This is a genomic window from Nocardia sp. NPDC041819 (genome assembly GCF_055590505.1).
Window position 1 is genome coordinate 298,622 of sequence record NZ_JBVJAP010000003.1, and the last position, 97,081, is coordinate 395,702.

The following is a 97,081-nucleotide window of genomic DNA, read 5'->3' on the forward strand; positions in this document are numbered from 1 at the left end:
CGAGCCCGCCGCGGTCAATCTGCGCTGCAACTCGCGAGCGAACATCAGGTTGGCGAGCTTGGCCTGCCCGTAGGCGGCCCACCGCTGATACTTGCGCCGCTCCCAGTTGAGATCGTCCAGGTCGATCTTGCCGACCTGATGCGCACCGCTCGAGACGGTGACGATCCGGTCCGAGATCTTGCCCAGCAGTAGCCCGGTGAGCGCGAAGTGACCGAGATGATTTGTGCCGACCTGCTTTTCGAATCCGTCGGCGGTGCGACCTTCGGGCACGGCCATCACGCCCGCGTTGTTGATCAGGACATCGGCCCCGTCGACGCCCTCGGCGAACGCTCGGACCGACGCGAGATCGGCCAGATCCAGCTCGCGTACCTGCGCCCGGTCACCCAGCTCGGCGGCCACGCGCTCCCCTTTGGTCACATTCCGGCAGGCGAGCACCACCTCGCCGCCCGCAGCGGCCAGCGCGCGCACCGTCTCGGCTCCCAGGCCACTGTTGGCCCCTGTCACGATGAACTTCCGACCGCTCTGGTCGGGGATGTTCGAGGTGTCCCACCTGGTCATGCCGGAAAGTCTAGTGCGCGGCGGCACCGGGCGGCAGAGTCGAACACGCCCGGGCCGGTCGGAGCGTCGCCATTTCAAGTAGGGTTGCCTAACCTACATCAGGGAACCCTGGCTTGATTCTTGTGAGGCACACCGTGACTTCCATACCGACCGAGTCCGCGCATCGCGACGGCTACGTACCTTTCCCGGCGGACAAGGCCGAGGAGTACCGGGCCGCGGGCTACTGGGCCGGACGCCCGCTCGGGGACCTCTTGCGGGCGACCGCGCACCGGCATCCACGGCGTCCCGCGCTGCTCGACGCGCAGGGCTCCCGCAGCTACGCCGACATCGACGCCGCCGCGGACCGGATGGCCCACGGACTGCTCGCGCTCGGCATCGCCCCCGGCGACCGCGTGGTGGTCCAACTGCCGAACGTGCCCGAGTTCCTGACCGTGCTGTTCGGCCTGCTGCGCGCTGGGATCATTCCCGTGTTGAGCCTGCCCGCGCATCGACGGGCCGAAATCGAGCACCTGGCGCGAATTTCCGACGCGGTCGGCTACATCGTCGCCGACCGGGCGGGCGAGTTCGACTACCGCGAGCTGGCGTCGACCGTGCGGGATGCGGTGCCGTCGCTGCGCCACGTCCTGGTACTCGGCGATCCCGGCCCGTTCACCGACCTCGCCTCGGTACCGCGTGACGGCGGCGAACTGCCCGAGATCGATCCGGGGGACATCGCCTTGATGCTGGTCTCCGGCGGCACCACCGGCCTGCCGAAGTTGATCGCGCGCACGCACGACGACTACCTCTACAACGCCACCGCCAGCGCCGAACTGTGCGAACTCAGCGAGCGGGACGTGTACCTCGCGACGCTGCCCGCCGCACACAACTTCCCCCTGGCCTGCCCCGGGATCCTGGGCACGGTCGGGGTCGGTGGCGCGGTCGCCTTCGTCAGCGACCCGAGCCCGGAGAACGCGTTCGCCGCGATCGAGCGGCATCGGGTCACGATCACCGCCGTCGTGCCGCCGCTGGCCCAGCTCTGGTGCGCGGCCACCGAATGGGAAGAGGCCGCCCTGACTTCGCTGCGGCTGCTCCAAGTGGGCGGCGCGCGACTGGCCGAGGTCAACGCCAAGGAAGTGACCCCGGCGCTGGGCGCGACCTTGCAGCAAGTGTTCGGCATGGCCGAGGGCCTGCTCAATTACACCCGGCTCGACGATCCCGCCGAACTGCTGCACACCAGCCAGGGCCGTCCGCTCTCCCCCGCCGACGAGATCCGCGTGGTGGACGGCGACGGCAACGACGTGGCACCCGGCGCCGAGGGCGAACTGCTGACCAGGGGTCCGTACACGATCCGCGGCTACTACCGCGCGCCCGAGCACAACGCGCGCGCGTTCACCCCGGACGGTTTCTATCGCAGCGGGGACCTGGTCCGTCGCCTGCCCAGCGGGCATCTCGTGGTGTCCGGCCGGATCAAGGACGTGATCAACCGCGGCGGCGAGAACGTCTCCTGCGACGAACTCGAGGAGCACCTGCTCGCCCATCCCGGCGTCCGGCACGCCGCCGCCGTCGGGCTGCCGGACGCGGCGCTGGGCGAAAAAGTCTGCGCCGTCCTGGTCGTCGACGGCGAGATGCCCACGCTGGCCGAGATCAAGACCTTCCTGACCGCGCGCGGGCTGGCCACCTACAAGCTGCCGGACGTGCTGCGCCGCAGCGACGAATTGCCGATCACCGCGGTGGGCAAGATCGACAAGAAGGCCTTGCGCGCCGAGCTGTAGCACCGCCGGAAGACCGACGGGCAGCGCATCATCGGTGCGCTGCCCGTGCGGCTTCCCTATGCCTTGACGACGTAGGGCGCGATGCTGCCCAGCTTCTCGCAGGTCTCCTCGAATTCGCGCTCCGGCCGCGACTGGCCGACGATGCCCGCGCCCGCGCGCAGCCAAGCTCCCTCGGCGTTCTGGTAGACCGCGCGCAACACGAGGGTCGCCTCCATCGCGCCGGTCGGCGAAACGGTCACCACCGCACCGGAATACAGCCCGCGCGGGTCGTGATCGAGCCGGAATACCGAGTCGACGCCCGCACGCTTGGGAATCCCCGAGGCGGTCACCGACGGGAACAGCACCTCCAGCGCGTCCCAGCTGGACCGGTCGGCGGCCAGCCGTCCACGCACCGTGGACGCCAGATGCTGCACACTGCCCCGCTCGCGCACGGCCATGAAATCCGATACCGCGGGTGTGCCGGGGTCCGCGACGGCCGCGATCTCCGCGAACGAGGTCTGCACCGAGATCGCGTGCTCGACGATCTCTTTCGGGTCGGTCACCAGGTCGGCCCTGGCGGCGAGATCGGCCGCGGAACCACGCCCGAAGGCCCGGGTACCCGCCAGCGGTTCGGTGGTCACCACCCGGTCGTCGTCCACCGACGCGACCAGTTCGGGGCTGAAGCCCGCCGCCTCCAAACCGCCGAGCCGCAGCAGGAACGAGCGCGCGGGCGTGTTGTGCGCGCGCCCGAGGCGATAGGTGGCCGGAACGTCCACGGTGAACGGCAGATCGACCTTCCTGGACAGGATGACCTTCTGATACCGCCCGGCCTGGATCTCGCCGACCGCCTCGGCCACCCGGTCCCGGTAGCCGGTCGGATCGAGGCGGATGTCGGCCGGCTGCGCCTGCGGCAGTTCGGTGTTCTGCGACTGCGCGATCAGGTCGTGGATGTCGCCGGTCTCCGTCGGCGTCGCACCCGATATCCGCACGCCGGATTCGCCCACCCGCACCTCGATTCGGGGAACCATCAGGTGCGCGATCGCGGTGCGCGGGTCCAAGTGCTCGGTGGCGTCGAGCGCCCACGCGCAGAACTCGAATCCGATCCAGCCGTAGGCGTGGCGCCCGTCGAGGGGAAGCGCGCCGAGCGCGCGATCGATCACGCCCGCCGGATTGCCTTCCCACCGGCTGGCCGTGGTCAGCCCCTCCCAGGTGACGCGCAGCTCCCGCACGTCCAGTTCGACACTGCCGATCGGATCGGCGGCGAACACCCACTCCCCCGGACGCTCGTACATCACGTACTCGCCGAACCGATCCGCCCCCGCCAGCCGGGACATCGCTGCCGCCGGATCGGTCACATACTCAACCCGCAGGCGTTCCGTGGTCGACAACGATCCTCCAAAGGTAACCCTGGCCTAACTTGTGCAGGTAAGGTTAGCATTACCTCCTTCACTGTGCGGGTGTGCTCGCGGCCACAGCCGGGCCCAGAGCGATCACCGCGGGACGGAGGTGCCCGTACGGCAAGTACTTTCGCCGCACGCGTCCCGCGTCCCGTGCGACGATCACGCCGTACCGTGCCCGCCGAACCGAACTCGACGCGCCGACTGCCTGCGGGGAATACATCCGCCGGGATTGAATAGTGGAGAGCGTCACCTGCGGAGGGAAGAACATCGATGATCGATCACCGCGGCGATTCACCCGCGACAACCCGGCCCGAGACCGCACCGCGATCGGTGGTGGCCCTGATCGACGCCGCCTCGGGGGTGGAACGCGAACTCGTCGGCAAGTGGCTCGCCGACGGCGGGATCAGCGCGGAGTTGGGCACCGACGCACCGGTCACGCAGCTGGACCTGGACGCGGCCGCCATCGCCGCCCGGCTGGTCGGCAGGCGCGACGATCCGCTGGTGGTGCCGATACGCGTGCTGTGGCTGCCCCCGGAACGCGACGGCGTACGCCGCGTCACCTTCGCCGATCTCGCCCTGCTGACCAACCCGCGCAAACCCAATCGGCTGGCGCAGCGCAGGCTGCTGGCCAAGTCGCCGGACCGGCACGTCGTCCTGACCGGCGCGCCCGCCCGGCTCAGCGAGCTGCGCGCGAACAACCCGGAGGCTTCGACGCTGTTCGACAAGGGCACCGCCGAGCCGTTCGCCCGCGCCGTCGTGCGCGCGGCGGTGGTGGCGCTCGAACGCGCCGAACGAACCATCATCGGCGACAGGTACAAGGTGCCCAAGCTGGTCGCGGAGGAGATTCTCGACTCCCCCGATTTCCTGCGCAGGCTGGAGCTGATCGCCGACCAGATCGGGGCGAGCCCGCACGAGGTGTACCGCCGCGCGGAGAAGGGGCTCAACGAACTGGTCGCCGCCCAGAGCAGGCTGGTCTCCGACCTGTTCACCCAGGCCATGCGGCCGGTGCACGCCTCGACCTGGAAGGTGGACCCCGACGAGTCCGGCCTGACCGGGTTGCGCGATCTCAACCGCCGCTATCCGCTGGTGTTCCTGCCCTCGCACCGCTCGTACGTCGACGCGTTCGTGCTGGGAGACGTACTGGCCCGCAACGACTTCCCGCCGAACCACGTGATCGGCGGTGCGAATCTGGGCTTCTGGCCGATGGGCCCGATCGCCCGGCGCACCGGGACGGTGTTCATCCGGCGCAGTTTCGGCGACGACGAGGTCTACAAGGCCGTCGTAGAGGAGTACTTCGCCTACCTGCTGGCCAAGCGCTTCAACCTGGAATGGTACTTCGAAGGCGGCCGCACCCGCACCGGCAAGCTGCGGCCACCGCGCTACGGCCTGCTGAACTACCTTGCCGCGGCGGTGCGTTCGAACCGCATCGACGACGTCATGCTGGTGCCCGTCTCGATCACCTACGAGCGGCTCAACGAACTCGGCGCCATCGCCACCGAGCAGGAAGGCGGCAAGAAGAAACCCGAGGGGCTGACCTGGCTGGCGCGCTACATCCGCAGTCAACAACACTCCGCCGGGCACGTCTACGTCCGCTTCGGCGAGCCGCTGTCGGCTCGCGATCGGCTTTCCGCGTACGGCGATCCGCTCACGACCCCGCCGCTGACCATCCCGCTGCACCACACCGAGCCGATTCCGCCGCCACGCCCCGAAGCGGGCGTCGTCGACAGCGATCCGCCGGAAGTCGCCGAGCTGGAACGGAAGGCCGTGCAACGGCTGGCTTTCGAAGTCGCGGTCGGCATCAACGCGGTCACGCCGATCACGGTCAACGCGCTGGTCACCCTGGCGCTGCTGGGAGTGGACGGGCGCGCCCTCACCCTCGGCGAGGTGCGCACGGTGCTCAACCCGGTGCTCGGCTACATCGACAAGCGCGAACTGCCGCGCGGCGAACTCGACGCGCTGCGCGACGAACAGGGCCTGGCCGTGGTGCTGGAACAGCTTTCGATGGCCAAGGTGGTGACGGTGTATCGCGGCGGGATCGAGCCGGTGTACTCGATCGAGCCGGGTGCGCATCTCGAAGCCGCCTTCTACCGCAACAGCGCCGTGCACTGGTTCGTCAACCGCGCCATCCTCGAGCTGTCCATCCTGACCGCGGTCGACAACGACGAGGCCGACGCCCTCGACACCGGCTGGGACGAGGCGTTCCGCCTGCGCGATCTGCTGAAATTCGAGTTCTTCTTCCCCGACCGCGGCGAGTTCGCCGATCAAATGGTCGCGGAGATGCTCCTGGTGGATCCGGACTGGTTCAGCCACACCCGGCGCGACACCTTCGGCTCGGACATCCTGGCGAAGCTCACCGCATCCGGCTTCACCATGGCCCACCGCGTGCTGCGCTCCTTCGTCGACGCGCAGCTGGTGGTGGCCGAACGGCTCGCCGCCCGGGACGCGTGCGACGAGATCGACCGCAAGGAGTTCATCACCGAATGCGTGGCGGTCGGCAAGCAGATGAAGCTGCAGCAACGACTGCACAGCCCGGAGTCGGTCTCCACCGAATTGTTCACCAGCGCCCTGAAGCTCGCCGACAACTACGGCCTGCTGGAGGCGGCGGCCCACGACGACCCGGAACAGAGCCGCGCGGAATTGCTTCGGCGCAGAAACGAATTCGCCGAACGTCTGCGCGATATCGGGATCCGCATCGCGCAGGCCGCCGCGCTCGACCCGTCCAACCGGGAGGCGCGGTGAGCGATCGACGCCAAAGTACGGTGGTATCCGGGAGGTTCGATGACCGACGCGCGCGCTGATCTCGACACCGCGCTCGCCGCCATACGTTCCGGACCGCAGGGCCGCGCGATCGCCGCGGTCTTCGATTTCGGTGGCACTGTCATCGACGGTCCCGGACCGCGGCACCGGCTGCGCCGCAAGCCCGCCGACGTGCTGCTCGGCGGCATCCGCAAGCACATGACCGACGGCGAACACAGCCGGTTCCTCCGGGAGCTGTCCGAGGCGCTGGCCGGGCGTTCCGAAGAGGAACTCGACGAACTGGGCAGGCGTCTGTTCCAGCACACCGTCTACGAGTACCTCTACCCCGAGGCATGGCAGCTGATCCGGACGCACCGAGCGGCCGGGCACACCATCGTCCTGGTCAGCTCGCTGACCCGGTTCCAAGTCGCCCCCGCCGCAGCGCAACTGGGCATCGAGCACGTGCTCTACACGCCCATGGCCACCGATGACGGCGTGCTCACCGGGCATCCCGATGGAAAGGCGCTGTGGGGCAACCGCAAGGCCGAGGCGGTCGCCGAGTTCGCCGCCACGCACGAGGTGGATCTGAGCCGCAGCTACGCCTATGCCGGCGCGATCGCCGACCTGCCCATGCTGTCGCTGGTGGGGCGTCCCGTGGCGGTGAACCCCGACGACGCCCTGAACGCCGTCGCCGACCGGCAGCGCTGGAGCGGGCTGGTCTTCCGGCCGCGTCCCAGGCCGCGTGCGAGCGACTACGCGCGTACCGCCGCGGGGTTCGCCGGGCTGCTCGGCGGCGCGCTGTTCGGCGTCGCGGCGAAAGCGCCCACAAAGGACCGGCAGCAGATGGCCGACGCGTTGATGGCGCACGCGGCGCGCAACACGCTGCGCATCGCGGGAGTGCGGGTGCGGGTCACCGGCGCCGAGAACGCGAAATCGCCGCGGCCCGCGGTCTTCCTGTTCAACCATCAGAGTCAGTTCGACATCATCATCGTCCCCGAAGTGCTCGGCGGCGGCGTGACGGCGATCGGCAAGAAGGAGCTCACCAAGAATCCGGTCTTCGGACCGCTCATGCGCTTCGTCGGCGTGACGTTCATCGATCGCACGAACAGCGCGCAGGCCAGGGCCGCGTTGCGACCGGTGGTGGAGACTCTGCGCGGCGGCTTGTCGGTCGCGGTGGCTCCGGAAGGAACTCGTTCCTACACCCCAGAGGTCGGGCCGTTCAAGAAAGGCGCGTTCCACATCGCGATGCAGGCGGGGGTGCCGGTGATCCCGGTCGTCATCCGGAACGCGGGTGAGATCTGCCGACGCAACGCGATGGTCGCCCGCCCCGGAACGGTAGACGTGGCGATTCTCGATCCGATCGACGTCAGCGCGTGGGATCCGGGCGATCTGGACGACAAAGTGGCAGAGGTACGCCGATTGTTCGTCGACACGCTCCTGAATTGGCCCCGCTGATCAGCTGAGAGCACGCCGCGCGGCTTTTCCTGTTCGGCCGCTGTACGCCGTGGGTGGTCGGCGGCGCGACCGTGCGCCGCGCACTCGGACGTCGTCGGTACCGATCGCCCTGTCGGCGATTCACCTGGTGCTGATGACGAGTCGGAGGCGATGGGCGACCGGCTCGTCGGACGCTGACCGCAACCACGCCGGGCCCGCTCCCTCGGAAGCGGGGCCCGTCGGCATGTGCTCAGACCGCGCGGCCGAACAGCAGCTTCCACGGCATGAGCGCCGACTCGAGCTGCACTTTGAGGCTCATCTTGGACGCGCCGAGTGTCCGTTCCTCGAACCGGATCGGCACCTCGGCGATCGCGACACCCTTCTTGATGGTGCGGTAGTTCATCTCGACCTGGAAGGAGTATCCGTTGCTGCGGATCGAGCCCACGTCGATGGCGCGCAGGGTGTCGGCTTTCCACGCCTTGAAGCCCGCGGTGGCGTCCTTGACGCCCAGCCGCAGGATCAGGTTCACGTAGAAGTTGGCCCAGGCCGACAGCGCCTTGCGGTACCACTTCCATTCCGAGGCGGTCGAGCCGCCCGGGACGTAGCGGGAACCGAGCACCACGCCCGCGTCGGTGGTGGTCAGCTTCTCCAGCATGGCCGGGATCACCTCGGCGGGATGCGACAGGTCGGCGTCCATCTGGATCACCACGTCCGCGCCTTCGTCCAGCGCGCGCGTGATGCCCGCCACGTACGCACGCCCCAGCCCGTCCTTCTCGGTCCGGTGCAGCACACCCACCACGTTCGGCAGTTCGGCGGCCAGCTTGTCGGCCACCTCACCGGTGCCGTCCGGCGAGCTGTCGTCCACCACGAGTACGTGCAGGTCGGGCACCGGCAGCGCGGTCAGCCGCTCCACCGCAACCGGCAAATTCTCCCGCTCGTTGTAGGTCGGCACAACAACGGTAACCCTCAAGGGTCGCCCTCCCTGCTGATCCTGGTTTCCGCTCGCAGCCCACGCCAGGACCTCCGAGCATTCGTCGAGTTCTGGAGAACCGTACTCGATACACCTGATCGCGAACTGAGCGGCCGCACCCGGTGCCACACCGCCCGAGCCTCCGACCTGCGGCTCAAGATCAACTTCACCGTGCGGGGGAAGTCTTTCCGCGAGCCATTCCCCCGCGCCGCCTCAGTCGCCGTCCCGCCAGGCCCGGTCCCGGGCGTCTTCCCGCGTGTTGCGCGCCTGCGCGATCTCGAGCGCACGTTCCGCCGTCGCCTGGTCCGGGTACGGCCCCATCCGATCGCGGAACCAGCACTGCCGACCTTGCTCGGCTCGTTTGTGCTTCAAGCAGTAATACCAGCGCTCAGCCATACCTCCAGCATCCCACCGAACACCACGCCTCAACCGCATTTACGCCATCCGTTGCCGGACTCGGCGACCGCAATTCACCACCAGAGGCTTCGGTAATGGACGAGCGCGTCGCACAGGAGGACCGCACCGAAGATCGCGAACAGTATGCGCACCGAAATCGGGCCGTATGCGGTGATAATGCGAACAACTTTTCGATACATCCGCCGCGCTCCGGTCGTCCGCCGCAACGCGAGGCCGAGGATCACCAGCGGCGGCAGCAATGCGAGCGCGCAATACGCGACGACGATCAGTGGCCACAACGTGGGCAGCGGATGCCGCGCCGAGATCATCGCGAGTCCGGCGAGATAAGGCACCGCTGTCGGGGCCTGCGCGATACCGATCGCCACACCGAGGCCGGCGAGTATCCACGGTCGGCGGCGCAATGCCGGCGCCCGCCGCGGGGCGGCCGTTCCCGTCATTCGAATGCTCGCGAGAACGATCAACAACACCCCGGCGGCGAGTTCACCCCAGTACCGAATTGCCGGCGTGATCTCGAAGTCGATCAGATCGGTCAGAAAGCCGATCCCCAGGATGGTGCAGATCCCGAAAGCGGTGGTGACGGCGAAGACGCCCGCCAGCAAGCTCAGACCGCCCACCAGCGGCGAGCGACGGCTCAACCTGCTGTCGTAGACCACAGCCGTGGTGACGCCGATCAGCAACAGGTCGAGCGAGTCGAGGAAGGCGAACCCCGCGAGGGCGAGGAGAAGGGTCGACATGGCCGCGCCAGCCTACCCGCGGCGGCCGGGTAACCACCCGATCCCGAACCCGGATGCGGCACCGTGTGATTCACCACACCCCGCGTCCCGATCGCATACTCGGAGCCGCGCCAACCCGATGATCGAGGCCCGCCCCACCATGTCGACGGACGGATGCCGTCGAGCGAAATCAAGTCAGCGTCTCCCTCACCGAGCGGGCATCAACGCGCCCCACTGCCGACGACCGGAGACCCACCAGAACGACCCCACCGATAAGCGGGGATTCGAATCCGAACGAAATCGCCCACCTGCGGCCCACCTCGACCGCACCTATGGCCGATCGGTGGCCTGCGGCACCTACCTGAACCACATCCTCCTCCCACCGTGGACGACCAACCAGAACGAGCCGGACCGAAAGGCGGGCCCGATCGGGACGCAACTGCCCTGCTCGAACCGGTTGACGGGCGTGGACGCCTCGGCTGCCATCCGGATGGTGTCCATCAGCGGGCGTTGCCGATGCGGGCGTACTTGGTCGGGCAGGGCTCCGCTGCCATCCGGATGACGTCCATCAGCCCCAGGGGAAAGCCGAATACACAGGCGTCCTAAGCGATGAAAACCAAACCGAACGACAACCGCCGAACGCAACCACAACGAATGGGGGGCCGGGGGCGAAGCCCGCCGGGCGGGGCGTGGGGGTCGCACCCCCATAAGAAATGACGAAACGAGCCCCGTTCACGCATTCCGTGAACAGGGCTCGTCTACGAGTGGAGTGGCCAGGGCCGGGATCGAACCGGCGACCTTCCGCTTTTCAGTCAGGTGCAAAATAGCAGGTCAGAAGGGTGAAATTCTGCACCGTGCGTTCCGCGTGCGCTTCGTTGGTCAGTGCTTCACGATGATGGACCGAGGCAGCTCGACCGCGTTCCCTCGTGCAGCGAGCTTGCTCAGTTCCGCGGCGACCTCCTTGTCACGTCCGTCGATGGCATGCAGGTACCGGCTGGCGGCAGCGTTGGACGAGTGCCCGAGACGCTTTTTCAGGTCCGCCAGGTTGGCACCAGTCAGCGCGGCGAGGCTCTGCCCGGTGTGCCTCAGGTCATGGAACGTCACGGTGACGCCAACTCGGTTCCGGGCGCGGACGAACGCCTGGTAGATCGCGTTACCGCGCATCCGCTCACCGTCCCGGCCGACGAACATCCAGGTTTTGCCTGCCCACTTGTCCAGGTGCTCACGGATGTAGGGACGCAGGTGCGGAGGGATCGATACCGGCCGCTTACCGGCGTCGGTCTTCGGGTCCTTATCGAACGCTTCGGCCGACTCCAGCAGCTCTACCCGGTTGCGCCGGACCCAGACCTCATTCGCCTCCAGGTCTACGTCCTCCACCGCCAGGCCGATGATCTCGCCGCGGCGCAGACCACACCATGCCGCCAACAGCACCGCAGCCCGGTAGCGCGGAGTGATGCTCTCCACCAGCGCAGCGACCTCCACGACAGTTGCCACGCTGCGTTCCTTCGCCCGGTCCGAGCCAGCGCCCTTGATCGTGCACGGATTGACCGTGATCGCGCCGTCCCGCTTTGCCTGATTCATCACCGCCCGCAGGAATCGGTACGACTGCTGAATAGAGGTCTTGCCGCCCGGACCTGCGGCGGCTTTCGCGTGCCAACTACGCACAACCGGACCGGTAATTGCGATCAATGGCTTGTCGAGCAGTTCCACCATGTGCAGACGCATATTGCGCAGGCAGGTTTCTTCCCACCGCCGACCAACATCCGGATTCTCACGTAAATACGCCTTGGCGTACTCCCCGAACGGTTGCCGACCCAGCTTTTCGTCCAACCAGGCGCCACGGCTGATGTCCGCTTCAACGTTGACCAGCCAGCGGTCTGCATCAGTCTTCGTCCGGAAGGTATTCGGCGCCGTCTGCCGCCTGCCGTTCGGTCCGATGAACGAGGCTTGGAACCGGCCCGAGGGCAGCTTGCGCACAGTGCCGAAGCGTCTCCGTCCCATCAGGCAACCACCCTGCCGCCACTCCAGCGAACCTCGATCGGCTCGACCTTGCCCGCTTCGGCGTAAGCGTCCAGATCAGCGAGCTTGAACCGCACATGCGCGCCCACCTTGTAGAACACCACCCGCCGTTCGGCGACCAGCCGACGAATGAACCGCTCCCCTGTGCCCAGGTACTCAGCCGCACCCTGCACATCCACGTAGCCGGGTCTGATATCCACCCCACCCCTCCTATGCTGCTTGCGTGATTGCCGAACTTTGTTGTGTTCCTGGCGGACTGGCGGCGAGTAGCGCTCTGGTGTACTCGGCGCGCCAGGTGATGCGCTGGGAGACCGCCGCCATGATCAGGTGATCGCGCGGCGGGACGTTCTTGTCGCCCGGTTCCACGGGCGTGATGTTCAGATGCGAGCGATCGGGTTTGACGATCCCGACCGCGGCGAGGGTTTGCCGAACGAACTCCGCGCGGTCGTGCTTGTGATCCGGGAGGGTCTTGTTGGACCAGCGACGCGACACCAGCACCCGCCGACCCGGCAGCCCCAACGTGTCGCGGCGATGCGCTTTGCCCTTGCAGCGGCCCGGCTGGGTCTTGGCGGTGGCGCCCTTGGGGACGATGCCGTAGCGCAGCCACACCGCGCACCGCGGCGAGCACGGGGTGTGGGTGAGTTCGGCGTGGAGCCGGTCGTAGTGCTCGGCCGCACGCCGGGACTGGGGTTCGAGGATTTCCGCGACCGACTTGGTGAGGTACTTCGTCAGGTAGCGGACCTTCTCGTCGGCCTGCGGTGTGCCGCCGAGGATGCCCTTGGAATCGACCTGCACCCCGAAGCGGATCACATGCGCCGGTTGCAGATCATCGGTGGAATCGATGATGTCCAGCGCGTCGTCCCAGCCGGTCAACGGCCGCCCGGTGGCGGGGTCGGTGAAAGTGCCGGCCGCGTGATCCCACAACGGCATGGTGTCCCCGGAGTACACCTCGTTCTCAGCGTCGAACCGAGGCCACCACACCTGGTGATAGGTCGCCGCGGTCACCGCCCGGAACACCGCGTGCGGGATCGAACCCCGAATCGCCAGATGCAGGTGCGGGGCGCCCCGACGCTGAGGCTCCACCGTCGCGAAGTACTGCACATCCCAGCCGACCGCGCGACGCAGGTTCTGAATCCACCGATCCACCAGCGCCGCGAAATGCACGATGTCCCGCGCCGCGCGGGTGTAGTCGTAGGAATCCGGGTCACGCGGGGAACCGTCCCCGCAGACCTCGCCCTTGGAGTTGACCGCGCCGTCTTTGTGCACCAACCCGTAGGACGGCAGGGTCAGCGTCACGAACGTCGAGGGCCGGTATTTGCCCGCGTACTCGCGCCCGATGGTGGTCTTGGCGACCTTGTTGCGGGGCAGGTCCGGTACGTCTTGGCGTCGCCGGGTGGAACGCTGGCGGCGATCCTTGCGAGTGGCGTCCAGGTCCGGCAACCGGCCGCGGAAACCTGATTCGCGGAGTTGTTTGTCGATACCGGCCACGTCTTCGGCGGCGTCGTCCATCCGCTGCCGGTCGTCTTCTTCCTTCGCGGCCTGGTAGGCGGCGAACAGATCCGAACGTGTAGCGATCAGGTCTTTCTGCTGCTGGGTGGGTGCGCGCTTGTCGATCTCGGGTTCGGCGGTCATGTGCCAGCCCTCATGGCATTGCGTCATCCGCAGATACCGGGCCTTGGCCGCACACGCCGGGCAGACGGATTCGATGGTGGACTTGCACGGGGCGCCGACGTAATCCACCCGCAGCGTTCTCGGGTCTTCAGCGCGCATCGGCACCGGGCGACGGCAGACGTGCTGCTCATCAGCCAGAGCGTGGGCGACATCCCGGAAATCCGGCAGGCTACGACGCTCGGCCGCGGTCTGCCGGATCGGGACCACCGAGTTAGTGTCAGTGGTGTCAGGTTCCATCTATGCCGCCTTCGGCCTGATCCAGTGATCCACCCGCGGCAGGATCACCGTTTCCGCGAGCGCATCCGAGCGCCGGAACGCCAACTCGACGGTGCCGGGACCAGTGATGGTGGCCCGGCAGTCCAAGGCGCCGAAGGCGTGCGCCAACTGCAAGACTCGGTTTTCGAAGTCCGCCGGGCAGTGGCCATCGAGCATCCGCACCCGCACCCGGTCCGTCGCCGGGCCGATCTGGACCCCGAGCAGGCGCGGGATGAACGTGCGGTCACCGCGGTCGATGCTCAAGTGACAGGCCCGCATCAGCTTGGCCCACCGGCGCCGGTAGCGGTGCCACGTCAAGAACCGGGCACGTGCCCGTGCGGTGACCCAGCGGTCGAACATCTCCGGCCGGGCACGCTGCCACAGCACGAGTCCGGCGACGGACACCCCAGCAGCCGCCAGACCCACCGGCCACTCCAACCACACCCACGCCGCGACAACGAGGGCGAGGGGAATGGAGATCACCGGGAACAGCACCAGCCACCACAGGCCGACCAGCGCTGCCCACAGCAGGTTCAGCAGCGCCAGCGCGAACCGGTCGGACGCGTCCAGGCAGGTGTCCTTGCGGATGTGCACGGTTTTGGTGGTCATCTGTCGGACTCCGAGGTAGTAGAGGGATCGAACAGGGTCAGTTGGTCGCGGCACTCCCACTGCGGCAGCTCCCGGGCCTTGCTAGTGGTGCGGCGCCGCTTGGACTTCGCCACCTGTTCGGCCGCGGCCGTGATGATCGGGTTCGGCACCCGTCCAACAGTGGTGGGCTCGGTGCCGGTCATGCCGCCCACCCGCCGTCATCGTCGGAGTCCGGCCCCCACGACTCCCACGAGGGCATCTCGCCCGTCGTGGCGCACAGGTGAACGGCGACCTCGACCGGGTCCGCGCCGCGCCGTTCCAGCAGTCCACGACGACGAGCCGCCAGGTCGATCACGTTGTCCCGGTACGGGGCATCAGCGGCAACGGTCATGCGGGTGTTGTTGGTGCGCTTCATGATTCAGTCCTTCGAGTAGAGGTCGTCGATCTCGACGTCAGCGCGTTCGATGGCGCGGCAGGCGTCGCACAGGACGCGGTCGCCGTCGTAGAACCAGCCCCACGGCCCGGAGCGGGCGTTGATGTGGTCCACAGCTCGGGCGATGGAGTCGAAGACAACGCAGATGCCGTCGGCGTCGATGTAGAGCTTCGCGACGGGAGAGTTCTCGGCGTAGCACTCGCCGCAGACATCGCAGTAGACGGCCACATGGGTTTCGGTCACGAATCCTCTTTTCATGCCGCCACCGGCCCGTTCTCCCCGTCACCGAGGTCATCGGGATCGAAGCCGGAGTAGTCCTCAACAGGAGCGTCGAGTTCGGGAGCCGGGGAGTAGGCGTCCACGATGGCGTCGATGTCGTCATCGGAGACGAAGTACGCCCGCACCCGCACGAACTCGCTGCTGCCGTCCTCACCGACGTAGCCGACACCCGGCGTCTGATCGGAGATCTCGTCGCAGCGTGCGCCACGATCCCGCGCACCCTGCCCGTGCACCATCGCGTTTTGAGTCGGTTCGTCCAGCCGCAGGCCGATGCGGACGGGGAACAGTTGCCGGTTGGGCATCGTTTCCTTGGAGGGGTCCTGCAACGCCGCGATCACCGACACCGCCGCCGCACGACCTTGCGAGAGCAGCAGGCCGGTCAGGCGCCGAAACTCTTGCTGTTCCTCCCGAGTGGCGTACGACGACAGGGAGGCGGCTTCGTCGATGATGATCAGGATCAGCGGCTCATCGGTGCTGGGGACGATCTTGCGCAGACCGGCCACCCGCATCCTGGCGAGGCGTTCGCGCATCAGCTCGACGGCTTCGTTGAGCATGGCGAGGATGGTGGTGTTGTCGGTGGCGAACCGGACGAACAATCGGTTCTCGCCCTTGCCGAACTCCGCGCCGCCCTTCGGATCAGCCAGATACAGGTCGACCAATCCGGCTTTGATCGCGGGGCCGAGTGCGGCGATGATCGACCACAGCACCGAGCCCTTACCCGACCCGGTCGCCCCGGCCAGCAGAATGTGGCCGTAGAGCACCCGCACCCGCCAGGTGTCGAAGTCCTCGGTCACGCCGACCGGGACCGCTTCCAGGTCCACCCCCGCCGCGGTGACCGAGCCCGGCAGGGTGGCTGTGTCGGCGAGGGTGTCGAACACTCGCAGTTCGAGACGGACCACACCCGGATGGGGGAACACCGCCCGCACCTCCGGCACACCGAGGACCTGGCACAGCGCGTCGCGGGTTTCGTCCTTGGACCAGTCGTGGCGGGTCTGCCCCGACAACATCAACAGGTCCACTTGAAGCCCGTAGTCGGTGTACACCCAGTCCTCCAGCACCGGGAAACCGGTCTCGACCGACCCCAGTTTCAGCGCCAGGAACATGCGCGGACGCTGCTCGGGATCAGCGATCACCAACACCGCCGTCCGCAGCTGGACCGGAGCCGCCGCGACAATCTCACGGACAGCACCGGTGGGTTGCGTCTCCGAGCCGCGTGCCGCGATCGACCGCAGCCACCACCACGCAGACGCGCCGGTGCACATACCGCCCGCGAGCATCACCGTTCCCGCGATACTCATCGGAACCCCCCGCCTTCCCGGCCGCGCTCCAACTCGCAGAACAACCGGCACCCCTCCGGCACCGGAGACGCCGGAACCATCTCGAACTCAGACCGACCCGGCCCAGAGTCCTCGCAGAACATCACGCACCCCCGCGGAGCCGCAGCCGTGCTCGCGGGCGTGGTCGCCACCACCGAGGAAGACGCAGCCGCCGGGACAACCGAGGCCGGAGCATCCAAAGGCCGGTCCACCAGCACCCCGACCCCGGCCAACACGGTGACCAGCGCCGAAACACCCGTCGCCACAGCAGGAACAAAAGCAGTCATCTCAACCCCCAACAGGGACAGCGATCGGCAGCATGGTTTGCTGCGGTCGCGAAGAACGAACAGGAATGTGGACCGGCGCGTCAGGCACCGGGCGAAGCTCAGCCACCCGCACCGGCTCAGGCACCGGCTCAGGCTTGGGCTCAGGGACGGACACCGGTTGCGGCTCAGGCTCAGCTGTCGCCCGCTCTGCGGCAGGCTCGACCACCGGCACCGGCTCGGAAGCCGAGACGCGTTGCACCCTGCGGAACAACAGAGCCAGCCCGTGAGTGTCGGCCAGCAGGGAAATCGGTGCTACCGCCGCGACGAGGGCCGCAGCCCACCCCGGTAGCGGGTGACCGGAGGCGACCGCGTGAATGCTGTTGCCCGCCACTGATACCGCCGCACCGACACCGAGCACCCAGGCGAAGAACCGGCGGTCGGATTTCTCGTCCGAGGCCAGTACGCCAGCGGTGGCCAGCAGGATCGTGCCGTCCACGATCAACGGGAACAACCAAGCATCATCAGCCGGAATCCGTGCCAGCACCCCCAGGTCGCGAAGCGTGGTAAACGACAGCCGGAACGCCGCCGCCGCCACCGCGATGCTGATGACCGCGGCGGACCAGCGAGCCCAGCGCTTCCACCCCGACTGCTGCTGATCCGCCGCACTCATCACGCCGCCTTATCCGCCGACGCGGACACCACGGCATCATGCTCGGCCAGAACACCCGGCAGGGCTTCGGCCAGCGTGCGCGCGTCCTCGATGCTCAGGCTCAAATACGCATGCGCATCGACCAATTCGATGAACACCGTCGCCGGGATCACACCGCCGCCGTATGTCGATTCGCGCTCGGGGCGGTACTCGGCGGTGATCCCGTCATAACCGGAAACGCTCGTGTGGAAGAACGACATGATCACGCCGCCTTACCGGTCGGACGAGCCGCACCCGGATCGGCCGGAGCCTGCTTCGCACCCGAGGTATCGCCCTTGATCCCCGTCGCACGGATCATGAAGCCGATCGACTTGAACTGGCCGTTACCGACCACGCGAGGCTTGAGCAGCAGCCCCTCCAGCTCGATCGGACGCAGGCCCTCCATAACCTCCGGCTCCGAAGGAACCGGCATCTGATCAGCAACAAACGTGATGTCGAAACCGGCCTGGTTCGCCTTGCCGCCCGCCCGGTCCATGATCGTCGCCTTCCACAGCCGCTTACCCGAGCCATTGCCCTCCCGGTCGTAGTCGACCGCCTGACGCTTCGGCGCGTTGCGGTCCTCGCTGAACTCGGTCTGCGCCTCGATGTCGCCGAGCAGCAGCACGCCCTTCGGGAACACGGAACGGAAGTCGGTCGGGATCCACATGTCCTTCAATGCCATCTCTGAATCTCCTTGCTTATGACATCTGACCAGCACACTTACTGTGCATACACAACAGCGTATACGCAACTGCGTATGCGCACAAGACCGGTGCGTATACGCAGTTGCAAGAGGGGTTAACGCACAAGGCTGCAAAGGCGCGTAACCTGGCCAGTTGTGTATACGCAGTTGCGTATGGACAGAACCGCCCGATGCGAGCGAAGGGGTAATCCATGACCGAGCCTGCGTACGTCCGGATAGCAGGAGAGATCGCGCGCGATATCCGTAGCGGCGCTCTACCGGCTCGGACGCAGTTGCCGAGCTACGCGGAGCTGGCGAAACAGCACAACGTCTCGGAGATCGTTATCCGCAGGGTCCGGGACCTACTGCTGAGCCAGGGTCTGGTCTACGCGATCGAACGCCGAGGCTTGTTTGTCGCTGCACGGCCGACGCTGGTTCGGATCTCACCCGAACGACAAATGGAGGACCCCGAAGTGACCTTCGGGAACGAAGCGGCCAGTGGAGACGACGAAGTCCGGATCGAGCGCGAGTCGACGATCGTGCAGGCTGACGCCGAACTGGCGGATATCTTCGGCATCAGCCCCGGTGACGACATCGAGCACATCACCGTAGCTGCCTCCGAGTACGGAAAACCGATCTCGATCTCCGACAGCTATCAGCTGCCCGGCACGGACGTTGCCGAAGCGGAGCAGCTCGAAGAGACATTGGCGGATCGGCCGCCGTCACCGGCCCATGCCGTCTGGCTCGAAGTCCCATCCGGCGAGCTGGTGAAGACCATACGTCAGCGGTTTCTCAAGAATGACGGTCGAGTACTGATGGTCTCCGATGTGTCCTACCCGAAGGACCGCTACGACTCGTTCGTGTTCCGCATGAACCTTGAGCCACAGCCCTGACCCACCGCCGACAAAAATGGCCCGATCCCATCGCGGACCGGGCCATTTTTGTATGAAGCTACGGCTGCCGAACCCAGCCTTGCGCTACATCAGCGAGGTTCCACCAAGACACGAACTGTTCGTCCGCGCTCTCCAACGACCAGGCCGACGACAACCGCTCGAAGAACGCGTCATCACCCGTCTTCCCGCCCTTGGGCTCGCCCATGAACACCAGATATCGGCCACCGCGCGATTCGAACAGCTCCAGAGCCTCGGACGCCATCGTGTTGCCCCAGCCCGGCGGCCAGCACAGGAACAACACCGAGTCCGCATCCAGTTCGGCGGAGAACTCGTCCAGACCACCGACCGGGAACCAAACAGCAGGCTGGCCAGGAGTATTCGGAAAGGACAGATTCGCGGAAATGTTCGGCGGCTCGGAGTCGAACGCCTTCACCGTCACACCCCGGTCCGCCAACAGTCGCGCCCAGTACCCACGACCGGCACCCAGCTCGACCACGGTGCGCCCCGCGCTGAACGTCTTCACCCAGTCCAACGTCTCAGGCGAGGGAATCGCGTAAGCGTAAGCGGCCTGGAGGATTGTCTGCACGAACCCCAGCCGCACGCTGCCGTTGGGGCTCCCGCCGTTGACCACCCTGCGCTCGCCATCGGTCCCAACGGCCGGGCCGACGATCTCCCAGTACGGATTGCCGGACCCTGTGGCACCACCGGTCATGAAGTGTACGAACCGCAGATCGAACGCCGCATCACCCTCTGGATTCCCGGTGCCCGACAGCATCGGCGCGGTATCGAGATACTCGGCGACCTTCGGATACTCCCCCGCCAACCGTGGACCATCGTCGAGCAACGCGGCCAGTTCGGTTCGACGTTCAGGCGTCAGCACGAGACCAGTCATGCCTTCGATTCTCCGGGCTCACATCACGTTTCGCGAGTGGTTGCCGAATTTCGCCATACAGGATCAAGAGCGCCCCGGCGGCGCTTCGCGCCGCCGCCGCGCTGCGACGCGCAGCGCGTACTGATGAGGCGTCGTCCGCGGCGCGTCGAGCGCGTCGGCGCCACTCGGCCGCCGGGGCGCATGGAGTTCCTGTCTGGTCACATTCTGCCTCAACCGAAGCAGTGCTGGGCACGACGAGAGCCGTACCCGACTTACCTCCCGCAGCCGAGCACGAATCGGCCGGCACTCTGCCCGGTCCACCGGCTGTGGTCCCGCCGAAGTCCCCGAATCCACGAACGCGATCACCGTATCCAGCCGCCGGTCACCAGTTCCTCACCGGCCGTGGCGGCCTGACTGATCCGAGGGCTATCACGCCACCAGCGGGCATCAAGAGCGCCTACGGCGTCACTACGTGATGGCTACCGCCACTCTTGACACCCGCCGGAGCCGTGATCGAGACGCCCTCAGCCAGACCACCCCAACCGGAGAGGAACCCGCAAGATGACCACCAAGCCCGCAACCTGCCAGCTCCGCGGATGCGACAACCCCGCCGCCGTCCCATTCACCTCCAAGTACGGCCCGCAGAATCAGGTCATCTGGCACTGCACCCCGTGCAACACCCAGTACCGCCGCAACCTCGAGATGCTCGACCGCTACCCGTACTGACCCGGAGGGGGCTTCGGCCCCCTCCTTCTCGTGTCAGACGTCAAGCAAACGTGAGCCGAAACGCCTTCTCCGCAGCACGGTGATCCACCTCACGACGCTCTTCAGCTTTCTCACCGAGAGCTTCGGACTCCTGGCGTCGCCGCTTGACAATCTCAGCGGTCACACCAGCAACAACGATGTCTGTGTACTGCGGAATTGCTCGCGCAGCAACCATCAAGCCCGCTACGAACTCGAACTCTGACCCGTGTGGAGGGATCTGGTACCGCCGCGAAACCAGAGTGCCCTGGTTGGTGGTAGCAACCAGGAGGGCACCTGGGTCGTCCATCGTCGCCCGGACAGGCTCAAGCATTCCTTGATCAACAGCCGCGTCGTACACCTTCTGCGACTCGTCGTCCGTCAGATAGACAAAGAGTCGGTACTCTGTGTCGGCATCCCGATCAAAGACCCAGTTCAGCAACGCTCCCTCGGGAAGCTTCGCCATGGTCGACTCCCCGTCGAGCAGGATGATACGGCTCGGCCTCGAGAGATCCAGTCCTTCTAGCCATGCGAAGGGTGCATGCCGCTTTCGCCAGCTAAACATGCTTCACCGCCTCACTTGATGCTATCGCTTCCAGTGTTACACGTTCTGGTCTAGCCCACCAGGATTCGTGTTCGTCAACACTGTCCCCCCGGATGGGGGCCGAGATTCTGCCATGAGCTGGGTTGCGCTTGGTTGGATGGCTGTACACCAAGTACTCATGTGACTGCAACGCGCCAACGTAGAAGCAACGAGCCGTGTCGTCACCATCGACCGGCCTTCGGAAAGCTGCTCGAACAGCCGCCTCCACCGTCGGCATCCGACCCTCGATGATGGATAGAGCAAACTCACGAGGAAACCGCGGCTGAGATGGAAACCCGCTGGAGGTCTTGCCGCACTGGGTCACGATAGTGTCCGGTGCAAACTCCTCTGCCTCCACATCTTCGGTCTCCCACCACGATTTACCCCGTTTTGCCACATGGCAAGGGTAGCGGTGCTCCAACAGTTTTCGAAGCAAATAGAGACAGCTACCTCTCGGTATGTTATTGAGCTGTCCGATCAATTGCGCGACCTTCGGCCGCGTGTCCCTGCTGTGTAGTGGCCTGCATTGTGCTCGCGCGCCCCTCCAGCGTCAAGAGCGCCTACGGCGTCACTACGTGATGGCTATCGCCACTCTTGACCCCGGAGCCTCTACGCGCGAAAGGCAGGCCGATAAGGGGCAGGCGCAGCCAGCCCGCCTCTGGGTGCAACCCACCACACATCAGGGCCATCCTCGTGCGCTCTGCGTGCATCACGGCCCGGTTGTCGGCGGTCAACGACGGTCAACGCAGACCAGCGGCACCGGAGGGGTATGTACACGAAAAATCCCCCCGACCAGGTGATATGTCGGAGGGATTTGGTGGCCAGGGCCGGGATCGAACCGGCGACCTTCCGCTTTTCAGGCGGACGCTCGTACCAACTGAGCTACCTGGCCGCAGGCACCCGAAGTGAATGCCATACGCGAAACGCCGGATATCTCCGGCGCTTACTTGCGACCCTGACGGGACTCGAACCCGCGACCTCCGCCGTGACAGGGCGGCGCGCTAACCAACTGCGCCACAGGGCCATGCTCTGCTACCAACGATCCGAAGATCGTACCCCCTACGGGATTCGAACCCGCGCTACCGCCTTGAAAGGGCGGCGTCCTAGGCCGCTAGACGAAGGGGGCTCGCCCCGGATTTCTCCGGACCGGCTTCAACGGCTGTCCGTTGGGAGCTGGGATAGCTTATGACAGACCGGACTCGATTCCCAAACCGGCTGGTCAGAGGCTCAAACCGAGCTCCTCCAAGCGGGCCTGGGTGCGCCAGCCGTCGCTGCGGAACTTCTCCAGCCATTCCGGGGTGGCCATCGCCTCCATCACGACCTCGAGCGCCTCCTCGAACCGTGCCCGCAGATCGACCTGCCCCCCGAGCAGGTCCACCATGTACCGCTGGCCGGCCAGCGCGGCGGCGAGGGTGCGGGTGAACCGGTCGGGGTCGGCGTCGGCGCGCAGCTGCCCGTGGTCGATGGCACGGACGGTGAGCACCCTGGTGGTGCGGCCCAGGATGCGGCCGCCACCGGCCTGCACGTCACGGTAGAAGTCCGGCTCGATGATCAGCCGGTACTCGGCCTGCACGATGATGTCGTGCTCGAGCCGCAGCGCGATCTCGTCGACCACCCCGTGCAGGATGTCCAGCGGGCTGAGATCCGTTCGGGCCAGCCAGCGCTCGGCGGAGGCGCGGTAGCGTTCCACCGCGGTCTCCAGCACCGCGCGTGCCAGATCTTCCTTCGAATCGAAATGGAAGTACATGGCGCCCTTGGTGGCACGCGACCCTTCCAATATGCGGTTGAGCGATGCAGCGGCATAGCCGCTCTTCCCGAACTCAACGGCGGCGGACCTGATAATCGCCGCCCGTGTCCGGCGCGCCCGCTCTTGCTGCCGTGCCATGCTCGAAACGCCTCCGAAGCCTACTCGCCGCCAATCAGCCATTCCCGAAGGAACGGACCCTCGGCGCGAATTCATGAGTTTATCAATACGTCGAACCCGGTTTTCGACCGATTTCAAACCTTCGGTACGAAAACTCGCGGAAAACCTGTAACACACCAGCTGGTATAGTTTGCCTGCCCGGGTGCGCCGCAGGGGGTGCGCATCCGGGCATTTCTTCGTCCTGAACGTGCCTCCTCCTGCGGCATCGAGTTCCGTCGAGCCGTGGCCGGCCGGACCGGCCGCGGCACCTTCGGACACGGAAACGACAATCCGAATTCCGCGGCGCCGATCGAGTCGACGATTCTTTCGGAATTCACCAAGGCGTCACCGTACCCGGAATCCCGATCCGACACGCGGCAAACCGAGGAGTCAGGTGGCCATCCGATTCCGCTTTCTGTTACGGCAAATATTCGGCAACCCAACCGCCCCCTCCGAAGGGTGCGCGAATTCGCCAGCGGCCCAGGATTGTTCACGCGAGCCGACCGACAAGCCGGACAACCGGCCGCCGCCCACGTTTCGCCCGCCAACCCGCCCCACGAGCCTCGCCCGGCCAGAGCCGTTCACCCCCTGCAAATCCAAAGACATTGCCAGCCAACACGATTGAATGATATCCAGATCCGGCTAAGATGAACAAAGCTGGGTGCCAAGTGTTTACCGCCCGCATCGCCCTGCGCGCACGCCGTGTTACCCACCGCCACGCCGCCCCGCGACACACCCGCCCCGCCACACCGACCCCACCCATCCATCCCGCCCGCCGACACGAACTCCCCCGATTGGGGCATCCGCCCCCGATCCCACTACACTGTTCCTCCGCGCCCCTATAGCTCAGTTGGTAGAGCTACGGACTTTTAATCCGCAGGTCGTAGGTTCGAGCCCTACTGGGGGCACAACGGTCGGGCGCCCGGGCACTCCGGGCGCCCGACCTGTTTCACGGGGTTCTATGCGCTGAAGCACCGGTTATACCGGCCAGGACACGCCGCGTCGAGGCTCCGCCCTCCGATGTCGCGCACAATGCTTCACGATCATCGGAGCGAACGCGGCGCCTCGGCCGACAAGCTGTTCGACGGCTCCTTTCCTTACCGTCCTTATGCGGCGGAGAAGGTGGACCGCCATGCAAGGGATTGCGGACGCCTCGGCCGGAGAGCGGATACGACGAGACAGAGTCGTAGGCCTGCCCCACGACCTGGACCACGAGGCGCCCAGTGCGACCGGTCGGATTGTGACAAAGGACATAGTTGATCGGGGGGCCGGTGCCGATCGCGCAGATCGCGACTCGCATCTCGGCGAGCATGCCGCCCTGTGCGGCCACGTGGTCGATCGCGATGGATGACCCAGCGACTCTGGGAAGCCGGTCTGTGCGGCGGAGTTCTGATGTCCATAGCGCCGCCCGAGTTACAGAGGCGCTGCGCCTACAGACGTAGGGGCCATCCGAGAACGCGCTTTCCACCACAGACCGTGCCCGGAAGTACGCCGACCTGATTGTGCGGGGCGGAGCGGGAGAGGCGTCCACACCCATGAGACGGGGATGGGTGGCGATGGGGCGACGCCCGCCGGTTTCGGCCACCGCGACTTGCTCGCCGCCCGGCCGAGGCGGTCGCCGGACCATGCGACGCGAACTCCTGACCGTGGCCTTCCACGAGACCGGCTCACCCGGGCGCAGGCAGGTGAATTCGGCGCGCCATGTTCGACACGCGCGAGCGCTGGGTACTCGATTCATTGTCGGCGCAGGGGCGGATTGTGCGATTCCCCACCTCCCGCTAACGGCGCGAACCCCGCGTCGATAGTCCTCTCGTTCACAGGAAGAACCCATACACTCGTGTGGATCACTGAACGGCAAGACGTCGTATGTGGTGGATCACCAGGGCATCGATCGTCTAACGGATGCGTTTCGCATCACACCTACGGTGCCGTAAGGTATGGCCGCAACGGTATCGGTCTACCTTGGGATGACCTGCACGACCGGAAGCACACACTGAAGGGTTCATACATGGCAAGGGATCTGACTCAACTCGAGCTTCTGACGGAGTTGGAGCCGGTTGCCGAAGAAAACGTCAACCGGCACCTCTCCATGGCAAAGGAATGGCATCCGCACGACTACGTCCCGTGGGACGACGGCCGCAATTTCGCGGCACTCGGTGGGGTGGACTGGGATCCGGAACAGTCCCGGCTCAACGAGGTCGCGAAGGCTGCCATGGTCACCAACCTGCTCACCGAGGACAACCTGCCCTCCTATCACCGCGAGATCGCCGAGAATTTCTCTCAGGATGGCGCGTGGGGCACCTGGGTGGGCCGCTGGACCGCCGAGGAGAACCGCCACGGCATCGTGATGCGGGACTACCTGGTAGTGACCCGCGGCGTCGATCCGGTCGCCCTCGAGGAGGCCAGGATGGTCCATATGACCAACGGCTTCGCCTCCCCTGCCGAAGCCGACGCGGGCTTCCTGCATTCCGTCGCGTACGTCACCTTCCAGGAACTCGCCACCCGGGTCAGCCACCGCAACACCGGCAAGGTCTGTGACGACCCGATCGCCGACCGCATGCTGCAGCGCGTCGCCGCCGACGAGAACTTGCACATGATCTTCTACCGCAACATGTGCGGCGCCGCCCTCGACCTGGCCCCTGACCAGGCCATCGAGGCGATCACCCTGATCCTGGAGAACTTCCAGATGCCGGGCGCCGGCATGCCCAACTTCCGCCGCAACGGCGTGCTGATGGCCAAGCACGGCATCTACGATCTGCGCCAGCACCTGGAAGAGGTCGTCCAGCCGGTGCTGAAGAAGTGGAACATCTTCGAGCGCAGCGACTTCACCGCCCGCGGCGAGGCGGTCCGTGAGCGCCTCGGCCTTTTCCTGGACAAGCTGAGCAAGGACGTCATCAAGTTCGAGGAACAGCGGGACCGGATGCTGGCCCGCGAGGCCGCCAAGCGCGACCGTCAGATGGCGGGCAGCTCCGTAGGCTGAGCGCCCGGTTACAGCACGCCGCCGCCCCGTAGTCCGGGGCGGCGGCGGTTGTATGAACGGCACGGTGCCGCGCCGCGCTGCGACCCGCTCCGGCCGACTTACGTGCGGAAATGAGACACTGGTCGGCGTGACGATGACTACCGAGGCGATGGCGAAGCTTCGGATCGGGCCGTATCCGGTCGATCCGCCGGTCGTGCTCGCGCCGATGGCGGGCATCACGAATCTGGCGTTCCGCAAGTTGTGCCGGGAATTCGGCAGCCCTACCTCGATCTACGTGTGCGAGATGATCACCGCGCGAGCGGTGGTCGAGCGCAACGAGAAGACGCTGCACATGATGTCCTTCGATGCCGACGAGCATCCCCGTTCGATGCAGCTCTACGGTGTGGACCCGGACACGCTCGGCGAAGCGGTGCGCATCATCGTCGGCGAGGGCTGGGCCGACCACGTCGACCTCAACCTCGGCTGCCCCGTGCCCAAGGTCACCCGGCTCGGCGGTGGCGCCGCCCTGCCGTACAAGCGGACGCTGTTCCGGCACATCGTGCGCGCCATGGTGAGGGCGGCGGAACCGGCGGGGGTCCCGATCACCCTGAAGTTTCGCATCGGCATCGATGACGACCACCGCACCTATCTGGACGCGGGACGCATCGCGGAAGCCGAAGGCGCGCGTGCGGTCGCGTTGCACGCCCGCACGGCTGCGCAGCGCTACTCCGGCGAGGCCGACTGGACCGCGATCGCCCGGCTGAAAGAGGCCGTCACCTCGATCCCGGTCCTCGGCAACGGCGACATCTTCTCGGCGGACGACGCGGTCCGGATGATGGACGAGACCGGGTGCGACGGCGTGGTCGTCGGCCGCGGCTGCCTGGGCAGGCCGTGGCTGTTCGCCGAACTGCAGGCGGCGCTGCGCGGGGAGCCGCTGCCCGCCGCGCCCGATCTGGGCCGGGTCGGCGCCGTGCTGTACCGGCACGGGGCGCTCCTGTCCGAGCACCTCGGAGAGGACAAGGCCATGCGTGACCTGCGCAAGCACATGGCCTGGTATTTGATGGGCTTCCCGGTCGGCGCCGACCTGCGTCGCGCGTTCGCCACCGTGGACAGCCTCGCTCGGCTGGAAGATCTTGTCGGGCAGCTCGATCCGACCGCGCCCTTCCCCAAGGACGCGGAGGGCCCGCGCGGGCGTCAGGGCTCGCCGGGCAAGGTCGCGCTGCCGCACGGCTGGCTCGACAACCCGGACGATCCCGCGGTGCCACGCGCGGCCGATGTGATGCACAGTGGCGGCTGATCGGGCAACCGCTCAGCGAACGACGTCGCCGAAACAGCTGTGACCTGTTCGATTTCTCGGTGGGGTGGCCCCCCGTGGCGGAATCGTTATCATTGCGGAATCGGTGCCGCCGGTCGAGTGTGACCTGAGCGGAAAAGCAGGACGAAAAGCGAGGTTCGTTGGTGGGTGACGATCGGCACGGGCGTTCGCCACGGCCCGGAGGTCGCGCCCCGTGGGAGCGGTATCCCGCGGACGACAACTCCGACGGGGACGCCGCACGCACGTCTCGTCGTTCGCGCCATACCGACGCCACTCCGGACCAGAGTTCCGCGCCCCTGACGGTCCAGGATCTCGTCCAGCGGGTCGACAACGAACGCAGCGGCCGCCGAGGCCGTCGCGCCGAGCCCGCACCGCCGGACCCAGGCGCCGCACCCAGCCGAGGACGCCGCGCGGAACCTACCCCGGCTCCCGGGCCCGGCCGAGGACGCCGCGCCGAGCCCATTCCGCCGGACCCGACTGCCGCACCCGGCCGAGGACGCCGCGCCGAGTCCGCACCGCCGGGTGCTGGCACTCCGCCGAGCCAGACGCGCCGCCCCGAGCAGGTACCGCCGCAGGCAGGGCCCCCATCACAACGGGGCAACCGCGCGGAGCCGCCGCAGGAAGCTCCCCGGCCACCGGCCGGCCCGCCCGCGAACCGTCCCCCCACTCCCGCCAACGGCCGCGGCGCCGCAGCCGGTCCCCGGCGTGCACCGGACTCGCCACCACTACGCCAGACGGGTAGCTCGCCGGTGGTCCAGGACATCACGGGCGCCACTCCGGCCGCCCGCGCCACGACCCGCCGCCCGGCCGAGCGCTCGGCGTCCGCCGCACCCGTCGCTCCTCCGGAACCGGAGCTGGCCGAAGAGGTCACCGACGTCCTTCCTCCGCTCGAAGAGCCCACGCGAGCCAAGCGTAAGGGCGTGGGCTGGCCGACCAAGGAGGGCAAGGACGCCAAACCGAAGCCCGTCGGCACCGCCCAGACCCGTCTGCAGGCCTCCCGGCAGCGCCGCAACAAGCGGCTGCGGACCGCGGGAAGAGCGGGGGGAGCAGTGTGCGCCGTCCTCGCATTGCTGGTCACCGGCGGCGGCTGGAGCTACCTGCGGTCGACGACGGACAGCTTCACCCAGGTCAACGCCCTCGACGAGAACTCAGAGGACATCGTCGATTCCAATGCGCAGCTCGGCGACGAGAACTACCTGCTCGTCGGCACCGACACCCGCGCAGGGGCCAACGGTCAGCTCGGCGCGGGCACTTTGGACGACGCCGAAGGCGCCCGCGCGGACACCACCATGCTGGTCCACATCCCGAAGAACCGGAATCGGGTCGTCGTAGTCTCCTTCCCGCGCGACCTGGACGTGACCAGACCCCAGTGCAACGGGTGGGACAACGAGAAAAACAAATACACCGACGAGAAGTTCCCGTCTGCCATGGGCGGCAAGCTCAACGCCGTCTACGCTGTCGGCGGCCCGATGTGCCTCGTCTCAACGATCCAGCGTCTCACCGGCGCGTCGATCAATCACTTCATGGGCATCGACTTCGCCGGTTTCGAGTCGATGGTCAACCAGATCGATGGCGTCGAGGTCTGCGCGTCCAAGCCGCTCGTCGACGAGGTGCTCGGCACCATCCTGGAGCACCCGGGCAAGCAGCGCATCGACGGCCAAACCGCGCTGAACTACGTGCGCGCCAGGCATGTCTACGGTGAGGAGCGCAGTGATTATGACCGCATCAACCGACAGCAACGCTTCCTCGCTTCACTGCTGCGCGGCACGCTGTCCAGCAGGGTGCTGTTCAATCCGAGCAAACTGAACGGCTTCATCAGTGCGCTTCGTGAGCACACCTGGGTCAACAAGGTCGAAACAACCGACCTACTGATGCTGGGACGGTCACTGCAGAAGATCGATGCCGGTGCGGTCACCTTCATCACCGTTCCGACCGCGGGAACTGACTCTTACGGCAACGAGATTCCTCGCGAATCCGACATCAAGGCGATCTTCAAGGCGATCCGCGACGATCAGCCACTGCCGGGCGAGAAGCCGACCGTCCAGGCGAACGCGCCCGTCCCCACCCAGGCCGCCGCGACACCGACCAAGCACCGGGCGGTGGATCCCTCCACCGTCTCGCTGCTGGTGTCCAACGGCTCCGGCGTCGAAGGCCTGGCGCGCACGGCCGCCACCAAACTCGGCAACCAGGGCTTCACGATCTACAACACCGGAAATTACGCCAACGGCACTTCGGCGACGACGAAGGTCCGCTACGCCGCAGGCCTGGAAGCCGAGGCAGCCACCGTGGCCAGCTCGATTCCCGGCGCGACCATCGAGGCCGCCGACGATCTCGGCGGCATCGTCGAGGTCGTCATCGGAGGCGACTCGGCGAACGGTGTCATCGTGAAGGCGCCGACGCCGGTCGGTGACGAGATCAGCAACGTGGTGACGAGCACTCCGAAGGATTCGACGCCGACCGTACTGCCCTCGGACCTGGAACACGTCAACGCGGCCGAGGACATCTGCAAGTAGGACCGGATACACCGCGGCGAGTGTGCGATGCAGGTCACAAATTGCCGCGATGTCGCCGTCTCGGATCCGGCGAATTCCGGTTGTTGACCCGTCAAGGGCAACCGGCGCGCTAATGATGCACACCGGTCATTCACTCGGCGTTCGTGACTTGGTCAGCGTGGCGAACTAGGGTCAGGTTCCATGCGTGTCATCTACAACGAGCAAATGGCCGAGCTCGCCCACCTGCTGGGTGAAATGGCCGGCGTCGCCGGCTCGGCCATGGAGCGGGCGACCCAGGCCCTGCTCCAGGCGGACCTCGCCCTGGCGGAGCAGGTGATCGGTGAATCCGACCGGATCGCGGAGCTGATCCAGGACGCCGAGGAGAAGGCCTTCGCCCTGCTCGCGTTGCAGGCGCCGGTGGCAGGCGACCTGCGGCAAGTGGTGAGCACGATCCAGATCGTCGCCGACGTGAATCGGATGGGCGCGCTCGCGCTGCACGTAGCCAAGGTCGCGCGCAGGCGTCATCCGAACCACGCGCTACCGGAAGCCGTCAACGGCTACTTCGCCGAGATGGGCCGCATCGCGGTGAACATGGGCGCCGGTGCGCGAGAGGTGCTGGAGACCCGCGACCCCGAGCGCGCGGCGCAGCTGAACGAGGACGACGAGGCGATGGACGATCTGCATCGCCACCTCTTCACGCTGCTCATGGACCGGGAGTGGAAGTACGGCGTAGCCGCCGCCGTCGACGTCACACTGCTCGGCCGCTACTACGAGCGCTTCGCCGACCACGCCGTCGAAATCGGCAGGCGGGTGATCTTCCTGGTGACCGGCGTCCTCCCCCCTGACCCGGATTCCGAGGGGTAACCGAAAGGTTTGCCGGGCTTGACGTTTCGCGGGCGGTGAATGATAGATTTGGCCGCGCGGGGCGGGATTGCTCCGGTATAGCGTTACGCCGGAGGGGATCCGGTATGAAGGGGGGCGTCATGAACGTCGATCCAGCAGAGCTGCGCGCGTTGGCCGCGTCGATGGATCAAATCGGCGGCAATATCGGCGGCTTGACGGTGCGTACCACCACGGACGCGCTCGGTAATGTGCTGCCCGGTTCGGCATTGAGCGAGGTGTGCTCGGCGGCGGGTGCGAATGTCGAAGACGCGTGGCGGCGAATGGCCATGCGGTGTAAACGGATTTCCAACATCGCCAAAGGCGGCGCCGCGAACTACGAGGTATCCGACCAGCAGTTTCGCGATGGCCTCGAGGCGATGGGCGCGCAGCTGTGAGGACGACGAACTCGACGCCCACGCTGAGTCAGGTGCGGTCGGAATGGCAACCGTGGAAACTGGGCGAAGCCGGAACGGAAATACGGACTCGCAATGGCGAATTCGTATCGCTGATCGATGAAACGGTGACGCAGATTCGTGCGGCAGGCGCGCATTGGAGTGGCGATGCCTATTACGCGGCCTACGACCGGATAGCCGGCGATCGCGACGCGGCGAACAAAGTGGCGCTGGATACCGAGGAACTCGCGCAGACGTTGATCGATAGCGGAACCAGTCTGGCCGGGTTCCGCCAAGCTTTGCTGGACAAGGTCGACCAGGCCGTCGCGGCCGGATTCACCGTCTCCGAGGACTGGCAGGTCACTCCCGGGCCGGACGTCGCGGACGACGACGGCGACTCGCAGTACACCCACCAGACCGCCGTCACCACGGCGCTGAACGAGCTGCTCGGCACCCAATCGGACGTCGCCACCAAGATCGAGCAGGCAAGCGGGAATGTGCGTGCCCGCAGTGACCAGCTCGGCGACGGCGACCCGCTCGACAGCGGCGAGCAGACGGATCCGACGCTCGCGGTCTACAGCCGGCAGTCCGATAGCGCGAACACCGACGAGGACCCGACCGACCCTTCCACCGCTCCCGCGGGCACGCCGCAGGCCAATCCGATCGCCGAGGAGCAGTCCACCGGCGAAGACGAGACCGATAAGTCGAAGTCGGGCGAGGACAAGAGCGACGACGGCGACAAGAGCACCGGCGAGGACAAGAGCACCGGTGGAGACAAGAGCACCGGCGAAGACAAGAGCACCGGCGAGGACAAGGGCGAGAAGAGTGACGACTCCAAGTCATCCGGCTCCACCGGTCCCGCCAGCGACCCGAATTCCTGGACACCCTCGGATGTGACGAGTCTTATCAGCACGGTGGGCGGGATCACCGGAGATGTGCCGACGTTGATCGAGTCCGTCGGCAAGCTCGACGACGATCTCGACGACATCATCAAAGCGGGCGGAGAGGCGGGAAAGGGCCTGATCGACTCCGCAGGCTCGGCCGCGGAGAACTTCGCGAAGGCCGCCGATACGGTGATCACCAGCGTCGACCAGGCGGCCGACGGCACGCCCGCGGATTCACCGTCCACGGGTGAGCCCGCCAAAGACGGCACACCGGCAGCGGACAAGGCCTCCGACGATTCCACGACCGACCAGCCCTCGAAAGCCGATCCGAACGCGAAAGCCACCGATCCGAAGGCGGATGACCCGACTTCGAAGGCCGACGACAGCAAGGCCGGAAATCCGAATCCGGCGCAGGGCACGGAAACGAAGCCGGAACAACAGCCCGCGTCCGTCCGGCAGGCGAGCTACACCGGTACCGAACCCACTGCGCCCAGCAGCACTTCCGCGCCCAGCTCACCGTCGACCGCACCTGCGAGTACCGGTTTGCTCGGAGGACACATCGCGAATCGGCAATCGGATTCGGAACACACCCGTCGAGTAGAAGCGGCGCAGACGCCGCTGTTCGAGACACCCCCGGACCAGTAGATCAGCATTTCCTGTTCCGAATGGAGAGAGGCCCTGGGTAGCCGACTCGCCAACCAGGGCCTTTCCTCTGCCCGTGCCGATCGAAGCCGCCTGACCAGCGGCAACGACGCTTCTCACCGGTTCCATCAGCAACCCGGCTCAGCATCGGTATGCGCCGACCGAGATGCTCGAGGCCCCCGGTCCGGCCGCGAACCTTCTCCACGACCCGCACCGCCGCCGGACCGTAGCCGGCGACAATGACGAAATCGGCCCCGACCGCTGGTAGCGGGCGGGGCCGATCGTTCGACTGCTGGGTTATGCGCCGACGGCGTGCCAGTTGTCGACGGAGTGGATTACAACAGGAGCCGGTATCACTATCCGGCCACGATCCATCCGTACGAGCCTCCGCCGTATGAGTAACATATCCACTTCGTCGTGCCCTCATACCGAGTGTTGCCAACGGTATACGCATTGCAAGGCGCTGTCGGCGTAGCCTCAGCTTGCGGGGCAAGCATCGCCGCGGCCAAGATCGTGGCCACACCGACCAAAGCACCAGAGAACAATCGTACTGCCATCATGAAACCTCTTTCGCATCAACGGATTACCCAGAGGTCGCGTCATTCGACCCCCCCTTATTTCACACAGCCTACCGAACCATGTTGGAAGAGACAATGACTCGAGCTCACCTTCCGCACCCGTTCGAAAGGGATCCTCTACCGGGATAGGTGCGACGCCGCGCAGCCGCGCGATTGCCGCTTCGGAGATCAGCCGATCGGGGTTGTCACCGATCGAAATAACTAGGGCGGCAGCGGTATCCGGCACAGCGGCGAATACCTGCATCGTTTCTGGCGCGACGCGTTCGAGGAGTTCGCCGACGTGCTTCTCCAGGTGGTCGGCGTGGGTCTGGCAATCGAGGACGAGCTGGGCGAGTGACCGCAGCGCGAGTTGGGTCGCGCGGCAATCGGGTCGGCAAGTCCCGGGCCTGATGCGGCACTAGTTCCGGGCCGGAACGCAGAAAGGCCCCAGGCATACCCAGGGCCTTTCACTTCGCCTGTAGCAGCCTCGGTGCGCAGCCGCTCGGCAACCGGAATCAGCCGAAACGGCCGGAGATGTAGTCTTCCGTGGCCTTCTGCGACGGGTTGGAGAAGATCTTCTCGGTGTCGTCGATCTCGATCAGCTTGCCCGGCTTGCCCTGGGCCTCCAGGTTGAAGAAGCCGGTCTGGTCACTCACGCGCGCGGCCTGCTGCATGTTGTGGGTGACGATGACGATGGTGAATTCCTTCTTCAGCTCGGTGATCAGGTCCTCGATCGCGAGGGTGGAGATCGGGTCGAGCGCCGAGCAGGGCTCGTCCATGAGCAGCACATCGGGCGACACGGCGATGGCGCGCGCGATGCACAGACGCTGCTGCTGACCGCCGGAGAGGCCGCCGCCCGGCTTGTCCAAGCGGTCCTTCACCTCGTTCCACAGGTTGGCGCCGCGCAGCGAGCGCTCGGCCACCTCGTCGAGTTCCTTCTTGTTGCGCACTCCTTGCAGCTTCAGGCCCGCGACCACGTTGTCCTTGATGGACATGGTGGGGAACGGGTTGGGCCGCTGGAAGACCATGCCGATCGTGCGGCGCACGCCCACCGGGTCGACCTGGGTGCCGTAGATGTCCTCACCGTCGAGCAGCACCGCGCCCTCGACCCTGGCGTTCGGGGTTACCTCGTGCATGCGGTTGAGCGAACGCAGCACGGTGGACTTGCCACAACCCGAGGGACCGATGAAGGCGGTCACGCTGCGCGGCAGCACGGTCAGCGAGACATCGGACACGGCATGGAACTTGCCGTAGTAGATGTTCAGATCTTTGACGTCGATCCGCTTGGCCATTGTCGGTAATCCGTTCCGCTTCTATCGGTTCCGGGTGAGCAGGCGGTTGAGGACCGCAGCCGCGAGGTACAGGAAGGCGATGATGATGATGAGGGTCAAAGCCGCGCCCCAGACTCGCTCGCGTCCGGCGGCTTCGGGGTTGGCCAGCTCCTGGTAGATCAACAGCGGCAGCGACGCCATATTGCCGTCGAAGATGTTCGTGTTGATCGACTTGCTGTAGCCGACCAGCACCAGCACGGGAGCGGTCTCGCCCATCACCCTGGCGATGGCGAGCAGGATGCCGCTGATCATGCCGGGCAGGGCGGTCGGCACCACGATCCGCACGATGGTCTTCCACTTCGGGATACCCAGCGCGTAGGACGCTTCGCGTAATTCGTCGGGCACCAGTTTGAGCATTTCCTCGGTGCTGCGGACGACCACCGGCAGCATCAGCAGCACCAATGCCAGCGACACCGCGAGCGAGCTCTGCGGGAACCCGAGCGTCGCGATCCACAGCGCGAAGATGAACAGCGCCGCGACGATCGACGGCACGCCGGCCAGGATGTCGACCATGAAGGTCGTGGTCTTGGCCAGCACGCCACGGCCGTATTCGACCAGGTACACCGCGGCCATGATGCCGAGCGGCACCGCGATGACCGTCGCGACCAGCGACTGGGCGATGGTGCCGTAGATGGCGTGGTACACGCCGCCCGCGACCTGGTTGGGCAGCACGCCCTTCAGCGAGTTCTGCCACCAGTTGGCCCGGACCACGGCGCTGAAGCCCTTGGTGATCACCATGATCAGGACCCACGCCAGTGGCACGAGCGCGATGCCGAACGCCAGCCAGACCAACCCGGTCGCGAGGTTGTTTCGTATCCGGCGCGACAGGCTCACGTCCCGGAAGGTGGGCGGCTTGATCGGCCGGTCCAGAGTCGAGGTGGTCATCACCCGTTCACCCTTCCGCCCGCGGCGAGTCGAGCCAGCGCATTCACGACGAAGGTCAGCGCGAACAGGACGAAGCCTGCCGCGATATACGCGCCGGTCGGCAGCGGAGCGCTGAACTCCGCCGCGGCCGAGGCGATTTTGGAGGCGAAGGTGTAGCCGCCGTCGAACACCGACCACTGTCCCGGCTGCGCGGCCGTCTTCAGCACGATCAGCACGGCGATCGTCTCGCCGAGCGCACGGCCGAGGCCGAGCATGGCGCCCGCGATCATGCCGCTGCGGCCGTACGGCAGCACCGTCATCCGCACGACTTCCCATTTCGTCGCGCCGAGCGCCTGCGCCGCCTCGATGTGGGCGCGCGGGGTGAGGTTGAACACCTCACGGCTGACCGACGTGATGATCGGCAGGATCATCACCGCGAGCACGACGCCCGCGGTGAAGATCGTGCCGCCGCTGGCCAGCGGAATATTGCCGTCCGAGAACAGGAACAGCCATCCCAGGTTGTCGTTCAGGAAGGTCTGGATCGGCTCCAGTTGCGGAGCGAGCACCAGGATTCCCCAGAGACCGAACACGATCGAGGGCACCGCCGCGAGCAGATCGACGACCACCGAGAACGGCCGCGCCAGCGTCTTCGGCGCGTAGTGCGTCAGAAACAGCGCGATGCCGATGCCGATCGGAACAGCGAGCACCAGTGCGAAGATCGAACTCAGCACCGTGACCATGAACAGGTCCCGGATGCCGAACCGCAGGTGGTTGGCGTCCGAGGTGTTGAAGTCGGTGCTGGTGAAGAAGTTCGCCTCGTTCGCCAGCACCGACGGCACCGCTCGGATGAGCAGGAACAGTGCGATCAGCGCGATGGCGGCGACGATGATCGCACCGGCCGCCGTCGCCAGAGAGCGGAAGATGATCTCCGCTCGCTGGCTGTGCTGCGGACGGGCCCTCTTCGCGGCCGGATCGTTGCTCGGCTTGCTCGGCATGAGCGCAGTATCTCCGCCTGCTCGCTGGTCGGTCGAATTCGACGGACCAGCGGCGGCAACCTCGTCGTGCACGGTCATGTTGGGACTGCTATCAGGAGATGGCGTTGATGGCGGTGGTCAGCTTGGTCTTGAACTGCTCCGGGATCGGGATGTACCCGGCCTCGTCCAAGCCCTGCTGGCCGTTGGTGACCGCCGAGGTGAGGAAGGCCTTGACCGCCTTCGACGTGGCGGCGTCGGAGTACTTCGAGCACACGATCTCGTAGGTCGGCATGACGATCGGGTACGCGCCCGCCACCGACGGCTTGTAGAACGAGGAGGTGTCGATGACCAGGTCGTTACCCTGGCCGGAGATCTTCGCAGACTCGATCGCCTTGCCCGCCGACGCGACGCTCAGCGTCACCGGGTCCTTGCTCGCCGAGGTGATGATGCGCGCGATCGACAGGTTCTGCGCCTTCGCGAAGGACCACTCGTTGTAGGTGATCGAGTTCTTGGTGCTCTTCACCGCGCCCGAGGTGCCCTCGTTGCCCTTCGAGCCCGCGCCGACGCCACCGTTGAAGGCCTTGCCCGCGCCCTTGCCCCAGGCACCGTCGGAGGCGGAGTCCAGGTAGAGCTGGAAGTTGTCGGTGGTGCCCGACTCGTCGCTGCGGAAGATCACGGCGATCGGCTCGGACGGCAGCTTGGCGTTCGGGTTCAGCGCCTTGATCTCCGGGGCATCCCAGGTGGTCACGGAGCCGTTGAAGATCTTGGCGGCGGTCGGGCCGTCCAGCGTGAGATCGGCGACGCCGTCGATGTTGTAGGTGATCGCGACCGGGCCGAACACGGTCGGCAGGTTCCACGCGGGCGATGCGCAGCGGTCGGCGGCCTTCTTCGGCTCGTCCTTCTTCGCGCTCAGCGGCGAGTCGGAGCCACCGAAATCGGTCTGGCCACCGAGGAATTCGCTCACACCGGCACCGGAACCGCTGGAGGTGTAGTTGAGCGTGGAACCGTCGCAGTTCTTCTCGTACGCGGCGATGAAGCGCTCCATCGCGTTCTTCTGCGCCGAGGAACCGCTGGCCTTGAGGGCCTCCTTGCCGCCGCAGGCGACGTCGACCTTCGCCACGTTGCTCGTGTCGGTCGCGGTGTTGTCGTCGCTGCCACAGGCGGCCAACGTCATGGCGCCGACGGCCAGCACACCGACGAGGGCGCTGCTGCGCTTGAGATTCACTATTCCTCCGGAATGGCGTCCAACTCGTCCGGTCCCTCACCGGCCCGGACGGGTGCTGTGGTGCTGTTCGCGGGGAACTTGCGCACCAGGCAGCAGTGTGCTGCCCTCACTCAACCTAAAGTCACGTGGTTGACAGTTGGACCGACCTGAGTGAACGGAGAGTGAACAGCCCGGCGCGATTGCACCTGGTAGATGTGACGTTTGCCCCAGTTTTACTCGCGGACACCCGTTCTGCCGCCTGCTATTCAGCATCCGCCGCGGCGTAGGCGACGTCGACATGCGCGGGGGCGAATCCGAGCCGGGTATAAGTGCGCACCGCGGCGGCATTGTCGGCCTCGGTATAGAGCAACACCTCGGCCAACCCGCGGTCCCGCAGGTGACGCAAACCGGCGAGAGTGAGCAGACGACCGAGCCCACGCCCCTGCGCCGCCGGATCGATACCGACCACGTAGACCTCACCGAGCGGCGGATTCTCCGCGTGATGCACCTTGGTCCAGTGGAATCCGAGCAAACGGCCGGGCGCGGCCGGGTCGAATGCCAGGAACAGGCCCGCCGGATCGAACCACGCCTCGGCGCGGCGGAGTTCGATGTCACGCCGGGTCCACCCGCCCTGTTCGGGATGCCAGGCGAAGGCCGCGCTGTTCACCCGCAGCAATTCCGCGTCGTCGGCGGGGCCCGCGTAGGTGCGCAACACGATGTCGTCCGGCACGCTCAATTCCGGTAGCTCAGGACTTGCCAGTGACCGTCGCATCTGCCAGAGCTCACGCGCGGTCCGCAACCCGAGCCGCGCAGCGACGGCTTTGGCCGCCGGCCGGTCACCGTGCGCCCAGACCCGCGCGCCCGGACCACCCTCGGCCAGAGCGTCCTGGACCAGAGCGGCGCCGACCCCGTGGCCGCGCTGGGACGGATCGACCGCGACCTCGGCCATCGCGGGATGGTCGCCGTGCGCGGGAACGAGATTCGCGTAGCCCGCGATCGCGCCGTCGCGCCGAGCGAGCAGATGGCGTGCTCCGGTGTGCTCGCCCGAGGTGAGCGACAGCACGGCCTGCTCCGAGACCGGGGCGACCCCGTCGGCCGCGGTCGCACGCGCCAGCAGATCGGTGATCGACTGCGCGGTGTCCGCGTCGAGACGATCGGTCCACCGTGTTGTCACGCCGCTCATCGGCCTCCGTTCATCGAGCCCAGCGGACTCCGCTCGGAGTCCGCCCTTGGCAACGTCGTAGGGGCGGGCGGCATTTCGGAGTCCGATGCGCGAGCCGCCGGGAACTACTGCGCGGAGCCGTTGACCGGCGTGAGCGGGGAGTCGTCGGTGCCCTCGTTGTCCTCGTCCGGGAAGCTCACCTGCTCGCCCTTGGCCGCCGCGCGCGACGGGCGCACGGCCTTGTAACCGACATTGCGCACCGTGCCGATCAGCGATTCGTATTCGGTGCCCAGTTTGGCGCGCAAGCGCCGCACGTGCACGTCCACGGTGCGGGTGCCGCCGAAGAAGTCGTAACCCCACACCTCCTGCAACAGCTGCGCGCGGGTGAACACCCGGCCTGCGTGCTGCGCGAGATATTTCAGCAGCTCGAACTCCTTGTAGGTGAGGTCGAGCGGGCGGCCGCGCAACCGCGCGGTGTAGGTGCCCTCATCGATCACCAGCTCGCCGAGCGTGATCTTGCCGGTGTTCTCCGGGCTTGCGACGCCGCCGTTGCGCCCGACCAGCAGCCGCAATCTGGCGTCGAGTTCGGCGGGGCCGGTACCGGGCAGCAGGATGTCGTCGAGCCCCCAGTCCGCGTTCACCGCGACCAGGCCACCCTCGGTGAGCACCGCGACGACCGGCACCGAGGACCCGGTGCTGCCGAGCAAGCGGCACAGGCCACGGGCCGCGGCCAAGTCGGTTCTCGCGTCCACCAACGCGACGTCCGCGGTGCCTGCCTCGAGCAGTGACGCCACTTCCGTCGGCGCGGGGCGCACGTTGTGCGCGAGCAACGCAAGCGAGGGCAACACCGACTCGGGGTTGGGGTCGGAGGTAAGCAGGAGCAGCTCCACAGGCCCTCCTCCCATCTCGTAGCCACGCGGATGCGGCAGCACCGCCGCGGCCGCGTCGCTAATCACAGGTAATCGGATGCAAGATTAGCGCGTAACAAGGCATGACCACGCATTCCGGGGTCCACGACCGCAGCGGAGGACACCCGCGAGCCCGGCTCGGGCCAACCGATATGGTGCGTACATGGGTTACGTACCGGGCAGGCCCGCCACCGGCGGGGCGCCCGGTACGGCAGCCGAACGCGCGCCGCGCGGCTACCGGCCGCAGCGGCCCGAGACCCGGAGAGACGGGGGAGCATGCGCAAGCTGATCATCGGCCTGCTGTGTCTGGCGGGTTTCGCCGTCGTCGTCGACTTCAGCACCGCGGCCTATTCGGAATATCGCGTGTCCCGCGCGCTGCGCGACGGCGCCGATCTCACCGCCGATCCCGAGGTGACGATTCACGGTTTCCCCTTCCTCGGCCAGGCCTGGGACAGCCGCTACGACCACGTGGAGATCCGGGCGCGCGCGAAGCGTGCGGACATCCCCGGCGAAACCGCCCTGGAGGCGACGCTGACGGGAGTGCGGCTCCCGGTCGGCGAACTCGTCGACGGCAGCCTGCGCGGCGTCCCCGTGGAGCGAGTGGACAGCAGGTTGCGGGTGGAGCCGACCGAACTCGGCAGGCTGTTCACCATCCCCGATCTGCAGGTGCATTCGCGGCCCGCGGACAAGTCCGACGGGACCGGAGGATCGGGTGGTTCCGGCATGACCACCACGGGCGCGCTGGTGCTCACCGGCACCCTGCCCGAGACGCCCGGCGCGCAGTACAGCGGCGAGAAAGTGAGCGTGCAGGCCGATCTGTCGCTCGACGGCGATCAGGTGAAGATCGTGGCGACGGGTTTCTATCGCGGCCCGCCCGGCACCGAGACCATGCCTGTGGCGGTGATCACCGAGGCCGATCGTCCCGCGGTGCTCGCCCGGTTCACCCGTACCATCGATACCAAGGAGTTGCCGTTCGGCGTCCGGCCCACCAAGGTCTCCGCCCAGGGCGGTCAGATCGTCGTGGAGGGCAAGGGCGTGAACGTCACGATCGACCTCGACCGATTGCAGCGACCATGATCCAAGTCACCATCCTGGCAGTCGTACTGCTCGCCGCGCTGGCGGTGGGCATCCTGCTGCGCCGCCGTGAAGGCAAGGTACGCGCGGCCGACGGCATCGACCTGTCCGACCGCGCGGATCTGCTGGCGGCCGTCGGGGTGACCGGCGACGGTCCCGCGGTCCTGCATTTCTCCGCCGAATGGTGCGGGCCGTGCGACGCGGTTCGCCGGGTGGTTGCCAATGTCACCGACCAGCTCGCGGGATCGCCGCAGCCGCCTCAGGACATCGAGGTGGACATCGACGCCGAGCCCGCTCTCGCGCGGGAGTTGAACGTGCTGTCGCTGCCCACCACGTTCGTCTTCGACACCGCGGGCAGGGAACGGTTCCGCATTTCCGGCGTGCCCAAGGCCACCGATCTGCAGTCCGCGCTGGAGCCGCTGACCGCAGCGGCCTGAGCTGCGACGACAAGTCCCCTCGACGGATGTGATCCACCCCGGGTCCAATTCCCCCGCCGAATTGGGTAAACTGCTGACGTGCTTTCCAACCACGAGCTGATGCTCACCCGACGCCGCACAGTGGATCTGTGTCGGCTCGGTGGTTGTTGCTGCCTGTGCCGCTGATCGGTCGGCTTCCCCGGATTTCCTGACGCCGACCCCTGTCCGCCGCGCGAGTGATCTCACGATCCCCCGGCGAATTGGCAAATCTTCAGTCATCGGACTTTCCCAGCGCAGGAGTACGCACAATGTCCACCCAGATCCGTAACAGTTCCGGAACGCAACCCACTACCGCAGACCAGGTCGATGTTCGCGGCCCGCGCTTCGCCGCATGGGTGACCACCGGCGTCCTCGTGGTCATCCTGCTCGCCGCCGCGTTCTCGCCCGGCGCGGCCGCGGTCCTGATCGCCCTGCAGGCGGTCGTCTTCGCGATCGGCGCGGCCCTCGGTCCGCGCCGCCATCCGTATGGCCGGATCTACGCGGCATTCGTCGCGCCGCGCCTGGCGCCGACCAGCGCGACCGAGCCGACGGCGCCGCTGCGGTTCGCGCAGCTGCTCGGTTTCGTCTTCGCGGCCGTCAGCCTGCTGGGCTTCGCGCTCGGCTCCACAGTCGTCGGCGCGGTGTTCGCCGGCTTTGCCCTGTTCGCGGCGTTCCTGAACGCGGCGTTCGGGATCTGCCTGGGTTGCCAGATCTACCCGCTGGTCGCCCGTCTCCGCCGGAGCCCGTCACCGGCATCGAACTGACCCTGCTCGTCATCTCTGAAAGGAAAACAATGGCTCGCTCCGATGTCCTGGTCTCCGTTGACTGGGCCGAAGAGAACCTCAACGCCCCCGGCGTCGTCTTCGTCGAGGTCGACGAGGACACCTCCGCCTACGACGGTGGGCACATCGAGGGTGCCGTCCGGCTCGACTGGAAGAAGGACCTGCAGGATCAGGTTCGTCGCGACTTCGTGAACCAGGAGCAGTTCTCCGATCTGCTCTCGGCCCGCGGCATCTCGAACGACGACGAGGTCATCCTGTACGGCGGCAACAACAACTGGTTCGCCGCGTACGCCTACTGGTACTTCAAGCTGTACGGCCACAACAACGTCAAGCTGCTCGACGGTGGCCGTAAGAAGTGGGAGCTCGACGGCCGTCCGCTGTCCACCGAGGCGGTGAACCGGCCCGCCACCCAGTACAAGGCGTCGGCGCCCGACCTGTCCATCCGCGCCTTCCGCGACGAGGTCATCGCGGCCATCGGCACCAAGAACCTGGTCGACGTGCGTTCGCCCGACGAGTTCACCGGCAAGATTCTGGCGCCCGCCCACCTCCCGCAGGAGCAGAGCCAGCGTCCTGGCCACATCCCCGGCGCCATCAACGTGCCGTGGAGCAAGGCCGCGAACGAGGACGGCACCTTCAAGTCCGATGCCGAGCTGACCGAGATCTACAAGGAAGCCGGCCTGGACGGCGAGAAGGAGACCATCGCCTACTGCCGGATCGGCGAGCGCTCCTCGCACACCTGGTTCGTGCTGCAGGAACTGCTCGGCCACCAGAACGTCAAGAACTACGACGGGAGCTGGACCGAGTACGGCTCGCTCGTCGGCGCTCCGATCGAGTTGGGAGAGTAAGAGATATGTGTGCAGCACCTACCCAGGGTCAGGCCATCCCGGCCGGTGTCGACGTGGAGAAGGAAACGGTCATCACCGGCCGTGTCCTGAGCGCCGACGGCCAGCCGGTGGGCGGGGCGTTCGTGCGCCTGCTCGACGGCAACGGTGATTTCACCGCCGAGGTCGTCGCCTCGGGCACCGGTGACTTCCGGTTCTTCGCGGCTCCCGGCTCGTGGACCGTCCGTGCGCTCTCCTCGGCGGGCAACGGCTCGGCCGAGGTGCGCCCCGAGGGCGCGGGCATCCACTCGGTCGACGTCACGGTCGCCAAGTAAGACGCCGCACCGGTCGAACGGCCCCGGTCGCTTTCCGCTCCGCGGAAGCACCGGGGCCGTTTGCGTGCCGCGACGAGGGGGTCGTTAGACTCGGATCGTGGTCCTCTTCTTCGAGATTCTGCTGGTGGCCGTGGCCGTTCTGATCGGCTGGTTCGGCCTCTACGTCTTCTACCGGCTGTTCACCGAATCATGAGCGAACTCGCGAGCGAAGGTTCCAACCCGGCCGAGCGAGCGAGTGAACAACTGAACGGAACCGCTCCGGCCGATTCCGCCGGTCGCCGCAGCGGTGACCAGGCCGTGGCCGACGCGGCCGAACGGGCGAGATCGACCGGCGCGCGAAATATCCCGGTCCTACCGGATCTTCCGCTGCCCGAGGACACCGCCAATCTGCGCCTCGGCCCGGATCTGAGCGCCTCGATGCTCGCGCTGCTGCCGCTGGTGGGCGTGTGGCGCGGCGAGGGCGAGGGCAACGACCCCGAGCGCGGGGACTACCGGTTCGGCCAGCAGATCGTCGTCTCGCACGACGGTGGCGACTACCTGGCCTGGGAATCCCGGTCCTGGGTGATCGAGGCCGACGGCGACTACGGCGGCCCCGACCTGCGGGAGAGCGGCTTCTGGCGGGTCGGCATCGACGGCAACGACGAGGTCATCGAATTGCTGCTGTCGCACAGCAGCGGCATCGTCGAGCTGTTCTACGGCCAGGCGTTGACCCAGTCGTCCTGGGAACTGGCCACCGACGTGGTGATCCGCAGCCAGTCCGGCATCGTCGTGGGCGGCGCCAAGCGCCTCTACGGCATCGTCGAAGGCGGCGATCTGGCCTACGTCGAGGAACGCGTCGTAGCCGACGGCCCCCTCGAACCACGCCTCTCGGCCCGCCTCCAGCGCTACATCGGCTGAGCCGGGCCCGTCAACCGCCTGACCCGGCAACTGATATCACTGCCAACGCGACAGCTGATCTCGAAAGAACATGGGTAACTCACCGGGTACGCCCAAGACCCCGGCACACCCTGACGCAGGACCTGTGACCAACCCGAGCGGCCCCCGACTTGTATGGCCTGAAGACCCGGAGAGGCGGAACAGCCCCCGAGCCATACCGGTACGACTCTCATCGCACGGGTCCGGTCGGACAGACCGGGGCTCGGGGGCCGGGTGACTGCCTGGAATTCGCTCAGCGCTCGCGCGGGCGAAATCCACCTGCAGCGGTGGCGCTAGCGGACAGCCACCTCACGTGTCCTATGAATATCCATTCGTCGAACCACCTCCTTCCTCGTGTACGAACGAATCTAGCGGCGTGTCAGCGGCTCGGCAACGGAATTTCTCGGTGGGCGGAATCGGGGGCGTCACACGCTGTCGCTCGCGCCGCGAATTCCGTTGCGACCAGGCCCGATGCGGTGATCCGGAGCACCGTGTCGGCCTGATGGTCCTCCGGCAGTTGATGTGTGACAACGACCACGACGCGATCGGGTTCCACGATGCCGCTGTCGACGTCCAACAGGTCGCGCAGCAGCTGCGCCCCGGGCTCGGCCTCCAGGTGCTCCGTCGGTTCATCGAGCAGCAACACCCGAGCCGGTGACACGAGCGCCCGCGCGAGCAGTATCCGGCGACGCTGGCCGCCCGACACAGCGGCCGCTCCCCCGGCCAGGCCGGTGTGCACCCCCTCCGCTAGCCCGTCCAGCCAGTCACCGAGACCGACTGTCCGCAACGCCTTCTCGGCGTCTTCGGCGGTCAGATCGCCACGCGCTACCCGCAGATTCTCCAGCACCGAGGTGCCGAACAGGTGCGCGTCCTCGGCGAAGAAGGTGATGCCGGGGCGCGGTGTGCCGAACAACCCCGCCCACTTCATCAGCAGGGTCGTCTTGCCCGCGCCGCTGGGGCCGACCACCGCGATCCGCCTGCCCCGAGGCAGTTCCGGCACGCGCGCGTCCTGTAACCGGGCCGAGGGCGCGAGGCTCGTCCGCCGTCCTTCCGGCTCCGAGTCGTAGCCGGGCCGGGAGTCACAGGGGTCTGTCGCCGTGCCGGTGGGCGAACCGGATTCGAATCCGTCCAGGCGATGCAGCGCGGCACGGGCGGTCGTCAGGGCCTGCGCCGCTGCGGGCAGCGGGCCGACCGCTTCGAAGGCCGAGAGGGGCAAGAGAACCAGGACGACCAGCGCCATCGGTGTCATCGCGCCCGCGGCACCGCCATCGGGGCCGTAGATGGTGATGCCGATCAGCAGGGCGCCCAGCACGGCGGCGCCGATCGAGAGCGGCGTGGCGGCGGCGGCCCAGGCGCTGCGCCGGGCGGCCCGGTCCTCCGCGGCGACGGCTCGGCGTGACGCCGCTGCGGCCGCGTCGAGAGCGGCGTCGAGACGACCGGCGACGCGCAATTCCGCCGCGTGGTCGAGGACTGTCAAAGCCTGCGCGGTGAACTCCGCCCGGTCGGCGAGGACGGCGCGTTCCGCCTCCGACGCCGCCGCGGCCGACAACCACGGCGCGACGATGCCGGACAGGGCCAGCGCACCCGCCAGGATGCCTGCGGCGGCCGGGGAGATCGTGGCCAGGAGCCCGACGGCCGCGACCGAGAGGACGAGGGCGACCGCGACCGGCACGAACACGCGGACCACCACGGCGCCCAGGTCGTCGATGTCACGGCCGACGCGGACCAGGAGATCACCGCGGCGCGGCGGCTTCGTCTCCCCGGCGGGCGCATCCGATCGGTCGTGCCCGGTCCGCGGGACCTCGGGCCTGCGCAGCCAGAAATCCGAGCGAGCCAGCGTACGGTAGACCGTGGTGCGCGCGGTCGTCATGGCGCGCAGGGCCACGTCGTGCGTGGCGAGACGTTCCAGGTACCGGCACAGGCCGCGCGAGATGCCCAGCGCGCGCACCGCGACCACGGCGATGCTCAGGTCGAGCACCGGCGGCATCTGCCAGGCTCGCGCGATCAGCCAGGCCGCCAGCGCCGCGAGACCGAGCCCGCTGCCCAGCGCCAGCACACCCCACCCGATCGCCACCGCGACCCGCCCGCGGGACAATTCGAGCAGCGTCCACATCCGGCGCAGATCACCGAACGTCGTCGTGTCGCGTGAAACGGCCCGCGTCATCGCGATCGCCCCTCTCGCCCGTCCCTCGCGTCGGCTCGCGAACCGCGGCCGACCATCAGCGGGTCTTCCACACAGGTCGCGCCGCTCACTGAGCGAGCTTTCTCGCCTACGCCGGCCCTATGACGTGACCGGGGGCGATCGGCATCGGCCCGACCGTCACGCCGAACCACGCCTGGAAAGGTGACCGGCGGACGACTTCCATGCGAGTCGACGATGCTTCGCGCGTTCACCGCAGGACCTCCGCTCGGTCGGCGCGTACCTCGACGACGTGATCGGCGGCGGCCAGCACGGTCGGGCGGTGGCCGATGACGACGACCGTCGCGCCCGCGCGGGCCCGGACCTGGAGGGCGGCCAGCACGGTGGCTTCGGCGGCGGCGTCGAGGTGCGCGGTCGGCTCGTCCAGCAGCAGGATCGGGCGATCGGTGGCCAGCACCCTGGTCAGCGCGAGGCGTTGGCGCTGGCCGAGTGACAGGCCGATGCCGCCGGGGCCTACCACGGTGTTCCAGCCGTCCGGCAGATCCGCCAGCACGGCGTCGAAGCCGGTGGCCAGGCAGGCGGCTTCGAGATCGTCGATGACGCGCGCCGGGCCGCGGGCGGCGCGGTCCGCAGTTCGCGCGCCGAGCAGTTCGAGGTTGTCCCGCAGCGTGCCGGGTACCAGCACCGGCCGCTGCGGCAGCCACGCCACACGCGCCCACCATCCGTCCGGGTCCAGTTCACGGATGTCGGCACCGTCGACGGTCACGACGCCTCGGTCAGGCGCGATCAAGCCCAGGATCGCCTGCACCGCGGTCGATTTGCCGCTGCCGTTGGGACCGGCGAGCACAGTGAGGGAGCCGGGCCGCAAGACCGCCGACAGACCCGCGGGGGCGTACCCGTCCCGCGCCCGCACCGAGAGGTCACGGAGTTCGACCGCGCCTGGGCCCGCGGAGCTGTCGCGACGAACCGTCGCCATGGCCGGCTTCCGCATGGTGCGGCGGTCGTCGCTCGCATCACCGCCCGCCGGTTCTGCCACCGCGCCCACTCCACCACGGCGGGGCCCCCATGCGGTCGGCTCGTCGCCGGAGTCGGTCGCCGACGCACCCTCCACACCATGACCGGGCGCCGACGCGATCGGCTCGCCGTCACGGTCCTGGGCTGCCGCACCCACCACACCGTGGCCAGGCAGCCACCCGGTCGGCGCGTCGCCTGGATCGGTCGCCGAAAGCCTCCGCACGCCATGGCGGGGCGCCGACGCGATCGGCTCGTCGCCAGGGTCCAGTGCCGCCGCACCCACCACACCATGACCAGGCAGCGACGCGAGCGGATTATCGTCGAGGGCCGTGACGCGCCCGCCGCCGACGTCCGCGGCAGGCGTGGACTCGAGAATCTCGAACGCTTTGTCCGCGGCCGCCATGCCGTCCTGGGCGGCGTGGAAACGTTCGCCCACCATGCGCAGCGGCAGGTACACCTCGGGGGCGAGCACCAGCACCACCAAGCCCGCGTAGAGACTCATCTCGCCGAATACCAGCCGCAGCCCGATGGAGACCGCGATCAGGGCCACGCTGAGGGTCGCGAGCATCTCCAGCACCATCGAGGACAGGAAAGCCATGCGCAGCGCCCGCATGGTGCGTTGCCGCAGCGCGTCACCGAGATCGCGGACGCGGTGCCGCATGGTGTGTGCGGCGGCGTCTGGTTCGGATTCCGCGTGGCCCGTCTCGCGGCCGAGCGCGCGCAACGTCGGCATGCCCGCGAACAGGTCGAGCAATTGGTCCGACAACCGGGTGGTGGCCGCGAGGGTGGCTTCGGCTCTCCCCTGGGTCAGCAGCCCGATGAGGATCATGAAGATCGGGATGAGCGGCAAGGTGATCACCGCGATCACCCCGGAGGTCGGATCGTGGGCCGCGATGACCGCGAGCACGATCGGCGGCACCAGCACCGCCAGCAGCAGAGCGGGTACGTAGCCGACGAGATAGCCGCGCAGCCCGGACAGGCCCGTGCCGACGACCACGGCCAACTCGGTTCGGCGCGTGTCGAGTTCGCGAGGCGACAGCCGTGCGCCCGCCGCGAGCACCGCGCCCTCCAGCTCCGCCACCACGCTCGCGCCCGCTCGATGCGCCAGCCGGGACTGCGACCACGTGGCGAGCACCCGGCCCGCGATCACGAGCGCGAGCACGACCAGTTCGACCGTCCACGCGCCGAGCGTGCGCGAACCCGGGTCGGTGACCACCCCGGCCAGCACCCGCCCGATCAGCAGCGCCGCCACCACGATCGCCGCGGTGACGACCAGTGACAGCGCGACGCTCAGCGCCAGGTAGCCGCGCGCCGAGCGGGCGTACCGCCACAGGCGCGGGTCGATCGGCGGGCGGGCCATGGCGTCAGTCCCGCACGCGCCGCATGGGCAGGCCGACCGGGGGCGGAATCTGCTCGACGGTGATCCGCTTGCGAAAGACCCAGTAGGTCCAGCCCTGGTACACCAGCACGACGGGGGTGGCCAGCGCCGCCGCCCAGCTCATCACCTTCAGCGTGTACGGCGTCGAGGACGCGTTGTGGATCGTCAGGTCGAATGCCGCGTCGAGCGTCGACGGAAGCACGTTCGGGAACAGTGAACCGAACAGCAGCGCGGTCGCCGCCGCGACGGTCACCGTGGTGCCGGTGAACGCCCACCCGTCACGCTGGGCGAAGTCGGCGGCCGCCGCGACGACCAGGCCGAGTATCGCCAGCGCCAGCGGGATCCAGGTCCAGCCGGTCCCGTAGGACAGCTGGGTCCACAATCCGAATCCGCCGACCACGACCACCGTCGGAGCCAGCAGCAGCCGGGCGGTGCGCCGGGCGTCGTCGCGTACCTCGCCGGCCGTCTTGAGCACCAGGAACATCGCTCCGTGCAGCGCGAACAGCAGCCCGGTCGCCAATCCGCCGAGCAGGGCGTAGGGCCCGAACAAGTCGGCCACCGAGCCCGCGAACTGCTTCTTCTCGTTCAGCGGAACACCGTGCACGACATTGGCGAACACCCAGCCCCAGGCCAGCGCCGGAACCCAGGAACCGATGCCGACGCCGATGTCGCAGCGGGCCCGCCAGCGCGGGTCGTCGATCTTGCCGCGGTACTCGATCGCGCAGATCCGCAGGATCAGCGCGACGAGCACCAGCAGCAAGGCCAGGTAGAAGCCGGAGAACAGGCTGGCGTACCACTCGGGGAACGCGGCGAACATCGCGGCGCCCGCGGTGATCAGCCAGACCTCGTTGGCGTCCCACACCGGCCCGATGGTGTTGAGCACCGCGCGCCTGCGCCGGTCGGACCCCTTGCCGAGGATCGGCATGAGCATGCCGACGCCGAAGTCGAAGCCCTCCAGCACGAAGTAGCCGGTGAACAGCGCGCCGATCAGGACGAACCAGAACTCTTGCAGACTCATCGCCGGCTCCTAGTAGGCGAACGAAAGGTGTTCGACGGCGGGTTCTTCGGCCGTGCGGCCGCCCGAGGTCGGGTCCGTGCCGTGCGGCTCGGACGCGGCGGGTGCGGCTGGATCGGGTCCGTGGATCACGTACCGGCGCATCAGGTAGAACCACACGATCGCGAGCGCGCCGTACAGCAGCGTGAAGGTGATCAGGGAGAACAGGACGACGCCGGGCGAGTGGTCCGAGACGCCCTGCTGCACGGTGAGGCGCAGGTTCGGGTCACCGGTGGGGTTGGGCACGACCACCCAGGGCTGGCGCCCCATCTCGGTGAACACCCATCCGGCGCTGTTGGCCAGGAACGGCGTCGGGATGACCAGCAGGCTCAGCCAGGAGAACCAGCGCTGGTCGGGCACCCGGCCGCGGCGAGTGAGCCACAGCCCGGCCAGCGCGAGCAGCGCCGAACCCGCTGACAGCCCGATCATGGCGCGGAACGCCCAGTAGGTGACGAACAGGTTGGGGCGGTAGTCACCGACGCCGAATTTCTCGTTGTAGGCCTTCTGCAGGTCGACGACGCCGTCCAAGGTCACGCCGGTGAACTCGCCCTCCGCCAGCCAGGGCAGCACATACGGCACTTCGAGTACGTGCGTGACGCTGTCGCAGTTGTTGTGCGTGCCGACGGTGAGCACGGAGAAGTCGGGGTCGAGCGCGGTGTGGCACAGCGATTCCGCCGAGGCCATCTTCATCGGCTGCTGCTCGAACATCAGCTTGCCCTGCACGTCACCGGTGTAGAACAACCCGGCCAGCGACACGATCGTCACGACGATGCCCACCCGCGCCGCAGGCCGCCACATCGCCCGCGCCTCGGCGAGTTTCGCCTCGTCGCCGCTGCGGGCGTTGCGCACCATCCACCATCCCGCGATGCCCGCGACGAAAGTGCCCGCCGTCAAGAAGGATCCGGCGACCACATGCGGGAAAGCGGCCAGCAAGGTGTTGTTGGTGAGCACCTCCACGATGCTCTGTAGCTCCGCGCGGCCGGTTTCCGGGTTGTAGCGGGCACCGACCGGATGCTGCATGAACGAGTTGGCCGCGACGATGAAGTACGCCGAGGCGTTCACGCCGATCGCGACCATCCAGATCGCGCCCAGGTGCAGCAGTTTGGGCAACCGGCTCCAGCCGAAGATCCACAGCCCGAGGAAGGTCGACTCCATGAAGAAGGCGATCAGGCCTTCCAGCGCGAGCGGGGCGCCGAACACGTCACCGACGAACCGGGAGTACTCGCTCCAGTTCATGCCGAACTGGAACTCCTGCACGATGCCGGTCGCGACGCCGAGCGCGAAGTTGATCAGGAACAGCTTGCCGAAGAACTTGGTCAGTCGCAGCCAGTGCTGCTTGCCGGTGACGACCCAGGCGGTCTGCATGGCTGCCACCAGCGGCGCTAGACCGATGGTCAACGGCACCAGAAGGAAGTGATAGACCGTGGTGATGCCGAACTGCCATCGGGAGATGTCCAAGGCGTTCAAGCCGGCCTCCTGCATATCTACGACGTGTCGTAGTAAGACTACGTCGGAGACAACGGGGAACAATGAGTCCTAGGCCACGCCACCAGCGCGATTGCCGCCCATTTCGCCTGTTTTCCGTGCTCATCGCCACCCCGTGCCCGCCCGAGTAGGACGGAGATCACGGAGCGGCGCCTCGCCACGACAGCGCCGCCCTGCGTGCCCGGCCGACGCGGCAACCGATTTCGCGGGCGGAACACCCCGTCACCAGTCGCCGATGGCTCCCGCGCGCTCGATGCCGCGATCGACCAGATCGATGATCTCCTGGGCGTTGTCCGGCGCGGACATCCGCAGCCCGTCCAGCGAATTGACCCGCGCCGCAAGCGAGATGCTCGACAGCATCCAGACGCTGTCGCAGGTGAGCAGATCGGCGGTGAACAGCGAGTCGTAGCGGCAGCGCCAGCCGGCCTTCTCGGCTTCGGCGAACAGCGCGCGCTGGGTGACGCCGGGCAGCACGCCGTTCTTCGCGGGCGGGGTGATCAACTGCTTGTCGCGGGCGATCACCACAGTGGACCGTGGCCCCTCCAGCACCCGATTCTCCGTGCTGGTGAAGATCACGTCGTCCGCGCCCATCCGCGCGGCGAACCGCAGGGCGGCCATGTTGGTGGCGTAGGACAGCGTCTTGGCCCCGAGCAACTGCCAGGGCGCCGCCTGCGCGAGGTCGACCGAGATACCGCGCGAGAGGCTCACCACGGCGACGCCTTCGGTGCGGGCCTTCGCCACGCGCTCTGGCACCGGCACGACGAGCACGAAAGCCGTCGGCACCGGCACCGCGGCGGCGAGATCGCCGGTCTTGACCTTGTCGGGTGTGCCAGCCAGCTCGGAGTCGCGGCCTCGGGTCAGCACCAGCCGCAGCACCCCTTCGCGTTCGCTGCCCCATTCCTTGGCGGCGATCTCCACCGCCTCGCGCCATTTGCCCAGTTCGGGCTCGGGCAGATCGAGCGCCTGCGCGGAGCGGCGCAGTCTGCCTAGATGAAATTCGATCGCGCACGCGACACCCGCGCGCACGAGCACCGTTTCGAACACACCGTCGCCGCGCAATACGCCGATATCGTCCGCGAACAACAACGGCGCATCCACATCTCGGACCGCACCATCGAGAGTTACCAGAACTCGATCCACCATGCGACGAGCGTAGGCGGTGTGAGCGGCCAATGCCTATGTCACGGCCGCTTTTGCCAGACCTTTTGTGCAGCCGCACCACAGCGCCCGCCGTAATGCTCGGGCGATGCCGATCGGCTATGCCGGACCGCGGCGCCATGGCCCGGTTCGCGCACCGCCGGGCGGACCCGCCTAGAGTGGAGAAGGTGTCCGTGGTCGTTGCGCCCAGCCCCCTGCTCAGTGTGTCGGGAGCCGTCGCGGGAGCGGCGGGTTCGCCCGACGCCGCCGTCGCCTGGCACTACGGCGATCCGTTCGGTGAACAGCGCGCCGCGGTGGAGCGCGCCGCGATCGTCGACCGCTCGCACCGATTCGTCCTGCGCATCACCGGCGCGGAGCGGCTGACCTGGTTGCACACCATCACCAGTCAGCATGTCGCCGCCCTCGGCGACGGGCAGTCCGCCGAGAACCTCGACCTGGATCTGAACGGCCGGGTGCAGCATCACTTCGTGCTCACCGAGCTGGACGGCACCGTCTGGATCGATACCGAGGCCGAGCGCGGTCCCGACCTGCTCGCATTCCTGCAGAAGATGGTCTTCTGGGCCGACGCCAAGCCGGTCGAAGCCGCCGATCACGCGGTGCTGAGCCTGCTCGGACCGGGAGTCGCCGGTCTGACCGAAGCGCTCGGGGTCCCGGCTCTGCCCGCCATGTACGAGGCGGCGCCGCTGCCCGGCGGCGGCTTCCTGCGCCGGATGCCGTGGCCGACGGCGGACTCCTTCGACCTGATCATCCCCCGCGACCGGCTGACCGACCTCTGGACCCGGCTCACCGCGGCCGGCGCCACCCCCGCCGGGATGTGGGCCTTCGAGGCGCTGCGCGTCGCTGCCGTTCGCCCGCGCATCGGCCTGGACACCGACGAGCGCACCATCCCGCACGAGGCCCGCTGGATCGGCGGCGTCTCCGAGCAAGGAGCGGTTCACCTGGACAAAGGCTGCTATCGCGGCCAGGAGACCGTGGCCAGGGTGCACAACCTCGGCAAGCCGCCACGGCACCTGCTGCTGTTGCACCTGGACGGATCGGCGGACGAGCGCCCGGTTAGCGGCGACGACGTCACCGCGGGTGGCCGCACGGTCGGCAGGCTCGGCACGGTCGTCGACCACTTCGAGCTCGGCCCGATCGCCCTCGCCCTGGTCAAGCGCGCCGTTCCGGCCGATACCGCGCTGGCCGCCGGACCGGTGGCCGCGTCCATCGATCCCGATTCGATGCCCTCCGATGACGAGCCGCAGGCGGGCAGGCTCGCGGTCGACCGGCTGCGCGGGCGTTGATCCGTTGACGAAACACCGTTCGGCATGGGACTTTTCCAGCCGGCACCCGCACCCCTGCTCAGCGCCGAGCCTCCCCATCCGTGACGAGAGGAGCGCTGTCCATGCGCGTCGGTGATACCGGCGAGGTGCTCGCCGCCTGTGTCGTGCACGCCGACCTCGAGGTGCCGACCCGGGTGGGTCGTACCGCTATCGACAAGCGACCGGTGGCGGGCCGGGTCGCGGTGCGCGCGCTCGGCTTGGACGGCGACCACGTCTGCGACACCAAGCATCACGGTGGCGTGCACCAGGCCGTCTACGCCTACGCCGACGAGGACGCCCGACGCTGGGGCACGGAACTCGGCCGCACCCTGCCCGCCGGGTGGTTCGGCGAAAACCTCCGGGTGGGTGGACTTCCGGTCAGCGACTCGGTGATCGGCGCGCGCTGGTCGGTCGGCGACACTCTGCTGGAGATCAGCGCTCCGCGCGTGCCGTGCGCGACGTTCCAGCACTGGAGCGGCGAGCAGCAGTGGGTCAAACGGTTCGCCCTGCGCAGCGACACCGGCGCCTACCTGCGGGTGCTCGAAGAGGGAACGATCGCGGCGGGGGACCGGATCTCGGTGGTGCACGTCCCCGAGCACGGCATCACCGTCCGCGACCTGTTCACCGGCGCCGATCTCGATCTGTTGACGATCCTGCTCGCCGACGAGCCGACCATCTCCGACGACGTGCGCATGCAGGTCGAACGGCACGCGCGCAGGCATACCAACGCCGCGCGGGCCGCGGCGCACCGGCACGCGGCGGCCGGCCGCACCGACGACATCGGCACGGGAGCGCAACTGTGAGTGTGGAACTGGTCGAAGTGGTCCGCTCGGGCTTCCGCGAATGCGTGCACCGCGGCTCGGTGGTGGTGCTCGACGCGGGGGGCGAGCCCACCCTCGAGCTCGGCGAAGTGCATCTGCCGATCTTCCCGCGTTCGACGAACAAGCCGATGCAGGCGATCACCCTCCTGCGCAATGGGTTCCAGCCGCTCGACGACGCCGAACTGGCCATCGCCACCGCCTCGCACTTCGGCGAACCGGACCATGTCGCGCTGGTGCGCAGGCTGCTGGACCGCTTCGGGCTGTCCGACTCGTCCCTGGCGTGCCCGCCCGATCTGCCGTACGACGAACGCGCCCGCGCCGCGGCGCTCGCCGGTGGGCAACAGCCCCATCCGATCTACATGAACTGCTCCGGCAAGCACGCGGCGATGCTCGCGACCTGTGCGATCAACGGCTGGCCCACCGAGGGCTACCAGGACCGGACGCATCCGCTCCAGCGCGCGGTGATCGCGACGGTGGCCGACCTGACCGGCGAGCCCGAAGCCGATCTGGGCATCGACGGCTGCGGACTGCCGATCATCCCGGTCTCGCTGGTCAACCTCGCGCGGGTGTTCGCGACCATGGCGACGGCCGATCCCGGGACCCCGGAACGCCGGGTCGCCGACGCGGTGCGCGCGCATCCGCGAGTGATTTCCGGCACGAACGGGGCCGATCTGCTGACCATGCAGGCCACCCCGGGACTGGTGTGCAAGATCGGCGCGGACGGTGTGCACGCAGGCGCGTTGCCGGACGGATCGGCTTTCGCGTACAAGATCGAAGACGGTCACGATCGGGCGCGAATGCCGCTGACGCTGGCGATTCTGCATCGGATGGGGATCGAGTGGACCGATGCGCACGCGGAGCTCGCGGCCCCTGCGGTGTTCGGCGGGGGCGCCCGAGTCGGTGTGATTCGCGCGATACCCGGCGTGGTCTAGGTATTCCACGGCGGGGCGACAAGCGGGCAAACGGCACCGGTTCCGGAGTTCTTCACCCACTCCTGGAAGCGAGACCGCCGGACACACGCTAAAGTGTCTGTCAGGAAGAGTATTAATTCGAACGGGGCCGCCACCAAACCCCAGGCCGCCCCGCTGTGACGCGAGGGGGTCAGCCATGGGCCGTGGCCGGGCTAAGGCAAAGCAGACCAAGGTCGCACGCGAGCTGAAGTACAGCTCGACGCCGACCGACTTCGCGAGCCTTCAGCGCGAGCTTTCGGGAAGCCCCAACTCCCAGCGGAGTGGTGGTGTGCTGTCCGATGAGCACGACGCGGACGACTCTTTGTCCCGCTGGGACGAGGACGACTACGACGACTGGCGCCGCTGACTCGGATTTACGTCTGAAGGGGGAGGCCGACGGGCCTCCCCCTTCGAGCGTTGTCGCGGGTTGACGTCACAGGCGCCGAAAAGGCTTGCAACACAACAGAGTCCCGCATCGCACGAGGATGCGGGACTCTGACGTGTCTTCGCCGCGGTCAGAACCGCGGATGCTCCCCCACCAGGACGGCGCGCACGGCGTCGGCGTCCTTGGCCTTCTTGACCGTGCCCAGCGTCCAGCACTCGATGTGCCGCGCGGTCAGCACCGCCAGCGCCCGGTCCACGTCCTCCGGGGCGACGACGGCGACCATGCCGACGCCCATGTTGAACGTCTTCTCCATCTCGGCCCGCTCCACCCGGCCGCGCTGGGCGATCATCTTGAACACCGGCGCCGGGTTCCAGGTGCCGCGATCCAGCTCGGCCACCATGCCTGCGGGCAGCACCCGGGCCAGGTTCGCCGTCAGGCCGCCGCCGGTGACGTGGGCGAAGGTGCGCACATCGGTCTCGGCGATCAGCGCCAGGCAGTCCTTGGCGTAGATCCGGGTCGGCTCGAGTAGCTCCTCGCCCAGGGTGCGGCCGAATTCCTCGACGTGGCCGGTGAGCGACATGCGGTCGATGTCCAGCAGCACCTTGCGGGCCAGGCTGTAGCCGTTGGAGTGCAGCCCGGAGGACCCCATGGCGATCACCACGTCGCCGGGACGGACCCGGTCGGGACCGAGCACCGCGTCGGCCTCGACCACGCCGATGCCGGTGGCGGACAGGTCGTAGTCGTCCGGGTCCATCAGCCCGGGATGCTCGGCGGTCTCGCCTCCCAGCAGCGCGCAACCGGCGCGCACACAACCCTCCGCGATACCGGAGACCAGTTCGGCGACCTTCTCCGGCACGACCTTGCCGATAGCGATGTAGTCCTGCAGGAACAGCGGCTCCGCGCCGCAGACCACGAGATCGTCCACCACCATGGCGACCAGGTCGAGGCCGACGGTGTCGTGCTTGTCCATCGCTTGGGCGACCGCGATCTTGGTGCCGACGCCGTCGGTGGAGGCCGCCAGCAGCGGTTCCCGGTAGCCGCCCTTCAACGCGAACAGCCCGGCGAAACCACCGAGGCCGCCTTGGACCTCGGGCCGGGTCGCCTTCTTCGCCAATGGCCCGAACAACTCGACTGCGCGGTCACCTGCCTCGATGTCCACGCCTGCCGCGGCGTATGAGGCACCACCACTGGGGGTCTGTTCAGTCATCTTCGGGGAAAGCTCCAAACCGAATCGGCGGATAGATGCCTGCTCACGCTACCGGAGCCGGATAACGACCCCGCACCGGTGTTGGCTCGCCCTCTTGACAATAGGGCAGAACCAACCGTAAAGCGGACGATCAGTCCGTCTCGTTCCCGTCGAGCCGTCCGGCCTGCTCCCGGCGGCGGCGTTGCCGCACCGGGTCGGGCACCGGCACCGCGGCGACCAGGCGCCGGGTGTACTCCTCTCGCGGCGCACGCAGGATGCGATCGCGATCACCCTCCTCGACCACCGCACCGTCGCGCAACACCACGATCCGGTCGGCGAGCTGATCGACCACCGCCAGGTCATGGCTGATGAACAGGCACGCCCAACCGAATTCCCGCTGTAGCCGGCCGAACAGCTCCAGTACCGCCGCCTGCACCGAGACGTCCAGCGCGCTGGTCGGCTCGTCGGCGACCAGCAGGTCCGGGTCGAGCACCAGAGCGCGGGCCAGGCTCGCGCGCTGACGCTGCCCGCCGGACAACTCGTGCGGGTACCGACCTTCGACACCCGCGGGCAAACGCACGTCGTCGAGCAGTCTGCGCACCCTGGCTCGGATCTGCGCGGAGCTTCCGGCCTTGTGCACCAGCAACGGCTCCGCCACGCACTCCCCCACGGTGAGCCGGGGGTTCAGCGAACTGGCCGGGTCCTGGAAGACGAATCCGAAGCGCCGCCGGATCGGCCGCAGCTTGCGCTGCGACAGCCCCGCGATGTCCTGCCCACGCACCCGCACCGTCCCGGAGGTCGGCCGTTGCAGCGCCGCCACGCAGCGGCCGATGGTCGACTTGCCCGATCCGGATTCACCGACCAGGCCCAGTGTCTCGCCGGGCGCGATGCGCAGGCTCACCCCGTCCACGGCGCGGAACCGCGGCCTGCCGAACGAGCCGGGGAATTCGACCACCAGATCGCGGATCTCGAGCACCGGATCGGTCGCGGTTCCGGTGCGGCCGGACCGCCCGTGTTCGATCTGTTCGGCGCCCAGGTGCGGCACGGCGGCAAGCAGGGCGCGGGTGTACTCGGCCGTGGGCCGGGCGAACAGCTCGTCCACCGGCGCCTGGTCGACCACCGCGCCGTCGCGCATCACCACAACGCGGTCGGCGATGTCGGCGACCACGCCCATGTTGTGGGTGATCAGCACGATCGCGCTGCCGATCCGGTCGCGCAGGTCCCGCAGCAGGTCGAGGATCTCGGCCTGCACCGTGACGTCCAGCGCCGTGGTCGGCTCGTCGGCGATGATCACCTTCGGCTCGCAGGCGATGGCGATAGCGATCATCACCCGTTGTTTCTGTCCGCCGGAGAGCTGGTGCGGATAGTAGCCCACCCGGTGCTCCGGGTCGGGCAACCCCACCAGGCTCAGCAGTTCCACCGCGCGCGCCCTCGCGGCCTTCTTGGTCATCTCGGTGTGCGCCCGCAGCGCCTCGCCGATCTGGAAACCGACGGTGAACAACGGGTCCAGCGCCAGTCCGGGTTCCTGGAACACCATCGAGATCGCACCGCCGCGCAATGCGGTGAGCTGCTTCTCGCTCATCGCGGTGACCTGCTCGGTGCCCAGGGTGACCAGGCCGGCGACGGTGGCGGTCGCGGGCAGCAACCCCATCGCGGTGCGCGAGCTCACCGACTTGCCCGAACCGGATTCCCCGACGACGGCCAGCACTTCGCCCGGATAGACCTCGTAGGAGACGTCGGTGACCGCGTGCACGGGCCCCGCGTCGGTGGCGAAGGTGACCGACAGCGATTCGACGGACAGGGCCGGGCGGCCCCGGCCGGCCGCGGAAGACTCAGGCATCGGTCACGTCCTTTCCTCCGCCCGGCGCGACGCCGGGCGCGCTCGCCACCGCCGCCGCGCGACGAGTGCGCAGGATGGGGTTGAGCACTTCGTTGAGGCTCTCGCCCACCAAGGTCATGCCGAGCACGACGAGCACGATGGCGACGCCGGGGAAGACGCCGGTCCACCAGATGCCGTTGGAAACGTCCGACAGCGCTTTGTTCAGGTCGAAGCCCCACTCCGCGGCCTGGGTCGGTTCGATGCCGAAACCGAGGAAGCCGAGCCCGGCCAGGGTGAGGATGGCCTCCGACCCGTTGAGCGTGACGATCACCGGCAGCGATTGGGTGACGTTGGCGAGGATGTGCCGGAACAGGATTCGCGTGGTCGACGCACCGGTCACCCGGGCCGCGTCGACGTACGGCTCCTGTTTCACCGCCACGGTCGCGTTGCGCACCACGCGGAAGTACTGCGGCACGAAGACCGCCGTGATGGCCACCGCCGCGGACAGCACACCGCCCAGGCTGGTCGAGCGGCCGCCCGCGACCACGATGGACACCACGATCGCCAGCAGCAGCGTCGGAAACGCGTACATCGCGTCCATGAACAGCACCAGCAGCCGGTCCGGCCATCGCCCGGCATAGCCGGACAGCAGCCCCAGCGGCACCCCGATCAGCAGCGAGAGCACCAGCGAGATCGCGATCACCCACAGCGCGGTGCGCGCACCGTAGATCACCCGCGAGAACACGTCCTCGCCGCGCACCGAGGTGCCGAACCAGTGTTCGGCCGACGGCGCCTGCTGGCGGGCGAACTCGATACCGTCGGCGGCGCTCTGGGCGAACCCGTACGGCGCGATCAGCGGAGCGAGAACGGCGGCGACCACGAAGACGCCGACCAACGCGAGCCCGAGGATCAGCGTCGCGCGCTGCAACCCCGCGGTCATCGCGAACAACCGCAGGCCGGGTACGCCCCTTCGCGGCGCGGACGGCATGACCGGAGGTTCGTTCAGTAGTTCCGGAGCGGTCATCAGAACCTCACCCTCGGATCGATCAGCGCAACCAGGACGTCCACCACGAAACTCAGCACCGCCACGATGAGCGCGATGAACGCGACGATGCCCTGCACGGCGATGAAGTCGCGCGCCGACAGGTACTGCGCGAACTGGTAGCCGAGGCCCTTCCACTCGAACGTGGTCTCGGTGAGCACCGACGCGCCGAGCATCATGGCGATCTGCATGCCCATCACCGTGACGATGGGGATCATCGCGTTGCGGAAGGCATGCCGCCCGGTCACCACGCGGCGGGACAGACCGCGCGCCCGTGCGGCGTCCACGTAGTCGGCGCGCAGGGTCTGGATCAGGTTGATCCGCACCAGCCGCAGGAAGATGCCCGCGGTGAGCAGGCCCAGCGCGACGGCGGGCAGCACGGCGTGTTTCAGCACGTCGAGCAGGTAGCCGGGATCGCCGTAGAGGATCGCGTCGATCACCATGATGTTGGTCTTCGGCGAGACGTGCTGCAACCGCAGTTCCACGTTGGTGCTCGCCCGGCCCGCCACCGGCAGCCAGCCCAGCCGCACCGCGAACACCAGCTTGAGCAGCAGGCCGACGAAGAACACCGGCGCGGCGTAGAACAGGATGGCCAGCAGGCGCAGCGTGGTGTCGGCAGCCGAATCCCGGTGGGTGGCGGCGTATCTGCCGAGCGGGACGCCGATCGCGAACGCGACGATCAGCGCCCAGCACACCAGCTCCAGCGAGGCCGCGCCGTAGGTGAGCACCACCTCGCTGATCTCCCGATTGTCCTGGGAGCGGCCGAGATCCCCGTGCAGCAACCCGGAGAGGTAGTCCCGGTACTGGGCCAGGATCGGCCGGTTGAGCCCGGCTGCCTGCTTGCGCGCCGCTATCTGCTCCTGGGTCATGCGCCCGCCCATGGCCGCGCTGATCGGATCGCCGACCACGCGCATCAGGAAGAACACGACCGTGACCAGGATCCACGCGGTCACCGGGATCAGCAGCAGGCGGACGCCGAGGTAGCGCGACAACATGCGGTGCCGGGAATCGTCGCCGCCCCTGCCTGTTCGCCGCGGGCCCCGGGGCCGGGCCCGGAACGCTGCCGGCGCGCTGTCCGCCGGTATCGCCGCCTCGGGCCCGGCCGTCTCGCCGGAACTCACTTGCTCAGCACCGTATAGCGGAACTTGAACGACGCGTCGAGCGTCTGCTCCACGCCTCGCACGCCTGCGGCCGAGACCGCGATCTGCTTGCCGGACAGCAGCGGGACGATCGGCAGGAAGTTCTGCGCGAGGTCGCGCTGCACCTGCTGGATCTGCGCGAGCCGCTTGTCCTTGTCGGGCTGGGTGGCCTGCGCGATCAGCTGCGCGGAGATGCCCGGGTCCTCGAAGTGCGATTGCAGGAAGTTGTTCGGGCCGAAGAACGGAGAGAGGTAGTTGTCCGGGTCCGGGAAGTCCGGGAACCAGCCGAACTGGTAGAGCGGGTAGCCGTCGCGGGCCCGTTCGCGCTGGTAGGTCACCCATTCGGTGGATTGCAGGTTGACCGAGAACAAACCGGTGGCCTCCAGCTGCGACTTGATCGCCGCGTACTCCTCGGAGCTGCTGGAGCCGTAGTGGTCCGGGTTGTATTGGAGATTCAGCTCCACCGGGGTCGCCACCCCGGCGTCGGCCAGGAATCGCGCCGCCTGATCCTTGTTCGGCCGGGCGCCGTAGATGTCCTCGAACGGCTCCGCCGCGCCCGGCACGCCCTGCGGCACGGACGAATACGCGGGCAGGTACGTCTTCTTGTAGACGCCGTCGGCCAGCGCGGCCCGGTCGACGGCGGACGCGACCGCCTTGCGCACGGCCAGCTTCTGCGCGGGCGTACCGCCCGGCATGGTGTTCAGGTTGAACACCAGGTAGCGCAATTCACCGCCCGGGCCCTCGTGCACGGTGACCTTGCTGTCGTTGCGCAGCGACTCGATGTCGGTGGGCGTCAGCGACCGATATCCGACGTCGAGCGAACCGTTCTGGAGGTCGAGTTTCATGTTGTCGGCGGTGGCGTAGTACTTCGTCGACACCGTCTTGGTTCTCGGTGTGCCGAGGATGCCGTTGTAGTCGGCGAACGCCCGGTACTCGACCAGTTTGTTCTTGTCGTAACCGGCGATGGTGTACGGGCCGGAGTAACCCTTGCCCCGCACCACATCCTCGTCCGGCAACACCCGGTCCGGGGCGTACACCTTCTCGTCGACGATCGGTCCCGCCTGGGTGGGCAGGATCGCGGGGAAGGTCTGATCGTTGGCCACCTTCAGCGTGAACGCGACGGTGCGCGCGTCCACCACGTCGGTCTTCTCCAGGTTGCCGAGCAGTGCCGCGGGCCCGTTCGGATCGTTGATCCGCAGCATCCGGTCGAAGGAGAACTTCACGCTGGTGGCGGTCAGCGGGTTGCCGTTGGCGAATCTCAGGCCGTCCTTCAGCGTGCAGGTGTACACCGTGGGCGCGGTGAACTCGCACTTCTGCGCGGCATCGGGCCGAGGTGTCGCGTCGCCGGGCGCGAAGTTCAGCAGGTACTGGTAGATCTGCGTCTCTGCGACGAGCGAGCCGTTGTCGTAGGCGGCCGCCGGATCGAGCGAGAAGATCTTGTCGGTGGTGCCTGCCACCAGGCCGCCGCCGTCATCGTCCTCGCCGGTTCGCCCGGAACCGCAGCCCGCCAGCATCGACGCCGCCAACCCCAGTAAGCCGACGGCCGCGATGGTTCGCGTCCCGATCCGTCGCCCCAACCACGAATTCCTCATCACGGCCCCACTTCTCGAGCGCCGCACCGCGCTCGGCGTGGATCGCGGGCCCGGTGCGGACGCGGGTGAACTTCCGGTCTGATCGGCACCGTACCCACGAAGCATTTTCGGCACGTTACGTTTTCGAAGAAAATCCGCGAGCCCGTCAGCAGGCGTTATGCGTAGAGCCTACGGCCGCCGGTAGAACCGGTCGTATGTCCAGGACGGCGGCGTAGAGCGGCGCGTCATGTCTCGAGCACGCCACGCGACACTGCGCGACAGGACATGACGGTACCGGCGGACGCTTCGGCGAGACCATCACTCGCCGCGGCGAAAGGGATTCCGGCGGACGCCCGGAGCGGGCGACCCACCGGCGCAGGTGATCACAAGGCGATCAGCGGCCGCTCACGGACGGCTCAGCGCGCTCGCATTCGCGTTATCGCTCAGCAGCGCGGCCTCGGACTGGCCGGTGAGCATGCCCTCGAGCACGTTCTTCCCGATGGCAGCCTCGGTGGGCAGCGGAATCGGATAGGTGCCGTCGAAGCACGCGCAGCACAGCCGCGAGCGCGGCTGTTCGGTCGCGGCGACCATGCCGTCGAGCGAGATGTAGCCGAGGGTGTCGGCGCCGATCGACCGGCGCACGCCCTCGACCATGTCCGCGACGTCGCCTTCGGTCCCCGCGCCGTTGGCGATCAGTTCCGCCCGCGAGGCGAAGTCGATGCCGTAGAAGCACGGCCATTTCACCGGCGGCGAAGCGATGCGCACGTGGATCTCCACCGCGCCCGCCTCGCGCAGCATCCGGATGAGCGCGCGCTGGGTGTTGCCGCGCACGATCGAGTCGTCCACGACGATCAGGCGCTTGCCCCGGATCACCTCGCGCAGCGGATTGAGCTTGAGCCGGATGCCCAGCTGCCGGATGGTCTGGCTGGGCTGGATGAACGTGCGCCCGACGTAGGCGTTCTTCATCAGACCCTGGCCGTAGGGCACTCCCGACCCCTGTGCGTAGCCGACGGCGGCCGGCGTACCGGATTCGGGGACCGGGATCACCAGATCGGCGTCTACCGGGTGTTCCTTCGCGAGGCGGCGGCCGATCTCCACCCGGGTGGCGTGCACCGACCGGCCCGCGATGGCGCTGTCCGGCCGGGCCAGGTACACGTACTCGAAGACGCAGCCCTTGGGTTCGGGGTTGGCGAAGCGCATCGAGCGCACGCCTTCGGCGTCGATCGCCAGCAATTCGCCGGGTTCGATCTCGCGGACGAACGCGGCGCCGACGATGTCCAGCGCGGCCGTCTCGCTGGCAACGACCCAGCCACGCTCCAGCCTGCCCAGGCACAGCGGGCGGACGCCGTGCGGGTCGCGCGCGGCGTAGAGGGTGTGCTCGTCCATGAAGGTCAGGCAGAACGCGCCCTTCAAGGTGGGCAGCAGTTCCATCGCGGCCTGCTCGATGCTCGAGTCGGCGGAGGCGTGCGCGAGCAGCGCGGTCACCACGTCGGAGTCGGAGGTCGCCGCGGCGGGCTGCGGGCGCCCGCCCCGGACGGAAGCGCCGAGCAGGCCGAGTTCGCGTGCGCGACCGGCCAATTCGGCGGTGTTGACCAGATTTCCGTTGTGCCCCAGGGCAAGTCCGGAGCCGACGGCGGTGGTGCGGAAGATAGGCTGCGCGTTCTCCCAGGTCACCCCGCCCGTGGTGGAGTAGCGGCAGTGCCCGACGGCGATGTGACCCGGCATGGCCGCCAGCGTCTGCTCGTCGAACACCTGGCTGACCAGACCCAGATCCTTGAAGACCAGGATCTGCGAGCCGTCCGACACCGCGATGCCCGCCGCCTCCTGTCCGCGGTGCTGCAGCGCATAAAGCCCGTAATACGTGAGCTTCGCCACTTCTTCGCTCGGCGCCCAGACTCCGAAGACTCCGCACTCCTCGCGTGGCTCGTTCTCGTTGACGTCCGGGGCGGGACAGGAGGGGGCGGAAATGCTCTGGACCGGCAGTTCGGCGTTGGTCACCGTTTGCTCCCTGTTCGGGCGGGCTGGGGGCAGATTTCATTCTACGGGTGCTCGGTGGCGCACCGACACCGCCGCCGCATCCGAGCAGCAATCCGGAGTGCCCGAAGCGCGGCCGGTGCGACGCGGGCAGCTGTTACGGTGCGCACCGTGACGACTACGGACGACGCGAGCACGACGGAGTCGGGTGCGGCCCCCGCGCGCAGGCCATGGCCTCGGATGGTGCTCTTCCCCCTCGCGGTGCTGAGCCTGCTCACCGCACTGCTGGGCATCATGTACCTCGACTACGTCGTCGATCCGGAGAAGAACCTGCACGATTTCCCGATCGCCCTGGTCAACCAGGACGTCGGCGACACCATCGGCAGCGGGAGCACCGCGCGGAAGGTGAATTTCGGCGACCAGATCACGCAGGCGCTGTCCGATGGGGTGCCGTCGGACAAGGTCGACCTGCGGGTGATCAGCATCAACGAGTCCGAGCGGCAGATGCAGTCCGGGCAGGTCTACGGCGCGATCATCATCCCGAGCGATTTCAGTAAGCGGCTCGGGAATCTGGGTGTGGGCAGTGTCATACCGGGCGACATCCAACGGCCGATCATCACGTTGCAGACGAATCCGCGCACCGGCGCGTTCGGCACCCAGATCGTGCTCCGGGTCGGCGACGAGGCGCTCACCGAGGTGAACAAGCAGGTCGGCAAGCAGCTGCTCGATCAGGTCACCGCGCAGCTCGCCCCGCCGCCCGGCGGCCCGCCCGCGCCCGAGCTGACCGGGGCGACCAAGGTCGCGCTCGCGTCGCCGATCGAGGTGGTCACGCAGCAGTACCACCCGCTGCCGCACGGTAGCGGGCAGGGGCTGACCGCCTTCTTCTACGCCCTGTTGCTGCTGCTGGCCGGTGTGGTCGGCGCGATGGTGATCCACACCATGATCGACGCGCAACTCGGCTTCGTGCCCACCGAGTACGGCCCCTGGTACGTGCACTACCCCTCCACGCCGATCTCCCGGTTCAGGACGCTGCTGATCAAGTGGTGCGTGTTCGTGCTGGCGGCGGGCATCGTCTCCGCGGTGTTCCTGGTCGTCGGCAAGCTGCTGGACATGCCGATCGGCAATCCGCTCGCCCTGTATCTCTACAGCGCGCTGGCCCTCACCGCCGTGGGCGTCACCGGGCTGTCCATGCTGGCGGCGATCGGCTCGGCGGGCCTGCTGGTGAACCTGATCCTGTTCGTCATCCTCGGTTTGCCGTCCTCCGGCGGCACCGTGCCGATCGAGGCGACCCCGCGATACTTCGGCTCGCTCGCTTCCTTCGAGCCCATGCACCAGGTGTTCCTCGGGGTGCGGTCGATCCTGTACTTCGACGCGAATTTCGAGGCGGGACTCACGCGCGGGGTGTGGATGGCCGTCCTGGGGCTGGCGATCGGGCTGGCGCTGGGCGCGGCGGTCACCCGCTTCTACGACCGTAAGGGGCTGGAGCGCCGCAACATCGTCCAGGCGTGAACCGGAACACGCCGCGAATCAGCGGTTTCCGAGCACACCTCGACCGGCCCGTCGGCACCGCTCAGGCGCGGACCTCAGGCGGTGGCCCGGACGATCGGGAGCCAATGCGCGATCTCGGCCGCGCGGGTGCCGGAGGCGGTGACGGCGCCGGAGGCGACGGCGTCGTCGAACTCGAGCAGGCCGGTGGCCAACAGCAGCCAGGTGCGCGGGTCGGTCTCGACGACGTTCGGCGGGGTGCCTCTGGTGTGCCGCGGCCCCTCGACGCACTGCACCGCGACGAACGGCGGTACCCGCACCTCCACCGAATGTCCCGGAGCTGAGGCCGCCAGCGAGCGCGCCGTGGTCCGCACCGCCGACGCGAGTTCGGCGCGCGCCGGCGAGTCGACCGACTCGTCCCGCAACCACTCGCTCACCACCGCCACCGCTGCCCTCGTTTGCGCCGGGTCGACCGTCCCTCGTCCTGCCACCTTCGCGACCCTACTTCCCGAATTCATCCACAGTTGTCCCCAAGCCGTACGACGCCGGCCGGGATCCGCGCGAGGAAGCGTCGATGCGGCGGGCCAAGCGCGGCGCGATCGCCCCGCCCGCGTTCATGGCGAGATGCAACAGCGCCGGGGCGACGGTGCCCGCGGTGCGGCGGCGCAGCCGACCGAACACGAGGCCGCCCGCCGCGGTGACGGCCACGGTGGCGGGGACGCTGTCGCCCACGGCCCGCGCGGGAGCGATGTGCCAGAGCCCGAAAGTCGCCGCGCCGAGCAACGCACCCGTGCGCGGGCCGAAGGCGTGGTCCAGCAGGGGATCCAGCGTGCCGCGAAAGACCAGTTCCTCGCTGTAGACGGTCCCGAGGGGAATGTGCACGGCCACCCACTCCGCGGTCGATACGTCCGGCCCGCGTTCGGCGAGTTCGCCCAGTCGCCAGCGCAGTGCTGGAACGGCAAGGGCCGCGACGTAACCGGCCACGACGCCCGAGGCGGCGAGCAGCCCGCAGCGCACACCACGCCACGAGCCACGGCCCGGCTCGGCGCGCGACGCCACCGCGTACGCGGTGGCGAAACCGGCGTTGGCCGCGGTTCGCCCGCGTATGCCGAGACCGAGGCGGGGCAGCACCACGTTGCTCCAGATCAACGGAAATGCCACGGCCGCAATGATTCTCGCGGGACGCCTCCGTCTCACTTGGTCGTCCGCTCGTAATCCTCGGCGGCCTCTACTTCGGCCCGGATCCGTTCGGAACGCTCCGCGGTCCAATCCGGCGGCGCGGCGATGGCCGCCCAGCCGTCCAGCACCAGGCTGCCGTAGCGGTGTCCGTGCCCGTCGGTGACGCCCTGCGCGTTGGTCAGGTCGGCGGCCACCTGCCAGAAGGTGACGAACGGCCACCAGCGCATCTGGGAGGAGACGTCCGAGCCGCGCGGCTCGGACAGCCAATCCGGGCGCGAGAAGATCAGGTCCGGCGACCACCAGACGATCGGGTCGGACGCGTGCTGTAGATACGCGATGCGCGGCGGCCGCCACTCCGTCGACGGCCGCGCCAGGTCGACGCTGTCGCTGGCGAACCGGACGACCAACCCGTCCGCGTACAGCGGCTGGACCTCCCGGGACCCCGGATCGCGGCGGGCGACGAACTGCTGCCACAGCCGGTTGGAATTGGGCGGGCCGACCCAGAGTGCGCCGTCGACCTTGGCCCGCAGATCGGCCAGACCGTCGAACGCCGCCTCGGAACCCTGCGAACCCAGGCTCTCCCCGTACACCAGCAGCTTGGGGCGAACCTGCGGCGGCCGCGCGGACCAGTGCTGGTACACCGCGTCGAACAAGTCCCTGCCCGCCGCGGCCGCCTTGTTGCGGTCGGCCAGGAACGACAGCACGCTGGGCAGGTACGAGTACTGCGTGGCGACCATCGCGGTGTCACCGTCGTACATGTACTCGATCGCCCCGGCGGCCAGCGAGTTCACCCACCCGGTCCCGGTGGTGGTGACCACCACGAGCGCCTTCCGGTCGAATGCTCCGGTTCGCTCCAATTCCGCCACCGCCAGTTCCGCCGGTTCCTCGTCGCCTTCGCCCGACTCCAAGCCGACGTAGGCCCGGATGGGTTCCCTGGCCGGACGGCCGGTGACCGAGGTGATGCGGCTCGCCGTGGGGCCGTGCGAGACGAACCAGCGCCCTTCGAAGCCGAGGGTCTCCCACTTCGCCAGCGAGGTCGGGCTGCCCGAGCGTTCCGGCTGCTGCGGCTGCACCGCGTTCACCGAGGTGTGGTCGTTCTGCACGCTGAAGGCCGAGTTGGCCACCGCGAAGAACGCCTGGGTGGCCACACCGTTGAAGATCGTCACCGCCAGCACCACCAGCACCAGGAACCCGGCGGCGGGCGCGAGTTCGCGTGGGATCCGCACCCACCGATTGAGCAGGCGGGCCAGGAACAGGATGATCTCCCGCAGCGTCCGATAGGCCGAGACGGCCGCGACGCCGACCGCCAGGCTGAGCAGACCGGTGCGCAGATAGGCGGGCGTGGTGGTGCCCTCCATGCCCATCAACGCCGTGATCTCACGCTGCCACCGCGCCGACTGGATCAGCATCAGCGCGGCGCTCAACGCGGCGGTGAGCAGCACGGCGGACTTGATCGCGTAACGCGCCCACGTCGGCGGCGGCGCGATCTTCACCCGTGGCCGCACCCACAGCCGGAACAGCCACTCCAGCAAACAGCCGGCACCGTAGCCGATGGCGGCGTTGATCCCGCTGATCAACCCCTGGAACAGCCAGTCGCGCGGCAGCAGCGAAGGCGTCACCGACAGCGCGAAGAACACGGTGGCCACGACCAGGCCGACGTAGTTGAGATCGATGACGTCCTCGGCGTGCCGGGTCATCGCGACCGCGCGCGTACGCAGCTTTCGCATGGTCCCGGCGCTCTCCAGCATTCGATCAGTATGGCGGTCGGCACCGACGGCCCGGCGCGTCGCCCACCGTGACGCGGGCACACCGGGCGCGGATCACACCGCCCGCGGGGCCCGTGAACGGACGGTTTTTCCGAATGGCAACTACCCATTGCGCTCGAGTAGTTGTACAGGGGTGCTCGGGCCGCGCCGTCCGGAAACTCTTATCCATGAGCACAACGACCACGCGGACGAAAGCCAGCGCCGCATACGTCGCGCAGGCCTCGCTCGCCTTCGGCATCAGCTTCGTCGGCATCGGCGTCGGCATCTACGCGCTGCCGCTGGATGTCTGGCAGCGCGGATTCCTGGGGATGTCGATGCTCTTCCTGGTCACGAGCACCTTCACGCTGGCGAAGGTGGTCCGCGACCAGCACGAGGCGGCGACCATAAACGGTCGCATCGATCAGGCGCGGATGGAGAAGCTGCTCTCCGAGCACGATCCGTTCAACTCCGTCGCCTGAGTACGCGCACCTGGGCGGGCCCGGTAACGAGGGGTTCAGGCCCGCCCAGGTGGGCGTTTCGTCAGACGGTGCCCGCGCCGAACAGCTTCGGCAGCGTGCCCTCGTGCGCGGTCCGCAACTCGTCCATGGGGATCGAGAACTGGCCCTGCACCTCGAGCGAATCCGAACCCTGATCGACCACACCGATACGCACCCACGGCAGTTCGCGCGCGGTGCACATCCGGGTGAACCTGGTCTCCTCCGAGCGCGGCACGGCGACCAGCACGCGCCCCGCCGACTCGGAGAACAGCGTGACGAACGGGTCCTCGCCCTCGGGAAGCAGGATGCGGCAACCGGTTTCACCGGCGAGCACGGCTTCGACGACGGCCTGGGCGAGACCGCCCTCGGAGAGGTCGTGCGCGGCGCTGATCATGCCGTCGCGCGAACCGGCGGTCAGCACCTCCGCGAGCAGCTGCTCGCGAGCGAAGTCGACCTTCGGCGGCACGCCGCCCAGATGCTCGTGCTCCACCTGGGACCAGATCGACCCGCCGAACTCGTCGCGGGTCTCGCCGAGCAGGATCAGCGTCTCGCCCGGCTCCAGCCCGAGGCCGGTCGGGATGCGGCGGTGCACGTCGTCGATCACACCGAGCACGCCGACCACCGGGGTCGGCAGGATCGCGGTCTGGCCGGTCTGGTTGTAGAAGCTGACGTTGCCGCCGGTGACCGGGATGCCGAGCGCCACGCAGCCGTCCGCCAAGCCGCGTACGGCCTGCTGGAACTGCCACATCACGCCGGGGTCCTCCGGTGAACCGAAGTTCAGGCAGTTGGTGACGGCCTTCGGCGTCGCGCCGGTGGTGGCCACGTTGCGGTAGGCCTCGGCCAGCGCCAGCTGCGCACCGGCATAGGGGTCCAGCTTGGTGTAGCGGCCGGACGCGTCGGTGGCCAGCGCGATGCCGCGGCCGGTCTGCTCGTCGATCCGGATGACGCCCGCGTCGGCCTGGTCGGCGAGCACGGTGTTGCCGCGCACGTAGCGGTCGTATTGCTCGGTGATCCACTTGCGGCTGCACAGCTGCGGGCTGGAGATCATCCGCAGCAGCGTGGCGCGCAGTTCGTCGGCGGTCTCCGGCCGGGCGAGCCGGTCCGGGGTGTCGGCGATCAGCGCGTCCTGCTCGTCGGGCCGCGCGAGCGGGCGCTCGTAGACCGGGCCCTCGTGCGCGACGGTGCGCGGCGGCACGTCCACCACGGTATCGCCGTGCCAGGTGACCACCAGCCGGTCACCCTCGGTGACCTCGCCGATCACCGTGGCCAGCACGTCCCACTTGCGGCACACGGCCATGAACGCGTCCACGTTCTCCGGGGTGACGACCGCGCACATGCGCTCCTGCGACTCGCTGGAGAGCACCTCGGCGGGCGTCATGCCGGTCGCGCGCAGCGGCACCTTGTCCAGCTCGATGTGCATGCCGCCGTCCCCGGCCGCCGCGAGTTCGGAAGTGGCGCAAGACAACCCGGCGCCGCCGAGGTCCTGGATGCCGACCACCAGCTTCGCCGCGTACAGCTCGAGACAGCACTCGATGAGCACCTTCTCGGTGAACGGGTCGCCGACCTGCACCGAGGGCAGCTTCTTGCGGCCGGAGCCGGACTCGTCACCGGAGAAGGTGTCCGAGGCCAGCACCGAGACGCCGCCGATGCCGTCCAGGCCGGTGCGCGCGCCGAACAGCACGATCTTGTTGCCCGCGCCGGAGGCGAAGGCCAGGTGCAGGTCCTCGACCCGCATCACCCCGGCGCACAGCGCGTTCACCAGCGGATTGCCCTGGTAGGAGGCGTCGAACACGGTCTCGCCGCCGACGTTCGGCAGGCCGAGCGAGTTGCCGTACCCGCCCACACCGCGCACCACGCCGTCCACCACGCGGCGGGTGTCGGCCGCGTCCGCGGCGCCGAAGCGCAGTTGGTCCATCACCGCGATCGGGCGCGCGCCCATCGCCATGATGTCGCGCACGATGCCGCCGACGCCGGTGGCCGCACCCTGGTACGGCTCGACGTAGGAGGGGTGGTTGTGACTTTCCACCTTGAAGGTGACCGCCCAGCCGTCGCCGACGTCGACGACGCCCGCGTTCTCACCGATGCCCGCGAGCATGGACTCGCGCATCTGGTCGGTGGTGGTCTGGCCGAAGTAGCGCAGATGCACCTTCGAGGACTTGTAGGAGCAGTGTTCGCTCCACATCACCGAGTACATCGCCAGTTCGGCGTCCGTCGGCCTGCGGCCGAGGATCTCCTTGATCCGGGCGTACTCGTCGTCTTTGAGCCCGAGTTCTTTGTAGGGTTGCGGCACGTCGGGGTTTGCTGCGGCTGCGCTGACGGTGTCGACCTGCGGAGTCACGGAGTACCAGGGTCCTTTCGGCCGGGCATTGTGAAGCGACGAGCGTTGTCACTGGGGGGCGGCGAGATGCCTGGGTGTAAGTCTAGAGGCAGTGGGTACGGGCCATACGCACCGGCTAGTCTGAGCCGGTGAACGAAGGATCGGGGGTCGCGAATCCGGGTGAGCGATCGATCGCCTCGGACGCCGCGCCGGCCCGGATCGGAGAATCGGGAGCCGCGCCCGGTGACGCGTCGCCGAACCCCGGGACACCGCAAGTGCGCTGGCTGATTGCTGCTGCCGCGTTGTTCGCGGTGTCGGTGCTCGTCTCGCTGCTGGCGCACTGGTGGCACGGATACATCGACCTGCAGGTCTATCGCAATGGCGCCCGGGTCTGGTTGGACGGCGGCGATCTGTACGGCCCGATGCCACCGGTCGAGGGGATCGGGCTGCCGTTCACCTATCCGCCCTTGGCCGCGTTGTTCTTCGCGCCGCTGGCGCTGCTGCCGCTGGTGATCGCCGAGGTGGTGGTGGTCGTCACCTCCGTAGCCGCCCTGGCCATCTCGCTGTGGCTGGTGCTGGCTCGGTTGCGTCCCGACCTGTCCCGTCCGGCCGTGCTCGCCCTGGTCGTCGGCGCGGTCGCGGTGGCGCAGTTCTTCGAACCGGTCCGCCAGACCTTCGGCTTCGGCCAGATCAACCTGGTGCTGATGGCCGCGATCACCCTGGACTGCCTGGCGCGCAAGCCGTTCTGGCCGCGCGGCATGCTGATCGGCATCGCGGTGTCGGTGAAACTGATCCCGGCCGGATACCTGCTGTACTTCGTGCTGCGCAAGGACTGGAAGGCCGCCGGCACGCTGGTGGTGTCCGCGATCGCGGCGGTCGGTCTCGGATTCCTGCTGTTCCCCGATGATTCCGTGGACTACTGGTTCCACACCCTCGCCGACACCGGACGGATCGGACCGCCCTACTTCGCGGGTAACCAGTCCATCAAGGGCATGGCCTTCCGGTTGGGCATCGACGACACGGCGGCCACTCTGCTGTGGATCACGCTGTCGGTGCTTGCGGTGGCGCTGGCCGCGGTCTGGATGCGCAGGCTGCTCGAAGCGGGCGCGACCGCGGCGGCGCTGCTGGTGAACGCCGCGGCGGTGCTGCTGGTCTCGCCGGTGTCCTGGTCGCATCACTGGGTGTGGATCGCGCCCGCGCTGGTGCTCGCCGCCGACCTCATGGTGCGCGGCACCAGCCCGCGGGTGATCGGCGTGGTCGCGGCGGGCGCCGTGCTGTTCCTGATCGGCCCGCACTGGCTGCTGCCGCACTCGCGCGACCGCGAGCTGGAGTGGGCCTGGTGGCAGCAGATCATCGGAAGCAGTTACGTGCTGGCCACGTTCGCGGTGTTCCTCGTCGCGGTGTTCACCTACCGCCCGATGGCCTCCGGCGTGAGGAAGGCGGCCAGCGCCGCGGCGTAGGCCGGGACGTCGAACACGCCCATCAGCTCGCGCGCGGAATGCATCGCCAGCTGCGGCGCGCCCACGTCGACGGTCGGCATGCCGGTGCGCGCCGCGGTCATCGGCCCGATCGTGGAGCCGCAGGGCAGGTCGGCGCGATGCACGTAGCGCTGCAACGGGACCGCGGCCTGCGCGCAGGCCAGCGCGAACGCTCCCGCGCCGGTGGCGTCGGTGGCGTAGCGCAGGTTCTGGTTGACCTTCAGCACCGGCCCTCCGTTGACCTCGATGCGGTGCGCGGGCTCGTGGCGCTCCGGATAGTTCGGGTGCGTCGCGTGCGCCATGTCACCGGACGCGCACACCGAACCGGCCAGCGCGGCAAGGTAATCGGCGCGGCCGCCGCCGCGCGCGAGCACGATGCGTTCCAGCACCGTGGGCAGCAGATCCGACTGCGCGCCGCGGTCGGACTGGCTGCCGACCTCCTCGTGGTCGAACATGGCCAGCACCGGGATCGCCGCCCCCGGCGTGTCGATCGCGGCGAGGAACGCTTGCAGGCCCGCGAAGCAGGTGCCCTGGTTGTCCAGGCGGGGCGCGCTGACCAAGTCCTGATCCCGCCCGATCAGCCTGCTCGGTGTCAGGTCGTGGGTCATCAGCTCCCAGCCGAGCACGTCCTCGGGATCGACCTCCACCCGATCGGCCACGAAATCGATGAACGATGCCGCCTCGTACCCCGCGCCCCAGACCGCGTTGACGTGCCGCTGCGGGTCCAGCGTGACGCCCCTGCGGTCCTCGGACAGGTGGATGGCCAGCTGCGGCACCCGCAGGATCGGCTCATCGATGCGAACCAGGCGCTCGCCCAACGCGTTTCCGTCGCGCACGCTCAACCGCCCTGAGACGCCGAGCTCGCGATCCAGCCACGAGTTCAGCCACGCGCCGCCGTACGGTTCCAGCCCCACGAGCTGCCAGCCCGCCGAGGTCAGGTCAGGATGCTGCTTGACGCGCAGGTTCGGGCTGTCGGTGTGTGCCCCGACCACACGGAACGGGGTCGCGCCCGCCGTGTCCCCCGCGGCCCAGGCCACCAGCGACCCACCGCGCACCACGTAGTGCCTGCCCGTGCCGTTCGACGGCCAGGTCTGCGACTCGGCGAGCCGGGTGAATCCCCTAGCGTCCAATTCCGCGGCGACCGTGCGGCAGACGTGGAACGGCGACGGAGACGCATCGATGAACGCGCACAGCCCAGCGGCCGTGGCTGCGGTGGTGGAGGCGGGCATGCCTGCGATCCTAGGCAAGCGGGCCGTGACCGGTGTGTCCCGGTCGATCGGCGGATGCGCCGAATACCCGGTCGAATACGACGTGGCCGATGCGGTAATCGCGAGAAATCGGCCCGCTGAATCACTACTCGGCACGAGTCGATTCGCCCCGGAACATAAGGGCGAGAATGGTCCGGCGTCCGATCACGAATCGGGCGTTCGCGGCATTCATCGGATGAATGTCGGTACTTCGGAGTATTACTCCGAGGCGATGGAAACCAGGTCGAGCAATCGCATGAGTTCGGTATATCGGCGCGCGCCGATGCGCCCGCGCAACTCTTGTTCGGCACGCGCCTCCTCCGCGCGCACCTCGGCGACCAGGTCGGCGCCGAGCCTGCTGAGGCCGATGAGGATGCGGCGGCGATCGTCCTGGGCGGCGAGCCGGAAGATCAGGCCGCGCTCGGCCAGATAGTCGGCGTGTCTGGTGGCCGAGGACGGCGCCAGCTGCGATCTGGCCGCCAGTTCGGTCATGGTGATCCCCGCGTCGCCGCACAGATTCGACAGCATCGACCACTGATCCGGCGAGAGCTGCCTGGCGCACAACGCCACGTCCAGATGCCGCACCCAACCGCGCTCCGCGGCACGCAGCGCGCCATGTAGCGTCGAATTTCCGCTCACAATGGACGTCATTATTTCCCGCCTGCCGTGAATTTCGCTCGAACGAGAAGAAGAGTACCGAATGTCGACGTCGTTCGAGAGCCCTGCGGGGACGATCGGGGTCCTCGACATAGTTCCGCGACAGGGACCGGGCGGTATCAACGCGCAGTCCTACGACACGGCGATATCCGTCGCGGCCGATGAAATCAACCGGAGTGCGGGAATTCCGTGGCGCGAAATTCGTACTACGAATATCGACGAGGGCGGACGTCGGCCGAGGTCTCCGCGCTGCCGTCCACCGGCATGATGCACGCCGTCACCGGGTGGCACCTCCGCGGTTCGGCGGGGCCGTGACGGGGGCCTCCGCGGTTCGGCGGGCGGTGGCGAGCGCCTCCGCGGGCCGGCTGCCCTACTTGTACGCCACCGGTTACGAGGGCCTGACCGACGAGCTACCCGGCGCGCTGATGCTCGGCGAGCACCCGGCCGGGCGGACGGTGCCCACGGCTGTACGCGACCAGCGTCCGCGCGGCGAGCCAACTGCGGGTGAGCCCGGCCGCCGACTGCAACGTCCTGCTGGGGTAGGCCCGGTAGCCGACCATGGCTTCTTCGTAGCGTCGAGCTTCTTTCCGGACGACCGCACACCCGACGGCCGGGACCGGATGACCCGCTACCGCGCGCGGTACGGCGCGTTCGCCCCTGCGTTCACCAGCTTCGGCAACGCCACCTACGAAGCCGTCCACACACCGGGCGCGCTAGGACGGACGGCCGGATCGCTGGAAGTGGCCGAGCTACTCGACGCCCTCGACCAGCCGGGGTCCCGAAACCGTTTGCGGCGTACAAGATTTCCGAGGCGACCAGGCAATCCAGCGCGGATATATCGCCCGCGCGGATCGGGTCGACTTCGAGATCGTCGACCGCACCAGCGGAAGACGAATGCGAACGCTGGAGGACTACACCCCTACCAGCGAGTCCAGTACCGAGAGGAACAAGCCGAGACCGTCGTCACTGGGACCGGTCAGCGGCTCGGTGGCGTGTTCGGGGTGCGGCATCAAGCCGACGACGCGACCGTTCGCCGAGGCGATGCCCGCGATGCCGCGCTGTGAGCCGTTCGGGTTGCCGCTCGCGTAGCGGAAGACCACGCGGCCCTCACCCTCGAGCTGGTCCAGCACGGCTTCCGAGGCCTGGTAGCGCCCCTCACCGGACTTGAGCGGGACGAGGATCTGAGCGCCCGGCTCGAAGCGGGAGGTCCACGCCGTCGACACCGACTCCACGGTCAGCCACTCGTCGCGGCAGATGAAGTGCAGCCCTTCGTTGCGGGTCAGCGCGCCGGGCAGCAACCCGGCCTCGCACAGCACCTGGAAGCCGTTGCAGATGCCCAGCACCGGCAGTCCGGCGCCCGCGGCACGCACGACCTCACCCATGACGGGCGCGAACCGGGCGATGGCGCCCGCGCGCAGGTAGTCGCCGTAGGAGAAGCCGCCGGGCACGATCACCGCGTCGACGCTCTTGAGGTCGGCGTCGGCATGCCACAGGCTGACCGCCTCGGCGCCGGCCAGGCGCACCGCCCGTGCCGCGTCCACGTCGTCGAGCGTGCCGGGAAAGGTGATCACCCCGATGCGCGCGCTCATGAGAGGCGAACCACCTTCCACTCCTCGATCACGGTGTTGCACAACAGCGATTCGGCGATCTGCTCGAGCGCCGCGTCGTCGATGCTGTCGTCGACGTCGAGTTCGAATCGCTTGCCCTGGCGCACGTCCGAGATGCCCTCGAATCCCAGGCGCGGGAGTGCGCCGACGATGGCCTGCCCCTGCGGATCCAGGATCTCGGCCTTCGGCATCACCTCGACCACGACTCGTGCCACGCGTTGCTCCTCATGTGGTTGGGGGGTTACCTCAGCAGCGTAGTTGTGCTGGTCGAGCGCGGCATCCCCGGGGTGCGCCGAGACACCCGCGATGTCGCGGAGAACACACCCGGCGTGGCTAGCATGGCGGCATGCGCATAGCCCACTTCGGTCACTCCTGTCTCCTCGTCGAGCTGCACGGCAAGAAGATCCTGTTCGACCCGGGCACGTTCTCGCACGGCTTCGAGGGCCTCACCGGCCTGGACGCGATCGCGGTCACCCACCAGCATCCCGACCACATCGACCCGAACCGGATCGAGGCGCTGGTCGAGGCGAACCCCGGCGCGCGGTTGCTGTCGGATCCGCAGACCGCCCAGCAGCGCGGCGAGCGGTGGGAGGCGGTGCACGCGGGCAACGTGCTCACCCTCGGCGATCTCCGGATCACCGGCGGCGGGGGCAGGCACGCCGTGATCCATCCGGAGATCCCCGTGATCGACAACACCGTCTTCCAGCTGGGCACCGCCGACGACCCGGCGCAGCTCGTGCACCCCGGCGACTCGCTGTGGGTGCCGCCGGTCCCGGTCGGCGTGCTGGCCGCGCCCGCCGCGGCGCCGTGGATGCGGGTCAGCGAAGCCGTCGACTACCTGCGCGCGGTCGCTCCGCGCGTCGCGCTGCCCATCCACTACGGCATCATCCGCGAGGAGGCGCAAGGCATCTACTTCGGCAGGCTGTCCGAAATGGCTCCCGCCGGAACCGAATTCCGGGTGCTCGACCCGGAGAACGACACCGACCTGTAGCACTATCCGGCGTAGGTCGCCAGGAAGATCGCCTCGGCCAGGGCCATGTGCTCGATCTCCTTCGGATCCACGCTCTCGTTGGGCGCGTGGATCAGGGCTTTCGGTTCCTCGACCCCCAGCAGCATGATCTCCGCGTCCGGGTAGGTGGTGGCGAAGACATTGCACAGCGGGATCGAGCCGCCCTGCCCCTGGGTGGTCGCCGGACGACCGTAGGACGCGGCGAGCGCCGCTTCCATCGCGGCGCGCGCCGGTCCGCCGGTCGGGGACCGGAACGGCGCTCCGGCGCCTTCCAGCTCGACGGTCAGCTCGGCGCGCCACGGCGTGTGCGCCTCGAGATGCGCGACGAGCGCCCGGTGCGCCTGATCCGGGTCGGTGCCCGGCGGAATGCGCAGGTTCAGCCGGGCGCGCGCGATCGCGGGGATGGCGGCGGCGGAGCCGACCACCGGAGGCGCGTCGATGCCGAGCACCGTCAGCGCCGGCCGCGCCCAGAGCAGGTCGGCGACGGTGCCGTCGCCGACGAGTTCGACATCGCGCAGGACGCGCGCGTCGGCGTGGAACTGCTCGCTCGGATACTGGACGCCCGGCCAGATCTGATCGTTCGGCAACCCGTCGATGGTGGTGTTGCCCCGCTCGTCGCGCAGCGAGGCAAGCAGGTGGATCAGCGCGGCGAGCGCGTCGGGAGCCGGGCCGCCGAACATGCCGGAATGCAAGGGGCCTGCGAGGGTTTCGACCGTGACCACCACGTTCACTCCGCCGCGCAGCGTCTGCGTCAGGGTCGGCACACCCGCGGCGAAGTTACCGCAGTCGCCGACGACGATCGCGTCCGCGCGCAGCAGTTCCGGCTCGGCCTCGACGAACCGTTCCAGTCCCCCGGTGCTCTGTTCCTCGGAGCCTTCCGCCACCACGATGACCCCCACCGGCAGATCCGCCCCGAGCGCGCGCAGAGCCGTCAGGTGCATGACGATGTTGCCCTTGCAGTCGGCGCTGCCGCGCCCGTACCAGCGCCCGTCGCGCTCGGTCAGCTCCCACGGCGGGGTGCGCCATGCGGCCTCGTCCATCGGGGGCTGGACATCGTAGTGACAGTAGAGCAACACCGTCGGCGCACCCTCGGGAGCGGGCCGCGATGCGACCACCGCCTTGGTGCCGTCCGGCGTCTCGTGCAGGCCGACCGTGGTGAGCCCCGCCGCGGCGAACGCGTCGGCCACCCACTGCGCCGCAGCGTCGCACTCCTCGGGAGGGAACTGCCGGGGATCGGCAACCGACTTGAACGAAACAAGCTGAGCCAGATCGGTTTTCGCCTGTTTCATCAACTCCGCCACCGCGCTGCGCAGCGCCGCGACACGCACATCGTCTGTCATCCCCCAACCCTATCCCCGGCCTTCCGGGTGAAGTTCGCACAGCTGGGCGGGTGTCCGCGCGCGAGACGTCTCCGGAGAGAAGGCGAAGTACCTCCGCGGGACGGCCGCGGTGTGTCAAGGTGAGCGAGGGAAGATGCCAGCTATCGCAGGGCATCCTCCGCGAGAGATGAGGCACACCCGCACCCTGTCGACCGGGAGGCCCGCATGTCCGAAGCAGCCGATGATCTGTTCGCCCTGCCGGGGCTCAGCCGGTCCGCGCCGCGATCCGGATTTCCCCCGCACGAGATGTTCCCGCAGGTCGCGTACGAGATCGTGCACGACGAACTGATGCTCGACGGCGTCTCGAGGATGAACTTGGCCACGTTCTGCACCACCTGGGTGGAGGACCAGGCGCGCAGACTGATGGCCGAATGCCTGGACAAGAACATCGTCGACAAGGACGAGTACCCGCAGACGGCCGAGTTGGAGCGCCGGGCCGTGCGGATGGTCGCCGATCTGTGGCACGCGCCCGACCCGGCCGGCACGCACGGCACCTCGACCATCGGTTCCAGCGAGGCGGCCATGCTCGGCGGGCTCGCGGCGAAGTTCCGCTGGCGCAAGGGTGGCGGCACCGGGACACCCAACTTCGTCTGTGGCCCCGTCCAGGTGTGCTGGGAGAAATTCGCGCGGTACTTCGACGTCGAGATCCGGCAGATCCCGCTGCGCGGCGATCGGCTCACCATGCACCCCGACGACCTCGCCGAGTACTGCGACGCGAACACCATGATGGTCGTCCCGACCTTCGGGCAGACCTACACCGGCCTGTTCGAAGACGTCGCCGGGACGAGCGCGGCGCTCGACGCGCTCGAGCGCGAGAAGGGCTGGGACATCCCGATCCACGTCGACGCGGCCAGTGGCGGTTTCCTCGCCCCCTTCGCCGCACCGGATCTGGTCTGGGATTTCCGGCTGCCCAGGGTGAAGTCGATCAACGCCTCCGGCCACAAGACCGGGCTGGCCCCGCTCGGCGCGGGCTGGGCGATCTGGCGCGAAGCCGATGACCTGCCTGCGGAGTTGATCTTCGACGTCGACTACCTCGGCGGCAGCATGGCCACCTTCAACCTGAACTTCTCCCGGCCCGGCGGGCAGGCGATCACGCAGTACTACCAGTTCATTCGCTTGGGGCGGGCCGGCTACGCCCGGGTGCAGTCCGCGATCTACCGGGTGGCGCAGCACTTGGCAGCGGCAGTGCGTGACCTCGAGTTCTTCGAGCTGATCCACGACGGCGATCCGCAGCGTGGCATCACGGCGGTGTGCTGGCGCCTGACCGGCGATCCCGGCTTCAACCTCTACGACCTGTCCGACCGGCTGCGCTCCCGGGGCTGGCTGATACCGGCCTATCCGCTCCCCGCGGACCGCAACGACGAGACGGTGATGCGCGCGGTGCTGCGCCACGGCTTCACCGTCGACATGGCCGACATGCTGATCGCCGATCTCGGGCGCTGCACGCGACAGCTGCGGCAGCGGCCGTTCTCGACCTCGCTCACGCGCGAGGAGGCCGGTGGCTTCACCCACGACGCGACGGCCGCCGTTCCGGAGACGACTATCGCTCCGTCCTGATCGTGACAGCGCCGCCGCCCGGCTACGCCATTCGCGGGCGGCGGCGCCGATCGGTCGCGCGACAGCGGTCCCGACCGGCCGCGGGCGAGGGCCGACCCGCCGGCGCCCGCGGCGTCAGTCATGCGGCTCGAACGGCCGGGAAGGGCTCCCACCGGTAGGTCGTTCCCGCCGCACCGTGGAACAGCGCCAGGTCGACGGCGTCGAGCACGGCTTGACGGGGGCCGGAACGCGTCAGCTGCGCGGCGGATACGGCCAGTCGCAGCACGCCGCCGCGACGGGCGGTGCGCGCGGCGCCCATGACCAGGGCGCGGCACCACCAGGGTTCGGCGCGGAAGCCTTCGCCGATGCCGTACACCCTGGACTTCTGCGCCATATCGCGCTCCAGGTCGATGATCGAGGTCAACCCGAGCGCCAGCCGGAAACCGACCTCGGGCAGCGCGTCCAGCGCCCCGGTCGAGGCATCCCAGCGGGGGGCCGCGAACAGCCGGGTACGCAGGTCGGCCTGCTCGAGCACGCGATCCGCGGCGGTCAACCGCAATCGCGCCTCGTGCCGGGGCAGCGCGGCGAACTCGGCGCGCCGCCGCTTGGTGGCCGCTTGGTCGTAGCCGTGCAGCACGATGGCGTCGCCGCGCGCCCGGCGGCCGCGCAGCCAGGCTTGCGTCGCCGGGTCGTCGAGCAACCGGTATTTGCCCTTCAGCCGCGGAGCCACCAGCAGCGAGAGCGGCACGCCGCGCCGGTCCATCTCCTCGGCAAACCCCATCGCCGTGTCCCGGGTGGTGTCCCTGATCCCGGAAACCGATACGACCAGCTCAGCGTTCATGAACTCACGGTGCCAGCCGCACGTGTCCGCGACGTGCAGGCTATATGACCAGGTGGCGAACACTCCGTCACGCCTGCGTCGGCCGCTCGCCCCGCGGTCGGCGCGCCGCTTCCACCGGTGCGCCCGGCGATCGGGCGGAGCGCTACGCGTCGGCGAGACCGACCGTGTCGAGCAGCCAGGCGTGTTCGAAGGCCACTTCCCGCCACTTCTCGTAGCGCCCGCTGACGCCGCCGTGGCCCGCGCTCATCTCCGTCTTCAGCAGCAGCGGCGCGTCGCCGGTGGCGGTGGCGCGCAGCTTGGCGATCCACTTCGCGGGCTCCACGTACAGCACGCGGGTGTCGTTCAGGCTGGTGATCGCCAGGATCGCCGGATAGTCCTTGGCCTCGACGTTCTCATACGGCGAGTAGGACTTCATGTACTCGTAGACGTCCTTGTCGGCCAGCGGGTTGCCCCACTCGTCCCACTCGATCACGGTGAGCGGCAGCGACGGGTCGAGGATGGAGGTGAGCGGATCGACGAACGGCACGTTCGCCAAGATGCCCGCGAACAGCTCGGGGGCCAGGTTCGCCACCGCGCCGACCAGCAGGCCGCCCGCGCTGCCGCCGTCGGCGACCATCCGGTCCGGGGCGGTGACTCCCGCGTCGACGAGGTGCCGGGCGCAGGCCACGAAGTCGGTGAAGGTGTTCTTCTTGGTGAGCGTCTTGCCGTGCTCGTACCAGAGCCTGCCCATCTCGCCGCCGCCGCGCACGTGCGCGACCGCGAAGACCATGCCGCGATCCAGCAGCGACAGGCGGGCGACCGAGAACGACGGGTCGATGCTCGCCTCGTAGGAGCCGTAGCCGTAGAGCAGCAACGGTTTGGGCTCGTCGGCCGCGGTGGTCTTCTTCCGCACCAGCGAGATCGGAATCCGGGTGCCGTCCTCGGCGACCGCCCACTGCCGGTGCTGTTCGTAGTCGTTCGCGTCGTAGCCGCCGAGCACGGGCTGTTCCTTGCGCAACAGCAGCTCGCCGGTGGCCGGGACGTAGTCGAACACCTGCATCGGCGTGATGAACGAGGTCAGTCCGATGCGCAGGGTCGGCTGGGCCCACTCCGGGTTGGCGCCGACGCCGACCGCGAAGAGTTCCAGATCGATGTCGAGTTCGCGGCGCTCGCCGTAACCCTCGGCGGTCAGCGGCCACACCGCGATCCGGGTGAGCGCCTCGCGCCGGTAGCTGAGCACCAGGTGGTCGCGGAACGCGTCGATGTCCTCGAGCCGCACGTCCTCGCGATGCCCGATCAGTGGCGTCAGATTCGACGGGTCCTCCACCGGCGCCTCGGCCAGCACGAAGTTCTCCGCCTTGACGCCGTCCACCACGTCGTTGTGCAGGATCAGGAAGCGGTCTTCGCCGCCGATCACCGCGTGCTCGGCGGAGTACTCGACACCCTCGCGGCGCGGCAGCAGCACGCGGAACTCGCCCTCGGGATCATCGGACTCCAGCACCCAGCCTTCGCTGGTGATCTTGGAACCGACCCAGATCATCAGGTACTTCTCCGAGCGGCTGGCGCCGATGCTCACCCAGTAGCGCTCGTCGGGCTCGTGGAACACCTTGACGTCCGGATCGGTGCTGCCGAGCCGGTGCCGCCACACCGTGTCGGGCCGCCAGGACTCGTCGACGGTCTGATAGAAGACGTGGCTGCCGTCCAGCGACCAGGTCGCGCCCGGTGCGGTGCCCGCGATCTCGTCGCCGAGCAACTCGCCGGTGCGCAGATCCTTGAAGCGAAGCACGTACCGCTCGTCACCCACGTTGTCCACCGAGTAGGCGAGCAGCGTGCCGTCATGGCTGATCGAGAACGCGCCGAGGGCGAAGAAGTCGTACCCTTCGGCCAGCTCGTTGCTGTCGAGCAGCACCTCTTCGCCCGGGACCTCGGTCTCCGCGCTCAGCTGGGGCGGAGTCCACTCGTCGATGCCTCGAGCGCCCGCGGCGATCGGGCACCGGCAGTGCACGCCGTACTGCTTGCCCTCGAAGCTGCGCGAGTAGTACCAGTACTCGCCCAGCCGGGTCGGCACCGAGAGGTCGGTCTCCTGGGTGCGCGCCTTGATCTCGTCGAAGATCGTCTCGCGCAACGTGCTCAGGTGCTCGGTCTGCGCCTCGGTGTAGGCGTTCTCCGCCTCCAGATAGGCGATGACGTCGGGATTCTCCTTGTCCCGCAGCCACTCGTACTCGTCGACGAACACGTCGCCGTGGTGCACCCGCCGGGTGGGCACCGTCTCGGCGACCGGCGGCGCCACCGCGCCGCTACCGGGTTCGGAGATCGTTCCGCTGTCGAGAGCCATGGCGTCCACCCTACTGTCCGGAGGCCTCGCCACCCGCCGCACGGATGATGCCGTCGAGCACGTCGCTCGTCCGGCGCAGATCGCGCATCGCCTGATCGATTCTGGCGCGTTCCTCGGTGAGCTTCTCCACCAGGAACGGCGTCGCCGTGGCATTGGGTGTGCCGTCGACGTCGTGGATACACGGCAGCAGTTCGCCGATGGTGTCGCTGTGCAGGCCCGCGGCGAACATCTCCTGGATGCGCCGCACCCGGTCGACCGCCGCCTCCGGATACTCCCGCTGCCCACCGGAGGTCCTGTGCGAGGCCAGCAGACCTCTGGTCTCGTAGTACCGCAGCGACCGGACGCTCACGCCGGTCCGCTCGGCCAGTTCACCGATCCGCACTTTCGCTCCTTGACCTAACATCAATGTCAGGTTTTACGGTACAGCCATGCTGCTGTTGACCGAATACCGCAACCATCCGCTCGACCTGCCCAACCGGATCGTCATGTCGCCGATGACCCGGCTGCGCTCGCTGCCCGACGGCTCGCCGACCGGCGATGTCGCCGACTACTACGCCCAGCGCGCGACGGCCGGGCTCATCGTCACCGAGGGCATCTGGCCGCATTCGACCGGCCAGAGCGAAGCCTGGGTGCCCGGCTTGCAGACCCCCGCGCACGTCGCGGCGTGGCGCCGGGTCACCGAGGCGGTACACACGCGCGGCGGCCGGATCTTCGCGCAACTGATGCACGGGGGACGCAAGGGCCACCCGCTCGCCCGGATCGATGGGTCCTGGCCCGCCGGACCGTCGGCGGTGCTGGACGACGACCGGGTGCACCTGATCGACGGCGGCAAGGCCGATCCGATCACGCCGGCCGCCCTCGATCGCGCCGGTATCGCGGCGGCCGTGGAGCACTACGCCGTCGCCGCGCGCAACGCGATGGACGCGGGCTTCGACGGTGTCGAGATCCACGGCGCGAACAGCTATTTGTTGCACCAGTTCCTGGCCGACAACACCAACCTGCGCGACGACGAATACGGCGGTTCGATCGTCAACCGCATGCGGCTGCCCCTCGCGGTGGTGGACGCGGTGACCGGGGCGATCGGCGCGGAACGCACCGCCATCCGGCTCTCGCCGGGCAATCCGCAGTTCAACATGTCCGAGGCCGACCCGGGCCCGCTCTACCGCGCACTCGTCGCCGAACTCGACCGGCGCGGCCTGGCGTACCTGCACCTCACCGACGACGACCGCTACCCCGCGCTGCGTGACCTGCGGCCGCGCTGGCACGGCACGCTCGTCGCGAACATCGGCGAGAACCGCGAACCGACCACGGCGGCGGGCGCCGAACAGGTGCTGCGCGCCGGTCTCGCCGACTTGGTCTCGTTCGGCAGATCGTTCATCTCCAATCCCGATCTCGTGCACCGCATCCGCTACGACCTGCCCCTGGCTCCCATTCGCGAGGAATTGCTCTACGGCCGCACCGCCGAGGGCTACAGCGACTATCCGAACTGGACGGCAGCCGAATTGGTGCGCGACTGACCCCGTCCCGCAGGATGGGCGGAGACCGAGCCGGCGGACTCAGTTCCCCAGCGCACCCCGGATCGAGGCGGCGAGATAATCCAGATCCTCCCGCCGCGGACTGGTCGGGCGACCACGCAACCCGAACCCGTCCCCCGGGGTGCGCGGGATGACGTGCAGATGCACATGGAAGACCTCCTGCCCCGCCGTCACCCCGTCCGCCAGAAAGAAATTGACCCCGTCGCACGCCACCTCACTTGCCCGCATCGCCGCCGCGAGCCGCTGCCCCACCTGGAACAGCTTTCCCCCGACCACCGGATCGAGCTCCGCCAGACTGCGCGCCGCCACCTTCGGCACCACCAGCAGATGCCCGGGGGTCATCGGCCGAATGTCCATGAACGCCACCACATCGTCGTCCTCGTAGACCTTGCTCGACGGCGCCCGCCCGGCAACGATATCGGCGAAAATCGTGTAGGGATTCACGACCCGCAGCCTATGCGGTCATCTGTGGTGTTCGTGCTACGCAATCGCATAGCTCGAACACAACAGGTGCGGTACTGTCGAATCAGCTCCTGGCAGTAGCTGGGAGAAGTGGACCCGGCTCCTCTCCGGACGGTGAGCAGTCGGGTTTCGCGCTATCCGGAGTAGTTGTCGACCTCGACGATGCGTCGCGAAAGGCGTAGTCCCGCTACAGAATCGGTGACGGCGAATAGCGCGCCGCGTCCGGGTGCCGGTCGACCAGTTTCTGCACTTGCCCGACGACGTCGGCGACCTGCGCTTCGGCCGCGCCGACGAAGGCGGACTTGTCGGACAGCGCCGCGTCGAGGGCGGGGCGATCGAGGGGGAAGCGCGGGTCGGCGGCGAGGCGGTCCAGCAGGTCGGGTTCGCGGCCCTGCTCGCGCATGGCCAGGGCGACCGCTACGGCGTGCTCCTTGATGACCTCGTGCGCGGTTTCGCGACCGACACCGGCGCGGACGGCGGCCATGAGCATGCGGGTGGTGGCCAGGAAGGGCAGGTAACGGTCCAGTTCGCGGGCGACCACCGCGGGGTAGGCGCCGAACTCGGCCAGCACGGTGAGGAAGGTTTCCATCATGCCGTCGATGGCGAAGAACGCGTCCGGCAGTGCGACACGGCGGACCACCGAGCAGAACACGTCGCCCTCGTTCCACTGCGCGCCGGCCAGCTCGGCCGCCATCGAGGCGTAACCGCGCAGCACCACCTGCAAGCCGTTGACGCGTTCGCAGGAGCGGGTGTTCATCTTGTGCGGCATCGCCGAGCTGCCCACCTGCCCGGGCTGGAAACCCTCGGTGACGAGCTCGTGCCCGGCCATCAGCCGGATGGTGTGCGCGAACGAGGACGGGCCCGCGCCCACCTGCACCAGCGCGGAGAGCACGTCGTGATCCAGCGAGCGCGGGTAGACCTGGCCGACGCTGGTGAACACGGTCGCGAAACCCAGGTGCCGGGCCACCTGCTGCTCCAGCCGGGCGAGCTTGGCCGGGTCGCCGCCGAGCAGGTCGAGCATGTCCTGCGCGGTGCCCATCGGGCCCTTGATCCCGCGCAGCGGGTAACGGTCGATCAGCTCGCGCAGCCTGGTCAGCGCGATCAGCAATTCGTCGGCGGCGGAGGCGAACCGCTTGCCCAGCGTGGTGGCCTGCGCGGCGACGTTGTGCGAACGGCCCGCCATCACCAGCGCCTGGTATTCGGCGGCGCGCTCGGCCAGTCGCGCGGCGATCGCGACGCCGTGGGCGTGCACGTGCTCGAGCGAGAGCCGGATCTGCAACTGCTCCACGTTCTCGGTGAGGTCGCGGCTGGTCATGCCCTTGTGCACGTGCTCGTGCCCGGCCAGCGCGTTGAATTCCTCGATGCGCGCCTTCACGTCGTGCCGGGTGACCCGCTCACGTTCGGCGATGGAGGCGAGGTCGACCTCGTCGAGCACCCGCTCGTAGTCCGCGATGACCCCGTCGGGTACGTCGACGCCCAGCTCCGCCTGTGCCCGCAGCACCTCCAGCCACAGCCGCCGCTCGAGGACGATCTTGTGCTCCGGGGACCACAGGTGCACCAGCTCCGGGCTGGCGTAACGGGTGGCGAGGACATTGGGGACGATGCTCACGTCCGGTCAGTCTAGTGCGCGGTAACGATCCACTTGCTGGGGCGTCGCGCGCACGGGGCCGTCCGCGCTCGCGTAGGCCGCCGGTTCGGGGGTGGCCGCCCGCGCCGGAGGCGCGACGATGTCGATGACTTCCAGCAGCGCGCCGCGGGCCATCCGCCGCGGTTCGGGGTCGATCTCGGTGAGCGCGGCGACGACCGCGCCGTCCACCACCGCGACCAGCCTGCGCAGTTGTTCCGGCCGCACCATCCGGTCGGAGCGGCGCAGCACGTCGGCCAGCAGCTCGTCCAGCTGAGCACGCAACCGGAGCTGGACTTCGCGCAGCTCCGGGTGCCGCGCCGAGGCGACCGAACGCTCGTAGCGGGCGATCAGCTGCCCGCGCGCGCCCTCGTCGGGGCCGTCGCTGCCCACCAGCAGGTCGAGCACCAGGTCGACGGTGGCCTCGGCGCCGCGGCGGCGGTGGCTGACCTCGCCGACCCGCCTGCGCATCGCGTCCAGCTCGGCATTGCCGCTGAACTCGACCGCCCGGGCGATGAGGTCGTCCAGGGATTCGAAGTAGTAGGTGGTCGACGCCAGGGGCAGATCAGCGCGCGTCGCAACCGAACGGTGCCGCACCGCCTCGAACCCGCCTTCGAGCAGGAGTTCGGCGGCGGCGGCTATCAAAGCCTGGCGACGCCGTTCGCCTTTCGGGGTCGTCGCGGTGATCACCGTGCCATCGTGCCAGTCGTCATCAGTTCTTCCAGGGGAAATCAGCGAGGAAAAGCAACCAAGGTTGTTTTACCGCATCCGCGCGGCCAGGGTGCCGAACTGCGGAAAGTTCTTGCCGGGCAGGGCATCACCCACCTAGATAGTGCCCTAGACGCAGCAGCGCCGCCTCGATGTCGGCGGTGGCTCCGGCGAACGAGAAACGTACCGTGCGGTGTCCGTTGACGGTGTCGAAATCCACCCCCGGCGCGAGCGCGACGCCCGTGTGGTTCAGCACGTCGGCGCACCAGGCGCGGGAGTCGTCGGTGAGGTGACCGATGTCGGCGTAGGCGTAGAAGGCGCCGTCGGCGGGGGCGAGGTCGGTGATGCCCAGTTTCGGCAGCCCGTCCAGCAGCAACCGCCGGTTCACCGCGTACCGCCGCACGTGCCCGTCGAGTTCCTCCTTGGCCTCGGCGCCGAAGGCGTGCAGCGCCGCGTACTGGGAGATCGCGGGCGGGCACACGGTCAGGTTCGAGGCCAGCCGCTGCAACGCGGGGCGCAGCCCGCTCGGGGCCAGCATCCAGCCCAGCCGCCAGCCGGTCATGGAGAAGTATTTGGACACCGAGCCGATCACCACCGCTTCCCGCGAGGTCTCCCAGGCCGACGAGGTCGCGTTGTCGGCGCCCACGCTGTCGTAGGTGATGCCGTGGTAGATCTCGTCGGAGATCAGCAGGGTGCCGTGCTCCTCGCACCAGCGGGCCAGGGCGGCGAGTTCGGCGGGGGCGATCATGGTGCCGGTGGGGTTGGCGGGGCTGGCCACCACGAGACCGGCGGGCGGCTCCGGGAGCGCCTCGAGCATGGCGACGGTGGGCTGGAATCTGGTCTGCGCGCCGCAGTCGAGTTCGAGCACCCGGCAGCCGAGCGCGGCGAGGGTGTTGCGATAGGCCGGATAACCGGGACGCGCGACCACGACGGTGTCGCCCGGGTCGAACGCGGCGAGGAAGATCAGCGAGAACGCGCCGGACGAGCCGGTCGTCACCACCACGTCGTCCGGATCGACCCGGTAACCATAGGTGTCTCGATGGTGTTCGGCGATCGCCTCCCGGATCGCCAGGATGCCGAACGTCTCGGTGTAACCGAGCAATTCGGACCGAATGGCCAGTTCGGTCGCGCGCAGGACCGGCGCGGGCGCGGGCGTCGACGGCTGCCCGGCGGCGAGCACGAGCACATCACCGTGGGTCCGGGCGCGTTCCGCGGCGGCTTTCCAGACATCCATCACGTAGAAAGGTGGAATGGTCGACCGGCGAGATTCTCTGGACACTCGACAGACGGTAGAGCACCTATTACCGCGCGGCCGCGGTTATGGTCTCCCCTGATGCTCGATAAGTCTCGACGAGGCGGGCTCGACCGAGTGCGCGGAGTGGCCGGTGTCGGCGTCATTCCGCGCGATTGGCGCGCGCGCTCGCCGCGACGATCCGGCAGGCGGCTCATCGGGGGTGGCGGCAAGCTCGATCCCCGCGCCCTGTGGGCCCGCCGCCGCCACCTGCGAGCCTGGTGGGAGCGCAAACCGGACCCGCGCGACCTGTGGCGGCGCAAACCCACCGGCGAGGAGTTGCTCGCACTGGCGCGCAAGCACCAGGTGCTGCTGGCCGGGCTCGTCGCGACGGCGGTTTTCGCCGCGGGCGACACGTCGTTCGCCCGGACGGTCACCGATCGCACTCCCGCGCCGGATCGCGGCCAGCGCGTGGCCGTGGCGTATCCGCCGCAGATGCAGAGCACCCCACCGTCGGTGACGCGGCTGCTGAACGCGATCGCCAATGGTGAGCGGCTGCGCGAACAGGCGGTGGTCGCGGCCGCCGCGCGCGCGACGCTGGAACGCGCGAAGGCCGAGGCGGCCGCCGCCGTCGCCGGTGAGCGTCAGCCGTGGATGACCGCGACCGCGCCGGTGCAGCCGGGGGCGATGCCGCCGAGCGGCCGGGGCTTCGCGCTGCCCGCGCACGGCGTCTTCACCTCGGGCTTCGGGTCGCGCTGGGGCACCTTCCACGCCGGTATCGACATCGCGGGCCCGATCGGCACCCCGATCTACGCGGTCGCCGACGGCACGGTCGTCGACGCGGGACCGGCGCAGGGCTTCGGGCTGTGGGTGCGCATCCGCCACGACGACGGCAGCATCACCGTCTACGGGCACATGTACGACTTCTTCGTCTCGGTCGGCGAGCGGGTGCCCGCGGGAATGCAGATCGCCCGCATGGGCAACCGCGGCGACTCCACCGGCCCGCACCTGCACTTCGAGGTGATCGTCGGCGGGCAGCACGTGGACCCGCAGCAGTGGCTGGCGGTGCGCGGGCTCACGTTCGGCTGAGGAACGCACGCGTCTGCTCGGCGGCATCGGAACGACTCCACGTACGCGAGGATCGGCCCGCGAGTGGTAGCCGAGGACGGTCGGCAACGGGTTCGGTCACATGGCCGCAGCGGATCGCGCCCGCGCTGTCGAACTGGTTGCCGACCGAGCGCAGGTCAGCGATCCCACCGTCAGCGCGTATTACGCCGAGCCGCAGGTTCAGACCTCGATGCGACCTTCGACGGCGGCCAAACCGATGTCCGTGCGGTAGTGGCTGCCCGGCAGTTTGATGGCGGCGATCCGGTCGTAGGCGCGGGTGCGGGCCTCGGCCAGGTCGGCGCCGACGCCGACCACGTTCAGCACCCGTCCGCCCGCGGAGATCAGAGCGCCGTCCTCGCGCTGCGTGGTGCCCGCGTGCAGCACCGTCGCGTTCTCGTCGAACGCGCCCTCGCCGGCCCCCGAGATCGCGTCGCCGAGGCGCGGGCGGCCCGGGTAGTTCTCCGCGGCGAGCACCACGGTGATCGCCGAGCCGTCGCGCCAGCGCGGCGGGGCAACCTGCGCCAGCGTGCCGGTGGCGGTGGCGTACAGCAGCTCGCCGAGCGGGCTGTCCAGCAGCGCGAGCACCGCCTGCGTCTCGGGATCGCCGAAGCGGCAGTTGAATTCGATGACGGCGGGACCGGCCGCGCCGATAGCCAGCCCGGCGTAGAGCAGGCCGGAGAACCCGCTGCCACGCCGCACCAATTCGGCCGCAACGGGTTTCACCACGTCCTCGACGATGGCGGTGACGGCCGATTCGGGCAGCCAGGGCAGCGGCGTGTAAGCGCCCATGCCGCCGGTGTTGGGCCCGGTGTCCCCGTCACCGACGCGCTTGTGGTCCTGCGCGGGCAGTAGCGGGACCACCGTCTCGCCGTCGACCAGGCAGAACAGCGAGACTTCCGGTCCGTCCAGGAACGATTCCAGCAGCACCGGGTGGCCCTGCTCGAGCAGTTCGGCCCCGTGCTCGCGCGCGGCGGAGCGGTCGGCGGTCACCACCACCCCCTTGCCCGCGGCGAGTCCGTCGTCCTTCACCACCCAGGTGGGACCGAAGCGGTCGAGCGCGTCGTCCAGCTCGGCCGGGTTGTCCACCACCTCGCTGTGCGCGGTGCGCACGCCCGCCGCGGACATCACATCCTTGGCGAACGCCTTGGAGCCCTCGATCCGGGCGGCCGCGGCCGACGGGCCGAAGCACGGGATGCCCGCGACGCGCAACGCGTCGGCGACGCCGAGCACCAGCGGGACCTCGGGACCGATCACCACCAGGTCGGCGTCCACTTCGGTGGCCAGCGAGACGACGTCCTCTGCGGCGCAGGGGTCGACCGGGCGGACCTGCGCGTGCTGGGCGATGCCCGCGTTGCCGGGGGCGGCGAAGAGCGCGGTCACCGCGGGGTCCCGGCGCAGGGCCAGGACGAGGGCATGTTCACGGGCTCCGGAACCGATGACGAGTACACGCACGGCAGACAGCCTAAACGAGCCGTTCGCCGTCTTCGCCGCTGCCGGTGCGCGCGAAGGGGATGATGAATAGGGACAACGGATGTGGGGCCTGACCGCTCCTGCCACCGGAGCACCCGAAGGAAGTGCTGAGAATGGGTCTGATCGACGGACTGATGGGCAACGCCGGCCGGATCGATCCCGCGCAGGCGCAACAGGAGTACGGCAAGCTCCTCGGCAGCGGTGAACAGGTCTATGCCGCCTACCTGCTGGTTCGGGACGCGATGCTGTTCACCAACCGCCGCCTGATCCTCATCGACAAGCAGGGCGTCACCGGCCGCAAGGTGAGCTACCACAGCGTGCCGTATCGCGCGATCACCCATTTCTCGGTGGAGACCGCGGGCACCTTCGATCTGGACGCCGAGCTGGCCATCTGGATCGCGGGCACCGCCGAACCGCTGCTGAAGCGGTTCAACCGGCAGGTGGACATCTACGAGGTGCAGGGCATCCTGTCGCATTTCGTCGCGGTATAGCGCGGGCCGGTCCGGCGCCCCGGCGCACCGGCCCGTCTACGCTGCGGGACATGGCTTCTGTCTTCAGCGCGATCATCGCCGGTCAGCTCCCGGGCCGTTTCGTCTGGGAGGACGACGAGTTCGTCGGCTTCCTCACCATCGCCCCGGTCACCCCTGGTCACACCCTCGTGGTGCCTCGCAAAGAGATCGACCAGTGGCAGGACGTGGACGCCGACACCTTCGCCCGGCTGACCGCCGTCGCCCAGAAGATCGGACAGGCCGTGCGCGCGGCCTGGGAGGCCCCGCGCGCCGGTCTGCTGATCGCGGGATTGGAGGTGCCGCACCTGCACGTCCACGTATTCCCCGCCTTCTCGATGGGCAATTTCGACATCTCCGGCGCCGACCCGAATCCGAGCCCCGAGTCCCTGGACGAGGCCCAGGCCAAGATCAAGCAGGCACTGCGCGACCTCGGCCACGGCGCCAACGTCCCCGACTGAACGCGTTCGGCGAGGTCCGGCCGCGGCTCGCGGTCGGACCTTCCGCTTCGATCCATCAACCCACGTCGCGCAGCGGAGTATCCACCCCGCCGACCGCCACCGTCGCCAGCGTCTGCACCGGTGTCCAATAGATCCGGCCGTGCTCGAAATCCTGATAGGTACCGGTGTCCCAGGGGATCTCGTCGCTCGCCGGCCAGCCCAGCGGCCCGTTCTCGTAACCCGCGCGGTTCCAGCGGTCGCGGATCGCGCCGTGCACCCAGTAGACGCTGCCGCTGGATTGCCGCCGGTAGAGCGCCCCGCCCTGGAAGCCTTGCACCTCACCCGCCGTCTGGCCGTCCGGCCCGGAAAGCACGGCACGGTCGGTGATCGGGTAGCCGAGCGGACCCGCCTCCCAGCCCAACTGCTCGAACTTTCCCCACAGCGTCTCCGGGATGGCGTGCGCACCGGTATCCGGATGCCAATAGATGTACCCGTGCTCGAACTGGGCGAAGCGGCCCGCGCCGTCGGACGTCGCGATCTCACCCTGCGTGATCCGGGCGCCCAGCCATGGATTCGCGGCCGCGCAATCGTCGATCGCGTTCGGTTCCGACCCGGTCGGCTCGCCGGTGGCGAAACCGCGCACGTCGTCGGCGAACACGTCCCAGGGGAAATTCGGTCCCACGTCGGTGTGCGTGCCGATGCCGAGACACTCGGTGACGTACTTGTGGTCGGAGATGCCCTGGCGACGCTGATAAGGCGGCGCGATGACATACGTGTCGAACCCGTATTTGCGCGCGTCCTGCACCGCGAGCCAGGCCGCGATCCGGATGTCGTCGCGGATGCTCAGCCAGTCGTTGCGGCTCCACGCGACGCGGCTGCCCGCGAAGCAGAGGTTGATCGTGAACGAGTTCGCGTCCAGTACCGACCAACTGGCCAGATCGGTGTCGACCACGTCCACCACCACGCGATCGCGCACGGTGTAGTGGTAGCTCACCCCATTCGCCGGATTGTTCAGGTAGTTGGCCAGGCTCTCGGCCGTTCCGTTGCCTTCCTGAGTGTGCAGCAGGAAGTTCTCGACGCGCGCCCCGTGCCTGCTGGAGGCGGAGTCGCCCATTCGGTCCGATTCGACGTAATCCGGCTTCTGCATGGCTCCCCCTGGATTCGAGATGGCCTTGGACCACTGGCCGTAGTCGTCGGCGAGGACTTTGTTCACATCCACCACGACGCCGGCGACCCGGTCGCTGTCGATGCGGATCTGATGGAGGTGCGCGGCGGGATGGTCGCCGTTGATCGAGGAATCACCGGACCAGTTGTGTTGCCAGAACCAACAAGCGACACCGTCCTCGAGTGCCCAGTCGATACACCGGGCATTGCCGTACATACCGGTCCATTCCCATCCGACCACCGATGCCCAGCCCCGTAGAAACGGAGCGATCAGCGAATTCCACTCCGCCAAGGACGGATTCGAGTCGACCGGGGCATACAGCGGACGGAAACGGGGCCCACCGGCCGCGAGGTGGTAATCCAGCGCGATCCGCGCATGACGCACGCCCGCGTCGTAACCGCCTTTCCAGTCCGACGTCTCACCTTTGCCGTACTGGTAATTGCTCACTATCTCGAGCCCGATGGCGCGCAATCGGTCGCAGTATTCCCGCCGCAGCGGCTTCGCACCGAAATTCGCGCCCGGACGGGAATCGCTGAAGTAACCGATGACGCCCGCGTATCCGGCGTCCTTGATCGCTTGCGGATCGATGAGTGCGGCGGAGAAGTCGATCAGCTCAGTCATGGCGCATCCCCACGCTCGTACGAGCCCGCGTATCGGTCGGCAGCAACGCGTTGTATTCGTCCATCTCAGCAACTTTCGGCAGATGAAGAACCCGATACAGCTAGGTTCACCCCCAGTGTGCGCGAAGTATGCCGACATGTCGCGTTTGTGGCCCATCTGGTGTTTGCCTGTGACCTGAACAGGCCCTTTGCGAGCGATGTTTGCGCACACCAGACTACAAACAGACTCGTAGCCGAAAACATGCTCTTCGGTCGGTAATCAGATCTGCTGGAAGTTCGCTAGCGGTCGCCATACTGGTCGGCCGCTTCGCTCGGTCATTTCGGCCGGATCCCGACGAGAATCGCCCAACGCTTTCAGCCGAATTCGGACCGGACACGTTCGGCGACAGCCGGAACCACCTACTTGCCGACCTTCACCATGAGGAAGTGGCGACCGAACTCGGTCGGCGTGGTCTCGCCGCCCGCAAAAGACCGCGTCTCCCAGGGCCCGCCCGCGACCCGCGCTCTCCTGAACCCGATGCAGTGCGGCCGTCAACTCTTCCAGCGTGCTCGGCGCGCTCAGCGGTTCGTCGTCGAATGCCACGATCTTTCGGCGCAACTCGCGAAGGGTGGCGTGCGCTCTGGCATCCTCACCCGCCGGGCTGTAGAGCTGCCCGGTCAGGTCCGCCTAGAGCGGCTGCCACGGCTGCGATGAACGCGAGCGAGCCAGGCCGGGCGCGTCGCTCGACCTTACGCAGCAGCGACACCGAGACGTTCGCCTTCAGCGCAAGCTGTAGCTGTGTGAGCCGAACCAGCTTGCGTGCCCTAGCGGTCCGTTCCCCGGCCCCGGCATCGTCCATGCCGCCACGATGACACACAAAGTGCTTCGCAGGCTCTCACCGAGGACAAGGTATCCGCGTGCCCGGGCGTCGGGTCCATGCAGGTCCGACAGAGTCAAACCGAGGTGTGACGATGCCGAGGCAACGCGAAATCCGTCAAGCCACGTCCGGCGGGCGGTCGTAGGCGTCGATCGCGGCCTTGGATGTCGAGGAGTCCTGCAACACCAACTCCCACGGCCCGGAGTTGATTTCGAAACTCTTGCCGAATCCGACCCACTTGCCCGCCATCCGGGCGCCGGTCAGCTCGATCAGCAGTTGGATAGCCCCGTGGTAGTAGGCACCGCGGTAGTAGCCGTCCTGGGCAGTGTGCTCGCGCCATGTGCCCGTAGCGACGTGCCCGTCCACGGTCAGGTCCATTTCCATGGAGGACTGCGCGGAGTTCGGCAGGGAGCGCACAGTCAGGCGGCTGTCGTGCTGCAACACCACGACATGGTGTACAGCCGTGAACGTCGCATCTCGCCCGGACGAGTAGTACTCGTAGCGGGATACCCAAATCCCCGAGTAGTTGCCTGGCGTCCTCGGGCGCCGCGCGGCGGCGAACTGTTCGGGCGCGACTTCACCGATAGCGGAGTCGACCTCGGTTCCGTCCTCACCGCCGGTGAGACTTCGGCCGGCCATCACGGCACCGAACCCCAACGACTCGATCGGTAGCCGCATCACTTTCTCCAGGGCCCGCGCGTGCGACGGCCGCGGGTTGGCGGTGAGCCCGGATTCCCAGCGCTGCACAAGGCGTTTGGTCGCGCTGGCGCACCCGGCTTCCCGTAGTGCCCGCGCTAGGTCGTCCTGGCTCATCAGGCGCGCGTTCCGGGCCGCGCGCAGTGCCGTGTTCGGTGCGGAAGCCATGTCGCCACGGTAACGCTTTGACGCCTTAATGTCGCCGTGAATAGAGGTGCATTGACGCCGGTTACGTCATCGCGCGGACACACCCCGTCAGCCGACTCTGGATGTAGCCCCGGCGTCGGGTCGAGACCCGACCTCCTCGGCGCCGGGCGCAACCAACCACACCACAACGCACAAAGGGGTAACCAGAATGCCCGCAGAGCTCGCAGTCACCCTGATCGTCATGGCCGCCGTCGGCGGACTGCTGATTCTCGTCTTCTGGGTGTTGCCCTGGCTACTCGACCTCGGCGGCGAGCCGGACGAGTCGGTCTCGGCGCGTGAGATCTTCGCGCGGCTGGAGGACGAGCAGCGATGACGACGCGGCGTTCCTGGGTGGAGGACTACTGCGAAGACGGCAATATGCCTGCCGACGGCGAGCACGCGCGAGGGCTGATGAAGCTGCACGCGAGCTTGCACACCGCCGTGTCCGCGAAAGCTGAGCGCCGAGCGCTATCTCCGCGAGCACGGCCTCTACCACTGAGCTCAGACGCGCAGCGGCTGCAACGTGGAGCCCCCTGTCAGGATTGAACTGACGACCGCTCGCTTACAACACCGAGCACGGCCTCTACCACTGAGCTCAGACGCGCAGCGGCTGCAACGTGGAGCCCCCTGTCAGGATTGAACTGACGACCGCTCGCTTACAACACCACGTAC

General features: G+C 68.2%; 88 protein-coding genes, 4 tRNA genes and 1 pseudogene (1 of these 93 only partly in view). 33 read left to right on the plus strand and 60 right to left on the minus strand.

The genetic code is table 11. The annotated features are described in order from the left end of the window. Positions 1-558: the 5' portion of an oxidoreductase gene (locus ACZ6DL_RS13025; protein WP_466050843.1), read on the minus strand. 321 nt of this gene lie to the left of the window's left edge; only the first 558 of its 879 coding nucleotides appear in the window; the start codon lies at positions 556-558; its stop codon lies off the left edge, out of view. A 134-nt stretch (positions 559-692) separates the two neighbouring features. Between ACZ6DL_RS13025 and ACZ6DL_RS13030 the strand changes: the two genes are divergently transcribed. Beyond that, positions 693-2,309: a (2,3-dihydroxybenzoyl)adenylate synthase gene (locus ACZ6DL_RS13030; protein WP_466050845.1), complete on the plus strand. Its 1,617-nt coding sequence runs from the start codon at positions 693-695 to the stop codon at positions 2,307-2,309. A 56-nt stretch (positions 2,310-2,365) separates the two neighbouring features. Here ACZ6DL_RS13030 and nbtS read toward each other — a convergent pair whose 3' ends face one another. Then, the gene (nbtS, locus tag ACZ6DL_RS13035; protein ID WP_466050847.1) at positions 2,366-3,676 is read right to left on the minus strand and encodes a nocobactin biosynthesis salicylate synthase NbtS; all 1,311 of its coding nucleotides are present in this window, start codon (positions 3,674-3,676) and stop codon (positions 2,366-2,368) included. Between the two features lie 282 nt (positions 3,677-3,958). Here nbtS and ACZ6DL_RS13040 point away from each other — a divergent pair, with 282 nt between their 5' ends. Beyond that, entirely contained in the window at positions 3,959-6,427 is a 2,469-nt protein-coding gene (locus tag ACZ6DL_RS13040; RefSeq protein ID WP_466050849.1) for a glycerol-3-phosphate 1-O-acyltransferase, read from the plus strand. A gap of 39 nt (positions 6,428-6,466) precedes the next feature. Further along, positions 6,467-7,879, plus strand: a complete 1,413-nt coding sequence (locus tag ACZ6DL_RS13045) for an HAD-IB family hydrolase (RefSeq protein WP_466050851.1) — start codon at positions 6,467-6,469, stop codon at positions 7,877-7,879. Between the two features lie 229 nt (positions 7,880-8,108). On the opposite strand, the gene ACZ6DL_RS13050 is transcribed toward ACZ6DL_RS13045, so the two are convergent. The 14 genes from ACZ6DL_RS13050 to ACZ6DL_RS13115 all read right to left on the minus strand — a co-directional run bounded on the left by ACZ6DL_RS13050 (position 8,109) and on the right by ACZ6DL_RS13115 (position 18,155). Next, positions 8,109-8,828, minus strand: coding sequence for a polyprenol monophosphomannose synthase (locus tag ACZ6DL_RS13050; protein WP_357038667.1), 720 nt, complete (start codon positions 8,826-8,828; stop codon positions 8,109-8,111). Between the two features lie 213 nt (positions 8,829-9,041). Beyond that, positions 9,042-9,224, minus strand: a complete 183-nt coding sequence (locus ACZ6DL_RS13055; RefSeq protein WP_040864775.1) for a hypothetical protein — start codon at positions 9,222-9,224, stop codon at positions 9,042-9,044. Between the two features lie 74 nt (positions 9,225-9,298). Then, a complete protein-coding gene (locus tag ACZ6DL_RS13060; protein ID WP_466050853.1) occupies positions 9,299-9,979 on the minus strand; it encodes a GAP family protein in 681 nt (226 codons plus the stop codon). 858 nt (positions 9,980-10,837) lie between these two features. Beyond that, entirely contained in the window at positions 10,838-11,935 is a 1,098-nt protein-coding gene (locus tag ACZ6DL_RS13065; RefSeq protein ID WP_466050855.1) for a site-specific integrase, read from the minus strand. 23 nt (positions 11,936-11,958) lie between these two features. Next, positions 11,959-12,177 carry an excisionase gene (locus ACZ6DL_RS13070; protein WP_355081410.1) on the minus strand — a complete coding sequence of 73 codons (219 nt, stop codon included), beginning with the start codon at positions 12,175-12,177 and terminating at the stop codon, positions 11,959-11,961. A gap of 10 nt (positions 12,178-12,187) precedes the next feature. Further along, positions 12,188-13,885: a replication initiator gene (locus ACZ6DL_RS13075; protein WP_466050858.1), complete on the minus strand. Its 1,698-nt coding sequence runs from the start codon at positions 13,883-13,885 to the stop codon at positions 12,188-12,190. Next, positions 13,886-14,512 (minus strand): hypothetical protein, encoded by a 627-nt coding sequence (locus tag ACZ6DL_RS13080; protein WP_466050860.1) that lies wholly within the window; start codon positions 14,510-14,512, stop codon positions 13,886-13,888. Continuing rightward, positions 14,509-14,694, minus strand: a complete 186-nt coding sequence (locus tag ACZ6DL_RS13085) for a hypothetical protein (RefSeq protein WP_466050862.1) — start codon at positions 14,692-14,694, stop codon at positions 14,509-14,511. Before ACZ6DL_RS13085 ends, ACZ6DL_RS13080 begins: the two co-directional genes overlap by 4 nt. After that, positions 14,691-14,906, minus strand: a complete 216-nt coding sequence (locus tag ACZ6DL_RS13090; protein WP_466050864.1) for a hypothetical protein — start codon at positions 14,904-14,906, stop codon at positions 14,691-14,693. Before ACZ6DL_RS13090 ends, ACZ6DL_RS13085 begins: the two co-directional genes overlap by 4 nt. A 3-nt stretch (positions 14,907-14,909) precedes the next feature. Further along, positions 14,910-15,167 (minus strand): hypothetical protein, encoded by a 258-nt coding sequence (locus ACZ6DL_RS13095; protein ID WP_466050866.1) that lies wholly within the window; start codon positions 15,165-15,167, stop codon positions 14,910-14,912. Positions 15,168-15,178: 11 nt separating this feature from the next. Further along, complete coding sequence (locus tag ACZ6DL_RS13100) at positions 15,179-16,501, minus strand: FtsK/SpoIIIE domain-containing protein (RefSeq protein ID WP_466050868.1); 1,323 nt, start codon at positions 16,499-16,501, stop codon at positions 15,179-15,181. 306 nt (positions 16,502-16,807) lie between these two features. Continuing rightward, complete coding sequence (locus ACZ6DL_RS13105; RefSeq protein ID WP_466050870.1) at positions 16,808-17,455, minus strand: DUF2637 domain-containing protein; 648 nt, start codon at positions 17,453-17,455, stop codon at positions 16,808-16,810. Further along, positions 17,455-17,694 (minus strand): hypothetical protein, encoded by a 240-nt coding sequence (locus ACZ6DL_RS13110; protein WP_466050872.1) that lies wholly within the window; start codon positions 17,692-17,694, stop codon positions 17,455-17,457. Before ACZ6DL_RS13110 ends, ACZ6DL_RS13105 begins: the two co-directional genes overlap by 1 nt. Positions 17,695-17,696: 2 nt before the next feature. Continuing rightward, positions 17,697-18,155 (minus strand): hypothetical protein, encoded by a 459-nt coding sequence (locus ACZ6DL_RS13115; RefSeq protein ID WP_466050874.1) that lies wholly within the window; start codon positions 18,153-18,155, stop codon positions 17,697-17,699. A gap of 212 nt (positions 18,156-18,367) precedes the next feature. Between ACZ6DL_RS13115 and ACZ6DL_RS13120 the strand changes: the two genes are divergently transcribed. Then, positions 18,368-19,048 (plus strand): GntR family transcriptional regulator, encoded by a 681-nt coding sequence (locus tag ACZ6DL_RS13120; RefSeq protein ID WP_466050876.1) that lies wholly within the window; start codon positions 18,368-18,370, stop codon positions 19,046-19,048. A gap of 58 nt (positions 19,049-19,106) precedes the next feature. On the opposite strand, the gene ACZ6DL_RS13125 is transcribed toward ACZ6DL_RS13120, so the two are convergent. Beyond that, on the minus strand, positions 19,107-19,940 hold the full coding sequence (locus ACZ6DL_RS13125) for a hypothetical protein (protein ID WP_466050878.1): 834 nt from the start codon (positions 19,938-19,940) through the stop codon (positions 19,107-19,109). Positions 19,941-20,480: 540 nt separating this feature from the next. Between ACZ6DL_RS13125 and ACZ6DL_RS13130 the strand changes: the two genes are divergently transcribed. Beyond that, positions 20,481-20,645 carry a hypothetical protein gene (locus tag ACZ6DL_RS13130; RefSeq protein WP_466050880.1) on the plus strand — a complete coding sequence of 55 codons (165 nt, stop codon included), beginning with the start codon at positions 20,481-20,483 and terminating at the stop codon, positions 20,643-20,645. 40 nt (positions 20,646-20,685) lie between these two features. Here the strand turns inward: ACZ6DL_RS13130 and ACZ6DL_RS13135 are convergent, their stop codons facing one another. From ACZ6DL_RS13135 to ACZ6DL_RS13155, 5 genes are all read right to left on the minus strand, one after another. Beyond that, entirely contained in the window at positions 20,686-21,126 is a 441-nt protein-coding gene (locus ACZ6DL_RS13135) for a hypothetical protein (RefSeq protein WP_466050882.1), read from the minus strand. A 932-nt stretch (positions 21,127-22,058) separates the two neighbouring features. Then, a tRNA-Phe gene (locus tag ACZ6DL_RS13140) sits at positions 22,059-22,135 on the minus strand. A gap of 58 nt (positions 22,136-22,193) precedes the next feature. Continuing rightward, positions 22,194-22,267, minus strand: a tRNA-Asp gene (locus ACZ6DL_RS13145). 29 nt (positions 22,268-22,296) lie between these two features. Then, positions 22,297-22,369: transfer RNA gene (locus ACZ6DL_RS13150), tRNA-Glu, on the minus strand. Positions 22,370-22,462: 93 nt separating this feature from the next. After that, positions 22,463-23,128 carry a TetR/AcrR family transcriptional regulator gene (locus ACZ6DL_RS13155; RefSeq protein WP_040864773.1) on the minus strand — a complete coding sequence of 222 codons (666 nt, stop codon included), beginning with the start codon at positions 23,126-23,128 and terminating at the stop codon, positions 22,463-22,465. 853 nt (positions 23,129-23,981) lie between these two features. On the opposite strand from ACZ6DL_RS13155, the gene ACZ6DL_RS13160 reads away from it, so the two are divergent. The 7 genes from ACZ6DL_RS13160 to ACZ6DL_RS13190 all read left to right on the plus strand — a co-directional run bounded on the left by ACZ6DL_RS13160 (position 23,982) and on the right by ACZ6DL_RS13190 (position 32,715). Further along, positions 23,982-24,054 (plus strand) — tRNA-Lys (locus tag ACZ6DL_RS13160). Positions 24,055-25,154: 1,100 nt separating this feature from the next. Beyond that, positions 25,155-26,126: an acyl-ACP desaturase gene (locus tag ACZ6DL_RS13165; RefSeq protein ID WP_466050884.1), complete on the plus strand. Its 972-nt coding sequence runs from the start codon at positions 25,155-25,157 to the stop codon at positions 26,124-26,126. A gap of 148 nt (positions 26,127-26,274) precedes the next feature. Continuing rightward, the gene (gene dusB, locus ACZ6DL_RS13170; RefSeq protein WP_466051299.1) at positions 26,275-27,402 is read left to right on the plus strand and encodes a tRNA dihydrouridine synthase DusB; all 1,128 of its coding nucleotides are present in this window, start codon (positions 26,275-26,277) and stop codon (positions 27,400-27,402) included. 767 nt (positions 27,403-28,169) lie between these two features. Continuing rightward, the gene (locus ACZ6DL_RS13175) at positions 28,170-29,933 is read left to right on the plus strand and encodes an LCP family protein (protein ID WP_466050886.1); all 1,764 of its coding nucleotides are present in this window, start codon (positions 28,170-28,172) and stop codon (positions 29,931-29,933) included. 180 nt (positions 29,934-30,113) lie between these two features. Beyond that, a complete protein-coding gene (gene phoU / locus ACZ6DL_RS13180; RefSeq protein WP_466050888.1) occupies positions 30,114-30,776 on the plus strand; it encodes a phosphate signaling complex protein PhoU in 663 nt (220 codons plus the stop codon). Positions 30,777-30,895: 119 nt separating this feature from the next. Then, positions 30,896-31,189, plus strand: a complete 294-nt coding sequence (locus tag ACZ6DL_RS13185) for a type VII secretion target (RefSeq protein ID WP_040864751.1) — start codon at positions 30,896-30,898, stop codon at positions 31,187-31,189. A gap of 125 nt (positions 31,190-31,314) precedes the next feature. Beyond that, positions 31,315-32,715 (plus strand): hypothetical protein, encoded by a 1,401-nt coding sequence (locus ACZ6DL_RS13190; protein WP_466050891.1) that lies wholly within the window; start codon positions 31,315-31,317, stop codon positions 32,713-32,715. A gap of 1,069 nt (positions 32,716-33,784) precedes the next feature. Here ACZ6DL_RS13190 and pstB read toward each other — a convergent pair. From pstB to ACZ6DL_RS13220, 6 genes are all read right to left on the minus strand, one after another. After that, positions 33,785-34,561: a phosphate ABC transporter ATP-binding protein PstB gene (gene pstB / locus ACZ6DL_RS13195; RefSeq protein ID WP_039795034.1), complete on the minus strand. Its 777-nt coding sequence runs from the start codon at positions 34,559-34,561 to the stop codon at positions 33,785-33,787. A 21-nt stretch (positions 34,562-34,582) separates the two neighbouring features. Then, entirely contained in the window at positions 34,583-35,485 is a 903-nt protein-coding gene (gene pstA, locus ACZ6DL_RS13200; protein WP_393234638.1) for a phosphate ABC transporter permease PstA, read from the minus strand. Further along, entirely contained in the window at positions 35,485-36,459 is a 975-nt protein-coding gene (gene pstC / locus ACZ6DL_RS13205) for a phosphate ABC transporter permease subunit PstC (protein ID WP_062968580.1), read from the minus strand. Before pstC ends, pstA begins: the two co-directional genes overlap by 1 nt. Before the next feature lie 91 nt (positions 36,460-36,550). Next, positions 36,551-37,663: a phosphate ABC transporter substrate-binding protein PstS gene (gene pstS, locus ACZ6DL_RS13210; RefSeq protein WP_466050894.1), complete on the minus strand. Its 1,113-nt coding sequence runs from the start codon at positions 37,661-37,663 to the stop codon at positions 36,551-36,553. A gap of 241 nt (positions 37,664-37,904) precedes the next feature. Then, the gene (gene mshD / locus ACZ6DL_RS13215) at positions 37,905-38,825 is read right to left on the minus strand and encodes a mycothiol synthase (protein ID WP_466050896.1); all 921 of its coding nucleotides are present in this window, start codon (positions 38,823-38,825) and stop codon (positions 37,905-37,907) included. Between the two features lie 104 nt (positions 38,826-38,929). Continuing rightward, positions 38,930-39,694 carry a winged helix-turn-helix transcriptional regulator gene (locus ACZ6DL_RS13220; RefSeq protein WP_040864770.1) on the minus strand — a complete coding sequence of 255 codons (765 nt, stop codon included), beginning with the start codon at positions 39,692-39,694 and terminating at the stop codon, positions 38,930-38,932. Between the two features lie 294 nt (positions 39,695-39,988). Between ACZ6DL_RS13220 and ACZ6DL_RS13225 the strand changes: the two genes are divergently transcribed. The 6 genes from ACZ6DL_RS13225 to ACZ6DL_RS13250 all read left to right on the plus strand — a co-directional run bounded on the left by ACZ6DL_RS13225 (position 39,989) and on the right by ACZ6DL_RS13250 (position 44,076). Continuing rightward, entirely contained in the window at positions 39,989-40,789 is an 801-nt protein-coding gene (locus ACZ6DL_RS13225) for an LmeA family phospholipid-binding protein (RefSeq protein WP_357119584.1), read from the plus strand. Further along, on the plus strand, positions 40,786-41,223 hold the full coding sequence (locus ACZ6DL_RS13230) for a thioredoxin family protein (RefSeq protein ID WP_393234626.1): 438 nt from the start codon (positions 40,786-40,788) through the stop codon (positions 41,221-41,223). The genes ACZ6DL_RS13225 and ACZ6DL_RS13230 overlap by 4 nt, the downstream gene beginning before the upstream one ends. 287 nt (positions 41,224-41,510) lie before the next feature. After that, positions 41,511-42,005: a DUF4395 domain-containing protein gene (locus ACZ6DL_RS13235; protein WP_466050899.1), complete on the plus strand. Its 495-nt coding sequence runs from the start codon at positions 41,511-41,513 to the stop codon at positions 42,003-42,005. Positions 42,006-42,034: 29 nt separating this feature from the next. Continuing rightward, complete coding sequence (locus ACZ6DL_RS13240) at positions 42,035-42,868, plus strand: sulfurtransferase (RefSeq protein WP_040864742.1); 834 nt, start codon at positions 42,035-42,037, stop codon at positions 42,866-42,868. A 5-nt stretch (positions 42,869-42,873) separates the two neighbouring features. Beyond that, entirely contained in the window at positions 42,874-43,179 is a 306-nt protein-coding gene (locus ACZ6DL_RS13245) for a DUF1416 domain-containing protein (protein ID WP_040864741.1), read from the plus strand. Positions 43,180-43,368: 189 nt separating this feature from the next. Next, a complete protein-coding gene (locus tag ACZ6DL_RS13250) occupies positions 43,369-44,076 on the plus strand; it encodes a heme-binding beta-barrel domain-containing protein (RefSeq protein WP_393234618.1) in 708 nt (235 codons plus the stop codon). 397 nt (positions 44,077-44,473) lie between these two features. On the opposite strand, the gene cydC is transcribed toward ACZ6DL_RS13250, so the two are convergent. From cydC to ACZ6DL_RS13275, 5 genes are all read right to left on the minus strand, one after another. Next, positions 44,474-46,258 carry a thiol reductant ABC exporter subunit CydC gene (cydC, locus tag ACZ6DL_RS13255; RefSeq protein ID WP_466050902.1) on the minus strand — a complete coding sequence of 595 codons (1,785 nt, stop codon included), beginning with the start codon at positions 46,256-46,258 and terminating at the stop codon, positions 44,474-44,476. 226 nt (positions 46,259-46,484) lie between these two features. Next, positions 46,485-48,608: an ABC transporter ATP-binding protein/permease gene (locus tag ACZ6DL_RS13260; RefSeq protein WP_466050904.1), complete on the minus strand. Its 2,124-nt coding sequence runs from the start codon at positions 48,606-48,608 to the stop codon at positions 46,485-46,487. Between the two features lie 4 nt (positions 48,609-48,612). After that, entirely contained in the window at positions 48,613-49,644 is a 1,032-nt protein-coding gene (cydB, locus tag ACZ6DL_RS13265; RefSeq protein WP_466050906.1) for a cytochrome d ubiquinol oxidase subunit II, read from the minus strand. 9 nt (positions 49,645-49,653) lie between these two features. Beyond that, complete coding sequence (locus ACZ6DL_RS13270; protein WP_466050908.1) at positions 49,654-51,147, minus strand: cytochrome ubiquinol oxidase subunit I; 1,494 nt, start codon at positions 51,145-51,147, stop codon at positions 49,654-49,656. A 240-nt stretch (positions 51,148-51,387) separates the two neighbouring features. Then, the gene (locus tag ACZ6DL_RS13275) at positions 51,388-52,308 is read right to left on the minus strand and encodes an aminodeoxychorismate lyase (RefSeq protein WP_466050910.1); all 921 of its coding nucleotides are present in this window, start codon (positions 52,306-52,308) and stop codon (positions 51,388-51,390) included. Positions 52,309-52,442: 134 nt separating this feature from the next. Between ACZ6DL_RS13275 and ygfZ the strand changes: the two genes are divergently transcribed. The 4 genes from ygfZ (at position 52,443) to ACZ6DL_RS13295 (ending at position 55,762) form a co-directional block, all read left to right on the plus strand. After that, the gene (gene ygfZ, locus ACZ6DL_RS13280) at positions 52,443-53,606 is read left to right on the plus strand and encodes a CAF17-like 4Fe-4S cluster assembly/insertion protein YgfZ (protein WP_466051300.1); all 1,164 of its coding nucleotides are present in this window, start codon (positions 52,443-52,445) and stop codon (positions 53,604-53,606) included. A 101-nt stretch (positions 53,607-53,707) separates the two neighbouring features. Then, a complete protein-coding gene (locus ACZ6DL_RS13285) occupies positions 53,708-54,427 on the plus strand; it encodes an MOSC domain-containing protein (RefSeq protein ID WP_466050912.1) in 720 nt (239 codons plus the stop codon). Further along, positions 54,424-55,377 (plus strand): asparaginase, encoded by a 954-nt coding sequence (locus tag ACZ6DL_RS13290; RefSeq protein ID WP_466050913.1) that lies wholly within the window; start codon positions 54,424-54,426, stop codon positions 55,375-55,377. Before ACZ6DL_RS13285 ends, ACZ6DL_RS13290 begins: the two co-directional genes overlap by 4 nt. A gap of 175 nt (positions 55,378-55,552) precedes the next feature. Further along, positions 55,553-55,762: a DUF3073 domain-containing protein gene (locus ACZ6DL_RS13295; RefSeq protein ID WP_063053670.1), complete on the plus strand. Its 210-nt coding sequence runs from the start codon at positions 55,553-55,555 to the stop codon at positions 55,760-55,762. 148 nt (positions 55,763-55,910) lie between these two features. Here ACZ6DL_RS13295 and purM read toward each other — a convergent pair whose 3' ends face one another. From purM to purF, 6 genes are all read right to left on the minus strand, one after another. Beyond that, a complete protein-coding gene (gene purM / locus ACZ6DL_RS13300; protein ID WP_040864733.1) occupies positions 55,911-56,987 on the minus strand; it encodes a phosphoribosylformylglycinamidine cyclo-ligase in 1,077 nt (358 codons plus the stop codon). 130 nt (positions 56,988-57,117) lie between these two features. Next, positions 57,118-58,806, minus strand: a complete 1,689-nt coding sequence (locus ACZ6DL_RS13305) for an ABC transporter ATP-binding protein (protein WP_466050915.1) — start codon at positions 58,804-58,806, stop codon at positions 57,118-57,120. Next, positions 58,799-59,773, minus strand: coding sequence for an ABC transporter permease (locus ACZ6DL_RS13310; RefSeq protein WP_466051301.1), 975 nt, complete (start codon positions 59,771-59,773; stop codon positions 58,799-58,801). The genes ACZ6DL_RS13305 and ACZ6DL_RS13310 overlap by 8 nt, the downstream gene beginning before the upstream one ends. A 35-nt stretch (positions 59,774-59,808) precedes the next feature. Continuing rightward, the gene (locus tag ACZ6DL_RS13315) at positions 59,809-60,822 is read right to left on the minus strand and encodes an ABC transporter permease (RefSeq protein WP_466050917.1); all 1,014 of its coding nucleotides are present in this window, start codon (positions 60,820-60,822) and stop codon (positions 59,809-59,811) included. Positions 60,823-60,944: 122 nt separating this feature from the next. Then, positions 60,945-62,480: an ABC transporter substrate-binding protein gene (locus ACZ6DL_RS13320; protein WP_466051302.1), complete on the minus strand. Its 1,536-nt coding sequence runs from the start codon at positions 62,478-62,480 to the stop codon at positions 60,945-60,947. A gap of 462 nt (positions 62,481-62,942) precedes the next feature. Then, positions 62,943-64,535: an amidophosphoribosyltransferase gene (gene purF, locus ACZ6DL_RS13325; protein ID WP_466050919.1), complete on the minus strand. Its 1,593-nt coding sequence runs from the start codon at positions 64,533-64,535 to the stop codon at positions 62,943-62,945. A gap of 216 nt (positions 64,536-64,751) precedes the next feature. On the opposite strand from purF, the gene ACZ6DL_RS13330 reads away from it, so the two are divergent. Then, positions 64,752-66,020 (plus strand): ABC transporter permease, encoded by a 1,269-nt coding sequence (locus ACZ6DL_RS13330; RefSeq protein ID WP_466051304.1) that lies wholly within the window; start codon positions 64,752-64,754, stop codon positions 66,018-66,020. Between the two features lie 74 nt (positions 66,021-66,094). On the opposite strand, the gene ACZ6DL_RS13335 is transcribed toward ACZ6DL_RS13330, so the two are convergent. From ACZ6DL_RS13335 to ACZ6DL_RS13345, 3 genes are read right to left on the minus strand one after another with little or no spacing between them, the layout of a single operon-like run. Beyond that, positions 66,095-66,487 (minus strand): sterol carrier family protein, encoded by a 393-nt coding sequence (locus ACZ6DL_RS13335; protein ID WP_466050921.1) that lies wholly within the window; start codon positions 66,485-66,487, stop codon positions 66,095-66,097. 10 nt (positions 66,488-66,497) lie between these two features. Further along, positions 66,498-67,157, minus strand: a complete 660-nt coding sequence (locus tag ACZ6DL_RS13340; RefSeq protein WP_466050923.1) for a lysostaphin resistance A-like protein — start codon at positions 67,155-67,157, stop codon at positions 66,498-66,500. Positions 67,158-67,189: 32 nt separating this feature from the next. Further along, complete coding sequence (locus ACZ6DL_RS13345; RefSeq protein ID WP_466050925.1) at positions 67,190-68,923, minus strand: alpha/beta hydrolase; 1,734 nt, start codon at positions 68,921-68,923, stop codon at positions 67,190-67,192. A gap of 185 nt (positions 68,924-69,108) precedes the next feature. Here ACZ6DL_RS13345 and ACZ6DL_RS13350 point away from each other — a divergent pair, with 185 nt between their 5' ends. Next, positions 69,109-69,399, plus strand: a complete 291-nt coding sequence (locus tag ACZ6DL_RS13350; protein ID WP_466050927.1) for a YiaA/YiaB family inner membrane protein — start codon at positions 69,109-69,111, stop codon at positions 69,397-69,399. 61 nt (positions 69,400-69,460) lie between these two features. On the opposite strand, the gene purL is transcribed toward ACZ6DL_RS13350, so the two are convergent. Continuing rightward, on the minus strand, positions 69,461-71,755 hold the full coding sequence (gene purL / locus ACZ6DL_RS13355) for a phosphoribosylformylglycinamidine synthase subunit PurL (RefSeq protein ID WP_466050929.1): 2,295 nt from the start codon (positions 71,753-71,755) through the stop codon (positions 69,461-69,463). Between the two features lie 128 nt (positions 71,756-71,883). Here purL and ACZ6DL_RS13360 point away from each other — a divergent pair, with 128 nt between their 5' ends. After that, the gene (locus ACZ6DL_RS13360; protein ID WP_466050931.1) at positions 71,884-73,194 is read left to right on the plus strand and encodes a glycosyltransferase 87 family protein; all 1,311 of its coding nucleotides are present in this window, start codon (positions 71,884-71,886) and stop codon (positions 73,192-73,194) included. On the opposite strand, the gene ACZ6DL_RS13365 is transcribed toward ACZ6DL_RS13360, so the two are convergent. The 3 genes from ACZ6DL_RS13365 to ACZ6DL_RS13375 all read right to left on the minus strand — a co-directional run bounded on the left by ACZ6DL_RS13365 (position 73,143) and on the right by ACZ6DL_RS13375 (position 75,676). Beyond that, positions 73,143-74,441, minus strand: coding sequence for a M18 family aminopeptidase (locus ACZ6DL_RS13365; protein ID WP_466050933.1), 1,299 nt, complete (start codon positions 74,439-74,441; stop codon positions 73,143-73,145). The two genes, ACZ6DL_RS13360 and ACZ6DL_RS13365, sit on opposite strands and share 52 nt — an antisense overlap. Before the next feature lie 237 nt (positions 74,442-74,678). Then, positions 74,679-75,110: a MarR family winged helix-turn-helix transcriptional regulator gene (locus tag ACZ6DL_RS13370; RefSeq protein ID WP_040864723.1), complete on the minus strand. Its 432-nt coding sequence runs from the start codon at positions 75,108-75,110 to the stop codon at positions 74,679-74,681. A 416-nt stretch (positions 75,111-75,526) separates the two neighbouring features. Next, positions 75,527-75,676, minus strand: coding sequence for a hypothetical protein (locus ACZ6DL_RS13375; RefSeq protein ID WP_466051325.1), 150 nt, complete (start codon positions 75,674-75,676; stop codon positions 75,527-75,529). On the opposite strand from ACZ6DL_RS13375, the pseudogene ACZ6DL_RS13380 reads away from it, so the two are divergent. Next, a pseudogene (locus tag ACZ6DL_RS13380) lies at positions 75,638-75,826 on the plus strand (hypothetical protein); the annotation flags it as partial. The gene ACZ6DL_RS13375 and the pseudogene ACZ6DL_RS13380 overlap by 39 nt on opposite strands. Before the next feature lie 201 nt (positions 75,827-76,027). Here the strand turns inward: ACZ6DL_RS13380 and purQ are convergent. Next, complete coding sequence (gene purQ, locus ACZ6DL_RS13385) at positions 76,028-76,705, minus strand: phosphoribosylformylglycinamidine synthase subunit PurQ (RefSeq protein ID WP_040864722.1); 678 nt, start codon at positions 76,703-76,705, stop codon at positions 76,028-76,030. After that, positions 76,702-76,938, minus strand: coding sequence for a phosphoribosylformylglycinamidine synthase subunit PurS (gene purS, locus ACZ6DL_RS13390; protein ID WP_040864762.1), 237 nt, complete (start codon positions 76,936-76,938; stop codon positions 76,702-76,704). Before purS ends, purQ begins: the two co-directional genes overlap by 4 nt. Before the next feature lie 131 nt (positions 76,939-77,069). Here purS and ACZ6DL_RS13395 point away from each other — a divergent pair, with 131 nt between their 5' ends. Then, entirely contained in the window at positions 77,070-77,714 is a 645-nt protein-coding gene (locus ACZ6DL_RS13395) for an MBL fold metallo-hydrolase (RefSeq protein WP_466050936.1), read from the plus strand. 2 nt (positions 77,715-77,716) lie between these two features. Here the strand turns inward: ACZ6DL_RS13395 and ACZ6DL_RS13400 are convergent, their stop codons facing one another. Continuing rightward, on the minus strand, positions 77,717-79,072 hold the full coding sequence (locus ACZ6DL_RS13400; protein WP_466050938.1) for a M20/M25/M40 family metallo-hydrolase: 1,356 nt from the start codon (positions 79,070-79,072) through the stop codon (positions 77,717-77,719). A 204-nt stretch (positions 79,073-79,276) separates the two neighbouring features. Between ACZ6DL_RS13400 and ACZ6DL_RS13405 the strand changes: the two genes are divergently transcribed. Beyond that, entirely contained in the window at positions 79,277-80,668 is a 1,392-nt protein-coding gene (locus ACZ6DL_RS13405) for a glutamate decarboxylase (protein ID WP_466050940.1), read from the plus strand. A gap of 118 nt (positions 80,669-80,786) precedes the next feature. On the opposite strand, the gene ACZ6DL_RS13410 is transcribed toward ACZ6DL_RS13405, so the two are convergent. From ACZ6DL_RS13410 to ACZ6DL_RS13420, 3 genes are all read right to left on the minus strand, one after another. After that, positions 80,787-81,488, minus strand: coding sequence for a DUF2334 domain-containing protein (locus ACZ6DL_RS13410; RefSeq protein ID WP_466050942.1), 702 nt, complete (start codon positions 81,486-81,488; stop codon positions 80,787-80,789). Positions 81,489-81,630: 142 nt separating this feature from the next. Beyond that, a complete protein-coding gene (locus ACZ6DL_RS13415; protein WP_466050944.1) occupies positions 81,631-83,802 on the minus strand; it encodes a S9 family peptidase in 2,172 nt (723 codons plus the stop codon). Positions 83,803-83,812: 10 nt separating this feature from the next. Then, the gene (locus ACZ6DL_RS13420) at positions 83,813-84,184 is read right to left on the minus strand and encodes a MerR family transcriptional regulator (RefSeq protein WP_062968646.1); all 372 of its coding nucleotides are present in this window, start codon (positions 84,182-84,184) and stop codon (positions 83,813-83,815) included. A gap of 46 nt (positions 84,185-84,230) precedes the next feature. Here ACZ6DL_RS13420 and ACZ6DL_RS13425 point away from each other — a divergent pair, with 46 nt between their 5' ends. After that, positions 84,231-85,319, plus strand: coding sequence for an alkene reductase (locus ACZ6DL_RS13425; RefSeq protein ID WP_466050946.1), 1,089 nt, complete (start codon positions 84,231-84,233; stop codon positions 85,317-85,319). 39 nt (positions 85,320-85,358) lie between these two features. Here the strand turns inward: ACZ6DL_RS13425 and ACZ6DL_RS13430 are convergent, their stop codons facing one another. The 4 genes from ACZ6DL_RS13430 to ACZ6DL_RS13445 all read right to left on the minus strand — a co-directional run bounded on the left by ACZ6DL_RS13430 (position 85,359) and on the right by ACZ6DL_RS13445 (position 89,410). Next, complete coding sequence (locus ACZ6DL_RS13430; protein WP_466050948.1) at positions 85,359-85,781, minus strand: HIT family protein; 423 nt, start codon at positions 85,779-85,781, stop codon at positions 85,359-85,361. A 205-nt stretch (positions 85,782-85,986) separates the two neighbouring features. After that, a complete protein-coding gene (gene purB / locus ACZ6DL_RS13435) occupies positions 85,987-87,408 on the minus strand; it encodes an adenylosuccinate lyase (RefSeq protein WP_466050950.1) in 1,422 nt (473 codons plus the stop codon). Positions 87,409-87,414: 6 nt separating this feature from the next. Further along, positions 87,415-88,113 carry a TetR/AcrR family transcriptional regulator gene (locus ACZ6DL_RS13440; RefSeq protein WP_245548814.1) on the minus strand — a complete coding sequence of 233 codons (699 nt, stop codon included), beginning with the start codon at positions 88,111-88,113 and terminating at the stop codon, positions 87,415-87,417. Positions 88,114-88,240: 127 nt separating this feature from the next. Continuing rightward, positions 88,241-89,410: a pyridoxal phosphate-dependent aminotransferase gene (locus tag ACZ6DL_RS13445; RefSeq protein ID WP_357119668.1), complete on the minus strand. Its 1,170-nt coding sequence runs from the start codon at positions 89,408-89,410 to the stop codon at positions 88,241-88,243. 54 nt (positions 89,411-89,464) lie between these two features. Between ACZ6DL_RS13445 and ACZ6DL_RS13450 the strand changes: the two genes are divergently transcribed. Continuing rightward, on the plus strand, positions 89,465-90,451 hold the full coding sequence (locus ACZ6DL_RS13450; RefSeq protein ID WP_466050952.1) for a M23 family metallopeptidase: 987 nt from the start codon (positions 89,465-89,467) through the stop codon (positions 90,449-90,451). A gap of 198 nt (positions 90,452-90,649) precedes the next feature. Here ACZ6DL_RS13450 and purD read toward each other — a convergent pair whose 3' ends face one another. Beyond that, positions 90,650-91,921, minus strand: a complete 1,272-nt coding sequence (purD, locus tag ACZ6DL_RS13455) for a phosphoribosylamine--glycine ligase (RefSeq protein WP_466050954.1) — start codon at positions 91,919-91,921, stop codon at positions 90,650-90,652. Between the two features lie 131 nt (positions 91,922-92,052). On the opposite strand from purD, the gene ACZ6DL_RS13460 reads away from it, so the two are divergent. Further along, on the plus strand, positions 92,053-92,430 hold the full coding sequence (locus tag ACZ6DL_RS13460) for a PH domain-containing protein (RefSeq protein ID WP_040864711.1): 378 nt from the start codon (positions 92,053-92,055) through the stop codon (positions 92,428-92,430). 50 nt (positions 92,431-92,480) lie between these two features. Continuing rightward, entirely contained in the window at positions 92,481-92,906 is a 426-nt protein-coding gene (locus ACZ6DL_RS13465) for an HIT family protein (protein WP_063049284.1), read from the plus strand. 55 nt (positions 92,907-92,961) lie between these two features. Here the strand turns inward: ACZ6DL_RS13465 and ACZ6DL_RS13470 are convergent, their stop codons facing one another. The 3 genes from ACZ6DL_RS13470 to ACZ6DL_RS13480 form a co-directional block, all read right to left on the minus strand. Next, positions 92,962-94,671: a glycoside hydrolase domain-containing protein gene (locus ACZ6DL_RS13470; RefSeq protein WP_466050956.1), complete on the minus strand. Its 1,710-nt coding sequence runs from the start codon at positions 94,669-94,671 to the stop codon at positions 92,962-92,964. Between the two features lie 628 nt (positions 94,672-95,299). Continuing rightward, the gene (locus tag ACZ6DL_RS13475; protein WP_466050958.1) at positions 95,300-95,509 is read right to left on the minus strand and encodes a helix-turn-helix domain-containing protein; all 210 of its coding nucleotides are present in this window, start codon (positions 95,507-95,509) and stop codon (positions 95,300-95,302) included. 135 nt (positions 95,510-95,644) lie between these two features. Beyond that, positions 95,645-96,391, minus strand: a complete 747-nt coding sequence (locus tag ACZ6DL_RS13480) for a helix-turn-helix transcriptional regulator (RefSeq protein ID WP_466050960.1) — start codon at positions 96,389-96,391, stop codon at positions 95,645-95,647. A gap of 187 nt (positions 96,392-96,578) precedes the next feature. Between ACZ6DL_RS13480 and ACZ6DL_RS13485 the strand changes: the two genes are divergently transcribed. Continuing rightward, complete coding sequence (locus ACZ6DL_RS13485) at positions 96,579-96,743, plus strand: hypothetical protein (protein ID WP_157106552.1); 165 nt, start codon at positions 96,579-96,581, stop codon at positions 96,741-96,743. The last annotated feature ends 338 nt before the right edge of the window (positions 96,744-97,081 follow it).

Bases quoted from the DNA above. Each gene is read 5' to 3' on its own strand.
- ACZ6DL_RS13040 (WP_466050849.1), top strand. From the start codon at position 3,959: ATGATCGATCACCGCGGCGATTCACCCGCGACAACCCGGCCCGAGACC.
- ACZ6DL_RS13045 (WP_466050851.1), top strand. From the start codon at position 6,467: ATGACCGACGCGCGCGCTGATCTCGACACCGCGCTCGCCGCCATACGT.
- ACZ6DL_RS13055 (WP_040864775.1), bottom strand. From the start codon at position 9,224: ATGGCTGAGCGCTGGTATTACTGCTTGAAGCACAAACGAGCCGAGCAA.
- ACZ6DL_RS13060 (WP_466050853.1), bottom strand. From the start codon at position 9,979: ATGTCGACCCTTCTCCTCGCCCTCGCGGGGTTCGCCTTCCTCGACTCG.
- ACZ6DL_RS13075 (WP_466050858.1), bottom strand. From the start codon at position 13,885: ATGGAACCTGACACCACTGACACTAACTCGGTGGTCCCGATCCGGCAG.
- ACZ6DL_RS13080 (WP_466050860.1), bottom strand. From the start codon at position 14,512: ATGACCACCAAAACCGTGCACATCCGCAAGGACACCTGCCTGGACGCG.
- ACZ6DL_RS13085 (WP_466050862.1), bottom strand. From the start codon at position 14,694: ATGACCGGCACCGAGCCCACCACTGTTGGACGGGTGCCGAACCCGATC.
- ACZ6DL_RS13090 (WP_466050864.1), bottom strand. From the start codon at position 14,906: ATGAAGCGCACCAACAACACCCGCATGACCGTTGCCGCTGATGCCCCG.
- ACZ6DL_RS13100 (WP_466050868.1), bottom strand. From the start codon at position 16,501: ATGAGTATCGCGGGAACGGTGATGCTCGCGGGCGGTATGTGCACCGGC.
- ACZ6DL_RS13105 (WP_466050870.1), bottom strand. From the start codon at position 17,455: ATGAGTGCGGCGGATCAGCAGCAGTCGGGGTGGAAGCGCTGGGCTCGC.
- ACZ6DL_RS13110 (WP_466050872.1), bottom strand. From the start codon at position 17,694: ATGTCGTTCTTCCACACGAGCGTTTCCGGTTATGACGGGATCACCGCC.
- ACZ6DL_RS13115 (WP_466050874.1), bottom strand. From the start codon at position 18,155: ATGGCATTGAAGGACATGTGGATCCCGACCGACTTCCGTTCCGTGTTC.
- ACZ6DL_RS13120 (WP_466050876.1), top strand. From the start codon at position 18,368: ATGACCGAGCCTGCGTACGTCCGGATAGCAGGAGAGATCGCGCGCGAT.
- ACZ6DL_RS13125 (WP_466050878.1), bottom strand. From the start codon at position 19,940: ATGACTGGTCTCGTGCTGACGCCTGAACGTCGAACCGAACTGGCCGCG.
- ACZ6DL_RS13130 (WP_466050880.1), top strand. From the start codon at position 20,481: ATGACCACCAAGCCCGCAACCTGCCAGCTCCGCGGATGCGACAACCCC.
- ACZ6DL_RS13135 (WP_466050882.1), bottom strand. From the start codon at position 21,126: ATGGCGAAGCTTCCCGAGGGAGCGTTGCTGAACTGGGTCTTTGATCGG.
- ACZ6DL_RS13155 (WP_040864773.1), bottom strand. From the start codon at position 23,128: ATGGCACGGCAGCAAGAGCGGGCGCGCCGGACACGGGCGGCGATTATC.
- ACZ6DL_RS13165 (WP_466050884.1), top strand. From the start codon at position 25,155: ATGGCAAGGGATCTGACTCAACTCGAGCTTCTGACGGAGTTGGAGCCG.
- dusB (WP_466051299.1), top strand. From the start codon at position 26,275: ATGGCGAAGCTTCGGATCGGGCCGTATCCGGTCGATCCGCCGGTCGTG.
- phoU (WP_466050888.1), top strand. From the start codon at position 30,114: ATGCGTGTCATCTACAACGAGCAAATGGCCGAGCTCGCCCACCTGCTG.
- ACZ6DL_RS13185 (WP_040864751.1), top strand. From the start codon at position 30,896: ATGAACGTCGATCCAGCAGAGCTGCGCGCGTTGGCCGCGTCGATGGAT.
- pstB (WP_039795034.1), bottom strand. From the start codon at position 34,561: ATGGCCAAGCGGATCGACGTCAAAGATCTGAACATCTACTACGGCAAG.
- pstA (WP_393234638.1), bottom strand. From the start codon at position 35,485: ATGACCACCTCGACTCTGGACCGGCCGATCAAGCCGCCCACCTTCCGG.
- pstC (WP_062968580.1), bottom strand. From the start codon at position 36,459: ATGCCGAGCAAGCCGAGCAACGATCCGGCCGCGAAGAGGGCCCGTCCG.
- mshD (WP_466050896.1), bottom strand. From the start codon at position 38,825: ATGAGCGGCGTGACAACACGGTGGACCGATCGTCTCGACGCGGACACC.
- ACZ6DL_RS13225 (WP_357119584.1), top strand. From the start codon at position 39,989: ATGCGCAAGCTGATCATCGGCCTGCTGTGTCTGGCGGGTTTCGCCGTC.
- ACZ6DL_RS13230 (WP_393234626.1), top strand. From the start codon at position 40,786: ATGATCCAAGTCACCATCCTGGCAGTCGTACTGCTCGCCGCGCTGGCG.
- ACZ6DL_RS13235 (WP_466050899.1), top strand. From the start codon at position 41,511: ATGTCCACCCAGATCCGTAACAGTTCCGGAACGCAACCCACTACCGCA.
- ACZ6DL_RS13240 (WP_040864742.1), top strand. From the start codon at position 42,035: ATGGCTCGCTCCGATGTCCTGGTCTCCGTTGACTGGGCCGAAGAGAAC.
- ACZ6DL_RS13245 (WP_040864741.1), top strand. From the start codon at position 42,874: ATGTGTGCAGCACCTACCCAGGGTCAGGCCATCCCGGCCGGTGTCGAC.
- ACZ6DL_RS13250 (WP_393234618.1), top strand. From the start codon at position 43,369: ATGAGCGAACTCGCGAGCGAAGGTTCCAACCCGGCCGAGCGAGCGAGT.
- cydC (WP_466050902.1), bottom strand. From the start codon at position 46,258: ATGACGCGGGCCGTTTCACGCGACACGACGACGTTCGGTGATCTGCGC.
- ACZ6DL_RS13260 (WP_466050904.1), bottom strand. From the start codon at position 48,608: ATGGCCCGCCCGCCGATCGACCCGCGCCTGTGGCGGTACGCCCGCTCG.
- cydB (WP_466050906.1), bottom strand. From the start codon at position 49,644: ATGAGTCTGCAAGAGTTCTGGTTCGTCCTGATCGGCGCGCTGTTCACC.
- ACZ6DL_RS13275 (WP_466050910.1), bottom strand. From the start codon at position 52,308: ATGGTGGATCGAGTTCTGGTAACTCTCGATGGTGCGGTCCGAGATGTG.
- ygfZ (WP_466051300.1), top strand. From the start codon at position 52,443: ATGGCCCGGTTCGCGCACCGCCGGGCGGACCCGCCTAGAGTGGAGAAG.
- ACZ6DL_RS13285 (WP_466050912.1), top strand. From the start codon at position 53,708: ATGCGCGTCGGTGATACCGGCGAGGTGCTCGCCGCCTGTGTCGTGCAC.
- ACZ6DL_RS13295 (WP_063053670.1), top strand. From the start codon at position 55,553: ATGGGCCGTGGCCGGGCTAAGGCAAAGCAGACCAAGGTCGCACGCGAG.
- purM (WP_040864733.1), bottom strand. From the start codon at position 56,987: ATGACTGAACAGACCCCCAGTGGTGGTGCCTCATACGCCGCGGCAGGC.
- ACZ6DL_RS13305 (WP_466050915.1), bottom strand. From the start codon at position 58,806: ATGCCTGAGTCTTCCGCGGCCGGCCGGGGCCGCCCGGCCCTGTCCGTC.
- ACZ6DL_RS13310 (WP_466051301.1), bottom strand. From the start codon at position 59,773: ATGCCGTCCGCGCCGCGAAGGGGCGTACCCGGCCTGCGGTTGTTCGCG.
- ACZ6DL_RS13315 (WP_466050917.1), bottom strand. From the start codon at position 60,822: ATGTTGTCGCGCTACCTCGGCGTCCGCCTGCTGCTGATCCCGGTGACC.
- ACZ6DL_RS13320 (WP_466051302.1), bottom strand. From the start codon at position 62,480: ATGCTGGCGGGCTGCGGTTCCGGGCGAACCGGCGAGGACGATGACGGC.
- ACZ6DL_RS13330 (WP_466051304.1), top strand. From the start codon at position 64,752: ATGGTGCTCTTCCCCCTCGCGGTGCTGAGCCTGCTCACCGCACTGCTG.
- ACZ6DL_RS13345 (WP_466050925.1), bottom strand. From the start codon at position 68,923: ATGCTGGAGAGCGCCGGGACCATGCGAAAGCTGCGTACGCGCGCGGTC.
- ACZ6DL_RS13350 (WP_466050927.1), top strand. From the start codon at position 69,109: ATGAGCACAACGACCACGCGGACGAAAGCCAGCGCCGCATACGTCGCG.
- ACZ6DL_RS13365 (WP_466050933.1), bottom strand. From the start codon at position 74,441: ATGCCCGCCTCCACCACCGCAGCCACGGCCGCTGGGCTGTGCGCGTTC.
- ACZ6DL_RS13370 (WP_040864723.1), bottom strand. From the start codon at position 75,110: ATGACGTCCATTGTGAGCGGAAATTCGACGCTACATGGCGCGCTGCGT.
- ACZ6DL_RS13375 (WP_466051325.1), bottom strand. From the start codon at position 75,676: ATGGTCGGCTACCGGGCCTACCCCAGCAGGACGTTGCAGTCGGCGGCC.
- purQ (WP_040864722.1), bottom strand. From the start codon at position 76,705: ATGAGCGCGCGCATCGGGGTGATCACCTTTCCCGGCACGCTCGACGAC.
- ACZ6DL_RS13395 (WP_466050936.1), top strand. From the start codon at position 77,070: ATGCGCATAGCCCACTTCGGTCACTCCTGTCTCCTCGTCGAGCTGCAC.
- ACZ6DL_RS13400 (WP_466050938.1), bottom strand. From the start codon at position 79,072: ATGACAGACGATGTGCGTGTCGCGGCGCTGCGCAGCGCGGTGGCGGAG.
- ACZ6DL_RS13405 (WP_466050940.1), top strand. From the start codon at position 79,277: ATGTCCGAAGCAGCCGATGATCTGTTCGCCCTGCCGGGGCTCAGCCGG.
- ACZ6DL_RS13410 (WP_466050942.1), bottom strand. From the start codon at position 81,488: ATGAACGCTGAGCTGGTCGTATCGGTTTCCGGGATCAGGGACACCACC.
- ACZ6DL_RS13415 (WP_466050944.1), bottom strand. From the start codon at position 83,802: ATGGCTCTCGACAGCGGAACGATCTCCGAACCCGGTAGCGGCGCGGTG.
- ACZ6DL_RS13425 (WP_466050946.1), top strand. From the start codon at position 84,231: ATGCTGCTGTTGACCGAATACCGCAACCATCCGCTCGACCTGCCCAAC.
- ACZ6DL_RS13450 (WP_466050952.1), top strand. From the start codon at position 89,465: ATGCTCGATAAGTCTCGACGAGGCGGGCTCGACCGAGTGCGCGGAGTG.
- ACZ6DL_RS13460 (WP_040864711.1), top strand. From the start codon at position 92,053: ATGGGTCTGATCGACGGACTGATGGGCAACGCCGGCCGGATCGATCCC.
- ACZ6DL_RS13465 (WP_063049284.1), top strand. From the start codon at position 92,481: ATGGCTTCTGTCTTCAGCGCGATCATCGCCGGTCAGCTCCCGGGCCGT.
- ACZ6DL_RS13470 (WP_466050956.1), bottom strand. From the start codon at position 94,671: ATGACTGAGCTGATCGACTTCTCCGCCGCACTCATCGATCCGCAAGCG.
- ACZ6DL_RS13475 (WP_466050958.1), bottom strand. From the start codon at position 95,509: ATGGACGATGCCGGGGCCGGGGAACGGACCGCTAGGGCACGCAAGCTG.
- ACZ6DL_RS13480 (WP_466050960.1), bottom strand. From the start codon at position 96,391: ATGGCTTCCGCACCGAACACGGCACTGCGCGCGGCCCGGAACGCGCGC.
- ACZ6DL_RS13485 (WP_157106552.1), top strand. From the start codon at position 96,579: ATGCCCGCAGAGCTCGCAGTCACCCTGATCGTCATGGCCGCCGTCGGC.